The 115,343-nt window shown below is 36.9% G+C and carries 93 protein-coding genes and 8 pseudogenes (1 of these 101 running past the window's edge); 34 read left to right on the top strand and 67 right to left on the bottom strand.

Annotated elements, in window-relative coordinates; translation table 11 throughout:
• Positions 1-93: 93 nt before the first annotated feature.
• Positions 94-966 (bottom strand): AraC family transcriptional regulator, encoded by an 873-nt coding sequence (locus N4G44_RS07785; protein ID WP_474925736.1) that lies wholly within the window; start codon positions 964-966, stop codon positions 94-96.
• A 72-nt stretch (positions 967-1,038) separates the two neighbouring features.
• Between N4G44_RS07785 and N4G44_RS07780 the strand changes: the two are divergent.
• The 3 genes and pseudogenes from N4G44_RS07780 to N4G44_RS07770 form a co-directional block, all read left to right on the top strand.
• A pseudogene (locus N4G44_RS07780) lies at positions 1,039-1,565 on the top strand (MFS transporter); the annotation flags it as partial.
• Complete coding sequence (locus N4G44_RS07775; RefSeq protein WP_474928299.1) at positions 1,539-2,420, top strand: MFS transporter; 882 nt, start codon at positions 1,539-1,541, stop codon at positions 2,418-2,420. The pseudogene N4G44_RS07780 and the gene N4G44_RS07775, both read left to right, overlap by 27 nt.
• A 53-nt stretch (positions 2,421-2,473) precedes the next feature.
• Positions 2,474-2,860 carry a hypothetical protein gene (locus N4G44_RS07770; protein WP_474925735.1) on the top strand — a complete coding sequence of 129 codons (387 nt, stop codon included), beginning with the start codon at positions 2,474-2,476 and terminating at the stop codon, positions 2,858-2,860.
• 197 nt (positions 2,861-3,057) lie between these two features.
• Here N4G44_RS07770 and N4G44_RS07765 read toward each other — a convergent pair whose 3' ends face one another.
• Entirely contained in the window at positions 3,058-3,330 is a 273-nt protein-coding gene (locus N4G44_RS07765; protein ID WP_474925733.1) for a helix-turn-helix transcriptional regulator, read from the bottom strand.
• Positions 3,309-3,677, bottom strand: a complete 369-nt coding sequence (locus N4G44_RS07760) for a helix-turn-helix transcriptional regulator (RefSeq protein WP_474925731.1) — start codon at positions 3,675-3,677, stop codon at positions 3,309-3,311. The genes N4G44_RS07765 and N4G44_RS07760 overlap by 22 nt, the downstream gene beginning before the upstream one ends.
• A gap of 192 nt (positions 3,678-3,869) precedes the next feature.
• Here N4G44_RS07760 and N4G44_RS07755 point away from each other — a divergent pair, with 192 nt between their 5' ends.
• The 4 genes from N4G44_RS07755 (at position 3,870) to N4G44_RS07740 (ending at position 6,026) form a co-directional block, all read left to right on the top strand.
• Positions 3,870-4,496 carry a superoxide dismutase gene (locus tag N4G44_RS07755; protein WP_474925730.1) on the top strand — a complete coding sequence of 209 codons (627 nt, stop codon included), beginning with the start codon at positions 3,870-3,872 and terminating at the stop codon, positions 4,494-4,496.
• Between the two features lie 23 nt (positions 4,497-4,519).
• Positions 4,520-5,020: a DUF2480 family protein gene (locus N4G44_RS07750; RefSeq protein ID WP_474925727.1), complete on the top strand. Its 501-nt coding sequence runs from the start codon at positions 4,520-4,522 to the stop codon at positions 5,018-5,020.
• Between the two features lie 4 nt (positions 5,021-5,024).
• The gene (locus N4G44_RS07745; RefSeq protein ID WP_474925726.1) at positions 5,025-5,579 is read left to right on the top strand and encodes an NADPH-dependent FMN reductase; all 555 of its coding nucleotides are present in this window, start codon (positions 5,025-5,027) and stop codon (positions 5,577-5,579) included.
• Positions 5,580-5,678: 99 nt separating this feature from the next.
• Positions 5,679-6,026: a 4Fe-4S dicluster domain-containing protein gene (locus N4G44_RS07740; protein WP_474925724.1), complete on the top strand. Its 348-nt coding sequence runs from the start codon at positions 5,679-5,681 to the stop codon at positions 6,024-6,026.
• An 89-nt stretch (positions 6,027-6,115) separates the two neighbouring features.
• Here the strand turns inward: N4G44_RS07740 and N4G44_RS07735 are convergent.
• The 5 genes and pseudogenes from N4G44_RS07735 to N4G44_RS07715 form a co-directional block, all read right to left on the bottom strand.
• Positions 6,116-6,850 (bottom strand): annotated as a pseudogene (locus tag N4G44_RS07735) (ketopantoate reductase family protein); the annotation flags it as partial.
• Between the two features lie 20 nt (positions 6,851-6,870).
• Positions 6,871-7,050: a 2-dehydropantoate 2-reductase N-terminal domain-containing protein gene (locus tag N4G44_RS07730; protein WP_474925721.1), complete on the bottom strand. Its 180-nt coding sequence runs from the start codon at positions 7,048-7,050 to the stop codon at positions 6,871-6,873.
• A 64-nt stretch (positions 7,051-7,114) separates the two neighbouring features.
• The gene (locus N4G44_RS07725; protein WP_474925720.1) at positions 7,115-7,726 is read right to left on the bottom strand and encodes a Crp/Fnr family transcriptional regulator; all 612 of its coding nucleotides are present in this window, start codon (positions 7,724-7,726) and stop codon (positions 7,115-7,117) included.
• 93 nt (positions 7,727-7,819) lie between these two features.
• A complete protein-coding gene (locus N4G44_RS07720) occupies positions 7,820-8,182 on the bottom strand; it encodes a hypothetical protein (protein ID WP_474925717.1) in 363 nt (120 codons plus the stop codon).
• Between the two features lie 12 nt (positions 8,183-8,194).
• Complete coding sequence (locus N4G44_RS07715; protein ID WP_474925715.1) at positions 8,195-9,190, bottom strand: MsnO8 family LLM class oxidoreductase; 996 nt, start codon at positions 9,188-9,190, stop codon at positions 8,195-8,197.
• Between the two features lie 144 nt (positions 9,191-9,334).
• On the opposite strand from N4G44_RS07715, the gene N4G44_RS07710 reads away from it, so the two are divergent.
• Positions 9,335-9,712 (top strand): VOC family protein, encoded by a 378-nt coding sequence (locus tag N4G44_RS07710; protein ID WP_040998916.1) that lies wholly within the window; start codon positions 9,335-9,337, stop codon positions 9,710-9,712.
• An 80-nt stretch (positions 9,713-9,792) separates the two neighbouring features.
• Here N4G44_RS07710 and N4G44_RS07705 read toward each other — a convergent pair.
• The 4 genes and pseudogenes from N4G44_RS07705 to mug form a co-directional block, all read right to left on the bottom strand.
• Positions 9,793-13,276: pseudogene (locus N4G44_RS07705) on the bottom strand (protein O-mannosyl-transferase family).
• A 404-nt stretch (positions 13,277-13,680) separates the two neighbouring features.
• Complete coding sequence (locus tag N4G44_RS07700) at positions 13,681-14,469, bottom strand: SDR family oxidoreductase (RefSeq protein WP_474925713.1); 789 nt, start codon at positions 14,467-14,469, stop codon at positions 13,681-13,683.
• A 70-nt stretch (positions 14,470-14,539) separates the two neighbouring features.
• The gene (locus N4G44_RS07695) at positions 14,540-15,706 is read right to left on the bottom strand and encodes a cytochrome-c peroxidase (protein ID WP_474925711.1); all 1,167 of its coding nucleotides are present in this window, start codon (positions 15,704-15,706) and stop codon (positions 14,540-14,542) included.
• A gap of 101 nt (positions 15,707-15,807) precedes the next feature.
• Positions 15,808-16,308 carry a G/U mismatch-specific DNA glycosylase gene (mug, locus tag N4G44_RS07690; RefSeq protein WP_474925709.1) on the bottom strand — a complete coding sequence of 167 codons (501 nt, stop codon included), beginning with the start codon at positions 16,306-16,308 and terminating at the stop codon, positions 15,808-15,810.
• A gap of 174 nt (positions 16,309-16,482) precedes the next feature.
• On the opposite strand from mug, the gene N4G44_RS07685 reads away from it, so the two are divergent.
• Entirely contained in the window at positions 16,483-16,785 is a 303-nt protein-coding gene (locus N4G44_RS07685) for a hypothetical protein (RefSeq protein WP_474925708.1), read from the top strand.
• Between the two features lie 67 nt (positions 16,786-16,852).
• On the opposite strand, the gene N4G44_RS07680 is transcribed toward N4G44_RS07685, so the two are convergent.
• The 15 genes from N4G44_RS07680 to N4G44_RS07610 form a co-directional block, all read right to left on the bottom strand.
• On the bottom strand, positions 16,853-17,218 hold the full coding sequence (locus N4G44_RS07680) for a response regulator (protein ID WP_474925706.1): 366 nt from the start codon (positions 17,216-17,218) through the stop codon (positions 16,853-16,855).
• A gap of 92 nt (positions 17,219-17,310) precedes the next feature.
• Positions 17,311-17,826 carry a chemotaxis protein CheB gene (locus tag N4G44_RS07675; protein WP_474925704.1) on the bottom strand — a complete coding sequence of 172 codons (516 nt, stop codon included), beginning with the start codon at positions 17,824-17,826 and terminating at the stop codon, positions 17,311-17,313.
• A gap of 11 nt (positions 17,827-17,837) precedes the next feature.
• Positions 17,838-18,668, bottom strand: a complete 831-nt coding sequence (locus tag N4G44_RS07670; RefSeq protein WP_474925702.1) for a CheR family methyltransferase — start codon at positions 18,666-18,668, stop codon at positions 17,838-17,840.
• Positions 18,668-19,009 carry a response regulator gene (locus tag N4G44_RS07665; RefSeq protein WP_474925700.1) on the bottom strand — a complete coding sequence of 114 codons (342 nt, stop codon included), beginning with the start codon at positions 19,007-19,009 and terminating at the stop codon, positions 18,668-18,670. Before N4G44_RS07665 ends, N4G44_RS07670 begins: the two co-directional genes overlap by 1 nt.
• Before the next feature lie 24 nt (positions 19,010-19,033).
• Positions 19,034-19,414 carry a response regulator gene (locus N4G44_RS07660; RefSeq protein WP_474928298.1) on the bottom strand — a complete coding sequence of 127 codons (381 nt, stop codon included), beginning with the start codon at positions 19,412-19,414 and terminating at the stop codon, positions 19,034-19,036.
• A gap of 14 nt (positions 19,415-19,428) precedes the next feature.
• The gene (locus N4G44_RS07655; RefSeq protein ID WP_474925697.1) at positions 19,429-22,635 is read right to left on the bottom strand and encodes an ATP-binding protein; all 3,207 of its coding nucleotides are present in this window, start codon (positions 22,633-22,635) and stop codon (positions 19,429-19,431) included.
• 5 nt (positions 22,636-22,640) lie between these two features.
• Positions 22,641-23,786: a PAS domain-containing sensor histidine kinase gene (locus N4G44_RS07650; protein WP_474925695.1), complete on the bottom strand. Its 1,146-nt coding sequence runs from the start codon at positions 23,784-23,786 to the stop codon at positions 22,641-22,643.
• 62 nt (positions 23,787-23,848) lie between these two features.
• Entirely contained in the window at positions 23,849-24,115 is a 267-nt protein-coding gene (locus N4G44_RS07645; protein ID WP_474925693.1) for a response regulator, read from the bottom strand.
• A 228-nt stretch (positions 24,116-24,343) separates the two neighbouring features.
• Complete coding sequence (locus tag N4G44_RS07640; RefSeq protein ID WP_474925690.1) at positions 24,344-24,688, bottom strand: hypothetical protein; 345 nt, start codon at positions 24,686-24,688, stop codon at positions 24,344-24,346.
• A gap of 82 nt (positions 24,689-24,770) precedes the next feature.
• Entirely contained in the window at positions 24,771-25,535 is a 765-nt protein-coding gene (locus N4G44_RS07635; protein WP_474925688.1) for a LytR/AlgR family response regulator transcription factor, read from the bottom strand.
• Between the two features lie 76 nt (positions 25,536-25,611).
• The gene (locus N4G44_RS07630) at positions 25,612-26,427 is read right to left on the bottom strand and encodes a RagB/SusD family nutrient uptake outer membrane protein (RefSeq protein WP_474925685.1); all 816 of its coding nucleotides are present in this window, start codon (positions 26,425-26,427) and stop codon (positions 25,612-25,614) included.
• Between the two features lie 8 nt (positions 26,428-26,435).
• Positions 26,436-26,930 (bottom strand): RagB/SusD family nutrient uptake outer membrane protein, encoded by a 495-nt coding sequence (locus N4G44_RS07625; protein WP_474925683.1) that lies wholly within the window; start codon positions 26,928-26,930, stop codon positions 26,436-26,438.
• A gap of 11 nt (positions 26,931-26,941) precedes the next feature.
• Complete coding sequence (locus N4G44_RS07620; RefSeq protein WP_474925681.1) at positions 26,942-30,271, bottom strand: SusC/RagA family TonB-linked outer membrane protein; 3,330 nt, start codon at positions 30,269-30,271, stop codon at positions 26,942-26,944.
• A gap of 6 nt (positions 30,272-30,277) precedes the next feature.
• Complete coding sequence (locus N4G44_RS07615; protein WP_474925679.1) at positions 30,278-32,860, bottom strand: zinc-dependent metalloprotease; 2,583 nt, start codon at positions 32,858-32,860, stop codon at positions 30,278-30,280.
• A gap of 110 nt (positions 32,861-32,970) precedes the next feature.
• A complete protein-coding gene (locus N4G44_RS07610; RefSeq protein WP_474925677.1) occupies positions 32,971-34,560 on the bottom strand; it encodes a histidine kinase in 1,590 nt (529 codons plus the stop codon).
• 522 nt (positions 34,561-35,082) lie between these two features.
• Here N4G44_RS07610 and N4G44_RS07605 point away from each other — a divergent pair.
• Positions 35,083-35,835: a DUF6597 domain-containing transcriptional factor gene (locus N4G44_RS07605; protein ID WP_474925676.1), complete on the top strand. Its 753-nt coding sequence runs from the start codon at positions 35,083-35,085 to the stop codon at positions 35,833-35,835.
• Positions 35,836-35,859: 24 nt separating this feature from the next.
• Positions 35,860-37,011, top strand: coding sequence for an FAD-dependent oxidoreductase (locus N4G44_RS07600; protein WP_474925674.1), 1,152 nt, complete (start codon positions 35,860-35,862; stop codon positions 37,009-37,011).
• A gap of 138 nt (positions 37,012-37,149) precedes the next feature.
• On the opposite strand, the gene N4G44_RS07595 is transcribed toward N4G44_RS07600, so the two are convergent.
• The 6 genes from N4G44_RS07595 to N4G44_RS07570 all read right to left on the bottom strand — a co-directional run bounded on the left by N4G44_RS07595 (position 37,150) and on the right by N4G44_RS07570 (position 44,874).
• A complete protein-coding gene (locus N4G44_RS07595) occupies positions 37,150-38,358 on the bottom strand; it encodes a Ca2+-dependent phosphoinositide-specific phospholipase C (protein WP_474925672.1) in 1,209 nt (402 codons plus the stop codon).
• Between the two features lie 15 nt (positions 38,359-38,373).
• Entirely contained in the window at positions 38,374-40,683 is a 2,310-nt protein-coding gene (locus N4G44_RS07590; RefSeq protein WP_474928297.1) for a TonB-dependent receptor, read from the bottom strand.
• Between the two features lie 11 nt (positions 40,684-40,694).
• Entirely contained in the window at positions 40,695-41,219 is a 525-nt protein-coding gene (locus N4G44_RS07585) for a carboxypeptidase-like regulatory domain-containing protein (RefSeq protein WP_474925670.1), read from the bottom strand.
• Between the two features lie 161 nt (positions 41,220-41,380).
• Complete coding sequence (locus N4G44_RS07580) at positions 41,381-42,385, bottom strand: helix-turn-helix domain-containing protein (RefSeq protein ID WP_474925668.1); 1,005 nt, start codon at positions 42,383-42,385, stop codon at positions 41,381-41,383.
• A gap of 541 nt (positions 42,386-42,926) precedes the next feature.
• A complete protein-coding gene (locus tag N4G44_RS07575; protein ID WP_474925667.1) occupies positions 42,927-43,418 on the bottom strand; it encodes a GNAT family N-acetyltransferase in 492 nt (163 codons plus the stop codon).
• A 112-nt stretch (positions 43,419-43,530) separates the two neighbouring features.
• The gene (locus N4G44_RS07570; protein WP_474925665.1) at positions 43,531-44,874 is read right to left on the bottom strand and encodes an aminotransferase-like domain-containing protein; all 1,344 of its coding nucleotides are present in this window, start codon (positions 44,872-44,874) and stop codon (positions 43,531-43,533) included.
• 178 nt (positions 44,875-45,052) lie between these two features.
• Here N4G44_RS07570 and N4G44_RS07565 point away from each other — a divergent pair, with 178 nt between their 5' ends.
• Together N4G44_RS07565 and N4G44_RS07560 are read left to right on the top strand one after the other, a co-directional pair.
• Positions 45,053-45,523: a GNAT family N-acetyltransferase gene (locus tag N4G44_RS07565; RefSeq protein ID WP_474925662.1), complete on the top strand. Its 471-nt coding sequence runs from the start codon at positions 45,053-45,055 to the stop codon at positions 45,521-45,523.
• A 739-nt stretch (positions 45,524-46,262) separates the two neighbouring features.
• Positions 46,263-46,988, top strand: a complete 726-nt coding sequence (locus N4G44_RS07560) for a hypothetical protein (protein WP_474925660.1) — start codon at positions 46,263-46,265, stop codon at positions 46,986-46,988.
• A gap of 620 nt (positions 46,989-47,608) precedes the next feature.
• Here the strand turns inward: N4G44_RS07560 and N4G44_RS07555 are convergent.
• From N4G44_RS07555 to N4G44_RS07520, 8 genes and pseudogenes are all read right to left on the bottom strand, one after another.
• Positions 47,609-48,489 (bottom strand): annotated as a pseudogene (locus N4G44_RS07555) (DMT family transporter).
• Positions 48,490-49,132: 643 nt separating this feature from the next.
• A complete protein-coding gene (locus N4G44_RS07550) occupies positions 49,133-49,771 on the bottom strand; it encodes a DUF2652 domain-containing protein (RefSeq protein ID WP_474925658.1) in 639 nt (212 codons plus the stop codon).
• Between the two features lie 277 nt (positions 49,772-50,048).
• Positions 50,049-50,246: a hypothetical protein gene (locus N4G44_RS07545; RefSeq protein WP_474925656.1), complete on the bottom strand. Its 198-nt coding sequence runs from the start codon at positions 50,244-50,246 to the stop codon at positions 50,049-50,051.
• A gap of 368 nt (positions 50,247-50,614) precedes the next feature.
• Positions 50,615-51,523 carry a DUF5655 domain-containing protein gene (locus N4G44_RS07540; RefSeq protein WP_474925654.1) on the bottom strand — a complete coding sequence of 303 codons (909 nt, stop codon included), beginning with the start codon at positions 51,521-51,523 and terminating at the stop codon, positions 50,615-50,617.
• 64 nt (positions 51,524-51,587) lie between these two features.
• Complete coding sequence (locus N4G44_RS07535; protein ID WP_474928296.1) at positions 51,588-52,760, bottom strand: Eco57I restriction-modification methylase domain-containing protein; 1,173 nt, start codon at positions 52,758-52,760, stop codon at positions 51,588-51,590.
• Between the two features lie 44 nt (positions 52,761-52,804).
• Entirely contained in the window at positions 52,805-53,428 is a 624-nt protein-coding gene (locus tag N4G44_RS07530) for a DNA methyltransferase family protein (protein WP_474925652.1), read from the bottom strand.
• A 4-nt stretch (positions 53,429-53,432) separates the two neighbouring features.
• Positions 53,433-53,918 (bottom strand): hypothetical protein, encoded by a 486-nt coding sequence (locus N4G44_RS07525; RefSeq protein WP_474925650.1) that lies wholly within the window; start codon positions 53,916-53,918, stop codon positions 53,433-53,435.
• A gap of 570 nt (positions 53,919-54,488) precedes the next feature.
• Positions 54,489-55,541 (bottom strand): annotated as a pseudogene (locus N4G44_RS07520) (Eco57I restriction-modification methylase domain-containing protein); the annotation flags it as partial.
• Positions 55,542-55,751: 210 nt separating this feature from the next.
• Between N4G44_RS07520 and N4G44_RS07515 the strand changes: the two are divergent.
• The 4 genes from N4G44_RS07515 (at position 55,752) to N4G44_RS07500 (ending at position 58,846) form a co-directional block, all read left to right on the top strand.
• The gene (locus N4G44_RS07515; RefSeq protein ID WP_474928295.1) at positions 55,752-55,895 is read left to right on the top strand and encodes a DUF6443 domain-containing protein; all 144 of its coding nucleotides are present in this window, start codon (positions 55,752-55,754) and stop codon (positions 55,893-55,895) included.
• Entirely contained in the window at positions 55,868-56,203 is a 336-nt protein-coding gene (locus tag N4G44_RS07510) for a hypothetical protein (RefSeq protein ID WP_474925649.1), read from the top strand. The genes N4G44_RS07515 and N4G44_RS07510 overlap by 28 nt, the downstream gene beginning before the upstream one ends.
• A 158-nt stretch (positions 56,204-56,361) precedes the next feature.
• On the top strand, positions 56,362-56,949 hold the full coding sequence (locus N4G44_RS07505; RefSeq protein WP_474925648.1) for a hypothetical protein: 588 nt from the start codon (positions 56,362-56,364) through the stop codon (positions 56,947-56,949).
• 217 nt (positions 56,950-57,166) lie between these two features.
• A complete protein-coding gene (locus N4G44_RS07500) occupies positions 57,167-58,846 on the top strand; it encodes an RHS repeat domain-containing protein (RefSeq protein ID WP_474925646.1) in 1,680 nt (559 codons plus the stop codon).
• A gap of 689 nt (positions 58,847-59,535) precedes the next feature.
• Here N4G44_RS07500 and N4G44_RS07495 read toward each other — a convergent pair.
• Positions 59,536-60,525, bottom strand: a complete 990-nt coding sequence (locus N4G44_RS07495; RefSeq protein ID WP_474925644.1) for a site-specific integrase — start codon at positions 60,523-60,525, stop codon at positions 59,536-59,538.
• Between the two features lie 71 nt (positions 60,526-60,596).
• On the bottom strand, positions 60,597-60,767 hold the full coding sequence (locus tag N4G44_RS07490; RefSeq protein ID WP_474928294.1) for a hypothetical protein: 171 nt from the start codon (positions 60,765-60,767) through the stop codon (positions 60,597-60,599).
• An 822-nt stretch (positions 60,768-61,589) separates the two neighbouring features.
• Here N4G44_RS07490 and N4G44_RS07485 point away from each other — a divergent pair.
• Positions 61,590-62,018 (top strand): annotated as a pseudogene (locus N4G44_RS07485) (recombinase family protein); the annotation flags it as partial.
• On the top strand, positions 62,001-62,684 hold the full coding sequence (locus N4G44_RS07480; RefSeq protein WP_474928293.1) for a recombinase family protein: 684 nt from the start codon (positions 62,001-62,003) through the stop codon (positions 62,682-62,684). The pseudogene N4G44_RS07485 and the gene N4G44_RS07480, both read left to right, overlap by 18 nt.
• Before the next feature lie 469 nt (positions 62,685-63,153).
• Here N4G44_RS07480 and N4G44_RS07475 read toward each other — a convergent pair whose 3' ends face one another.
• The 7 genes from N4G44_RS07475 to N4G44_RS07445 all read right to left on the bottom strand — a co-directional run bounded on the left by N4G44_RS07475 (position 63,154) and on the right by N4G44_RS07445 (position 80,804).
• Positions 63,154-63,678 carry a hypothetical protein gene (locus N4G44_RS07475; protein WP_474925641.1) on the bottom strand — a complete coding sequence of 175 codons (525 nt, stop codon included), beginning with the start codon at positions 63,676-63,678 and terminating at the stop codon, positions 63,154-63,156.
• 76 nt (positions 63,679-63,754) lie between these two features.
• Positions 63,755-72,076, bottom strand: coding sequence for a GEVED domain-containing protein (locus N4G44_RS07470; RefSeq protein WP_474925640.1), 8,322 nt, complete (start codon positions 72,074-72,076; stop codon positions 63,755-63,757).
• A 1,149-nt stretch (positions 72,077-73,225) separates the two neighbouring features.
• Positions 73,226-74,599, bottom strand: coding sequence for an RCC1 domain-containing protein (locus tag N4G44_RS07465; protein ID WP_474925637.1), 1,374 nt, complete (start codon positions 74,597-74,599; stop codon positions 73,226-73,228).
• Positions 74,600-74,668: 69 nt separating this feature from the next.
• Entirely contained in the window at positions 74,669-77,800 is a 3,132-nt protein-coding gene (locus N4G44_RS07460) for a T9SS type A sorting domain-containing protein (RefSeq protein ID WP_474925636.1), read from the bottom strand.
• Complete coding sequence (locus N4G44_RS07455) at positions 77,797-77,997, bottom strand: hypothetical protein (protein WP_474925633.1); 201 nt, start codon at positions 77,995-77,997, stop codon at positions 77,797-77,799. Before N4G44_RS07455 ends, N4G44_RS07460 begins: the two co-directional genes overlap by 4 nt.
• Positions 77,998-79,429: 1,432 nt before the next feature.
• Complete coding sequence (locus N4G44_RS07450) at positions 79,430-79,996, bottom strand: NAD(P)H-dependent oxidoreductase (protein ID WP_474925631.1); 567 nt, start codon at positions 79,994-79,996, stop codon at positions 79,430-79,432.
• A 4-nt stretch (positions 79,997-80,000) separates the two neighbouring features.
• The gene (locus N4G44_RS07445; protein ID WP_474925629.1) at positions 80,001-80,804 is read right to left on the bottom strand and encodes an enoyl-CoA hydratase/isomerase family protein; all 804 of its coding nucleotides are present in this window, start codon (positions 80,802-80,804) and stop codon (positions 80,001-80,003) included.
• Between the two features lie 184 nt (positions 80,805-80,988).
• Between N4G44_RS07445 and N4G44_RS07440 the strand changes: the two genes are divergently transcribed.
• Complete coding sequence (locus N4G44_RS07440; RefSeq protein WP_474925627.1) at positions 80,989-81,357, top strand: winged helix-turn-helix transcriptional regulator; 369 nt, start codon at positions 80,989-80,991, stop codon at positions 81,355-81,357.
• 335 nt (positions 81,358-81,692) lie between these two features.
• On the opposite strand, the gene N4G44_RS07435 is transcribed toward N4G44_RS07440, so the two are convergent.
• Together N4G44_RS07435 and N4G44_RS07430 are read right to left on the bottom strand one after the other, a co-directional pair.
• The gene (locus N4G44_RS07435; protein ID WP_474925625.1) at positions 81,693-82,271 is read right to left on the bottom strand and encodes a helix-turn-helix domain-containing protein; all 579 of its coding nucleotides are present in this window, start codon (positions 82,269-82,271) and stop codon (positions 81,693-81,695) included.
• Positions 82,262-83,386, bottom strand: a complete 1,125-nt coding sequence (locus N4G44_RS07430) for a hypothetical protein (protein WP_474925623.1) — start codon at positions 83,384-83,386, stop codon at positions 82,262-82,264. Before N4G44_RS07430 ends, N4G44_RS07435 begins: the two co-directional genes overlap by 10 nt.
• A 295-nt stretch (positions 83,387-83,681) precedes the next feature.
• On the opposite strand from N4G44_RS07430, the gene N4G44_RS07425 reads away from it, so the two are divergent.
• The 5 genes from N4G44_RS07425 to N4G44_RS07405 all read left to right on the top strand — a co-directional run bounded on the left by N4G44_RS07425 (position 83,682) and on the right by N4G44_RS07405 (position 86,544).
• On the top strand, positions 83,682-84,497 hold the full coding sequence (locus N4G44_RS07425; RefSeq protein ID WP_278353585.1) for an oxidoreductase: 816 nt from the start codon (positions 83,682-83,684) through the stop codon (positions 84,495-84,497).
• A 48-nt stretch (positions 84,498-84,545) separates the two neighbouring features.
• Positions 84,546-84,986, top strand: coding sequence for a DUF2147 domain-containing protein (locus N4G44_RS07420; protein WP_474925621.1), 441 nt, complete (start codon positions 84,546-84,548; stop codon positions 84,984-84,986).
• Positions 84,987-85,090: 104 nt separating this feature from the next.
• Positions 85,091-85,588 (top strand): hypothetical protein, encoded by a 498-nt coding sequence (locus tag N4G44_RS07415; protein ID WP_474925618.1) that lies wholly within the window; start codon positions 85,091-85,093, stop codon positions 85,586-85,588.
• Positions 85,589-85,636: 48 nt separating this feature from the next.
• Positions 85,637-86,095, top strand: coding sequence for a hypothetical protein (locus N4G44_RS07410; RefSeq protein WP_474925617.1), 459 nt, complete (start codon positions 85,637-85,639; stop codon positions 86,093-86,095).
• Between the two features lie 131 nt (positions 86,096-86,226).
• Positions 86,227-86,544, top strand: a complete 318-nt coding sequence (locus tag N4G44_RS07405) for a helix-turn-helix domain-containing protein (RefSeq protein WP_474925615.1) — start codon at positions 86,227-86,229, stop codon at positions 86,542-86,544.
• Between the two features lie 69 nt (positions 86,545-86,613).
• Here the strand turns inward: N4G44_RS07405 and N4G44_RS07400 are convergent.
• The 3 genes and pseudogenes from N4G44_RS07400 to N4G44_RS07390 all read right to left on the bottom strand — a co-directional run bounded on the left by N4G44_RS07400 (position 86,614) and on the right by N4G44_RS07390 (position 90,049).
• Positions 86,614-87,587: pseudogene (locus N4G44_RS07400) on the bottom strand (glycoside hydrolase family 43 protein).
• A 153-nt stretch (positions 87,588-87,740) separates the two neighbouring features.
• Entirely contained in the window at positions 87,741-88,379 is a 639-nt protein-coding gene (locus N4G44_RS07395; RefSeq protein WP_474925612.1) for a hypothetical protein, read from the bottom strand.
• Positions 88,376-90,049, bottom strand: a complete 1,674-nt coding sequence (locus N4G44_RS07390; protein ID WP_474925610.1) for a glycosyl hydrolase 115 family protein — start codon at positions 90,047-90,049, stop codon at positions 88,376-88,378. The genes N4G44_RS07395 and N4G44_RS07390 overlap by 4 nt, the downstream gene beginning before the upstream one ends.
• Before the next feature lie 1,236 nt (positions 90,050-91,285).
• On the opposite strand from N4G44_RS07390, the gene N4G44_RS07385 reads away from it, so the two are divergent.
• From N4G44_RS07385 to N4G44_RS07350, 8 genes are all read left to right on the top strand, one after another.
• The gene (locus tag N4G44_RS07385; RefSeq protein WP_474925608.1) at positions 91,286-92,125 is read left to right on the top strand and encodes a hypothetical protein; all 840 of its coding nucleotides are present in this window, start codon (positions 91,286-91,288) and stop codon (positions 92,123-92,125) included.
• 302 nt (positions 92,126-92,427) lie between these two features.
• On the top strand, positions 92,428-93,393 hold the full coding sequence (locus N4G44_RS07380) for a tetratricopeptide repeat protein (protein ID WP_474925606.1): 966 nt from the start codon (positions 92,428-92,430) through the stop codon (positions 93,391-93,393).
• Positions 93,394-93,676: 283 nt separating this feature from the next.
• Entirely contained in the window at positions 93,677-93,874 is a 198-nt protein-coding gene (locus N4G44_RS07375; RefSeq protein WP_474925605.1) for a helix-turn-helix transcriptional regulator, read from the top strand.
• A 474-nt stretch (positions 93,875-94,348) separates the two neighbouring features.
• A complete protein-coding gene (locus N4G44_RS07370) occupies positions 94,349-95,311 on the top strand; it encodes a hypothetical protein (protein WP_474925603.1) in 963 nt (320 codons plus the stop codon).
• An 11-nt stretch (positions 95,312-95,322) separates the two neighbouring features.
• Positions 95,323-95,748, top strand: a complete 426-nt coding sequence (locus N4G44_RS07365) for a transposase (RefSeq protein WP_474925601.1) — start codon at positions 95,323-95,325, stop codon at positions 95,746-95,748.
• Positions 95,749-96,311: 563 nt separating this feature from the next.
• Positions 96,312-98,333, top strand: coding sequence for a hypothetical protein (locus N4G44_RS07360; protein WP_474925599.1), 2,022 nt, complete (start codon positions 96,312-96,314; stop codon positions 98,331-98,333).
• 77 nt (positions 98,334-98,410) lie between these two features.
• Positions 98,411-99,193 (top strand): DEAD/DEAH box helicase, encoded by a 783-nt coding sequence (locus N4G44_RS07355; protein ID WP_474925597.1) that lies wholly within the window; start codon positions 98,411-98,413, stop codon positions 99,191-99,193.
• 817 nt (positions 99,194-100,010) lie between these two features.
• Positions 100,011-101,309, top strand: a complete 1,299-nt coding sequence (locus tag N4G44_RS07350; RefSeq protein ID WP_474925595.1) for a T9SS type A sorting domain-containing protein — start codon at positions 100,011-100,013, stop codon at positions 101,307-101,309.
• A 151-nt stretch (positions 101,310-101,460) separates the two neighbouring features.
• On the opposite strand, the gene N4G44_RS07345 is transcribed toward N4G44_RS07350, so the two are convergent.
• From N4G44_RS07345 to N4G44_RS07335, 3 genes are all read right to left on the bottom strand, one after another.
• The gene (locus tag N4G44_RS07345; protein WP_474925593.1) at positions 101,461-101,988 is read right to left on the bottom strand and encodes a hypothetical protein; all 528 of its coding nucleotides are present in this window, start codon (positions 101,986-101,988) and stop codon (positions 101,461-101,463) included.
• A 74-nt stretch (positions 101,989-102,062) separates the two neighbouring features.
• Positions 102,063-105,599: a hypothetical protein gene (locus N4G44_RS07340; protein WP_474925591.1), complete on the bottom strand. Its 3,537-nt coding sequence runs from the start codon at positions 105,597-105,599 to the stop codon at positions 102,063-102,065.
• 38 nt (positions 105,600-105,637) lie between these two features.
• On the bottom strand, positions 105,638-105,886 hold the full coding sequence (locus tag N4G44_RS07335) for a hypothetical protein (protein WP_474925589.1): 249 nt from the start codon (positions 105,884-105,886) through the stop codon (positions 105,638-105,640).
• Between the two features lie 1,125 nt (positions 105,887-107,011).
• On the opposite strand from N4G44_RS07335, the gene N4G44_RS07330 reads away from it, so the two are divergent.
• Entirely contained in the window at positions 107,012-107,155 is a 144-nt protein-coding gene (locus N4G44_RS07330) for a hypothetical protein (RefSeq protein ID WP_474925587.1), read from the top strand.
• Between the two features lie 57 nt (positions 107,156-107,212).
• On the opposite strand, the gene N4G44_RS07325 is transcribed toward N4G44_RS07330, so the two are convergent.
• The 9 genes and pseudogenes from N4G44_RS07325 to N4G44_RS07285 form a co-directional block, all read right to left on the bottom strand.
• Positions 107,213-107,950, bottom strand: coding sequence for a hypothetical protein (locus N4G44_RS07325; RefSeq protein ID WP_474925585.1), 738 nt, complete (start codon positions 107,948-107,950; stop codon positions 107,213-107,215).
• A gap of 20 nt (positions 107,951-107,970) precedes the next feature.
• Entirely contained in the window at positions 107,971-108,921 is a 951-nt protein-coding gene (locus tag N4G44_RS07320) for a bestrophin family protein (protein ID WP_474925583.1), read from the bottom strand.
• Positions 108,922-108,993: 72 nt separating this feature from the next.
• A complete protein-coding gene (locus N4G44_RS07315) occupies positions 108,994-109,668 on the bottom strand; it encodes an ion channel (RefSeq protein ID WP_474925580.1) in 675 nt (224 codons plus the stop codon).
• A 71-nt stretch (positions 109,669-109,739) separates the two neighbouring features.
• Complete coding sequence (locus N4G44_RS07310) at positions 109,740-110,171, bottom strand: hypothetical protein (RefSeq protein ID WP_474925578.1); 432 nt, start codon at positions 110,169-110,171, stop codon at positions 109,740-109,742.
• Positions 110,172-110,189: 18 nt separating this feature from the next.
• Entirely contained in the window at positions 110,190-110,546 is a 357-nt protein-coding gene (locus N4G44_RS07305) for a DoxX family protein (RefSeq protein ID WP_474925576.1), read from the bottom strand.
• 10 nt (positions 110,547-110,556) lie between these two features.
• Positions 110,557-111,084: a class I SAM-dependent methyltransferase gene (locus N4G44_RS07300; protein WP_474925574.1), complete on the bottom strand. Its 528-nt coding sequence runs from the start codon at positions 111,082-111,084 to the stop codon at positions 110,557-110,559.
• Between the two features lie 2 nt (positions 111,085-111,086).
• A complete protein-coding gene (locus N4G44_RS07295; RefSeq protein WP_474925573.1) occupies positions 111,087-112,460 on the bottom strand; it encodes an aldehyde dehydrogenase family protein in 1,374 nt (457 codons plus the stop codon).
• 842 nt (positions 112,461-113,302) lie between these two features.
• A pseudogene (locus tag N4G44_RS07290) lies at positions 113,303-114,055 on the bottom strand (SDR family oxidoreductase).
• Positions 114,056-114,998: 943 nt separating this feature from the next.
• Positions 114,999-115,343: the 3' portion of a terpene synthase family protein gene (locus N4G44_RS07285; protein WP_474928292.1), read on the bottom strand. 279 nt of this gene lie beyond the right edge of the window; only the last 345 of its 624 coding nucleotides appear in the window; the start codon falls outside the window, past its right edge; the stop codon is at positions 114,999-115,001.

The raw sequence follows: 115,343 nt of genomic DNA, 5'->3' as shown, positions 1-115,343 counted from the left end.
ATGAAGTCGGGAAAAACAAATTTTACTAACTGTATCAATAGATGGTTCACTTTCTTCCATCTCCCCTCCTCCATCCTAAAAACAATTCCAAGCCTAAATTTTTTCCTCCGTTTTATTCAAAGCATTCTTTCGGTATTCTTTCGGTGTCATGTTTCTGTGTTTTTTGAAAAGCCTGGACAAATGGCTTTCATCACTAAACTGAAGTTCGTAAGCAATCTCACTCAGCCTGGTACTGCTGTATTTCAGATAGGTTTCCACCAACCGTAAACGGTAATCGAGCAGATAGTCCTGGTAGGAAATACCTGTATGCTGCTTGAAATATTCCCCGAAATAATTCCTTGAAATCCCGAAGTGGTCTGCTATTATCTGAATACGGGTCTTTTCCTTATCTTTTATATGCTCCTGAATATAGGTGATGATCTTCATAATAGAGAAGGCTTTTCGGTTATCTTTCAGATCGGGAGTTTCCTCGCTTTCAATGATATTCCTGGCGATAAGATTCAGCAGGATAGAAATACAGTTTCTTATGATGAGGTAATCATCCGTTTTATTTTTGTATTCTCTTGCAACCTGTATAATAAGGGCTTCGGCAAAATCTTCGTCATTTTTATTACGGAAAACACATCCTGCTCTTGCATGGTAATTATTGCTGATATACTGTAGTTTGTAGAGGTTTTCACAGCTTTCTATCCGGTCAGCTTCCAGCCTTATTTTATCGATAAACTCTACAGGACACTGGATAACAACGAGTTCAGCATCTTCACTTTTAAAATGATAAAGCTGGTGCTGAGGAATAATAAAAAGCTTAGCTTCCCTGAAGGTAATGGACCGCTCGTCATAGCTCAATGTTCCGTTTCCTTTCAGAACATAAACAAGGGAAAGAAAGTCTTTGGTTTTGAAAACAACATCTTCATTATTGAGCTTTATTTCTTTTACATTAAAGTGTTCTACAGGCAAAACTTTCATATGGTGTACTTATTTTTCCTCCAAAAATACAATTTTAACAGCATAATAAGAGGTTAATTTTGCCGAAAAAAAATGAACATTTATCCCAAACGCTGGCAGGCATTAGGTTATCTGACTGCAGGAGCTTTTCTTTCTCCACTGGATTATTTTATTGTGAATATGGCATTGCCTTCTATTCAGAAAGCTTTCAACGCCAGTGATCACCAGTTGCAGATGGTTGTTGCCATTTACGGTCTTACCTATGCTGCTCTTGTGGTATTTGGAGGGCGTCTGGGAGACCTGTACGGAAGAAAAAAATATTTGTGCTGGGGCTGTACATTTTTTTGTTTGCTTCACTGGCTTGTGCTTTTTCCCCCAATATTACATTTCTTATTGTTTCGCGGCTGTTTCAGGGATTTGGCGCTTCTTTTCTGGCTCCACAGGTACTGGCTTCAATAAGGGTTTTATTCAAAACAGGGGAACAGCCTAAGGCTGTAAGTATTTTCAGCTCTGTTTTCGGATTGGCTTCTGTTGCCGGACAGCTTTTGGGTGGTTTCCTGCTTAATCTTCACGGGACAGGATTGACATGGGAAATGGTATTTTTGGTTAATGTGCCTGTTACACTGATCTGCATTATTGGTATTCATTTTACAATGGATAATAACAGAGAAGGAAAAGGACAAAAAATAGATTTTACCGGTGCATTTCTTCTTATCATCTCTTTGCTGATGATCATTTGTTCTATTATTTTCGGAAGGAAATACCATTGGGCCTGGTGGATCTTTGCTGTCTTGCTTACCGGAATACTACTGCTTATTGTATTTTACAAATATGAAGTACAATCAATGCGTGAAAATAAAGCTGTATTAATAGATCCTACCCTTTTGGCGAATCAATCATTTGCTTTGTCTCTTCTTATTATCTTTTTTTATAATTTCACATCAGGACTTTTTATCTGCTATCCCTATTATCTGCAGGAATTTTTGAGCCGCGATCCTGTAGAAACAGGATTGGCAGTCATTCCCTATGGGATTGCTTTCTTTATGGGACCTCTGCTTGTTCCCAAGATAAAATTTCCAGCTTACACCGTCGTCTACATTGGACTGGGTCTGTTGATTTTAGGTTTCTCTCTCACTTCAATCTTTATTTATTTTCAGGAAAAACCGTCTGCAGGAACAGATATCAGTCTGTTTTTAGCGGGTCTGGGTCATGGTATTCTTATGCCCGTAATGATGCGGGAAGCTATTGTATTGATTGGCAAAGAGAAAGCAGGCCAGGCTTCCGGGCTGATCAGTATCAGCATACAGATTGGCAGTGTAACCGGTGGAACTCTTATCGGGACCTTATTTTTCAGTACTATCAGTTTTTTAGGCTTTCCGAAGGCTTTTGCTCTGGCTGTTTTAATGATTGCTATAATTCAGATAGCTGGAATTTTTATGAATAAAAAACTGCAAAAGGATCATCAATTATATTAATTTAAGAATGAATTTTATCCAACTTTTAACAACAATATTATATATTTAAGCTTATGAATAACACAGAAAAAATTATTACAGAAATCAAGGAATTTCATCAGGATATTGAAGCGTGGTTTCAGGGAAAAGAGGATCAGAATGAGCTTTATAAAAAGCTTTTGTCCGGGTTTGATACAGATTTTAAAATGACCACAGGCAACGGGGATACCATTACTTTGGAAGCATTTTCGGAATGGCTTCCGGGGACCTATGCTCAATTTCCCAACCGAAGTATTGTGATTGAAAATATTAAAGCTGAAGCAACGGAAAATCATGGACTGGCATCCTATATTGAAATCCAGACCACCGGTACGGCAGTAACGCGGCGGAAATCATCAGCGGTTTTTGTGATCCGTGAAGAAAAAGCGTTCTGGCTTCATCTTATTGAGAATTGGATCTGATTATTTGGTGTTTTGAATTTAAATTTGCTTGAAGCCGGATGATTTACATTTTTGTAAGGGCTAAAGGATTTTAGCCACAAATTTCGCGGATCGTCACGAATGTTTATGCTGAGGTTTGGTGAAAATTTTAAAAAGTCAGGCTATTGGCCGCTCCTATAGAATTTAATGCCAAAACCCTTTTATCTTTTATCTAAAAATCAGGCATTGATTTTATACACACAGCGCTGACCTCCGGACAAAATGTGATTGATTCTTTCAACCTGGTATTCTTTACCAATGAGATTCCGGAAATTGGAAAGTTCTGCGCGGCAGAATCCCTGGCATTCTGCGGCTGCAGCACAAATTGGGCAGTGATTTTCTATGAGAAAGTAATCATTACCTTCTTTTGTCCATTCCGCCATATAGCCTTCCTCAGTACGGATCTGTACGAGTATGTCTAAGCGTTGTTCTAAAGATCCGGTATTTTCCAAAGCTTTTTTATAGCGGTCATAAGTGTTTTTTCCCTGTCGTTGATCAGCAGATCCAATGCATTTTCTCCCAAAAGATTTTTTACAGATCTGAGGATCTGGACGGTTACATCGGCATGAGAATCCGGAAACTGAGACAGTCCTTTTTCAGTAAGGGTATAATAGGTAGACGGCCTCCCCACTCCTTCGCTTTTTGTGACGGATCTGATGAGTCCTGCTTCCGCAAGATTCAGTAAATGTTTCCTTGCCCCTTCCTTTGTTATGGAAAGTTCCCGGGAGATCAAAAGCGATGTGGCCTCGCCTCTCATTTTTAAAAACATCAGGATGCGGTCTGCTGCCGGCTTCTTCATTTGACAATATTTAAGTTGTTTTATTTTCCAACAACAAATATAGTCATTTTCTATAATCTGCAATTTATAACATTACAAAGCTCATATTCACCCAATTAAAGATCATTTTTAAGTAACTAATAAAACAACAATAAAGTTGTTTTATTGAAATTAATGATTACCTTTGAAATACATTAATTAAAAATAAAAGTTATGAGCACGTTTACACTTCCGCAGCTTCCTTATGCTTACGATGCACTGGAGCCATTTATAGATCAGAAAACAATGACCATTCACCACCAGCGCCACCATCAAGCTTATGTGGATAATCTGAATGTTGCACTCAAAGCTTCAGATGAAACTTCAGATGACCTCGATTCGATACTTCAGAGAATCAGCGAATACAGTCCCGCTGTGAGGAATAACGGTGGCGGACATTATAACCATTCTTTGTTTTGGGAAACTCTTTCCCCACAACCTAAATTAGTTCCTGAAGGAAAGCTGGCTGATGCCATCAATTCTACTTTTGGAAATCTGGAAACCTTCAAAGCTGAAATGAAGAAGGCAGACCTGGGACAGTTCGGTTCGGGATGGGTATGGTTATTTGTAAAATTCAGCGGGTCGTTGGCTATAGCTTCTACTCCTAATCAGGACAACCCGATGATGGATATCCAATCTGTCAACAGAGGTTTTCCGATCCTGGGAATTGATGTATGGGAGCACGCCTATTATCTGGCTTACCAGAATAAAAGAGCCGATTATCTTGATGCATTCTGGTCGGTTCTGGACTGGTCCGTCGTAGAAAGAAAATACGAAGAAGCTTTGTCAAAAATCAAATAGAAAATCTGGTACGAATTTACATTATGGATCAGAAAATTTTTATCAATAAAGCAGAAGCTTCCGGGATCATCGCTTTCGATCTTTTACACTATAAACCCTCTGTAGAAATTGTGGAGCTGGATATCAAAGATCATCTTTTCATGGGAATGATCGTGAAGGAAAAGGAGTTTAAGGAATCAATTGCTGCTGTAGATTTTTCTGTATACAACGAAAAAGCTGTGGGGATCATCTGCTCTACAGATGCCATTATTCCGCCGTGGGCATTTATGATGTTAATGGAGAAATTATCACCTTATGTCAGGTATGCAGATTTAAATAATGCCGAAACCATTTTGCTGGACCTCTGGAAACGCCGCCTCATCTATGCAGACCTGAAAGCTTATAAAAATGAGAAAGTTGTTGTAAGGGCAAACGCCGACCATGATCCGTCCCTTTACTTATTAGCAGCCGGCCTTCTTAAACCTTTGGTTAAAAGCCTGATGTACGGTGAAATAGGTTTGCCAAAAGTAATTTTTAAAACTTAGAAAAATGAAAGTAGTTATTTTCAACGGTTCTTTAGAAAGCAGGCCTGAATCTACTTCCGGACGGATTTCCGGATACTTTGCTGAGAAGCTTGAAAAATCAGGTTTACAGACGGAAATCTTTACTCTGGCAGATTCAGGAATTCCTCTTTTTGACCTGTCCCTGACCCGTAAACCGTTGTCTGTGGAACGCATGGCGCAGGTATTTCTGGAAGCTGAAATCCACATCTGGATGGCTCCGCTCTATCATGGAAGTATTCCTGGTGTAATGAAAAACTGCCTGGATTGGCTTGAAGTGACGGCTAATCATTATAAGCCTTATCTTACGGATAAAACCGTCGGACTGGTTTGCTGGGCAGACGGTTTGCAGGCTATGCAGGGAATCAATACAATGGATGCCGTTGCCAAATCCCTGCGGGCGTGGCCTATTCCTTTTAGTGTACCTATCATAAAATCTGCATTATTTGATCAGGAGGATCCTGCTAAAATATCTGCCCTGTATTCTGATAAATTTGATAAGCTGATCAGCATTGCAACGACAAAAAAGATAGACAAAATATAATCCACTGTTTTTTTCATTTAAATTATGTTTAGACGGAGGGGCTTCAAGGGCTATCAGCCGGTAGAAGCCCCTTTTTAAATTTATAAATCTATAATACGTATGGCAATTAAAATAACCGATGACTGCATCAACTGCGGAGCCTGTGAACCGGAATGTCCCAATTCGGCGATCTATGAAGGGGCTATCGACTGGCGCTGGAAGGATAAAACAAAACTTTCCGGAAAGGTGGTCTTCCCGGACGGCTCGGAAACTGACGCAGATGCCTATCAGCAGGCATATTCGGATGATGTATATTATATTGTACCGGGGAAATGTACGGAATGCAAGGGTTTTCATGAGGAGCCACAGTGTAAAACGGTCTGTCCTGTAGACTGCTGTGTAGATGATCCCGACCACCGTGAAACGGATGAGATATTGTTCAGCCGGCAGGAATTCCTTCATTCTTAAGTTAGAATTCTACATTAGAAACAAATATAAAAGCGGGAATAAACCCGCTTTCAGCTTATCAATCAGGTTAGTTAAAATATGCAAACAGCTTACAAGCTTTTTATCTCATTATAAATTTTCTGTGTGAAAGGGGTATCTACTTTCAATTCTTTTCCAAATTCCAAAATAGCACCTCCTAACAATTCAAGTTCGTTATTTTCTTTTCCTGAATTGACATCAAGCTGTAAGGATGTTGGAGTCTCGAAAGGAAATGTAGCTGCTTTTTCAAATGTTTTCTGAATAATATCTTCATCCAGAACAATCATTTTTTTGTCAGCGATCTTTTTTATTTCTTTCATGATTTCAGAAGCTTCCTTTTTCTGGTTTTCATCTGAACACACTGCTCCGATGGAAGAATTGTGCTTAGCTGTTACCAGACCGAAACTGGCAATGAAAGTATATTTCGTCCAGATATCCGTCAGAGAATTGTCTTTAAAATCGAAGTCAATTTTGCTTTCTTTCAGCAGCTCTATAATCCAATCCACATCGGCAGAAAAATGTTCCGGGTCCCTTCCTACAATCATTTTCCCTGCCTTTCCTTTATGCTCTACAATTCCCTTTTCTTTAATGTGAGAAGCTACATAAATACAGGTCGGAAGAATGGTATTATCAGGAATTATCCTTCTTATTCTTTCATAAATATCTGCTCCGTTCATCATGGGAAGCAATACCGTGTCTTTGCTGATGACGTCTTTCAGCTGCTGACAAATATTTTCAAGATCATATTCTTTTACACAGATCAAAACCAGGTCGGGATCTTTCACATCACTGATGTGCTGCTCAACAGCATCGGGATACGTACGGTTTACAGGATGCTCGGGGAGAGAAGAACCAAACCGCTTTCTTTTACTTTCCGGTAAGTTTCTCCTCTTGCCACAAAACTGATTTTATATTTTTTGGAAGCTTCATTTTCCTGGTTTATTTTAAATCCGAAATATCCGCCTACTCCACCAAGTCCAAGCACTGCAATATGTTTCTTGCTCATAAAATTTATTTTTGACAAAGATGAGTCGCAAATTTTGAACTATCGCTTGACAAATGAAAAGAAATTATATTTTATTGATCCCCCTTCTGATACGGCTCAATGAACTGTCTTTAATTCCCAGGTAGGAAGCAATAATCTTTAGGGGAACGAACTGGAAAATGTTGGGATGCTTTTTCATGAGGTTAAAATACCTTGTAGAAGCTTTCTGGCTGGCCATTTCTATCAGCCTGTCATGAATACTGTAATAATTAAGTACAAAAAGAAGTCTGCTGAATTCTCTGAATTCCGGGATATTGTGAAAGTTATGCTGCACATTTTCCAGGCCGGTTTCCCAGAAAGAACAGTTGGTAATCGTTTGGTAAGTTTCTTTTGCAGGCTGTTGTCTGAAGAACGACAGAAAATCATTGACAAAACAAGGAGCCGCATAAATATTGGTAGTAATTTCTTCGTTGTCCTCATTCAGGATAAAAGAACGGACATAACCTTTTTCCAGGAAAAATGTTTTGGTGCTTACTTCATCCTTATTCAGCAAAACTTCATTCGCTTTTAATTCAAAGTGACTGAATGTCTCTGTGATTTTTTCAACGACCTCTTGTTTAATATCGAATAAGGAGTGAAAATAAGTATTAATTGAAGATTTGTCCATATAATTCAAAGCATTTTCAGCAACTTTCAAAATTAGAAAATTTCATTGATAATTACTTTGAATAAAAGATTTACAAAATAAATATTTCTGTTAAAAAAATCAATGATTAGTTGATCCTTAAAGTTAAAATTCTTCCCAGCCTTCATTCTGCGGGTCATATTTTGCAAATTCGCCGGTATCGGTAAATTCGGAAGCCGTCATTCCCACTTCAAAAATAGAATTCTCGCTCAGGTTTGCCCTGAAATACAGCCCTCTTTCGGTGAGTAATGCGCTCCCGAAATCCTCATCGGGATGAATAAAGTGCAGTCCGGCCTCATCCTTTCTTACCAATTCATATTTATATTTTAAGAGACGTTCTTTCAACCGGATGACCTGGTCTTCCGTTAATGGAACAAGATTTTCTTCACGGTCAAAAAAACTGTCATCATCGGCTGACTGTTCTTTTTCTTTTGTTTCAATACTGAATAGCTGGATCGTATAGCTCATGAGATTTACGGATTATTGATTGGCCAATATAATACTTTTATAGGTATTGATCCGGTCGGTCTCATTATACATATTACAGAGGATCAGAAGTTCGTCTGTATTGTACTCTTCAGACTTTTCCTGCAACCGTTCAGCAATAGCGCCTGGAGTATCGGTAATGATATGATCCAGAATCTTAAAGAACTCCTCTTCATCCTGACTTCCCAGTATTTTTTGTTCAATTATTTCAGTTGGAAGAAGGGCCTGAGGCGCCTGGATATGCCGGGCCTGCAAAAACTGGTATGCCATTCCATAGGCATTATACCGGGCCGTCTTCAGATCATCGGCAACAGAAGCGGCAATCGCTATCTGAAGTGAAGGGACCGGAGAATATTGATTTTTATCAAATTCTTTCAGATAGGTCTTCGTACTTTCCGTACCGGGTCCGCTTCCCATAAAATCTGCATATGAATAGCCTACTCCATGCCTCGCAGCTTCTCTAGCGGATTGAATCCCGGAACCCAGCCAAAGGATATCCGGCAGATAATCAAGATTTTCAGGCTGGGCAATAAGACCTTCGTAGATTCCTTTTTCCTCTTTAATGTATTGTATAATTTCTTCAAGCTTGGTTTCCTGGCTGGATAAAATGACCGGCCGGTGGTTGTTCAATGCAGAGACAGCATCTTTCAATCCTCCCGGTGCTTTTCCCAACCCCAGAATAAAGCGCTCCGGATAAAGGCTGCCCAATATTTTGGCCCACTCTGCAATTTTATAGGCAGAATAATTTTTCATCATAATCCCTCCTGTTCCTACTTTGATCCGTTGGGTTTTGCTTAGGGTAACGGCACTAAGAATTTCGGGACTTGAGCTTCCATAGGCTTCCACACCGTGGTGCTCGGAATAAATAATATTGTGAAAACCGGCTTTATCTGCAAACAAGGCGAGATCAATACTGTTTTTTAATGCCTGCAACGAACTTCCTCTTTCAATGGTGGGAGACTGATCGAGAATGCCTAACCTTAATTTCATATCTGCTTACTTTATTGTAAAGCTAAAAATAATGATAAAATATAGTTACAGTTCATCATTTATCATTTAATTTTATATTTGGAATCAGGGAAATCAGGAATCAGCTTCCCGGACAGACTAATTTTAACAATTTAAAAAACAGACATGAAAAAAGTAACAGGAATCGGCGGTATCCTTTTCAAATCAAAAGATCCCAATGCCATGAACGATTGGTATAAAACGCACCTTGGCCTTGAAACCAGTCCTTACGGAACAAGCTTTGAATGGCGTGAGAGTGAAGACCCCTCGAAAAAAGGCCTTACCCAATGGGCTCCTTTTGCAGAAACCACGAAGTATTTTGAGCCTTCTGCGAAAGATTTTATGATCAATTACAGGGTAGACAATCTGGAGGCCCTGGCAGAGGAACTAAAAAAGGAAAATGTTACGATTCTGGATACTATTGAAACCTATGATTACGGAAAATTTCTGCACATCCTGGATCTTGAAGGAAATAAAATCCAGTTATGGGAACCTATTGATTAGTTGTTCATTATATAAAAGTTAAAAAGTCCGGATTTGTACCGGACTTTTTCTTTATTTAGGCTTATTTTATTTAGATACAACTAGCGGGTTGCTTTCATCAATGCTTTGGTAATCTGGTCTTCTTTCTCTTTTGAATAAGTAGAATCGTAAGGTTCCATCACATCAAAAAGGTATTGGTAGAAGGGAGCAATTTTCTGTACCTTTTCAGACTCTTTTATAGCTTTTTCCTTACCCTTCTGCTGAAGGTTTCTGATGAAAACATTGAATTTTTTATCAATCGGTTCTATGGATTTTAGAAGGTATGCATACGCTTTTTCATTATGCCCAAGTTTCTTATAGGCATCTGTAACTGCACCTACTATCAGAGAATATTCCATTGGCTTTACTCTCATCTGCCTCACCGACTGTTTTTGGAATTCAGGGAAAGACTCAGATAATAATCGTATTCTTCAAAGATTTCCTTTTTCAGATTTTCTGCCAGCTGAAGTCCTTTTTTCTCCTGGCCTGCCATAATATATCCGGTTACTATAGAACTTAATGAACGCGGATCATTGTATTTTTCAGCAGGAATTTCTTTTGATGCAAGATCCAGCAATTCTATAGCTTTAGCTTTCTGTCCAGTTAGTGCCAATGCTGAGGCTGCCCTGCCGACAGCCATTCTGTAGACTATAATATTTGAGGTCGCTGCTTCGTCATAATGATTCCGCAGATCTTTAAAATTACCCCATCTGAAGTTTTTTACGATATGATAAAGTGAATTGACGTCTACCATTCCTATATCTCCATCCGGCCCTGGCGCTGAATGAATCGGCACAAGCTTATAGCTGAAACCCTCAAACTGCAGATATTCATCAAGATAGAAGGTATTTTCGCTGTCGTAAATTCCTCCTGATGAGAAGTTGACCGGGCGCTTCCAGTCGAAATTCGCCAGCATATCCATCATCATCAGGTTATTTTTATAAAGGGTGTTTCCTTTATAGGTAATCATGATCTGGTTCACCACCTTTGGAAGATCCGCCTGGGTGATAATTCCTGCTTTTAAAGCGTTTTCTTTATTAACAGGGAGAATAAATCGGTTGACAGGTAAAATATTGTACTGCTCATACTTCTCTTCCCCGAAATACATTTTTAAAAGCTCATCTTTTTCAGGAGACTTTGACTTTAGGAAACTGATTGCCTCTTTTAGGGTGATGGAATCCTGCGTCAGGTATTTTCTGAAGGCTCCGAACTCAGTATCAGGAGCTCCCTGCTCTTTCAGCATAGAGAAAATTCCTTCCCAGTCTTCTTTTTTCATCAGGTAGATCTGGTCATTCACTCCATCCCTGTAATCTTCATGGTTCAGTTGTGAAGGAATCGGGTTGGCCTGGTATGTTTTCCTCTTTACCTGATCAATATACCATGGTGTGGCTAAAAGCGTAAAGTTGACAGTTTTTACATCATCCCTGAACCGTTCCGTCTCCTGTATAGCCCATACAGGGAAGGTATCATTGTCGCCGTAAATAAAAATAATATCGTCTTTAGACAGTGATTTGAGAAATGAATAGGCATAGTCCCGCGCCGCTGATTTTTTACTGCGGTCATGTGGTGCATAATTCTGGAAGCCCATCATGAACGGAACGCCCAGTAAAATCACCCCTAATGCAATATTAGCTCCATTGGATTTTACTTTTGACTGGATAAACCATAAGATAGCCGCTGCTCCAAGACCGATCCAGATGGCAAATGCATAGAACGATCCTACCATTGCATAATCTCTCTCCCTTACTTCAAACGGTTTTACGCCGGTATAGAAAACAATTCCTATACTGGTTAAAATAAATAATGAAAGCAGGGCATAGAATCTTCCAAAATCCCTGTTCAACTGGAAAAAAAACCGATCAGCCCTAAAATCAATGGTAAAAAGAAGAATTTTACCGTACTCTCATTCTTGAATTTAGCAGGCATTTTATCCTGGTTACCAAGCAAAGCATTATCGATGAGAGAAATTCCGGAGATCCAGTTTCCTTTTGTGTTTTCCATATTTCCTTCAAGGTCGTTCTGTCTTCCCACGAAGTTCCACATCAGGTATCTTACGAAGTAATAGCCATTCTGGAAGGTGATGAAATAGTCCATATTCTGGGTCAGAGAAGGCTTCTGAACGTTGATCAGATTATATGGCTTAACTTTCAAATAATCTTCCGCTGTAATGGTTTTATCTTCATATTTCGTTCTCAGTTCATCAAAAATCTGTTTAGCCTGCGGATTATCTGCCACATCTTCATTGGCATAATTGAAAGTAAAATCAGGAGCTCCGTACATAGAAATGTAATTAGCCATCACGTCTTTATCCTGATTGAACATCCTTGGCATCAGACTGATATGAGATTTACTGAATACATAATTGAAACGGTCACCTGTTTTTCTGTAAGTTCCGGTTTTTTCATCTTTTTCGTAGATGTCGCCCGTCTTTTGGGTCTTGTAACTTCCGTCTTCATTCTTTTCCATTCCGTTGGCATCAAGGAAAGCTGTGTAATTTTGACCATAAATGGTAGGCCAGTCACCATATTGTTCCCTGTTATAGTAATCCAGCATACCAATTGCAGTATCGGGATCGTTAAGGTTCATTGGTGGATTAGCATTCGCTCTGATAGGAATAACCATCCAGCATGAAAAACCGATGATCATATACACGATAGATAAAGTGATTGTCTGGAAAAGGTTTCTTTTTGATTTCCTGCTATATTTTATGATTAAAAAGGATATCAAAGTCATCAGAATAAATGCAGCAATGGTTCCTGAATGGAAAGGAAGTCCAAGACCGTTGACGAAGAATATTTCAAGTCTTCCGAACATCGTCATGATCAGTGGGAAAATAATTTTGAATACAATGATCAAAATTCCCAAGGTGATGGCGTTCGCCCAGATAAAGTTCTTCCAGGTAAATTTATAATTTCTTGCATAATACACTAAACATACCGCTGGAACTGCAAGCATACACATCATGTGAACCCCTACAGAAAGTCCTAATACAAAGAAAATAAGGATAATCCATCTTTCGCTGTCTTTGGCAAGGTATTCATTTTCCCATTTGGTAATCAGCCAAACGAGTAAAGCAATAAACATGGAAGCCATGGAATATACTTCTCCCTCCACTGCAGAAAACCAGAAAGTATCCGAAAAATTAAAGCATAAAGCTCCTACAGCTCCTGCAAAAAGAATGGAAATCTCCTGGTGTCTGGTCACTTCATCAAAATCCTTGTTCAACAGCCGTCTTACAAAATGGGTAATCGTCCAGAATAAAAATAAAATCGTAAATGCACTGAACAATGAAGACATCGCATTGATCACAATCCCATAATTCTGTTCATTTCCCAATGCAAATATACTGGCCACAGCCCCTACAATCTGGAATAAGGCAGCTCCGGGAGCGTGCGTTACTTCAAGTTTTACCGCAGAGGAAATATACTCCCCACAGTCCCAGAAACTCAGATAATGCTCCATGGTGGAGCCGTACGTAATGAGTGCAATGGTAAAAATCACCCATCCTAAAACGGTGTTCCACTTTTTAAAAGACCAGTTTTTCATATACTATATAATTTCAATACATAGTAAGACAACCCAGATGGGGGAATTATTACATAGGGCTGTACAAAAATCTATTCAGTTCAGATAAAGGCAGCCGCGTTGTACTAAAAGATCATTTCAGCTTAAACTTCATGTTCCTGTATTCCCGGATCAATTATGATTCGGTTTCTTGTTACGTTACTGAAATTTTGATTGAAGACTTGTATTTTTTTTAACGCAAAGTTTTTTTAGAGAGTGCTAAATTTTAAGAAGGCAAAGGGATCCGACTGCGTCGTTGATGAAGCTGAACGGGTAAAAAGATGCTTAATCGAATCAACAAAGCTGATCTGCTACTGTTCTTGTTTGATACCGCAACTAATTTCTTAATTTCTTAATTTCTTAATTTCTTAATTTTAATACTTTAATTAATACGTATTATTCAATCCTCCATCCAAAGGAATGCTCGTTCCGGTAAGATAAGCCGAATAATCTGATGCTAAAAAGGCTGCCAGATGACCATATTCTTCAGTTCTTCCCAATCTTTTCATAGGAATTTTATTTTCTCTTGCCTTTTTTATTTCTTCCTGAGACTTTCCGGTCTGCTGGGATTCATGGCGGATCAGATTCTGAATGCGTTCGGTATCAAAATATCCTGTGAGAATATTGTTCACTGTAACCTGATGCTGTGCCACTTCAATGGACAGGGTCTTCGCCCATGCAATTACCGCTGAACGGATGGAATTTGAAAGGGATAAATTATGAATAGGTTCCTTTACAGAGAGTGAAGAAACGTTGATGATGCGTCCGTGTTTCTGCTTTATCATATGAGGCAGGGCCAACAATGTTGTTTCGCAAACGGTTTTAAAAAGTAAATCAAATGCTTTTTGATAATCATCCACCTTTTTATCCAGTGCCGGGCCTGGCTCCGGACCATTGGTATTGTTGATCAGAATATCTATAGAATGACTGCTGAAATATTCAGAAATAATTGTTCTGTAGGCTTCAAAATCGGAAAAATCGGCTACCAGATACCGATGCTTCTGATGAGGACCCACGATAGGTAGTGAAGATACTATATTTTTCAGTTTGGCTTCGTTGCGAGCCATTACGGTTACATTAGCCCCACATTTTGCGAGTTCTAAAGCGATTCCTGCTCCTATTCCCTGGGTAGCTGCTCCTACCAAAGCATTTTTTGAAAAAAGTTCAATATTCATATGTATTGCTGGTTGCTGCATATAAATGTAGCAAAAAAGCTTTACATTCCGGCTACATGTTCTTTTATGATTACTGAGGCAGTACCGGAGGCATAACTCTTTCCGGCTTTGTAGACAGAGTCCGTAGAAATGCTTCCAGCTGGGCAATTTCTTCATCAGTAAGATCAAGCAGTCTTACAAAACCCGATTTTTCAGAAGTAAGGGTTATTCCCTGATGAACTGTTGCACGTTTTTGGGAATGCTCGGGATTTCCTCTGCTGTAAAACCGGATCACTTCCGTAAGGGTTGTCATGGATCCGTTATGCATCCACGGGCCCGTTCTTGTTACTTCACGCAGTCCCGGTACACGGAATTTCCCGGCATCTTCCGGATTTTTGGTCACCAGATATCTTCCCAGATCTTCTTCTTTTGATCCTAAAAGAGAGGATCCCACATTTTCAAACTGATTATTGGAAAAATAACCGGAACTGTGGCAGTTCATGCATTGTGCTTTGGTACGGAAAAGGTGAAGTCCCATCAGCTCATCATCGGAAAAAACTTCGGATTTCCCGTCAATAAACTGATCAAACCTGGAAGTTCCGCTTCTGACAGTTCTTTCAAAAGCAGCCATGGCTTTGGCAATCCGGTCCTTTGAAACGGTTTTATCTCCAAAAGCTTTTTCAAATAAGATTTCATAGCCTTTGATTTTGGCAATTTTCCCGGCTGCCAGATCAATATGTCCGTTCATTTCCCTCTCGTCCCGGATTGGCATTTCCGACTGCTCTTCGAGAGATTTAGCGCGGCCGTCCCAGAACAGGGTTCTTGCATAGGCTACATTCAGGATGCTCATCGCATTTCTGGTGCCAAGCTGCCTGTTGTGCCCGAAAGAAAAAGTCCGGTTATCGCACCAACCGAGTTCGGGATCATGGCAGGAAGCACATGCAATCTGGTCAGATTTGGAAAGCCGGGGATCGTAGAAAAGAGTTTTTCCCAGCAATGCTTTGTCTTCGGAATAGGGATTATCGTTTGGAAACTGAATATCCGGCAGATGTCCTATTTCGGAAAAATAAGGCCTGGCTTCGGGATCCAGGATCGGTTTTGGCCATTTGGAAGAATCTCCGGAAGAATATAATTTCCTCAATTCAGCAAGAAATGTGGCTTTTTCTTTTGTTTCTTTCCGGACACGGTTGCTGAAGCAGTTGTTCAAAAGAGAAACGGTAAGAAATGTAATTAATATCCAGCTCAGGACATTTTTCATGGTTAACAGCTTTTGGCAAAAATAAAGAAATCTGCCAAATAGTTTTTAAAATGGATTGGGAAGGTTATGTTTTGAAACATGAATCCAGGAGCTGTCGCCTATTATTTTTGAATTTCCTGGTAAAACCGGCTGTAAGACTCAACCAGATCATCCAGGGTAAAGCCACGGTTCAGACCGCTGGTATTCGGCAGTACCCAAACTTTTGAACCACAAAATTCTTCCGGCTGTTCACCCCACGGAATAGGCTTCTGTTTTGAGAAAGCCTGGTAAGCTGCCTTACCGAGAAATACAAGATATTGGGGCTGAAATTCGGTTATTTTTGCTTTAAAGGCTTTAAGGGAATCATCAAATTCATTTTTCAGAAGTTCATCTGCACGGGAAGTTGCCCTTTCTACAGCAGTTGTAAGTCCGTATCCGAAGTTTAAAATACTTGTATCATTTACAGCCTCAATCTGATAAGGGGTAAAACCAGCCTGATGCAGGACTTTCCAAAAGCGGTTGCTTCGCCCCGAGAAGTGATGACCGTCTTCAGCAGATTTTAAACCGGGATTGATTGCGCAGAAAACAACCTTAAGGTCTTTGGTAATGATATCTTTCAACATATTTATTAAGACTGCTTATCTGTAAAAGATTTTATGGTTTAAATGCACAGCAATATAATATTTATTTTAAAATACTCAATACCTACCCCGTTTACCATTGATTATCAATTAAAAAAACTTTAAAAAAACAAGTATGGCATAAATATTATTGTATATTCTATAAATACACCAAAGATGGAAAATATGTTACAAAATATAGACCTGATCCACCGGTATTTATCTCTCAGCATAGCTAATGAGTTTTCCCTGAACATTGATCTGGAAGGTGAATATACCTTTACCCAGAATATTGTATCGAAAAAAATGATCATCGCGGCTACATTTACGAATAAAATACTGGTCTTCCCTGAATTGAAATTATTTTTATCCGCACTGATCTCTGACATCAATAACGGAAATTGTAGTATTGATTTTCTCCGTGAGAGAGTAAGATATTTTGAAGGGAGAACGAAGCAGCCTCTGCGAAAGATTATTTAAACATAAAAAATCCTTACAGGTGATGTAAGGATTTCTATAATGTATAGGGCCATTTACCCGGTTCATTTTATTTCTGTAAATATTTGGCCACTTTTTCTTCCAGATCATCCAGATTAAATGGTTTTGCCACATAATCATCCGCCTGGGCCTCTTCTGCCAATCTGACGATATCATTATTGGCCGTTACATAAATAACGGGAATCGACCGGAATTCCTCATGGCTTTTTAAAAGCTGAGTCGCCTGCACTCCTCCGATTTTTGGAATCCAGTTATCCATAAGAATAACATCGGGCTGAAATCTGGAAACTTTTTCCAGAATATCATGAGATGTTTCTGAAATTTCGACCTGATACCCATTCTCTTCAAAAATGATGGTAATAACCTCTAAAATTGTTGTATCATCATCAAAAATCAAAATCTTCTTTGTACTCATATTCTTTTTATTTTAATCCTAGTTTTTTTATATTGTTTATAGTTGATTGATATAATCTGCCAGATTATCCGGCTTAATAATTAAGTCATAATCTACTTCCTGCAAAGCATGTCTGGGCATATAATCCACTTCCGCCGTCCCGGGCTCCTGGATCCAGACTTTTCCTTTATTTTTTTGATAAATCCCAAACCTTCCACTCCATCGGCATTGGCTCCTGAAAGCAAAACTCCTATCACATTTTCACCATAGATTTCTGAAGCAGATTTAAAGGTGACATCAATGGAAGGGCGCGAATAGTTCATTTTCTCTGAAAAGTCCAGCGACATCATATTTTTGTTTTCGAACAGCAGGTGATAATCTGCGGGAACCACATAGACTTTATTGTTCTCAATTTCTGTTTTATCATCAATTTCCACGACATCGATTGAAATAAACTGCTGCAGCAATGTCTGCAAAATGTTGGTGGAATAAGCCTTACGGTGCAGAATAAGCACAATAGGAAAAGCCAAACCGGTCTTTAATTTTTTAAGCATTCCAAGAATGACCTGGAGGCTTCCCGCAGACCCTCCTATCACAATTAATTCTGTCTTTGTATTGGCTGTTTCCATGATCAAACGTATTACATATGTTCTGCCTTTTTCCAGATTCTCTGGTCGTCTACCTGATGGTAATTCCTGTCCAGTCTGGAAAACCTTAGGGTTTCTTTTGCACCCAGTGCGAGATATCCCAGATTTTCAAGGCTGTTATCAAAAAGCTTAAAGACGCGTTCCTGCAGTCCCCGGTCAAAATAGATCAGTACATTTCTGCAGATAATCAGCTGAAAACTGTTAAAAGAACTGTCTGAAACCAGATTATGGGTAGACAGGATGAGTTTTTCCTGCAGACTCTTATCAAATTTTACACTGTCATAATTGGCGGTATAATAATCGGAGAAGTCTTTTTTACCGCCTGATAGCATATAGTTTTCGGAATACGTTTTCATCTGATGCAATGGAAAAACTCCTGAGCGTGCAGTTTCCAGAACGGACGGGTTCAGGTCTGTACCGTATATCAGAGATTTGTGGTACAGATTGGTTTCCTTAAGCAATATGGCCATTGAGTAAGCTTCTTCACCTGTAGAGCAGCCTGCCACCCAGATCCTTATGAGCGGATAGGTTCCAAGCTGAGGCAGAATTTTCTCCCTGAGTGCTTTGAAAAAATGCGGATCGCGGAACATTTCCGTGACATTCACCGTTATTTCTTCTACAAAACGTTTCAGGTATTCCGGATCGTTGACGATGGTATACCGGAGTTCTGCAAAGCTGGTAAACCTGTCGATCAGGCAGATGCGGTTTACCCGGCGCTTAAAAGAGGCCCGGCTGTATTCTGAAAAATCATAACCGTACATCTCATAAACATCTTTTATCAGGTATTCTACTTCTTCATCTTTTACAATACTCGGTTCCAGCATTATGCAAGTTTTTCTATGGCGGTCATCAACTGGTCTACGTCAATCGGTTTAGACACATAATCCTGTGCTCCTGCATCGAGACATTTCTGGCGGTCTTCCGGCATGGCCTGCGCCGTGACAGAGATTACAGGAATCTGGCTGATAGACGGTGTGTTTCTTATTGTCTTTATGGCTTCATACCCATCCATTTCAGGCATCATCATATCCATAAGGACCACGTCTATTTCATTTTCTTTTAAAATCTGAATTGCTACTTGAGCGCTGGTACAGCTGTCGATCTGATATCCGCGGGATTTCAGGGTCAGCTTGAGTGCAAATATGTTCCGTGGATCATCGTCCACAATTAAAATTTTCTTATTCATCATTTAACTTTCATATAACCATACACGCAGTAAGGACAATAACTGATCAATATCCACAGGCTTCGAAATATAGTCGGAAGCACCTGCTTCAATACATTTTTCGCGGTCCCCGATCATCGATTTTGCGGTAATGGCAATGATCGGAAGCTTTTTGAATGCCGGCATTTTCCGGATTTCTTTAATGGTTTCGTAGCCATCCATTTCAGGCATCATCATATCCATAAGAATAACGTCTATATCTTTGTGCTCTCCTATTTGCTGCAGGGCATGTTTCCCGTCCATGGCAACAACAACTTCCACTTTGTATTTTTCCAGGGCTTTGGTCAAAGAAAAGATATTGCGGACGTCATCATCGGTAATCAATATTTTTTTACCACTCAGCACTTCTGTCAATGATCCTAAAACTTTATTTCTTGCCGTTTCGACAGAGTTGTTTTTTCTTCCACCAAATGTAAGAATAATCCTACTTCATCTAAAATCCTTTCGTAAGAATGGGCTGTTTTTACCACGATGGAATCTGCATACTGCTTGATCTTAAGCTCTTCCGATTTGGATAAATTGTGCTCTGTAAAAATAATAATCGGCAGGTTTTCCAAGCCTTCATAGCTTTTGATTGATTCAATAACCTGATATTCATTTCCTTTTGCAGCTTCCAGAATGACACAATCCACATTGGAGGTCAGAGCTTTGACACTGTCTTCAACATTATTTTCTACTGATAAGGAAATATTGAAATTACTCAGGAAGTAAGCAAGCGCACTGGCGTGTTTGGCATTGTTTTCTACAATTAATACCTTTTGGGGAGATCTCTGAAGCGCTTCTTCAATTTTTCTGAAAACATCGGTCATTTTATCAAGGGCCATCGGCTTGTTGATGAAGTCAATAGCTCCTTTCATCAGACTTTCTCTTTCAAGCTGAAGTACGGACATCATGTGTACCGGAATAGGTTTGGTAACTGGATTGGATTTTAGTTCGTCCATTACCTGCCATCCGTCTTTCACAGGCAGCTGGACATCGAGCAGGATAGCCTGCGGATGGTACTGAACTGCTGCGGACAGCGCATGATCCCCTCTTACCACCACTACTCCTTTGTACTGGTTCATACGGGCATATTTGAGGAGTGCTTTGGCGAAATGAATATCGTCTTCAACAATTAATATCACTTTATCCTCATTGGTAATTCCGTCACGGTCATCTTCTATAGATTCGGGAATCGGCAGTATTTCAACAGGAACGGCCGGTTCAGCCTCCGTATCATCTAAAATGTTCTTAATTTCTTCAACGTCTTCGCGGATGATTTCCACGAGGTGCTGATCGGTTTCAGGCTGCACGGTTTCAGAAACAGCAGTTACGGGAATGATCAGGCTGAATTCACTGCCTTCATTCACTTTACTTTTCAGGGTTAATTCTCCTCCAAGCAATCTTGCAATTTCACGGCTTATGGAAAGTCCCAATCCGGTTCCTCCGAATCTGCGGCGTGTAGAGCCATCAGCCTGTTGGAATGCTTCAAAAATAATGGCCTGTTTTTCCTCCGGAATCCCTATTCCTGTGTCTTTAACACTGAAAATGATGAAATTCTTCTTTTTTGGATCTTTTGCGATATTCAGCTTAATGCTTCCTTCTGATGTAAATTTTAAAGCATTGGACAAAAGGTTGCGCAGGACCTGATCTACTCTGAGCCTGTCGGTTTCTATTGTTTTTTCAACATCACTGTCTATGTGAACTTCAAATTTGATTTTCTTTTCCTGGATTAACGGATTAAAGAGGCTTTTCAGATCGGTCACCACATCATTAATCAGCACATCCTGATATTCAAGGGACATTTTCCCTGATTCTATTTTGGCAAGGTCCAGGATTTCATCGATAAGGGTAAGGAGGCTGCTTCCTGAGCTCTGAATGACTTTTGCAGATTCTATCTGGTCTTCATTGAGATTTTCATCCGGGTTTTCAACCATCAGCCTTGAAAGAAGAAGAATTGAATTCAGCGGTGTTCTCAGCTCGTGAGACATATTGGCCAGGAATTCAGACTTGTATTTCGTACTGAGTGCGAGCTCTTCTACTTTTTTCTGGATTTCGCTGTTCCTTTCTGCAATAAGATGGTTTTTTTCTTCCAGCATTCTTGAACGCTCCTCGAGTTCGGCATTAGCCTGCATCAGCTCTTCCTGCTGTACTTTAAGTTCTTCTTCGGATGCCTGTAGTTTTTGGGTCTGGGCTTCCAGTTCCGTATTCAGGTTTTCCAGTTCGGAGTGCTGTACCTGCAGTTCTTCCGACTGTGCCTGTGTTTCTTCCAGCAATTGCTGTTCTTTTTCACGGCCTTTGGCTGCATTTAAAGCAATTCCTATGTTTCTGCTGCATTCATCAAAATAACTGATCCTGTCTTCATCGAAACCGAGAGCGGATCCTAATTCAATAATACCGATACAATGGCCGTCTGCGTGAACCGGAAGCAGAAGTATTCCGTTAATTTTTATTTTACTGCTTGCAAAACTTACGGCAAAGTCTTCTTCATTCAGGTTGTTATAAGCTTGTGTTTTTTCATTGGTAAAAGCCTGGCCTACCATTCCTTCTCCCGGCTCGAATGTTTTTTTCATATTACTCTCCAGGCCGAAAGCGGTACTCAGCTTAAGGATTCCATCATCAAAAAGATATAAGGCTCCATTGATGCATTTCCCATAACTTACCAGCTGATTTAAAGATTTGTCGGAGACATCCTTCACGGATTTATTCCCTACCAGAGATTCATTGAGCAATGCAAGCCCTTTCTGGCGCCAGTCGCTTTTATTGATTTTATCGAAGGATTTTTTCAGTGAATCGGTCATATGGTTCAGAGACTCCACCAGATCACCGAGGTCATCCTGTGAATGATCTACTGCTTTCTGGCTGTAATCGCCGTTGGCAACCCTGTTCGCAATTTCACGGATCGCACTTACCCTTCTGCTTATTTCCAGATCTTTTGCTCTTAATTCTTTTTCCAGTTTGTCTCTGCGGATAAGATCCGATCTCAGTTTTACATAAAAGAATATAGTAACCACCACCGCTGCTATTGCCGAAACAATAATGAACATAACGGTTGTACCGGATGAACGGTTGAGTTCTTTGTTCTTAATTTCAAGCTGGCTTTCTTCGTACTGTACAAAATCGCGGACGATCTGGCGGCATTTGTCCATGTAGCTTTTGCTTTGCATGATCTGCTGCTGGGTCATTACAATCCCATTTTTCCTGTTCTGAACAAAGTACTTTAAATTGTCAACGTTATTTTTGACATTTTCTTCCAAAGCATGTAAACGTTCGAGCTGTTTTTTATCTGAAATATCCAGAGCTTTTGCACGTTCAATGGCTTTGCCATATTCATTTAAACTTCGGTTATAGGGCTCTAAAAAGCTTTCTCTTCCTGTAAGCTGGTAGCCTCTGTTTCCTGTTTCGGCGTCCAGTAAGGCCACGAGAACATCTTTTACAGCGGTAATTGATCTCCGGCTTTGGGAGAGGCTTTCCCTATGGTCCATCTGTTTCTGAATGCTCAGATAGGAAGCCACTGAGCTTGCAATCAGGATCAATAAAGATAGCCCGACTCCAAACTGAAGATTTCTGATTATTTTTTTCGGCATGAGAATTAGTTTAAAGGTAAGGTGAAATAGAAGGTTGATCCTTCTTCTACTTTACTGGATACTCCAATGGTTCCGTGGTGCTGCTTAATGATTTCTGAACAGATAAACAGTCCGATTCCCATTCCCTGGAACTGCAGGGAAGATTCTTCTACCCGGTAGAATTTACGGAAAACAGCGTCCTGCTTAAAATCAGGGATTCCGATTCCGAAATCTGTAACGCTCACTTTTACTTCTTCTTTTTCTTCGTCTACAAAAGTGGTAACGATGATCTGGTTATTTTGGGGAGAATATTTGATGGCATTGGTCAGGAAATTAATAAGAACCTGCTCTATGCGTATTTCATCAAGAGGGATGAGGATTTCGGGATTTATCCCATGTCTTTTTATCTTGACTTTGTTTTCGTCATGGGTCTGGATAATGGTTTCAACAGCACTGCTGATAAGATTTTCAAGGCTGGTTGGTTTCCTGTTGATCTTAAGTTTTCCGTTTTCTATTTTGGAAACATCAAGAAGGTCGGTAATCAGGGTGTTCAGTTTTTCGATCTGGTCCTGAACTTTATTCATGAAGCCGGCTTCTGCACTCTGCTTGTCCAGTTTTAATTTACGGTCGAGCAGCTGAACATAGGCTTTTATGCTGGTTAAAGGTGTTTTCAGCTCGTGGCTGGCAATGCTCAGGAATTCATCTTTTTCTTTTTCGATCTTTTTCTGGTCATCAATGTCGGTAAAGGTACCAATCCAGTTTTTTATGACGTTTCCGTCGTTCACCGGGGTTACCCGCAGGAGATGATACCTGTAGTCGCCTGAATCTACTTTTTTTATTCTTACCTCAAGTTCGAGGGCCTTCTTCCTTTTTCTGCTGCGTTCAAATTCTTCCCTGATATTGTGGTCGTCAGGATGTACTTCGGGAAAATCTATCTCATTATTCGAATACTGATACCATTTATGGTTGACAAATTCTATATTTCCGTCTTCGTTAAGGGTAAAAGCTATCTGAGGCAATGACTCGAGCATCAGCTGAAGATGGTCAATGCGGGACTTCATAGTCACCTGGGATTCTCTTCTTCCTTTAACTTCCAGTTCCAGGCTCTGCTGGGTCTTTTTCATGGCAAGGTTCTGCTCCTGAAGACTGTAAAAAGTTTTAACTTTAAGCAATAAAATTTCAGGATCTACAGGTTTGGTGACATAGTCTTTTCCTCCTGAGGCATAACCGCGGGTTATGAATTTTTTTCGGTATTTACTGCGGACAAAAATATAATGGGAACTTCTTTGGTTTTGCTGTAGTCGGCCAATGTTTCCGCTACTTCGAATCCGTCCATCCCCGGCATCTGCACATCCAGAATAATCAATGCATAATTATTTTTTATTGCTTTTCCTAGAGCCTCTTCTCCGGAATTGGCTGTATCTACCTGAAAATCTTTGGATTCCAGCAGTTTCTTTAGAGAATAAAGATTGCTTTGGTTATCATCAACAATTAAAATCATAGGATGAATCAGTACTTGTGGGTTGATTTTTATTTAAGTACCGCCAAAAATACTCACAAAATTCCGAAAAACATTTATTTTTTTAATCATTTTATGCCTACATACCACACGTATATACTTATAAATCAATTTTTAAAAAAAATAATACTAAAATTTTATTATATTCAAAAAAAGCTTTAATCTGTTACTTAAATGATACTGTATCAGTGGACTTATCTTAAAAATGGCCTAAGATTGCAGAAACATTAACCATTCCTGTAATAAATCCCTGATGTCTGTTAATAAAAAAACATCGGCCTGGTCATCAATAACAAGATAAGGATATTCAATTTTCAGGTCGATATGTTCCAGGACCATTGAATCATAAGGAGTATAGTCGGGATTTTCAGCGCTGTTCAGATAGTGATCTATTTCTTTTATAAGCACCTCTGTACCAGGCTTATTTAAATAATTTAAAAACTGAAGCAAATTATTCCCATCCACCATTCCATCTTTCCTGATACAGTTATAGCCGATGTTCCCGCCGGCGGTTACTTTCAAAAATTCAAGCCCGTATTGATCTTTTTTACTCATGATTGGTTTTTACAGTATTTCCGGAAATTTCTTTTTTATTTTCTGAGTATTAACAGGAACTATTTTTCAAATATTAAAGCAGTTAATTTTTGATCCAGTTTAAGCATTCTGTAATCTGTCTTTTGCTGATAAAAACATCTGAATTGATCTCGGGAGCCGGGGAAAGCTTCAGTTCCACTTTCTGGCTGGAATGCTTGATGATCTCAACAATCGCAGTCTTATTGATGATAAATTTGCGGTTGATCTTAAAAAACAGCTCCGGATTCAGCTTGTGGATGATATCTTTGATGGTATCATCATAAATATAGGTTTTGCCATCCCTGGTGGTCAGAAACAGGTATTTACCGGAAGCAAAAAAATAGGCCGTCTGATGCTCGTCTATGGATTTCAGTTTGTTTCCTTCACGCACCATAAAATGATTCATCTTTTCCTGATTTTCCGGGTGGCGTAAGGTGGAAATGGATTGCAAGACGGGCCCGGGATCAAAATTGGACCGTATGGAAATGAATTTCTGAAGGGCTTTATGCAGATCGTCTTCTTCAAAAGGTTTCAGAAGATAATCGATGGTGAAATGCCTGAAAACTCTCATGGCATATTCATCAAATGCAGTGATGAAAATAACCGGGGTAAAAAGCTCCACATGCTCAAATATCTCCAGGCTCATTCCGTCGCCGAGGTGAATATCCATAAAGATAAGGTCTGCAGAATGGTTTTCGAAGAAGTCGATAGCCTGCTTTTTGGAACGGAGAATCACTGTTTCTGTAACAGGGACAATGTTCTGCTTATCCAAAAGATCTTTAAGATAATTAACAGCCAGCAGTTCGTCTTCTATAATGGCGATTTTCATAACCTTACAAAAGTACAAAAAAACCGCTTAAACTATTACGTTCAAGCGGTTTCAGGAGTTGTTAATATGAATGTTTTTATAAATTCGGATTATTCTTCTTGGCACTCATCGGATATTCTATGGTGTATCTCGGGTCATTCTGCTGAAGGATATACTCTACTCCGTTGACGATATGAATGATTTTTTTCTGGTCTGCTCTTCTCAGATCAAACCATCTGTGGCCTTCGAGAGCAAATTCCCTGAATCTTTCATCCAGAAGGTAACTCATGAACTGTGAAGCACTCATTGGATTGACCTCATTCTGAACAGTTGTATATCCTGCAGGGGTATATCTGTTGGCTAAAACTTTCAGTAATACTTCTTTAGCATCATCAAGCCTGTTAAGTTTTAATAATGCTTCAGATTTTATAAAGTATAATTCAGCTGTTCTGAAGGAAACTCTGAAATTATTACTTCCTCCTTTGATAACTTTATACCTGTTGCTGTTTTTTTCAAAATAGACTCCAAATCTTTTGTCTGTGCTCTGATTATACTTTGAAATCAATTCCGGAGAGGCAAAAATTACATTCTGAACATTGGTATTCAATGGGTTATCCAATGCCAGGATAGACTCCACGGATGCATAATGATTAGGTGCGGTATTGCTTGTATTTAAATTACTTAATTCCGCTTTTACGCTCAATACTGCTTGTGCATACTGCAGCGCTTTGTTCCAGTTTCCCTGGTAAAGAGCAAGTCTTGCATTGAAAGCCATGAGTGCATTTTTAGAGAATTTATAGTTAGCCCCGGCAGCCTGCTGCTGTTCTACCATAAGTCCCTCCGCTTTTTCCATATCTTCATGAATCTGGTTGTAGACTTCCTGTACCGTAGAGGGCTTTAATACGGCTTCCATGTCAGCCTTTAAACTGATAGGAACTCCCTGTCCGCGGAAGCTGTAGCAGCATTATAAGGTTTTGCGTATAAATTAACCAAATCAAAATAGGAATAAGCACGCAGCGCATAAGCTTCTGCCAGAATCTGATTTTTTTCAGGAGAATCTTTCATGGTCTTCGTTCCTTCGTTGATTGCCTGGTTCAGGTAGAAAATTACTGTGTAGAAGTCTGCCCACTGGAATTCTTTTGTTTCAGCATCATAATTGCTGTCTTTCCACATAGCCAGCTCCCGATAGTACGGGAAATCGCTGTTATTTTCATCGATCGCCATCTCATCTGTGCGAAGCGCAGAAAGGGATTTATGAATAGGATATTTTGAATATGCGGATGTCAGTATTTTTCTGTAATCTTCAACGGTAACCGGAATCACTTTTCCTTCAGGCTGTATATCCAGAAAACGGTCACAACCTATACTTGTAAAGCTGATGGCTGCCAGAGCAATGAATGTAGTTATTTTTCTCATTTTTTCACTTTTTAAAAAGAAACATTAAAGCCGATTGTAACGGATTTGGCAATAGGCTGCGCATAAATATTACCATAGGTTTCGGGATCAAAATATCCTTTATACCCATTACTGAATACAAAGAGGTTACGTCCTTCCACACTCAGTCTCAGACTGCTGATTCCCATAGGGTTTGTAAATTCTTTAGGAAGGGTATATCCTAAACGGATACTACTGATTCTCAGGTAACTGATCTCTTTTGCCCATATATCAAGCAGACCATAAGTGTTGTTCGGACTGTCGGTAAGCCATTTGTTCCCCATCCATCCCGGATTGCTTTCCATATCAGGACTTGTTATGGCAGGAAGTGAAATTCCTGCTTCATAGATATCTCTTGTATAATTTCTTCCTCTGTCCAGATTCATTCCTCTGTAAGAAGGTGATCTCATCACTGTTTGCTTAAAGTTGAAAGCTGCTGAAACAGTGAGATCGAAATTATGGACTTTAAAGGTGTTTATAATCCCTCCGGTAAATTTAGGATCTCTGTCTCCAACGTAGGTAAAAAGGCTTCTCATTTCCTCAGCGGTAAGTTTCGTTCCTACTAGTTGCCCCGGAAGGAATTCTTCATACACATCATAGAGTTTAAAGAAATCTTCAATTTTTACTTTTTCATTTCCTTTCCAGAACATTGGATTCCCGTTCTCATCCATTCCCGCCGTTTTCAAGGCAAATACAGCATTTACAGGAAGCCCTTCCCTGGAAGGAAGCATTGAGTTCTGGCGGGGCTGCTCAGTAATGACGTTACTTTTATTATGAGCAAAATTGATGGTGGTAGACCATTTGAAGTTTTCATTATCAATGTTTCTGGTAGAAACTGCCAGTTCAAAACCTTTGTTGGTTAAGCTTCCCCAGTTCATCATCGTATAATTGAATCCTGTTTCAAGAGGTGTTTCTTTCATACTGATCATATCGGTTCCTTTTCTGCTGTATACATCAGCAGTAAGACTGATACGGTTCTTGAACAATCCCAGATCAAGCCCTAGATTCACATTGGTTGTTTTTTCCCAGCGGAGCTTATCATTCGGGGCAGTGATTACATTAATAATTTCTTCTTTTGTTCCGGGAAGAATGTTGGCTTCCCCATATTCCCCGATAAAAAACGGAGAGGTATTACGGTCAATATTTCCCTGTAGTCCGTAGGAAGCTCTCAGTCTAAGGTTGGAAATGGCCGTAAGATCTTTCATAAAGTTTTCTTTGGTCACTAACCATGAACCTGAAACCGCCCATATCGGCAAATACTTATACTTTTTATTGACTCCAAAAAGGTTGGTTCCATCATATCTCACACTTCCGAAAAACGTATATTTCTGATCATAGGTATAAGAAGCCGTCGCAAACATAGAAGCATAAGCGTTTTCTACAGTAGGCATTTCACGATAGGTTTCGTATTTTTTATCTCCGGCAAAATCAGAATTGGGAAATATAATCGGAGTTCCTGTTTTGGTAAGGCTGTTAAAACCAAAAGCTCTGGTAACCGTAGTATTATCTTCTGTTTTACGGATTTCAGTTCCGGCCATCAAATCGATCTCATGAACAGAATTGATTTTTGTACTGTACAACCCCTGTAATTTCCAGTTGTATTGATAGAAATCATTGTTCCAGTTTTGTTTAATATCTCCGGCAGGCAGGAAATAACGGTAGGCACCATCTTTGTAATAGCGGGTTCCTTCTTTCATCTTTCTGGTAAAGTAGGTTTCCTGTCCGGCATATTTTTCCGTCTTATTGGTATCATACTGAATGCCCAGCTGCGACGTAAACCTTAGGTTTTTGGTTGCTTTATACTCTAAATCTAATATAGCCTTCAATGAATGGTTCTTCAGCGTATAGTTCGTATTCGTTCTCTCTTCAAGGAAATTGAAAGGAATATAAGTATCTCCAAAACCGTCTATATCCTTATCATAGTTATAGCTTCCATCCGGATTGAAAGGATTCATATACGGATTGGCATTTCTTGAATAATTCACCGGACTGGCTGATGCATCTGCATCTGTCATAAACGATTCTTTCTCGCTTTTTGTACCAAAAACAGATATTCCGGCGCTTAACTTATCGCTTATTTTATAATTGTTCTTTAAGGTAAGGTTATATCTTTCAAAACCTGTCCCGATAGTTGTTCCTTCTTCATCAAAATATCCCAGTGAGAAATAATAATCTGAACGGTCGCTTCCTCCGGAAAGGCTTACTCCATACTGTTTGTTAATCGCATTTCTGTACAGGAGCTTGCCCCAGTCCGTATTATTGGCCCTTAAGCCATCGATCTGCTGACGGGTAAATGAATTCAATGCGCCAAGTCCTCCGTTTCTGTAAGCATCAAGCTGGCCGTTCTTCATTAAAATCCTCATCACCTCGCCTTTATCGGCACGGTACGTAAGGTCTGCACGGCTGGCAAGCATTAATTCCAAATCAACCTTTTCGGAAGCGTTCAGAAGATTTAGTTTGTTAAAATCAGGACGGGCCGTTACGAAGGTGTCTGCTGAAAAGTTCAGTCTCATCGTTCCTTTCTTCCCTTTTTTTGTGGTAATGGAAATCACTCCGTTGGCCGCTCTTGCCCCGTAAATAGCGGTAGCCGCCGCATCTTTCAGGATGGTAATATCTTCAATATCATTAGGGTTCAGTCCCGCAATAGAAAAGTTCTGAAGCTGGTCTATATTATCCTTATCACTGAAGTTAGGCACATCGTTTCCTTCCAACGGAAGACCGTCTACCACCCATAACGGGTCCTGGGGACCGGAAAGTGATGCTGTTCCCCTGATTCTGATCTTGGCGGGACCACCCGGAGCTCCTGTTTCAGGCGTTACTACTACTCCTGCTACCTGCCCCATCATCATCTGGTCTACACTGGCAACACCGGCCTGGTTGATGTTATCCATTTTTACAGTGGAAACAGCAGAGGTCTGCTTGCGTTTTTCAATTTTCTGGTATCCGGTAATGATGACTTCCTGAATCTTGTTTTTATCTGAAACTTCGGGAATCAGGTGTATTGTATAATTGGTTTTGTCTTCGCTGATCATGATGATCCTGGACTCATAGCCGGGATAACTGACCAGTACAGACTTGGTTTCTGCCGGGATTTCCAGGATGAACTGTCCGTTCTTATCCGTTACCGTACCTACGGATACGCTTTCAATAATTCCGTCCAGGTCTGTTTTGCTGGAAACGGACCGGGTTTCTATTTTTACAGATGCTCCTGCGATAACACCAGAGGTATTTTCGTCAGCAATTTTTCCTGTAATGGTTTTCTTTTCCTGGGCCAATGCTATCTGAGCCGCCAAAAGAGGTAAAAGTATTAGAGTTTTTTTCATAGCCGATTATTTATTTAAAGCCTCTTTTATCCGGATGATCAAGTCTGCATAATGAGCCCTGGAAGCTTCATCTCCTTTATATTCAGTTTTATACAATAGATTCAGTACCTTCTGCAGCTCCGCTCTCTTATAGGTGGTAACTTCGGATACTCTTTTCATGGACGAATAGTTGATATTCCTAAGATTTTCTTCTTCTCCATGGAAATTGCATATCGTTGGAATATTCAGGTTATTGTCCACTTTTAAAGCTTTTACAGCTGTTTTTTCAAATAATTTATTCACGGAAACAATGAGGGCATCCACATAGTTTTTCTGGGTCATTTTTTCAAGGATGGTGAGGCTTCCTTTCTTTTTGAAAATGGCTCCACGAACCTGGTCGAATAGGTTCTCCACGGTATAGATTTCTTCTTTTGAGCCGGAAACCTCATGCTTTAATTCATTTTCAAGCATTCTCAGCAATCGGTCATCCATAAACAGGGAGTAAATATTTCCGTACTGCATTCCCCTCGCCAAGGTATAGGGAGTTTGCTCGAACGGTCCCATCGGCGAATTTTTGACGGAATAGGTTTTCTCTGTGATGGGATTGAAGAACAGCCATTCCGGAAGATTTACTGCATTTCTGATCAGGTAATCAACGGCCCTTTTCTGAGTTTCTGCCGGTACTGCTTCATACGCTTTCTTATTGCTCCCGAAAACCGTATTGTTCAGGTAAATTCCGCCTACATTCGCCATTACGTGTCCTGTATACAGGTCCCATTGCCCTATGACTCCCAGATACAGCTTTCCTGCATCCGTGTATGTTTTTCCGTCTTCATAGGTCCATTTTAAAAGGTTATCTACAACGATTTTCAAGTTCTTTATTCCATATTCTCCGGCTTTCATAGCATCATCACCCAGGTCTTCAGACTGCGAACGCGGATCAATGGTTTCCAGGTAATTCTGCTGTTCACCATAGAAATACATAGGATCGTCCTGATGTTTTTCTATTAAATTTCTTAATGCTTTTTTCTCGGAAATTTCGTCCGGATACCAGCGGTAACCCCAATCAATTGCGTATTTATCATATACACCGATTTTTGGAGTGATGGCGGTAACCCCGTCTTCCGGCTGGGCTACATAATTATACCGTGCATAATCCATAATGGAAGGAGCCGTTCCGCCCATCTTATCTGTAAATTCTTTTGAGCGAAGAGACTCAACCGGGAATGCAAATGAAGCTCCCATATTGTGTTTCAACCCAAATGTGTGGCCTACCTCATGGGAAGATACAAACCTGATGGCCTCTCCCATATGCTCGTCACTGAATACATTTCCCCTGGCTTTGGCATCAACAGGCCCGGTCTGGATCCTCATCCATTCCTGAAGGGAAGTCATCACATTATGCCACCAGATGATATCCGATTCTATGATTTCGCCACTTCTCGGATCCACCACCGAAGGCCCCATCGCATTGGCCTTGGGCGAGGCAGCATATGTGATTACTGAATATCGTACATCGTCTATATCAAAATCTTCATCTTTATCATCAGGCATTTTAGCGATTACCGCATTTTTAAAGCCTGCTTTTTCAAAAGCCGCCTGCCAGTCATATACTCCAGCGATGATTTTTTCGCGCCACTGGATCGGGGTTGCAGGATCTATATAATAAACGATAGGTTTTTTGGGTTCTACCAGCTCTCCTCGCAAGTATTTTTCTTTGTCTTCATCTTTGGGTTCCAGCCTCCATCTGGTAATGAACTGTTGTTCATCCATTTTTTGCTGGCGGTCGTTGAAGGTCCAATGCTTTTCACTGAAGAAACCAACCCTTGGGTCTGCAATTCTTGGCTGCATCGGTACTTTGGCTAGCAATACGAGGTTTGTGGTCACGCCCAGTGTTACCGGAAGGTCTACGCCTCCCTCATTTACTGAAGTCGTCAGTTGGGACTTAACAACAAGGTTCTGAGGAAAGGTTTTTACTTTTTCGATATAGGAGAGGTTGGATTTTACTGATCCGCCAAGGCCTACATTGGCCAGAACATCATTGAAGCTTTTCTGGTTTCCGTCAAAAATCTTGTTGACTTTAATGGCTACAGAGGTAGAATCGTTATTCTGGGCCTCAATATCAAAAACCTCAATCACGGATTCTGAAAAATTGTCTTTCACAGATCTTGTGATGGCATCGTTTTCAGGAGATGACACCCGTGGAACGATCGTTTTCACCCATACTTTTTTAGCTACGGTATCGCGGTAAAAAGAAATGACTTTGTTTTCATAATTCATTCCTTTATTGAGTCCGGCTTCGTTTACCTGCATCGGTACCTGCGACAACTTATTCACAACCAGAAACTGGCGCCCCATCAGGCTGTCCGGGATCTCAAAATAAACATCGGTTTTCACCTGGATGGTATTAAAAAGCCCTTTTTTGTAAGTTCCTTTTTTCACCAGGTCTTCAATTTTTTTTGCTTTTTTTGAGGAAGATTCTGTTTTGTCGGTTTTTTCTTTATCGGTTTTTAAAGTGTCTTTTTTCTGTGCAAATGCAGCCGGAGAGGCTAAGGCGAGTCCTAAATACAATGCCAGTCTGTAGTTCTTCATTAAAATAGTCCTATTCATTCCAAATTATTACATATCTCAGTTTCAGCTGCAAAACTAGAGGTAAAGAGATCATTTACATATTAATAAGGAGTGAGAGGTGTATTTTCGGGAGTGAGTGGATTATATTTTTATTCAATTAGCGGTAAAAAGCATATGAAATATTCACCATTTACAGATATATTAACAGAATCTTTATTAAAATAATCATAAACCTGATTCAAATAGTCAATTCCGAACTTCTCGCCCTGAACATTTTCACCGGTTTTGGGCTGCCATGTATTTCTGATGACAATTCCACTATCTTCCACGGTAATGGTAATTTCCAGAGGATGGTCTATGGTGGCTATATTGTGCTTTATTGCGTTCTCCGTTACCATCTGAAGGGACAGATACGGAATTCTTTTTTCTAAACTTGAAGGCTGAGCAATGATAATATCAAAGGTGAGCTCTTCATCAAACCTGCTTTTCAGGAGTTCCATATACTGCTCGATAAACCTGATCTCCTGCGCTACGGGAACAATATTTTCCCTGGGTGGAACAATAAGGTAGCGATAGATTTTAGAAAGGTTCATGGTAAAGCGCTGTGCATTTTCCTTATTGATTCCGATCAGCATATACAGGGAATTCAATGAATTAAAAAGAAAATGCGGGTTGATATTATTCTTGAGCTGCTGAAGCTGGTTTAAGGCTTCCACACGGTGCATTTTTTCGTTTTCAATAAGGAGCAGGTTCTTTTCGGACTGTATTTTTTCTTTTTCCCGATAAGCCAGTGCGGTGAATCTCTGAAAAAGAATGAAAACCGTTACAATAAGGAACAGAGCGGCCAGAAATATGTAAACAGTATAGGTTTTTGTTTTGTTTACGCTTTCATCGATCAGGAAATTCACATGGTTTACCACTGCGTAACCCTCAAAGTTGTCTGTTTTTAAAGGTTTTATAAAGCGGGTAACTTCTACATTCAGGTATTCGGAAATGGTGCTTCCTTCTGTATAACCGGATTTTGTTTTGGCAGTTAAGGTATCCTGCGGTTTAATGTTTGTAAAATCAAAAATATTCTTCCCGAGGTATTTCTGGTCGGGATGGGTAATGCAGATGCCTTCTTTGGTGAAAACATAGGCATAATTGTTGGGCGTTTTGTCTAAATTGATAAAGTATTGATGGAGATCATCCAGACTTACCGCCGAACCGTAGTACAGGATATCTTTCTGAGGCAGTTTCAGAGAATCGTAGCTTACCCAATAGATGCTGTCTTTGGGCGTAGTAATCAAAAAATCACTGAAATGCCCTGAGCCATTGTTTTGTATTTTGATATACTTTCCTCCTCTATCTTTCTTTGTGAATATTTCAGATAAGGCACTGCTGTTTTCAGATTTTCCGGAAGTTCCATGATAATAGGAATACCAGCTGTACGGCAGAAGATTCCGTTTTCTGTTCAGGTCATTGAGGACAGAGGAATATTCTTTATAGTTTTTCAGACCGTCTTTACGAATCAGGGCCCGGAGCAGGTATTGATAATCTTCAATATTCCTGAATTCTTTTTCTATGGTTTCATATTTTCTGAAAAAGGTTTTCCGGGCAAATTCTTCATTGTTTTTCCGGCTGTCGCGGGTAATGAGAATACTGAGTACAGCAAATGCCACCACCGCAATGAAGCATACGGATGCAATGGCTATATAAATAGATTTCCGGGATAGAATATGTTTAAAGTTGATATTCAATTGTTATTTATTATGTCTTTGGGCTTAAAATCGAAGATCCACATAGCCAAACAAAACGATCAAAGTTTAAAACTGAATCTTCTGTTAAAAATGATTTTCGCCGACCCATGCAAAAAAACAGTTCTTTTAAACTTTTAATGGAATTACCTCTTTTTTCAGCGAAGAGTAAGGAATCCGAACCCGAACTGCTACAACAAGTAGTTTTCAAGACTGCCGCAACCGATCACTCTGCCAACTCTCCTGAATAACGGATATATCGTGGTTTTTAGTGGTGCAAATATAGAATGATTTTCAGTGATCACAAAATTAAAAAAAATTACCCTTACTATAATTTTTATGAAAACCACTTCGTAGATCAGAAAAGACTTGTCAATTAATATGGGTACAGAATTTTAATTATCTTTAACAATCAGATATGATCTTAAAAGTAACCCAAGGTGTTCATAATATATTGAAAATTCAATAAAAGTAAAATGTGAAAATGTAGATGCGCTTAAGTCGTTAAATAAGCCAGCCAGAAAAATGAATGATATCCCTCAACATAAGCTCGTCAAACCCGATCCGTCGATTGCCGATTTCGTCTATTGTTTTTCATCGATACAGAACCTGTCTTCTATTACCGAAGGCGTGATTATTCCGAACGGGAAAGTGGATTTGTCTTTTTACAAAAATTCAGAGGGTCAGTTTCATATTTCGCTTTTAGGTCTGGAAACGAAACCTAAAATCACACCGGAACAAAGTATTTCAACTTTTTTTGCCATTAATTTTAATCCGCTTGCCGTAGAATATATTTTACACCACTCTATCGCAGATATCCTGAACACAGGAAAATCTTTACCTGATAATTTTTGGGATTTCAATATTGATGATCTGAACGATTTTGATTTGTTTTGCGAAAAAGCCACCCGAAAAATTCAATCGCTTTTGCCAAAAGAAATTGACGACCGGAAACATCAATTGTTTGAATTGATTACGGCAACCAACGGCGAGATTTCAGTGAAGGAACTTTCAGAAAAAGTGTCCTGGAGCGCAAGACAGATCAACCAGTATTTCAACCAGCAATTCGGGCTTTCATTAAAGGCATATTGCAGCATTCTGCGTTTCCAGGCTTCTCTTTCGCATATCAAGGAGGGCAAGCTTTTTCCACAGCTGAACTATTACGACCAGTCACATTTTATCAAAGAGATCAAAAAACTTTCGGGTGCCTCGCCCAAAGAACTATTCAAAAACAAAGACCGCCGATTTTTACAATTTTTAGTGACTGACAAGAAATAATTTTGCAGCATCAATTTGAAAATTATGCTTATACAAAATAAAAAAATCGCCATTGTAGGCGGCGGACCTGCAGGCTTAACCTTGGCCAAATTATTACAAATGGAAAATGCTGACGTTAAAGTCTACGAAAGAGATTTCAACAGGAATGTCCGTGTACAGGGTTCCACTCTGGATCTTCATGAAACAACCGGTTTGGAAGCTTTGAAACGGGCAGGTCTGCTCGATGAATTTTACAAGCATCACCGCCCTGAAGCAAGTAAAATGATATTGGCGGATAAATCGCTCAACATTCATTTCGACGACCGCAATTTTGCAAAAACTATTTCTGAAACCCGCCCCGAAATTGACCGTGCGCCATTGCGTGACATTCTATTAAATTCTTTACAGCCCGACACCGTTGTCTGGGACAGCCGTTTTATTTCTATGGAAAAGCAAAACGATGGCTGGCTCCTGCATTTCCGCAACGGAACAAGCGCTTATGCAGATTTGGTCATTGCTGCCGACGGAGCCAATTCAAAAATCCGTCCTTACCTCAGCGACCTTAAAGCAATTTTTTCAGGTATTACACTGATTCAGGGTGATATTTACGAAGCAGACAAAAACACATCCAAACTTTTTTCTTTTGGGAAAATAATGGCTTTTGATGACGAAAAAATGCTGGGTTATGGTACAAAAGGCGATGGCTCCATTATGTTTATAGTGGCATTCAAAACTTCTGAAAACTGGCTTTCCGAAAGTAACATTGATTTCAGTAATAAAGAACAGGTGACCGACTGGTTTAAAAAGGAATTTTCAAACTGGAGCGAAACCTGGCAGGAATTATTCACCAATGAAAGTGTACACTTCACTCCACGTCCGCAATATTATTATCCGTTCGATCAAACCTGGGAAACACAGGAAAATTTAACAATGATCGGTGATGCAGCCCACAAAATGCCGCCATTTGCAGGCGAAGGTGCCAATGTAGCCATGCAAGACGCGTTTGAATTAGCCGAATGCTTAACAAGCAATACGTTCCCTGATATCAAAACCGCCATCACTCATTTTGAAAAGGATATGGTGATAAGAGGAGCCGCAGCAACACAGGATACCCTGGAAAATATGGAAAGAATGTTCTCAAAAAACGGATTGGAGCAAATGGCTTCGTTTTTTAATCAGGTAGAGCACAAAATCTGATGGTCAATTTTTATAATTCTGTTCAAAAGTTTTAAGCCAGAAGCAAAAACGGTTTATCAGCAATATTGATAAACCGTTTTTATTATTTCAGCAGCAATACGATGCAGAATTCTTTTTTTATGTTTTAAAGTTCAGCATTTATTTAGGGCAGTTTCCCGGAGAATTCACAGGGTTGCATCTTGCCGTTTCACCATTAGGCATCGTTACAAAATAATCTGTTCCATAGGCATTTCCTTTCCTGAAAAAATCTGTGGAAACTACCTGTGCCCCGCTGCTGAACGCCGCTTTTTCTCTTGTCCTGTCGTTTACTTTTGCTTCATACGTTTCTATGTCTGAACGGGTCCTAACAAGGTATCCTTCTTTTACCAGCTTCTGAATCTCATTTTGTCTTACAATGGCGTTGTCATAAAGTACAAAAGCCGAATAATCTTTGCCCGGAGCAGATTCTATGAACATCATTCTTCCTTTAAGGTTCGGATGCCCTGATAAATAAGGAGATTCATTATTGCTGATCCCGGCACTTGAAGGCAGCAGTATAAAAACAAATTTTCCTTTTGAATCATTTACCGTCGGCCAATTATGGTGAAGTACCGCTTCATTGAGGGTTTTGTATCTTCCTTTAACGTCATCCGGAGCAATGATCTTATCTCTTCCCAATACGGAAAGCACTTCCTGATCCAGATCGTCAAATGCTTTCTGATCGAATTTAAGCACTTCTGCAGCATTGGGGAAAATAGGAAGTCCGGAATCTTTGGCTTCGACCTGGATGAAAACAGGAACATGATCAGGATTTTTGTCGGACCAGTCTTTCAACGCCTGAAGAGCCTTTTTAAAAGTGGTGTAATGGGTTCTGAAATCCAGGTCCGCAATATGCATTACTTTGAAACCCGGCTTATCCAGATCTTCCGTAGAAAAAGGTGCAAGATCCGTTACTCCTTGCTTTTTCAGCATTTCGTAAGAAGCTGGTTTATTGAATCTGTTTCCTGTAGGATCATAATAAACATCAATTTCAATATTCCTCATACCGGCATTAAGCTGCTCGTTAAAATCGGGATGATTATAATTTAAGGCCTCGGCAAAATCGAGTCCGTTGGGATGATATTCCTGAAATTTAGCCTTTTCTTCCGCAGACATATTATCAAAAAAAGAACCTTTGAATTTCTCCATAATGCTGCCTGCCATTTTTAAAACTTTGGGATCTACCGGTTTTGCATAGCTGTTGTGGGTTCCCAGTACCTGGATCTGGTTAATTTTCAAATCTTTCGGATATTCGCTGAACTCTTTTTTGTTCTGCGCCACAGCCCATACCGATAGCAATCCGAATGTGGATAGTATTATTTTTTTCATGTTAAAAAATTTAAATTAAAAGTTGAGTGAAACTCCCATCTGTCCGCGGAAGCCTGTATAGGAAACACTTTCTGTCCTGTCCTGTTTCCCGTGATAGAATCTGTTGGGTTCGTTGAAAAGATTATTAAGCTCGGCAAAAAGCCTTATTTTCTTTGAAATGGCATAAGAAGCTGTAGCATCAAGGGTAAAGTTTTTATCAAACCACTGATAATGGTCGGGTCCGGCCAGAGAACGGATAGCATTGAGGTATTTTCCTTTATAATTTCCTGCAAACCTTATCATCAGCTTATCCGTTTCATAGAAAATACTTGCATTGAAAATGTGCTTTGCCTGTTTGGGTAAAGTGGTCTCGATTTTTTCTACCACAGCCCCGTTATATACAGGTATTTCAGTTTTTGAATCTACAAAAGTGTAATTCCCTTCGAATCCGAAATGCTGCAAAATGCCCGGTAATTCTGTAAAACGCTTACTGAAATTGGCTTCGAGACCAAACAGCCAACCTTTCTCTAAATTTCCCGGTGAGCTTTTAAGATATACCAGCCCGTTCCTCTGTTCCGTTGTCTGATCCTGATAAATGATACTATTAAGGCTTTTATAGAAACTTCCCACAGAAATGATCCCTAAATTGGAAAAATATTTTTCAAACATCAGATCAAAACTGTTGGCGTAAGTAGGTTTCAACCCTGCATTACCTTGTGTAATGGTCTGAAGGGCATCGTTGATCTGTAAACCTGGGTTAAGGTCACTGAAGTCCGGCCTTGCAAATGACCTGGTGTAAGAAGCCCTGAAAATGGTATTTTCATCCAGATTATATTTCATATTCACCATCGGCAGGAAGGCATTGTACGTATTCTCTTTTTCAACCGGTTCCGCGGCTGTAGTATTTCCTTTTATGACCACACTGTTTCCTTTGAAATTTGTCACATTATATTCATTCCTGAATCCTCCGATCACGGTTAATTTCTCAGTGAGCCTGAAATTTCCCATCACATACGCCGAGTATACATTTTCTTTTCCGGAATAGGATGCAGCAAGATTGCTTGCCGTATTGGCGCCCTGTACATTGAACATCGTATTATTGGCCATAAATTCCGGGGTATACATCTGATCGATCTGCCCGTTGGTAATCTGGTTGATGATAACATTGTTGTAAGGCTGCCCCACAGGGTTCAGAAATCCTCCATTAAAAGCGAAATCTTCTGTCTGAAGCTGATTCAGATAAACAAGAGGGGCTGATCCCGGTATTCCCATAAGCTTTGAAGGCATCCATACGTAGACACTTGAAGCAAAATCTTTATCTTTATCAACTAATTTTCCTCCGGCTTTTAAATTGATTTTGTCATTAAGCCTGTAACTGAAATTAAACTGGCCCCTGTAATCCCTTTCACTGTTTTTATTCCTGCTGATAATAGTTTGATAAAGGTAGATCTGAGCAGGATCCAGTGCATTTAAGTTATGGGGCAGGACAACATCGGAAGCGTCACCGATACCGTCGGGAGAATCCATTGCCAGGTATTTTAATCCGTCGGCTGAGAGGTTTCCATAAGTCATATTCTGCCTGAACAGAACAATCGGATAGCCTCTTTCGTCTTTGCTCAGATTTTTGGGAGAATTGAACTCAAAACTTGATCTTGATTTTACTAAAGACCAGTCGAGTTTTAATTTATCCGATAATTTGTGTTCACCTCCAAGATCAAAGGAATAAAGATCGGTAACATAATCCGAGTGTCTTGCCTGAAGCTGAACATTTTTTGTATTGAAATTAAAATAGGTTTCACGAACGTTCTGACCGTCAATGTATTGACTGTACAATCCTTTGAAATAAAGCTTATTGTTTTTATTGATCTGATAATCCAAAGCCCCGTTGAAGCCTAAAGTTCTTCTCTGCGCAATATAATCCCTCAGCTGTAACTGGTTGATCGAAAAAGATTTAACCCTGTCTTTATTATTGAAGTCGTATACCATCTGGAAATTATCTATCCCGGTGTCCCGGCTCCATATCACAGCAGAAGTAATGAATCTCAACTTATCTGTGATTTTGTTTCCATATACTACGGAAGCATTGTAGCTGGGAGATTTGGATTGATTGACAAAACCACCTGCCACATTTACAGACAGTGTTTCTTTATTGACAGCTGTTTTTGTAATAAAATCTATCGTTCCCCCGATGGCGTCCCCATCCATATCTGGAGTAAGTGTTTTTGATAGCTTTACAAACTGGATCAGTTCCGAAGGAAAAATATCCATCTGCAGTCCCCTGTTGGCATAATCTCCACTGGCACTTGGCATTCTGTTTCCATTAAGCGTAGATGAGCTCCATTGGATAGGCGTTCCTCTTACAGCTGCAAAACGGCCCTCCCCATATCTCTTTCAATGGTTACGGCAGGTAATCTCTGGATGGCTTCTGCAGCATTTCTGTCGGGAAGTTTTCCGATGGCGTCGGAGGCCAGAACATCAGAGATTGTTTCGGAATTCTTTTTAATATTCAAAGCCCTGGCCTGGGAAGGCTTGTAGGCGGAAGTGATGACAACGCCTTCAATGCTTTTTGTATTTTCTTTATTTTCCAGGACAATAACTCCTAAATCTGCAACCTTAGGATTCGCGGAGGTATCAATATCAACCGTTTTATCGGTATACCCTTCGTAGGTTACAATAATAGAAGCAGAACCTTCAGGAATGGTAATATTGAAATTCCCCTGATTATCTGTCAGAACAAAGGTTTTCTTGTCATGAGTCAGAACTTTTGCCTGCGGAAGTTTCCCCTGTGAATCTTCGATCTTTCCGCTTACCTGGATCTGTGCATAAGATTGTATTGAGGCAAAGAAAAGGGCAACGGCCAAAGTAGATGTTAGTTTTTTCATTTTTACAGATGCTTTTATCTGCTGCAAAACTATTCTGACTTTCATTTTGAAAAGTTCATCTGGATTAAGATGAACTTATTTCTATAAAACAGACAAATAAACAAATGATTATCAAATATTTAACCCATTTTAATTATTTATTAACGAATAAAAACCAAAAGTTAATAATCGGGATGGAATTCTTTTTCCCTGAGAATTTTCCTGCGGTAATCGTTGGGATTTACCCCGGTTTCCTGTTTGAAATATTTATAAAAAGTAGCTTTGGACCTGAAACCGCACTGGTAATAAAGTTCACTGATCTGCTGCTCCGGGTTTTGATTGATCTGCTCGATAAATTCCTCAATGCGGTACTTATTGATGAGATCGTAGAAAGTTGTCTCAAGGCCTTCGGAAATACATTGGGATAAATGATTTTTGGAAATATGGATCATATTGGAAATATCATCCATAGTAAGATCTTCTTTGGTGTATATTTTCTTGTTTTTTAATAGCTCAATTAATCTGTTGTTGGTATTGGCTATATAATCTTTACTCAGGACAGAACTTTTGTATTTTCTGCTTTTTTTATGTTCTGTCGAAGTTTCCGTGACCTTATTGACATCTATGTCATTATTTTTCGCTACAGGAAGCGGCTTATCTATTTGAGTGAGACGGATCAGAAAAACAAACTGTACAAAGAAGGAAAAGGTATAAATCACCCGCAAAAGCTCCCTGTCTACCAATCTTCCGTACCCACAAATCATATAGGTAAGAACTAAAGTAAGCACAAAACATAAAAACTGGATAAACAGTTTCTGAAATGCATTTTCCTTATTTCTGTGCCTGATCTGCTCAGTAATTGTAATTGCAAGGTAGCCTACCCAATAAAAGGGATAAATTTTAAAAATCCACAAATAAAACCGGTGAAAACTCTGGGATTCCGAACCGATAAATACAACAATAATGTTACAGATAAAAACTACAAAAAAAGGAAGAAAGTGAAAGTAATTTTTCCAGTTAAATTCATATTTCAGGACAAGCCTTCCTGCAAGAAACAGCAGCGGTCCTTTCACAAGGCGGAAACTCGACGGATACTGATCGATCAGAAAAGTGCTTCTGTGCCCTAAATTGAAGATAAAATATTCGCAAAGAAGATCTAAAGTTACCATTACTATATAGAGTATCAAGAAAATATTTTTCTTTGAATTTTCTTTTTTAATCAAAAAAAACGAAAGAACAGCTTCTAAAATTACAGCCAAAAAAGCCCCGGAAATTTCCATAATGAATCAGTAAAAAATTTCCGAAAAATAATCTTTTTAGGCAAGAATACTGAAAATGATGAGTTAATAAAACATTAAATATAATGCCAAAATAAGGCTTAATAAAGTAGAGTTATCTTTCTTTTTGACAATGATTTGCCTATCGACAGGATTTATGGTAAAAAAGAACCTGTGTTTTTTATCCAGTTCGTTTTCTCAATAGGACACGGATAATCGTTATTGCTAATCTTTCAACAAAAAAGCCTTTAAATACTAAGATTTAAAGGCTTTTGGTTTCTAACCTGGCGGGGAGAGAGTGAGCCCTATCGAACTACTTCTACCATTATTATCCTTCTTTGAAAGTATTAAGTAGAATAAAAAACTGTATGTATTTAAAAGTAAAGTAACATATTAGTGTTGTGTTGCTTTACTTTGTTAATTTTTAAACGATTGAATTACCTTATTGTTACTAGGTTTTTTTCATCAATATTTCTATCTGTGCATCATTATATATATGTTTGTCAAACTCTACAAATCCATTCTTTTTATAAAAGCTTATTGCTCGTGGATTTTTTCCCCGAACCCCTAACCATACATATTTAGCGGAAATCCCTTTTGCAACTTTAATAGCTTCTTCATATAGTATTTGTCCAACTTTTTTTCCGTAATACTCCTTAAGAACATAAATTCTTTCAATTTCAAGAGTCTGCCCATAATGGAACTCAGTTTGAGACTCTCCAACATTTATTTTTAAATAGCCCACAACTGCTTCGTTATCTACAGCAAAGTAGAACTCAGAATTAACATCCAACAGCTCGTTGGATAATTTGTCTAATGAAAAGTTCTGTACGTACTTTTCAATATTTTCAGGAGCATTACTTTCTGCAAAAGTTTGTCTACCGATTTGTTGCAGTTTTAAAATATCATCTGCTTTGGCCTTAATAATTTTAATATCTTTCATTACATTGTTATATCAAAATTATTCAAATTTAGAACAGAAATAGTTTACTATACAGACCAATTAAAATATACTAAGTAGTCCATTTATTTCAAATAGTATTACCAAGGTCTACTTATAGCAAACCTTTTAGAATCTTTACACTTTGTTCGAGCTGCTCTAAATTGGATGATGCGAAGCCAAGACGAATTGCATTTTGATTAAAACCAGGATAACAGTGTATTTTACCATCTGATATATACAGACCTTTGGTATAGCACTTTTTTGCTAAACTCTCAAGATTTATATTTTTATTAAATTTTGTCCACACCGTCATTCCTCCTTCTGGAACTGAAAAATCAAGCTTTTCTTCCAACTCATTTTTTAATAGGTTGCAGAAATGATCACGTCTTTGCTGGTATATTACCAAAGCTTTCCTTATGGATCGTATAACAGTCCCATCATTTAAAATATCTGCCATAGCATTATCTAAAATATGATCGCCTTGACGGTCAAATAAAATGCGCATATTAGAAAGATAAGCAATTACATTTTCTGAAGCTACCAGGTATCCCATTCTAAATGCAGGAGAGAAACTCTTACTAAATGATCCGCAATAGATAACCATCCCGTTTTCATCTGCACTTGCGAGGGGAAGCAGAGGACGATGATTGTAATGAAAATCAAAATCATAATCATCTTCAAAAATTATAAAACCATATTTATTAGCCAAACGAAGCAACTCCAATCTTCTGTCAATACGCAGAGATACAGTAGTCGGATAATTATGATGGGGAGTTACATATACCATTCTCACTACTTTTTCTTTGCATATTTTTTCTAGTTCATCAACAAGAATCCCATGCTCATCAACAGGAATACCAATATGATTGGCTTTAGCCAGCAAAAAGTTATGTTCGGCTCGTTGCCAACCCGGAATTCCTGAAACAACAATATCCCCGGGTTTAATCAGTGCCGTACAAACAAGATTTATCCCCATTATTGTACCACGGATAGAAAGAACATTTTTTGGAGAAATTTTCAAACCTCTTGTTTCATTTAAATATTTTGTTATCGCCAACTTATAAAACTCCGGACCGCTAGGAAAGCCATAACTACCAAATTTTTCATATAACCCACTACGGGTCAGCTGATTTCTGTAAGCTCTATATAATTCCTTTAAAGGTGCTAATTTAGGATCCAGTTCTGGTATATGTGACGATATAAATGTCCCACGACCAATAAAACTCTCCAACCAACCTTGCATTTCTAATTCATTGAAAGCCTTGGATACGGTGACCCTATTCAAATTAAGAAGTATTGCCAGTTCTCTTGACGATAGTAATTTCTGTCCTGCAGTAAGCGTACCATCCCTGATCATTACAAGTATTTGATCTGCCAGCTGAAGATATATTGGCCTTTTAGTTCGTGAATCAATTTTTATACTTCTAAATAGCTGTTTGATAATTGGACTATCCATTTTTATTTTATTGGATTACATATGTATTCCAATATGAATCTAATTTTGTGCCATTATAAATACATGATTGTATTCAGTAATACAGATTTAATTTAAGAAGACAATCAAGGGTTTTTTAGGAGCCAAATCAGAAATGATATTACAATTAATAAAGAATTATTAATAACAATTAAATACTATGAATATTAATTTTCAACCACATTTAGAAACAGATAATGTAGATCTTTATCCTTTAAGAGAGGAAGATTTTGAAGAATTATACCTTGCCGCATCTGACCCTAAGGTATGGGAACAGCATCCGAGTAAGGATAGATGGAAAAAAGATATTTTTAAAATATTTTTTGACGGAGCAATAGACAGTAAGGGAGCATTTCGTATTGTTGATAAAACTACCGGTAGAGTTATAGGCAGTACTCGATTTTATGATTACAAAGAAGATAAAAGCTGTATTTGTATAGGATATACTTACTATGCGGTAGATTTTTGGGGAAAGAGAATTAATCCGGCTGTTAAGGCTGCTATGTTAGACTATATTTTTCAATTTGTAGAAAAAGTAAACTTTCAAATTGGGTCAGATAATATCAGATCGCAGATTGCTATTGAACGCTTAGGAGCAAAAAAATCGATGAAGAAGAAATTACATATATAGGAGAACAGCCTTCGATGAATTATATCTATGAAATTACCAAGAAAGATTGGGAGCAGTTTATCCTTAACAACAATCAATAAAAATAAAGCAAAACAAAATTTCTGTTATTTTTACTGGCTCCTATTTCTTGATTATTAATATTAGACTGGAGATTTTTTAATATGGCCAGTAATAGTTTAAAAAATGAACATTCTGATATTATTTATATTCTCAATGCACTTTTTATGTGCTTCATTTCCTCCAACAAAACCAAACTTTGGGAACTGAATTTACCTTCGAGCTTGGAGAATAGAGAGTCTATGTATCTAAAAATAGTGCAAAGTACATTAGGCTTGGCGCTTGTTCAGGAAATCTCAGAACAATTAGTTTGTATAACAAAAATGGGTTTATTGAATTTGACAAATACGCTTTTGGCTCTTTAACGGGCAAAGAAAATCTCATCCAGTATTTTTTTGAATGTCTGAAAAATCCAAATATTTTCTATAGCCAAAAACTACAAATGATAGTTTTTGATAATTTTTGGTAGCTAATATTTTTTTCTTCTATAGGGGCAACACAATATTTTTGCATGCATTTAAAAATTATGATTTCATAATACTGTCCTTTTTAATGAAATAGGTTGATAGTTTATAGAATAACTTCTTCAGGACTTTTACAAAGCCGTCCTAACATAATTTAATTCTTATGTTTTCCAATAAATCATAAAACAAATATGAATCAGAGTAAAAAAATAAACACAATGCTACTCATATTACTTACATCCATCAATATTTTCGGACAAATCGGAATAGGGACGGATAAGGTAAATCCAGGCATTATTTTACAGATTGAACCTAATCCTCAGCAAAACAACAGTTACTTTGGAGGAATTTTATTCCCAAGAGTTGCACTTACTGCTACGGATGTTTTTGCTCCTGTAACAGGAACAGCGACTACTGGACTTATAGTATACAATACAATAAATAGCGGAACAGGCAGTAATGCAGTTGTTCCCGGGTTTTACTATTGGGACAATACCAATGATACTGCGACAGAAATGGGTAATGCTCCAAACAATGCTTCCAATTTTATTAACACAATTGTAGGGAGTAATATAACAGATGCTGTAAGCTCTGCTGCAGGGCAAGGTTCACCAGCTAGAACTACAGATCAAATTACTCTCCAGCCAGGAGTATATAAAATCCAGGTAAGGTTGGTTGGAAGCTTTGGAGGAAGTAATACCAACAACACTATATTTTTAAAAAGTATAGTTAATAACAATGAGTATTCATTGGTTAACTTATCCAATTCTACGAATCAGGCGCAAACTTATTATTTTGATGATTACATAAATATAACTGGAGTTGCTCAGACAGTAGATTTCACTGTTTTACCAGTATCAAACAGTTTTACCATCTCATCAAATCTTTCCCCCGGAACCGGAAATTCATATAGAAGCCTGATTTTAATACAGCGATTGAGGTAGCACTATACAATAAACTAAAGGTATTTTTTACACAAAGCTACAAGCAAGGGGGCAAACACTTTCACCTTAACAATGAATAAAAGTAAATCAAGAAAGTGTTTCTTTTTTATTTTAAGTACTGTATTTTAGAAGATTCATTTCTAAGTAGTAAACCTAGGTTTATTTATCATTTTAATTTATATATAAGGCTACAATTTATAAATTGTAGCCTTATATATTTTCCGCAAAACACAGGAATTTCACCAGCTTCTTCATCATCATTTGATATTTCCTTCCCTCATAAATATCCGCAATAAAAGCACCAAAGCTGCCGTTTTTGTTTCCTTATCTATTCCTTTCCAAGTTGGCAAAATCAAGATTCCGGGCAATTGCTCACCAACATCGTTAAAAGTTTCTTATTTACTTCCTTATAATCATCAATTTTAAAGCTTTGTGCTTTAAAAAATCCGACCCATCGCAAGTAATGCGACGAAAATATATTTTTTAATAATACTCTATAAGTTCGTCCTGAAAGTTGTAGATAATAAATTCTTCTGATAGTGGAACTGCTTTCATCATTTAGCTGTTTTAAGATGTAATTACAATCAATTGATCTGTATTGTTTTGATTTACAACTTATATTATTTGACAAATTTCTTTGTAGCAGCCACACATAAGATTACACCTGCTGTTACAGCTAACATCCCAACACTTACTTTTTCATGAAGTAAAAACGAAGCTAATGCCAAACCCAAAAACGGTTGTAACAGCTGCAGCTGTCCTACAACGACTGTTCCGCCTTGTGCTAAACCTTTATACCAAAAAATAAATGCAATGAACATGCTGAACAGCGATACATAAGCCAGACTACCCCATGCACCAACACTGATCTTTTCAAACGAAACCGGCATAAAAATAAATGACAGTACAACCATAAAAGGTAAAGAAGGAACCAATGCCCATGAGATCACTTGCCATCCACCCATTACTTTTGTTAATTTAGCACCTTCTGCATAACCTATTCCACAGAGAATAATAGCACCCAGCATAAATATGTCTCCCAAAGGCGACGTTGATAAATCTTGTGACAAAGCAAAACCTACAACCAAAAAACTTCCTATCATTGAAAAAATCCAGAATATAGGATTGGGACGCTCGCCACCCCGAATGATGCCAAATGTAGCAGTGGCAAGAGGCAGTAATCCAATAAAAACAAGTGAATGGGCCGAAGTAATGTATCTTAAAGCCAATCCACTTAATAGAGGGAAACCAACTATAACACCAACTGCCACTATAATCAAAGGAAAAATATGTTCACGTTTTGGGCGCTGTTCCTTAAAAATTGATAAAACGATCACCGCAAGAACTCCAGCAATAGAAGCCCGGGCCGCCGTTAAAAATACGGGATTAAACTCCAAAACAGCTACCCTTGTAGCAGGTAATGATCCGCTAAAAAAATCACACCGATGAATCCATTTAACCAACCACTATCTATGTTTACTTTTATATTATTTTTTAACATATTTCTTAAACTATTTTTTAAACTCATTTTCTTCAGCTATCAAGAAAATTTTATCAAAATTAGACTAGGAGCTGATTATCCATATAGTCCAATTCTGATAAATACTACAAACAAATTTTAAAATTTGCAGAAAAAATTCAACAACTATTATTTTGCCTCAAAGCATATTGTGTATAAGACCAAAGCACTTGAACGATTTGTTTGGGGGCGAAGGCGATGGAACTACCTTTATTATCTATGATACACTACAACAGGAAAAATTGGAGAATTCATATGCTGGGAAAACTATATGCCATTACTTAAAAGCAGACTTCAACAAAAGGCTTTAGAGAAAAACACCCTGATGACTATATACTTTAATTATGTATTGTACACGCATAATAAAAATGCGAAAAAACATCTTTAAATTCTGTAGGAGCAAATATTCGGTAACTGATATGTCCTTCCCTATTTCTAGCTTTAGCAAACAAATATATTTAAAATTTCATAATGCTATCTAACAACAAAAACCGTTGAAATAAAAATCAACGGCGATCAATTACGAATGAGAACCTAATCCCAAGCCATAAACCCTTCATAGGCAAAATAAATTAGAGCAATATAAAAACCATATTTAACTAATTTTTTAGTTGTCTTATAGCTTTTAAACAATACCGGGTTGTAAACTGATTTGTCGAATGAAGTTTTTGATGTTTGTTGCATTTGTTTTATTTTTTATGGTTGTTATAAAATTGTTCTCTTGATAATTAATATAGAAATATTCTTTTTCCGTTTCAAGCGATGCCTTTGAAACCATAGCATTGGTCATCAATACATAAGTATTACTTGTTATATTGTTTTTCAACAATGCATGAGCCTTAACGACGGGTTCCCCATATAATTTCTTAAAGGTGCCAATGGTATATTCTGAGAAAGTTCCGTAGTTTGCTACTAATTTTAATGATAAACCTAATTTATATCCAAGGATAGCCTCTATTTCTTTAAGTTTTATCGTAAAGCTTCTTAGCATTGTCTCGTAGAGTTTTAAGATTTTCTGCATAGAAGGTTTTTTACCAAACTTGTAGAACAATATTGCATCTCCTTCGATCTCTGACACGTTCATACCTAATTTATTAGCCTGCAAAATGGTAGAAAGGAGTTCTCTTGTAATATAACGACCTGCTTCTATGCAAATGTTATTTACGAACTCTGTATAACCGCTGATGTCAGGAATAACTATAAGTCCTTCTTCAACCCGAATATTCTTGTTTTCTGACAAATATTGCTTGTATAGATAGTCCATGATGACATATTTTTTAGTTCTTTGAGACAAATTTAGATACACCAACAGAGGAAAAATTGTAAGAAAACGAAAAGATTTCGATTGAATATCCTAGACAATGGCCACTTTTAATTCAGGGGTCTTGATCACTAAGCCTTCAGCACTTTCAGTATTATCGCCCCTTCCAAAAATAAAGTCCACACCATCAATGACCTCCTCTTCAGGCTCTGCAATATGGGTTGCCAACAATCAAAGAACCCATCGTATTCTGTTTTTCCGAAAGTTCCGGCGTTTCTTTCTAGTGAAGTTTTGATTTTTTATAACGCATATACCGGAACATCCGCAAAGGCATCTCCCATCCCAGATAATGATCCCTGATGATCATGGGAAATGTAAAACCTTTTGAACGATTTTTCCAGACTGCCGGCGTGCCCGCTTTTTCCGATTGTTTTCGGGTCAATTGGCGCCTGAAGTTATAATAGTTTTTGGTTGTCATTTTTCGTGTCCCATTTTTAAATTTTACGAATGGGGCACGAAATAGGACATAAAATCGTGACCTATTTTGATTTTTTTGATACCTGCGCTAAAACAAAAAACGCTGTAAACATGATGCTTACAGCGTTTTAGCTTATTTTGGTTTCTAACCTGGCGGAGAGTGAGGTAAAACCACCTTCTCTTTAAATCTCTTTATTGATCGACATTTCCTGAAATTAAGATTCAGCGACTCACCGAATTACTCACTTTTGAAATGTAGGTTTTTGGTTCGTTTTATTAAATCAAATGTATAGAATTTTAATATTCTATACAAGACTTTAATCAATTTTTATAGCAATAATATGATCATTCTCTAATTATAATGAATTACTAAATAGCTTGTTTCACAAGACTCATTATATATTCCAAATTTTCTGTGTCTTTAACTATTACTTCATAATCGCCATTACCATTATGTCCTTTAAGTTGAGAAACATCTCTCATAAGATTTTTAGGATCATCAAGCTGTCCTTTTTTTAGGTTAATCCACATTTTTAATGTATTTGTTTGAACTTCTATATCAATTATATTTGTCTTTGTTTTAAAGGCAATATACCATTTTTTAGGATGTAGTTCTATCTCAGAAGATAGATTTAAAATAGCCTGTTTATAGTCTTCATACAATTCAATAACAGAGTCGTTTTTTTCTGATAGATACAGTTCTTCTGTATATACGGTAACTTCCTTTGTCACCTTGTTTATTGCAGAATTTTGCTCAGATCTTACTTCTTTTATATTAGGAGCAGCTTTAGACTTTTTGATTGGGTTAATCAATATTATGTCGTTTTCATACTGTTTAATCTCCCATAGCTCTATTGGTAAATCTTTGAAGTTTGATGCTTGCTTTTGAAAATCTGTAAATGCAGGTGAAACAAAAACAATCTTAGATTGAGACCAATCAATATCTATCCTCTTTATAACTTCGTTTTGACTTTCATTATACTCTACAATAAAGTCTGCCTTATATTCAAGCATTAGATTTAAGTAAGAAACTCCTTGATCAACAACAGAAGAATGTCGGTCTTTTTTATATTCAATAATGATAAAAGAATTGTTTTCTATATCATAAGCCAATGTATCAATTCTATTAGCTTTTATGGTAAATTCAGATTTAATAAATTTCCATCCTGTTAATTTTTCTAAATTAGCTTCAAAGATACCTTGAATATCTTTTTCAAGTTTAAAAGATTTTTCACTTAAATTATTTAAACTTTTTCCATTTTTTATAAATAAATGCATGGTGTTCTTTTATAGTACCCAAATCATTTAATTGCTTTGGTATGATTTGTCCACATTATTATGATTAAATCTTTATCTTATATTTTTTTATCAAAAAATTATCAATTTCTTCTTTCGTTTCCCCATTTAAAAGAAAGTATTTGTCCTCCTCAGTGAGCTTACAAATTCCAAAACCCTTCACATAATTTTTTGCATATGATAAATACCCCGAAGAATAAGGCTTACTTGTATTCTGCATATAATAATCGAATACCTTTGACTCCAAAATTCTTTTAAGAATTTTGAGTTCTTCTACAGATTCATCAAAAATTGCATATCCACAATATATTAACATATCTTTTTGATCTGTAAATACAAAATGGGGCTCTTTTGCCATATATGGAAACAATAATTTATATCCTTTATCTGTAAGAGCTTGTGTTCGCCCAAATGCATACCATTCTGGATACTTTCCATTACCTCCATCTCTTTCTTTTAATTCTTTCTTATGGGCACGTAAATATTTATATGTGTTAGGAAAGTTTGACTTTAGATGATCTTCAGAAATTAATGCAAGAGGTGTAACTCCATTAGTATATGGGTAAATAATTTTCTCTTTTACATTTTCGATTTCATTTTCATTTTTAAGGATATTTGGTTTGATTATTTCCCTGCAAATATTTTTTTCGATTTTATATACTTTGTCATTTCTCTTTAGAAAATAGTAATTGTCATTTTCATCTACAGGTTTGAAAATATAAATATCATTACTTAGAGTAGCTATACCATTTTTAATTTTATACTCTTCTCCCAGGTTTTTACCTGCTCTTTCTATCTTTTTTATGTTTGCAATAATAAGATTATTGTTTAAAAGCCAGCCTTTATTGGCATCCAAATCACTTAACTTAATCTCATTAAAATATTTTAGGTTATTATCTATTAATGTATGACTTGTTTCTTTTTTATACAATAAATATTCAGCATTAGACTTTACAATAAAACAAATACAAGTGTAGGCAGATATATTTTCAAATATTTTTTCATCTCCAAAATCTATAATATTAATATTATATTGTTTCTGTTGAAAGTACTCTCTAAGTCGTCTTGCATTTACACTTTTGAAAAACGAATTCACCGTAATATAGCCAAGAACACCATTGCTTTTTAAGTTTTCCAGCGCAATTTCAAAAAATGGTATATATAAATCCGGATTTCCTGATTTTGTCACACCCCAATTTGATAACATCTTTTTAGTAATATCATCTATATTTCGAGCACGGACATAAGGAGGATTCCCTACGATTAGATCAAATCCATCATATTTTTTTTACTTTTACTTTTGGATTTCCAATCAAACGAAAGAGCGTTACCACAAAATAGATTGAATTCAAAATTCTGTATATCTTCATCTACTGATATTGCTAATAGGGAAAGAAGTATTTCTGTGCGTTTTATACTGTTTTCACATATATCAAGTCCCCAGATATTATCTCTAAAGATCTCAAAAAAAGATTTTTTAGTTTCAATTCTCAATTTATTAGCTATTGTAAATAGAAAAGCTCCACAACCACAGGAAATATCTGCTGTTTTGACAGTAGTTAAAGGAACTTTTAATTTAGAAATACTGTTTTCAACAATGAATGACTTAATATAATTCGGAGTATAAACCGCGCCATTAACAACTTTATCTTCTTTAGGAATAGCTAATTCAAATGCTTCAATTAAATCATCAAATGAAAAAGAATTTTTAAAAAATTCTATATAGCTATATAATTCAGAATCAGAATCAACTATCAATGACTTAATAAGTTTATTTCTTACAACATTCAAATTATTCGATTTGATAAAAACAGAAACCAGAATTTTATTTAACGTATTAGCATCATCACTAAATTGATTAATAATATTTTTTAAATTCTTGACCATTTCATTACTTGTTATTTAACAATTCTATTCTATCAATATTTCTACCCCTCTCATTAAATAATGCCTGCTCCTCTTTGGTTAATCCATAAAATTGATAACATACTTCATCTAACTGCTCCCATTGTCTATTAAGTAGAGTTGCAATACCTCTTTTTTGACTTGGTGAAGATCTTATATATCTTATTTGTAATTTTTGAATTCTTTTTGATAAATTAAATAATTTCATTTTTAAATCTATATTCTTACTAAAACTTTCTCCTGGAAAAGGAACAGGTTCTAAAAACTGCTTATTAAATTTAAAATATCCATTCGATTGTGGATTGGCAATAGAACGAGCTAAGACTGAATACACTTTAGAGTTAATTATTGAAGCAAAAGCATAAAGGTTAATTTCATTAATTTCAGGCAATTCTATATAATTAACATTTGCATTATCACAATAATGCCTGTTTGAAAATGTTATAGCTGCATAAGTATCAAGTGCAGTCATTGGAATATAAACTTTCGGAAAGTTTCTAGCTATATTATTAGCACGAGTGAATAAATGCCAGCTTTCTCCCTTTAAAAGTCTTTACATTTTTTTGTATAGTTTGCTTTGTCCTGCTCAAATAAGCTCCAGCTAAAGGAAATTGCTCACAAAACTCGTTAAAAAGTATCTCATAAGAAATTCCATCTACAACCCGATAAGGAAATATACAGTATGCTTCTGGTTTATCATCGCGATATGGATGAAAACTTTCATTTGGCAATAATGCACAACACGCATTTAATTCAATTTGGAAATTATTTTCTAAATGTGTTCTACCTGTTATAATACCGTTTTCAATTGAGATTGGTCTTATATGATATGCTTCATTCCACAATGCTTGAATACCAACCCTAACTCTAGCATAATTTCCCAACGTTCCTACACGTTCTATTAGCTTTGTCTTAATTGTAATAAGTTCCGTATCAAAACTCCACGGATGTTCAGAAACTGCATTTGCAGGTAAAAGTGTATATTGCTCGGGAGCTGTATCAGGAGTTTGAGAATCTCTTAGAGCACTAGGAAGAATTTCTACTGTATCTCGAAATAATTTGAAACTGAAATACTCGGGTGCCGTTTTGTCCAATAATAAAATAGAAACATAGGTAACTCTGTCTTTGAAAATAGATGTTGCTTCAAAATCTATTATTGATGATAGCAATCTAGAATTTGTTATTATTTCTCTGATTTTTTTACCATAGTCAGTTTTAAAGAATCTCTTTTGGACAATAAAACCTAATCTTCCTTTTGGATTCAATAGATAAATGGATCTTTCGATAAATGGAATCGCAAGATCAACTTTACCGTTCTTCGCAGAAGGGTAAATAGACTTAATATATGCGTGCATAAAAGGTAGATCCACATTATAATTTCTTACTTCCACATAAGGGGATTCCCTATAATGTAGTCAAAACCTTCTTTTGATTCAAAGACTTTTCGGAAACCATAATCACTATTCCAATCAAATAAATTAGTTCTAAGAATCTCATCTTCATATTGTGTTACTAATGGGAAAATTTCCAAAATATCTGATCCAACAAGAGAATTTCCACATCGAATATTGTTTCCAATTCCATTTAATATTTTATCTCCAAACAATCCTATTTCATTATAAACTTCAGCATATTCCGATGAATCGATAATTTTAAGAGATAAAGACATTTTTGCAACTTCAACAGCTTCTGTATCAATGTCAACACCAAAAATGCAATTATCTAAAATTGTTTTTTTACCCAGTAAATTAACAATAACCGACGAACCTGTATTTATAAAGTACTTTTCATAGTCAGGATGTTGAGTTGAAATATATAACTGTTTAAATATATCCTCTAAATAATCATATGTCTCAATTATAAAAACTCCGCTACCGCAAGCAATGTCTAAAACCTTAGTAGAAAGAAAGTTTTCTATACCATCATTTAAAAGCTTATTTTTTGGTATAGTTCTTTTAATAATTTCCTGAACAATATATTGAGGTGTACTTATCGCACCTCTACTTTTTAGATATTCACTTTTTATCTCATCTTTGACTTTTCCATTGTTAATATGTAACTTTTTTGATAAAAAGATTTCATAAATATCGCTCAATAACTTTGTCGGGATAACATCAAAACGATATGGTGATGGGTAATACAAATGCTGTAATAACTCATCAAATACTTCATTGGTTATTAAAATATCATGTATGGAATTTATCCTATCGAATAATGGACCATCATAATGTGTGTAAAACTCAAAGTAGGAAGAACTTTTAAAAACATTCCAAAAGCCTTGCTCTCTGAATAAAAGTAAGAGTCCATCTTCTTCTATTTTTCTTGCCTCGCATATTATAATAACGAACCAGCATTCTCTGAAAAAGTCCTTGAGGATTCTCCTTTAGATAGGACTTTATTCCAAGCTTTACCCGGGCTTGAATGGAAAAAAATAGTGGTCATGAGTTGAAATTTGAACATGAAATAAATCTGGCCTCTGATGAAGTAAAAAGATATGATATTGCCTTAACGTATACTTCGGATATTTATAATCCTTCATTGACATTAAACTTTACATATCCTACTGGTAGTCTTATAAAGAAGATCATAAGAGATGAGGATTGGATTTCTTCTAGCGGAAGTAATAATACAACTGAAGACTACATTGATAAAGAAGGGAAAACAATCCTTCAAAGAAAGTTTATCAACGGCACCAATGCAGATACATATTATATCTATGATATATATGGCAATCTTACCTATGTCGTCCCCCTTTAGCATCAGATGCTGTAAAAAACCTATCGTCTGGTCTGTTCCCTGATTCCGTAATGAATTCATTATGTTATCAATATAAATATGACAAAAGAAATAGGTTAGTTGAGAAGAAATTACCGGGAAGTGGTTGGCAATTTATGTTATATGATAAACAGGACAGATTGGTAGCTACGAGAGATGCTAATTTAGGATCAAAAGGACAATGGCTGTACACGAAATATGACCAGTTTGGAAGAGTTACCATTACAGGAATTGGAACGGGTGGATCAAGAAGTGTAGAACAAAATATTGTTGATACTTATGGACCTAACAATGTCAATAGGTTAAGCACAGCTCCCTTCGCAAGACAAGGAATGGATGTGTATTATGGAAATCAGGATATAACCTATCCAAATTCTACCAAGTGGGTTACTTTATTGTCATTAAGCTATTATGATACTTATCCAGATTATACTTTTAATCCTGTTATATCTGATGTTTTAGGAGAGGCTGTATTAAGTGATAACATAACAGGATCTTCAATAAGTAGTAAGTCACTGCCTGTAATGAGCTTCTTAAAAAATATTGAAGACGATAATTGGACAAAAAGGTACAACTATTACGATAATAAAGGTAGGGTTATTGGGACACATTCAATTAATCATATTGGAGGATATACCAGGGTAGAAAAAAACTTGATTTTACAGGAACAGTGCAGAAACAGGTCACAAAACACAAAAAAACACAAAGCTCGCAAAATGAAATTGTAATTATTGAGGAATTTACTTATGACAATAATAATCGATTGGTAAATCATACCCATCAAGTCAATGGTGGAGCTATTGAAAACTTAACTCATAATAAATATAATGAATTGGGACAATTGGAGCAAAAAAAGTCGGTAATACCATTGCTGCCCCACTTCAAACTATTGATTATACATATAATATCAGGGGATGGCTTACAAGTGTTAATGACCCCAATAACATGAGCGAAGACTTATTTGCTTATAAGTTAAAATATCAAAATCCCGAAAATTCTTCTTCGGCATCTCCTAAATATAATGGCAACATTTCTGAGGTAGATTGGAAAACTGGAAATGATGGTATACTACGAAGATATGGTTATCAATATGATAAATTAAACAGATTGTCAGCGGCAATATACCAAAAACCGAGTCTAACTGTTCCTCAGACAAATGCATATAATGAAAGCATTACATATGATTTAAACGGGAATATTAAAAAACTGCTAAGGTATGGAGGATCTGATACAAATAATGCCATGAAAATTGATGATATAGATTATACATACGATGGCAATATGCTTGTTGACATGTGGGATTCGAGTGGTAATGGACAAGGGCTTGACGGAGGTGGTCTCATGGTGTATGATGATAATGGTAATTTAGTAAACGATGATGCTCATTTTATATGGAGTACTAAATACAATTACCTTAATTTACCTAGTGAGATAGAGAAAGATATCGAAAAGTATTATTACACATATTCATCTGATGGTACTAAGCTAAAGTCATTTCATCATTTAATTGAACTAAATGAGTTTATAGATATAGATTATTTAGATGGATTTCAATATAGCGGTACACTAAAATTTATTCCGACAAGTGAAGGTTATTATAGTTTTACTGAAAATAGGTATATTTACAATTATGTTGATCATCTGGGAAATATAAGATTAAGTTATGCTAAAAATGCTTCTGGACTTCAAGTATTAGAAGAAAACAATTATTATCCATTCGGGTTAAGGCATCAAGGTTATAATTCTGCTCCAGGAGATCCTAATTACAACTATAAATTTAATGGTAAAGAGCTATTAGCAAATGGTTTTTATGATTATGGAGCTAGATTATATATGCCTGATCTCGGAAGATGGAGTGTTATTGATCCACTAAGTGAAAAGTTCTTTGATAATGGTGGATATAATTATGCTATAAATAACCCGATAAGATTTGTCGATAAAGATGGAATGGATATCTATTTATTAAATGAACAAGGAAAATTTATTTTGGCTAAAAAAGAAGCTAAGGATGATATTGTTTTTGGGTTCGATTCTAAAACAGGTCGGTTAAATGATAATAATGGAGATAAGAGAATCGATGATAAAGATGGCCAGGTTGTCAAAACAAAAGGACTCGTAGGACAACTATTGTATTACAGAGATGGAAATAAAAAAGATTCCCATGGTGCTTATCATCAATCTATAAAAGAATATACGAACCAAGTTAAAGAGGATATGTTTAACCTTTTTCATTATACGGCATATAATGCAAAAGGTGTTGAATTCTCACTTACAGATTTTAATTTAGGAAGTAAGAGGTTTATCTCAATTCAAACATATAATGAAAGAAGTCAATCTCCTGGGCCTGATCAAATTGGAGTTTATGATAACGTGAATAGACAGTATCATAACCACCCTTTTATAAGTAAATATGAAAAAGATTACACTGAGTTAAATGCTATGGGCGCAAGAGAAAATGGAGAATATTATGGTTCAGGAGGAGACTTTGGAAGTGCTGTAATGTATAAAACGGAATATCCGAATTATGTATTTTTTCCTAAAAGTTCAAATCTATATAATGTAACTCAAAATGGAGTTTATTTAATAAGAAAAATAAATAATGATAGTAAAAATTTAAGTAAATGAGACAGTTTGTAATATACTTAGTATTTGTTTTATTGCTATTTAATTGCAAGAAAAATGATGAACGATTTTTTAAGCCAAGCTTACAGAATGAGATTTTAAAATATCAAAAAGAATACCCTATAGTAAGAAAAAAAATAATTTGAATAAATATTTTGTTTACGAAATATCTTTTTCAAAAAAAAGGATACATTAGTATCAATCTCAATCAGCACTTTTGGCATTAAGAAAAGTAATAGTTATGGAGTTTATGAAAATGATGTTTTAAAGCCAACATATATAATTGATGATGGATTATATGGAAAATCACTTGTTAATGTTTATAAACGAAGTGGGATTGATTCTTTGATCTCTAAAACTCCTCCCCCAATAACTGATATAATTTATCCGGTTTATCGATATAAAGTAAGTGGAGGAAAACTTATTTTTTTAGATTCTAGATAGATTGTTGTAGATTATGACTTTTTCTATAAAATTTCGAAAAAAGAGGTTATACGCTTTTTAAAGAACTGGAAAAATTTAATACTGAATTATTGAACTTCATTAAAAAATAACATGATACAAAAGAGGCTGATATATAAAAACCAGCCTCTTTAATTTTTATTGATGTCTCATCCCTACTCTCACAGGGAAAATTATCTGTTAGCTTAAATACATATAGCTGTGTGAAAGGCATTAAAATATTATTTTGCTTAGAATAGAAAACTTTTGTTTTGCATAATAAAATCTAAACCTACTTGCGAAATAGTGTTAATATTTTTAAACAACCTTTTTTTAGTTAACATACTCTTTAATACGAACATATCCTTGCTTATTTTTTTGTCTTGAATTTTGGCATAGTGTTGTGTCATTCTGATATTCGTATGCCCAAGCATTTTACTTACCGTTTCTAATGGCACACCATTATTTAAAGTAACTGTCGTCGCAAAAGTATGCCTTGCGGTATGAAAAGTGATATCAAAATCAATTTCACATAAAGCACCTATTTCTTTTAAATATTCATTGGTCTTTTGATTGCTAAGCACAGGCAAAACAGTACTTTCATTCACGCATTTTGGATGGTTCTCATACCTGTTTATAATTTCCTGAGCCTGAGTTAACAAGGGAATACTGGCTTCAACCTTTGTTTTAGCTCTTTTGGTTTTTATCCATAATCCTCCGTCAATTCCCTTGGTAATTTTATGCTTTGTCAAATTCTTAACATCGATATAAGCTAAACCTGTATAACAGCAGAATACAAAAATATCACGGACAATTCCCAATCTTTCAGAAATGAATTTCTTAGAACGAATTTTCTTTAATTGCAAATCCGTTAGAAATCTCACATCTACCGTTTCTATTTTAGATTTATATCCAGTAAAAGGATTTTTATTCATCCATTCGTTGCTAAGGCAGATATTGATTATTTTCTGAAAATTCTTGATGTATTTTACAGCAGTATTATTAGAGCAGTTTCTTACAGTACGCAGATAAAATTCATAATCTGCAACAAATCCGGGATCAATATAACGAACATCAATATCCGAAATCTTAAATTTCCATTTCATAAATGAATCAGTATGTCTTAAAGAAGTTTCATATCTTTCCCATGTGCCTTTAGAAAATTCTTTTCCTATAAGTTCTTTCATTTTTGAATTATGATCTTTAAAGACTTCAATGAGGGTAACCTTTCTTTTTTTCAATTCCAAGATATTTATTCCGTAGATTTTCGCAGGTTATCTCTCTACCTTCATTAAACAGGATGTTATAGCATTCAAATAATTTGGCTCGTGAACTTTCCAATAAGGAATTTAATTGTTTTGCTTGGGGAGTATTTCCTGTTACCCTTCCTGATTTTACTCCATTGTGAGGTTTTTACCGTTTGTCCTGTTGAAATTTCTGTTCGGCGTCCAGCAATGGTAATTCGCAGGTAAATAGTGGACATTTCAGGATTGTTCTTTGCTTTTTTTGGATAGAACAGTAAGCTGTAGGTTTGCATAACTTTAATTTTTAAAGGTTAATAATATTACTGAACCTTTATACCTACAAGATGTTCAATGGATGAACAAGTTGCTTAATGAGAATTCGGTGAGTCAAAATGCTATCTAAAAACGACTCACCGAATTACTCACTTTCGATTTGTGTTTTTTTGATATATTTTGATAATTCCAAACAACAAAAAAGCCTTTAAACACTATGATTTAAAGGCTTTTGATTTTATTTGTTTCTCCAACTTGCGGAATGAGAGGTAGTCCTGTCGAACTCTTAATACCATTCTTGAGTTTTCTAGACACAATTAAATAACTGATAGTCAACCAGCTAAATTACACTAATTTAAAATTAAATAAGCTTAACAAAGGTATTAATTAAAAATCATAATTGGCAAGGGAGAAACCCCAAAAAAATCCATATTATCAAAAGCGTCTTGAGGGGTTACAATCGAACACTTGACATCAGGCAAAACAAAAACGCAGTAAAATAAAATATTACTGCATTTTGTAGAGCACCAAGCATTAATACCACATTATTTTGCAATATCTATTTTACCTTGTCTTCTTACATCATAATTTATTTTCAAAAAAGGCTTTACATCTTCTCTTGTACCATTCCAGCCCAGCCATTCTGTAAATTTAGAAATAAGAGCTTATAAAATTGTTCATATAATTCAGATGTATAAGTGAAATCATCTATATTTTAAATAAAAATACTACTCTTTATACGTTTATATTTCATAAACCCTATACTTATGAAATAAGCATATTTATATGTCAGAGTTAGCACCGATGAACAAATGAGAAAAGGCTATTCTCTTCCCGAACAGGAAGAAAGATTGGTGAAATATTGTGAACTGAATCAAATTGTTGTTAAGGGAATCTTCATGGAAGACTTTTCAGCAAAGGACTTTAATCGGCCTGAATGGAAAAAAATAATTAAAACTTTAAAAAATAACAAAAAAAGACCTGCAGAGAATATACTATTCATTAAGTGGGATCGATTTAGCCGTAACATTGAATATGCCTATCAAATGCTTGGTATATTAAGAAGCTTAAATACAAAGCCATTCGCTATTGACCAACCAATCGATTTTGATGTTCCTGAAAGTATAGTGATGCTTGCTGTTTATCTTTCAATACCTGAAGCTGAAAACAACAGAAGGGGGCGAAATGCTTCTGATGGAATGCGTAGGGCTCGAAAAATGGGGAGATGGCCAGGAAGGGCCCCAATGGGATATATAAACCAGTCAACACAAGATGGTAGAAAAATCATGAAACTTAAACAGCCACAGGCTGATTTAATTAAATGGGCTTTTGAACAGTTTGCAACCGGTACTTATTCAATGAGTCGGGTGAGAACGATGGCGGTCCAAAAAGGTTTACTATGTAGTAAGAATAATTTTTGGAAGATATTACATAATCCTATTTATTGTGGGATAATTACAGTTAAAGCAACTAAAGATGAAGAGGTTCAATACGTAAAAGGAATTCATAAGCCGATCATAACAGAGAACCTTTTCCGAACAGTCCAGTTATTACACAAAAGTAAACGTAAACAGAATGAGTCAAAACTTCAAACAAAATTTCTATTCCCTCTCAGAGGAATCATAAATTGTCCTTTTTGTGGACGAAAGCTTACAGGAAGTACATCTCAGGGCAAAAGTAAAAAATACAGATATTATCATTGTAGTACATCTAAATGCAAAGGCAGATTTAGAGCAGATTTTTTGGAAAAATCATACGAAAATCTCTTAAAAAAAATCACCCTCATTCCTAGTGTACATGGACTTTTTAACCTCATTCTCGAAGACGAAAATATACTCACAGCAATATGGTCTGTTTCTTCGTTATTTCAGATGAAGTTTTAAAAAGTGATTTTAAGCTACTCAAATTTGTCCGGTTAGACTTGAACCACACCCAGCAAAAGACTGATTTACTGCAATTTATGATTTCCAAAATATCATTTGCCATGAATTTGCCATAACACTACACAATTTTCCAATTGACATTTTCTAAATCAACTTAAAAAAGATCCTACAACAAAGGCATAAAGAAACTTTAAATCTTAATTCAAATATACAAAATTCATGGTTGAACTTTTTCATTGAGGATGGGTAGTGGCAAATACTTCGAAGAGTTAATGTAAACCCGGCACATAGTGACAACATTTAAAAGATAATGGAATTGATCCATGCAATAAGAAGGAATTAAGAAACCAAAATGAAAAAACCGCCCCAAATGCTTTTGAGACGGCTTCTTTTCTTTATCAGATATCTTCATCATTCCTAAAAATCATTTCATCTTCTTGATCGATTTTGTAGACCTGCAATTTCAATATTAAGGCTTCCAAAAAGACCACTTCGTACCATTATAAACTGCCAATTGTCTTTTTACAGTATCATACACTATCATACCCGGACTTGGATTGATTATGTTAAGATGAGGACTTGCTACTTTAGGTAAGATCATAGCTTTATCCGTATCTTCAAGGACAAGGATTCCTTTAATTGCATCTACTCCTCCGGTTTTTGTAATAGCTATTTTTGCACCGGGATGCTCAACCTTATCATCCCCCTGAATACTCAGATCAGCCGCTCCAGAAGGGTCAACACTTAAATCAAACCATGTATTGGTATCCTGAAGGTATTTTACTTTATGATCAGTAGCATCATAGATAATTGTTCCACTTTCTGAAATTCCTTCTTTTTCTGTAACATAAGGAAGAATCAATCCTTTATTCTCATCATCTCCAAATTCAAGAGATACGGAACCGTTAGTAACACTGTTCTTACTGATAGCCACCTGTGCCCGAAGCTCTGTAAGAGAATATAGTATTAATGATATGTATATTATTTTTTTCATAATTATTTTTTAGCATATAAATTAGATTTCGTAATTAACAGCAGGCATTTTTTGCCTGATGTAATTTTCTTTTATTCTAATCGGGACAGGTTTGTGTGGTAACACAATACCACCCGAAAGAAGTACCATTATCTTTTGAAGTATACATTTTCAAACATTTATTGGTCACATCATACACCAGCATTCCTTCAACATAGTTATCCAAAGGTATTCCTACAGGATTACCGATGCTATCAAAGGTTATCTTATTCGGAACAAAGCCTTTGGTTTTAGCTTCCAATACCAACCATCCTCCAGTACGTACCGCAGGCCAGTTATCTGCTTGTGCTCCCGCTCTGTTCAATGAGGTAATACCCATTTTACTGATCAATGTTTCTCCTCCTGTTGTTGCTCCCGGTTTGTAGCAGTATCCTCCGCAGTCAGGGCTCCAGTCAAGATAGTAATCTTCCACTTCGCCATCATTGGCTTTTAAGACACTGCGTTCATCGGCAGGTGTTGCTGTATTGTCATTCAATACTGCTGATGTAAGACGAAGACGTACAAAGCTGCGTAATAATTCACCATTTTGGCATCCTCCTATTGTTCTTGTATCCGGCCACTCGATACTTATGGTCTGTGCGGATGATGAAGGAGATACTGTTTTTACTACAGTTTCAGAAGACTCAAAAACTCCATTGCCATTCCAATCTATGAAACCGTACAGATAAGCTGTAGTCCCTGTACTGTTCGTCAATGGAATATTAAGTGTATAGGTAGAACCTGTTATTTTTGCAGGGAGTACATCTGTAAAAGCATCTTCATCATCCCCATCGTCATCGGTATCATCTCCGTTCGCTTCATTAGCATTTCCGGTAACACTAAACTGAGGCCCATCTTCACTGTCTGCTGCTGTTGCTCCTAATTTAAGAGGGTTATCTGCCTGACTGTATTTTATCTCGTGCTTAGCTTTATCACCTGAATTATAGCGATCATCAAGATCTCCGTAATCAAAAGCTGTAATACCACAAAGAGGTCCTGTAGAAGTTGTCTTGGTAAATGTAAATTCATCAGGACTATTGGTACATCCGTTACATCCATCCGATCCGCCTACTGTATGCCCAACATATCCATACCGGTCACTTCCTTCTTTGGCCAATACACTGATGTGTCCTCCGGATTCTGCATGAACTATCTTTCCCTGCTGGATAGTTGTACCGTTATTTGCAGTCATCGCTGTTGGAATATTCCAGCTGGTTGGGCTTACTGTTCCTGATCTGTTTCCACCGTTACTTCCTGCATGATAAGCACGATTTTTATCTGTAATAAGGATGAGGCTGCTTCCCGCCGCTGTATCGTGGTTGTTGGCAGAAATCTTTATTACTTTATCAATGCTACTGGTAACATCTACCTGATTGCCTGCTGCTTCAGGTTCTTCATTCATTTGGGTAATCTTTGCCCAGGAAGTCTGTGTAGTTGTATTTCCTATACCCAACTGTCCTGAATCGTTGAATCCCAATACATGTACCGCTCCCGCATTATCTAAAACGAAATAGGATGCGGCCGTAGCTCCGTAGCTGATATCTACCTGTCTTGCAGGAAGAGATCCTGAAGGGGATTGCATAAGCGTTGCATAATGCTGCGTTGCTGTTGGTGTACCATCTCCTACAAACACATTGGTACCCCATGTATAGAACTGATTACCATTTGTTGCAATAGCTGCCGCCCCTACTGTACGTACATCCAACATTCCTGTAAGAGGTGTTGTATCGTTGATCATTACTCTATGCCAGCCTGTATTACCATTATTGGTAAGCAAATTACCATCTCCCTGAATGGCATTATAATCGTTGGTTGTGCTCGCAGCGTTAGTTGTACTTCTAACCCATACTTCTCCCCCTGTAGTTAATAATACAAGAGATCCGGTATTGGATGAATAGGCATTACCGGCATCAATCATTTTCACTCTGGCAGGCGGAACACCGGCAGGTAAGCTAATCGGTTGAAATGCCGGTCCGTTTGTAACGGCCGCTGAAACACCATATCCTTCATCTCCCCATGCATATAAACCTGCTGTAGAAAGTGCAAAGTACTGATGATAGTTCATGAATGTACCTCCCAGGGTAGAATTTGAAACCAAGGTAGCCATTAGCAACCTTCCCTGGTAATTGTAACCTGTCGACGGGTCTATTTTTTTAGGTACAACTGCATTGCTTGTCCCGTTTGGATTGGATAGTTCTCCAAATACCAGATAACCTCCGCTCGCGGGTCTCACAAGTGTTGAGTGGAATCCCGCCTGTATAGGGTCCATGATTCCTAATAAGGAACCTGCATTACCTGTACATAAAGGATCCGGAGCATTAATTCCTGACAAATCTACCGAAAGCTGGTAATCTTCTATTTCACCATTTACAGGTACCGTACCATATATTCCAGAGCTAAGCCCATCTCCTATAGAACGTTCATCAACATTGGCTGTAGATGCATTATCTGCCAGTGAAGCACTTGTAAAACGCAATCTCATATAGGTTTTATCTGCTGTACCGCTATAAGGCACTGCCGCCCATGTAAGGGTAGCTGTCTGCATACCGGTCGCACCCGTAACGGCTGCTGAAGTATATTCTTCTTTGGTAAAACGTCCGTTTCCGTCAAGATCTATCCATGCATGCAGGGTTCCGGTTCCGGAAATACTTTTATAGGTATTTACATCTACAGTATATTCTGTTCCCGAATATAGCATTGGCAATGGTGTACTAATACCATCCTCATCTATACCGTCTCCATTTGTTCCGTTATTATCAGCTCCGGATGTGACTGAATTTTTTGCTGCTTCAACATCATACGTTCCTCCCAGGTATAAGGTATTGACTGTTTTATGTCTGGCCGTAACAGGAATACTGCTGGTATTCTGTTCAAAATTATCAGGTGCATCTCCAAAATCATATGCAGGATTAACTTCCAGCCTGTAATCTTCAATTTCGCCGCGATAAGCAGTTGCAGCATAGGTGCCTGTGCTCAGTCCGTCGGCAAAAGCTCTTTCATCATAGGCTGTAGTGGCTGCAACATCTCCCATGACAGCATCTGACAATCTTAAGCGCAGATAAACATATGGAGACGCTATATTTGTAGTTGAAGCTGCTGTCCAGCTAAGAGTAACTGTCCCATTAAGAGTATTATTAACAACTGAACCAGTGGCAACTTCACCAAGCTCAAAGACACCATTATTATTAAAATCCAGCCACCCTAATAAAGTTTTAGTTGCACCTACTGTATTGGTCACTTTAACCGGTAATGAGAATACTGCATTAGGGGTAATTTTATGTTCAGAAGGAATGATTCCGTCTTCATCTGCTCCGTCTCCATTCATTCCATTATTATCTGCTCCTGCTGCGACACTTTGTGGTAATGCTTCCGCATCAGGAGTTACACCTATTTGTAATGCCGCGCTTGAAATCTGACGGGCAGGAATTAATACACCTCCAGGTTGCTCATAACTTACCGGCACATCCCCATAGTCAAGATCAGTCGTTACAGGTATTGTATAATCTTCTATTTCACCGTTATACAGTACGGGAGAGGCTGCATATTCCCCGGTATCAATCCCATCTGCAAGAGCACGCTCATCAACCAATACATTGGCATTATCTGTCAGGGTTCCTTCTGATATACGCAAGCGCATATACAATTGGCCAGTGTTTCCTGTAATAGTTGAAGCAGAAGGAAGCCATGTGAGTGTAGCTGTACCATTGTTGGTCCCACCGGCAACTGATGCTGACATCATTTCTTTTGATTCAAAATGACCGTTGTTATTAAAATCGATCCATCCATAAAGTGTTCTGGAAGCTCCCGTATTATTGGTAACATTTACATTCAATGTATAACCTCCTCCTGATACAATCGGACCAGGCGTTGCACCATCCTCATCATCGATTCCATTATTATCATCACCTGAAGCTGTTCCAGCCAGAATTTGCTTGGCAGATTCTTGATCTGCAGGCTTATTTCCAAGATATAATCCCTGGCTTATGGTCTGCCTTGCAGGCGCTAAAATATTACCTCTGCTTGTATCATAATTATTATCTGATGCATCCCCATAATCATAATCGGAGATAACAGAAATACGATAATCTTCTACTTCTCCACCATATAATGTTCCATATACTCCTGATATTAAACCATCACCTATTGAACGTTCATCAACTAACGCAGCATTGGTTCCTGAAACCTGATCAGTTAATGTCCCCAGTTCAGATATACGTAAACGCATATACAATTCTGTTGCGCCCGGCTGAATGGTTGTTGTATTGGTCCATTTCAAAGTGATTGTCTGTTGGTTAGGTAAGCTGGGTACTGTGAGTGACTGTGATACTTCACCAGCCTCAAAACGACCATTCCCGTTCATATCTATCCAACCGTAAATCGGTTTGGCAGTTCCTGAATTATTCAAAACATTTACCTGTGCATAGTAAGGAACTCCTTTGTAGATCGGGGCTAGATCAGTTATTCCATCTTCATCTGCTCCGTCACCATTTGCTCCATTATTATCTGCGCCCGCTGCAACAGAATTAGGTGCTGTTTCTGTATCTGCAATGTTTCCTAGCCGAAGTACGGACGATTGTGCCTGTCTGGCCGGCATATATGCCCCGTCTTTATTATATTCATAGTTTACCTGGGGTACATCTCCATATTCATATAAATTGCTGATCAGAAACTGGTAATCTTCTATTTCTCCTTCATCAAGCCCTAAACCAAAGCTTCTTGTATCTATTAAAGCTGTATTGGCATTATTGGTATTAGTTATGGTTGTTCCGCTAAGCCTTAATCTCGCATAGGTTTTACCTGCTGCCAGCACAGATGCGGAAGCATTGGTAGTGGTCCATGTCAGGGTTACATATCCTGTCGTACCTGCTGTTACTGAAGGTGTTGCAGAAGCTGCTTCATTACCATTAAAGATGCCATCTCCGTTAAAATCTATCCATCCGAAAAGATATTTACTTCCTGTAACAGTAGTATTTACCGGTACTGTAAGTGTAAATGGTGCACCACTTGTTACGGTTACCGGAGTTGCAACTCCGTCTTCATCCGTGCCATCTCCATTATTTCCATTATTGTCTGCACCTGAAGCAACTGAATTATTTGAAGGCTCATAATCCACCGTTGCTCCTATAGTCAGTTCCGGTGTAACTCCTGAATTGGTTTGTGATGCCGGAGCTCCGTTTTCGTAGGTTGCCGGAGCATCTCCATAATCTCTTAGTACTGTTAGCTGATAATCTTCCACTTCTCCAAGAGAAACTGAAGTATAGGCTCCTGAAATCAGCCCGTCTGCAATTGCTCTTTCATCTACCACTGCTCCATTACTTGCAGCTGTAATATAATCCTGAATGCTGATTTCTGTATTGGGTTGTATAAGCCTCAATCTCATATACACTTTCCCTGTTGCAGCAGCAATGGTATTTACCTGAGCTGCTGTGAAAGAAATAATTGCAGTAGTTGCATTATTGGCCACTGTGGTAGGAGTAGCAATACTTTCCCCAACCTGGAAACGGCCGTCATTGTTAAAATCTATCCATGCGTAGAGGAATGCATTGGTTCCGGTAGTATTATTTACTGCTACTGTAAAATTATTGACCGCATTGGTACGGATATTTAGCTGGTCTGCATTTAATCCATCTTCTTCTTCACCATCTCCGTTAGGCGCATTATTATCTGCTCCCGGGGCAACGGATGTCGGTCCTTGTTCCAATACATAAGCCTGTCCTAGATACAGTCCTTCTGTGGTATAATTACGGGCTGGTTTAAAGTTAGCGGTAGCAGTTCCGTCTTTATCCATTTCATAGCTTTCCGGTGCATCACCATAATCCAGGTCTCTTGAGACTTTAAAGCGATAGTCTTCAATTTCCCCTATTGTTGCAGTAGTATAAACTCCCGTGCTTGCCCCATCTCCTATCGAACGTTCATCTACAGCTGTTGTTCCGGTATTATCCGCTCCCGCTGTTCTGGTTAATCTTATACGTACATAAAGATCATTTACATTACTTGGAATTATATTGGTTTGTGTTCCCCTGAACCAGAATGTTTTTGTGGAAGTGCCCACGGCTACTGCCTGGTACCCTGAAACTGTTCCGGTAGCAGCAGTATAGGCAGCTTCATTACTCTGGAACTTACCGTCATTATTAAAATCTATCCATGCAATAATATTAGATGCAGCTGCTACTGTTACGGGTACAGATATATTGAATGGAGCTCCTTTGGTTATTATTGGAAGGGTCCCGCTTAAACCGTCCTCATCTGCTCCATCTCCGTTATCATTATTGTTATCGCTATTGGCGGCAACACTTAAAGCGGATTCTTCATCATCCGTTTTATCACCTATATGATACATTGATAAAGCAATCTGTCTTGCAGGCAAGCCATTTTCATAAGCTAACGGTACGTCTCCGAAATCATATAAATCTACAGGAAGCTGGTAGTCTTCCACTTCACCATAGGCTATTGTCGGAGCATTTGCAGGGTTAGATGCTGAAGCAACGCCGTTGCCTATGCTGCGCTCATCAACCGAAGCTCCTGCAGTATAATCCAACAAATTTAAATTTGAAAGACGCAACCTCAGATATACTTTATCTGTATTTGTACTAATTAGGTTGGTTTGTGCTGCCGACCAGGTTAATGTAAGATTTGTGGCAGCAGTTAAAGTGGTACTCGTGGACGCCAACTCATTTGCCTGAAAGCGATGGTCTCCGTTAAGGTCAATCCATCCGTATAAATATTTAGTTCCTGCCAATGTCCCCGGAATATTGATTGGAAGTGTTATTGAATAAGGAACCCCACGGCTAACACTGAGGATCTCTGTTATTCCGTCTTCATCAGCATCGCCATGTTCATTATCTCCCTCACTATTATTTTCTCCAGGTGCTGTTACGGAATAGGGAGCCGTTTCTACATCGTTAAATGTTCCTATGCTGAAATCATTTAGCTTAGCATGTAGTGCCGGAAGTAAGTTATTATTAATATCATATTCAAAACTGGAAGGAACATCACCAAAATCATAAACTTTAGCAACTTCTATCTGGTAATCTTCTACCTCCCCGTTTGCTACGGAGCCATGGTCTGCAGCATTAGTAGCACTACTGGCTCCATTTCCTATGCTTCTTTCATCAATAAGATCTCCACCTCCTGCTGCAGTTGTAAAATCGATCAGGGATCTATCTGAAACCCTGATCCTCATATATAATTTATTAATATCAGGAGCAATTGCAGATACTTTTGCCGCAGACCAAACCGGTTTTAATGGAGCATATCCTTCGGTATTATTGAAAGTTAATACATTATCTGCCATTTCATTTGCCTGAAATCTTCCATCATTATTAAAATCGATCCATGCATACATATATTTCGTGGTAGCAGTCGCGCTATTTCCGGCTATATCCATACTGTATGCCACTCCTCTTGCTATCGGGCCTGCTGAAATCGGGACAGCATCCTCATCTACACCATCGCCGTCAGGAGAATTGTTGTTATTTCCTGAAATTACTGATGCCGGGGCAAGCTCAAGGTCCGGTGGTACGTTTCCTACGAGAAACCCTGGAATGTTATAACTGTGAACAGCAGGAGCAAATACTCCGTCCTTTGTCATATCATAAGAAACCGGTACATCACCATAATCGTATACTGCTGATGTCACGCTGTTCCATGTTGTCCCTACATTAATAGCATCTACTTGTAATGCGGGTGCATTAGCAACCGTCCCCTGCATGAGGAAAGCCGATGATAACGAAGTTATATCAGCAATAGCAGGAGCATGAATAATATCCGGAGAAGGTTCCGATGCCAATGACGGATTTACAAATAGTTTCACCATATCATTAGTAGCCCCGGATATTTGCTCATATTTCAGGACCAGCATAATATTACTTCCAAACGGCCTTACTGTTGTTTCATAATCAGCAACAGCTGCTGTTTTCCCTACTCCGAAACTAAATCCGGTCCCATTGGATTTAATATATATTCTTGCATTTTGATTGGTTCCGGAACCCAAAGCAAAGAAGTAATCACCTGCAGCCTGTGCAGATGTAACATTTACAATTAAGGAGGAATATACTGAAGGAATAGTTCCGCTTAATGTTGTAGAGGTAAAGGATCTGTAAACATCCTGTCCACTGCTGGCCAGCGTCACCTTATTTCCAAAATTATTTGCAATGGAATTGGAATAAGTGAGATTTCCACCCGAAACGGATAAAGTAGGGCTAGTACTCGTACCAAGTACAGTCCAATTAGCTGCCGTTAATAATGTTCCCGGGGTGTAATTAAAACTATCTGTCAGCAAAGGGGCCTGTGCTTTCATGAGGGAAAAGGCACAAGAGGTTATCAGTATAACCCATGCAGACCATAGCCCATACATCCGGACGTTGGTAATAAAATTCATCAATGTTTGTATTAAGTTGTTATCAATTAGAGATTCCGCAAAGAAGCTACAGTATATTGACTGTGGGAAAAGCTGTTTTAAAAGCTGCCTGATTTGAATGCGGATAAGCAATATGTAAATCTACATGTGAAAATGGTTCTATGTGATTTATTAAATCGACATGTTCAAAGGGTAAATTTTTAGAATTCATCATAGGTATTTATTTAGAATGTTTTTATATGTAGCTGACTAAAAGCATATACTTTATTTCAGCTTTACTGAATATTTAAGTAAAAGGAGGAGAGCTGCAAATTCAACGTAAAACCAAATCAGTTACTATTTAGTTCAGGATATGGCAGAGCATTGCTCTACCCCCAGTCTTTTTAAATTTGATATGTGATACAAAAATACTTGAATGTATTAGTGACGACAATAAGTTAAAGAGAGAAATATTGATAAAATTCCGAATTATCTGCATAATAATCAGCAATATTAAATGTCATAAAAAACTAATAATCAGTTATTTAATACGCATAAATACAGGAATTTCTGAATTTCTTACATTAAAATAAAAAGTTAAAATAAGGTGATCTGCTTTAAGTTTCAAATCATTAATGCATTTTCATAATTGTTTATTTTTATGTGGCTGTTTATGTATAGCTGTTTATGCATCAGTAAAAACTGGCACCTCCTTTCCCACAGAGAAAATAACTCTTATAGCAGCAGATAGTTCTGTTTGATAATGCAAAATCTTAAACATACAGCTAACAAAAGGATAAGAATCTCAATTTTAAGTGTATATAAATCTAAATAACAATTTTAAAGCATAAAAGAAGGCGTCTAAAAAGACACCTTGCTTACATAATTTAATTATCGATCGTTTATTATTCCAGGAACTTTCTCATAACAACTAATATTATCATTATTCATTCCTTATCATCTACGTAATTATTTGATCTTCGACAGAAAATTATTAGTCCAGTTACGCTTTAAAGAGTCATCAGCTTTCTTCCAGCAAATTTTGTAATGAAATGATTGAGAAGTTGGAAACGCTATTTAACAATAAAACAAAGCAATTATCTCTTTCATGAATCTCTTCATCAGATCTATTAATTAATATACTAAAAGCGTCTTATAAAAGATTCCGTTTCAAAACCATCCTTATCAAGATCAGTCTTCACTTTTTTTAATCAACTTTTTTACAAATTTATTTCCTTTTAAATCTTTAATTTGAACCCAATAAATTCCATTCGATAAAGAACTGATCGTTACAAACTTCTTATTGATAGGTGATACTACCAATTTTCCCTCAGCATCATAAACATCTGTGCTCTTTATATCATTCAAATTCCGTATTTCAAAAAATGTTTTAGCAGGATTGGGATAAAGTACAATATTTGGGTTCGTCTGGCTATTATCTTGAGTTACCAATACAGTTGTAGAACAGTTAATAGGAGTAGGAACACTTTTATACATACTTGTTCCATCACCCAACACTCCTGTAGCATTATAGCCCCAAGCCCAAAGTGAGCCGTCAGCTTGTAAGGCTAAACTGTGTCCATATCCTCCACTTATTTGATCCCAGTTTGTCGCTATTCCAATTTGTATTGGGGCATTTTTACCCACATAAGTACCATCTCCCAATTGTCCCGAACTATTTTCACCCCATGCCCAAAGTGTTCCATCAGTTTTTATTGCTAATGTAAATCTCGTTCCTGTAGCAATATCTTTCCAGTTATTATCGGTTCCTACCTTAGTTGGAATATTTTTATTAATAGTATTATTATGCCCTAATTGTCCAAGTTCATTATTTCCCCATGCCCAAAGTGTTCCATCAGTTTTTAATGCAACTGTGTGATTGGCACCTGACCTCATTATTTTCCAATTGGAATCTGTGCCTATTTGTGTAGGAATAATTTTATTTAGTAAAGTACCATCACCTAATTGCCCATCAAGATTTCTACCCCAGCTCCAAAGTGTTCCATCTGTTTTCAATCCGATACTAAACCAAATTCCTCCTGTAATATTTTTCCAATTAGTTGCTGTACCTATTTGAATAGGATAATGCTTGTCATCATAGGTATTATTACCAAGTTGTCCGAAAGTATTATCTCCCCAAGCCCAAAGTGTTCCATCCATTTTTATGGATAGCGTATGATCACCTGCAACTGCTATTTTTTCCCAGTTAGAATCCGTGCCTACCTGAGTAGGAGTGTTTTTATGCACAGTACTTCCATCTCCTATTTCTCCATTACCATTTGCCCCCCAGCCCCAAAGTGTTCCAGAAGTTTTAATGGCCATAATGGTCTCTGCATTGGGTCCTGAAGATACAATTTTCCAGTCGTCACCAGCTAACTGATAAGGAATATATTTGGGATTATTGGTACCATCTCCTATTTGTCCCCAGGAATTGTCTCCCCATGTCCATAGTGTTCCATTTGGCTGAATGCCAAGAGAACTAACCACTCCTGAAGATATGGTTTTCCAGCACTGGGAAAAAGTTAAGATGGGAGCAATAATTAAAAATAAAAATGTTTTTTTCATTTGTTAGGTATATTTATAATTTTCAGTATCGGCTTACTCATCATTAATTCAGATTATTTCTTATAGTGACTAGAATTTTTGCTTGATGATTTTAAATACTGCCTCATCATTTAATTGAATCATATAGATGCCTTCCTTCAAATGAGCTATATTAATTTGTTTGTCTACAAACTTGCCTGATAGCACTAATATTCCTGCCATATCATAAATTTTATAGGTCGTACCTTTTTCAGTATTGATGTACAGTATATCTCTTACAGGATTTGGATACAGTTTTTGAGATTCTGACAATGTTATGGCAATACTTTTTGCAGCAACACGGTTCACTTGTTTACCTGTAACCGGCGTTGGCGGTATTGTGCCATCATAACGCGGCATATCTTTTACACAACGGACATTAGCTGCCGATTGGGGAATAACATTATCAACACCTTCATTCCCAGATGACAAAGCATTCATCCTTCTATTATGAATATAATTATTTGTATGTCCGATTTGCATTGCTAATGCCACTCCTTTGGACCGTGTAGCTAAGGCAGAAGTCCAAACATCAGTCACAATATCACTCCTGAATATACCGTTATTCCCATCTTTATTTCTAATCCCCGTAGATGGAAAGTTTCCAATTTTGTAATTAGGATTATTGAACATATATCCATAAACCGAATCGCTCAACAAATGACTAGTCGAAGAATATGCTATGATTCCTGAGTAAGCTACGGTAAGGTCAATTGCCCCTCTCTGAGGAACACCATAAGGATAATCAAAACCACCACCGGAATAATTACCATAATACCAGGGCGAGGTACCTCTCGGGGCGGCATTTCCATTAGCAATTTTCCTAACACTTGCATCTGATTCAGTGGATAAAACATCCGGTACCCTCCAACCATCCGGGCAAGGATCAAAAACAGATTTACTGGTGCCATGTCCCCATCTATCAGAGGCATATGCGTCTTTAGCGAAAACCCAATCTTTTGTTCCTGGGTTAGTAAGGATTGATAATGGGTTTTGAACAGAAGCCAGCAAAACACTTTCTATTGCAGACTTAATTCCAAATTTAGAATTCAGAGCGATATTGTTACTCGTATAAGCTGCATTTGCCAGACCAGACATATTAAAATTAGCATTATAATAATTTTCATCTACATCAGTATACACCAGATTTCCTTGATTATATGTATCGGTTGACAAATAAATTATGTTGTTCAGATTTTGAGTTTTGTCTCCCGGGTTTCTAAAAGACGGTATTGGATCTTTTCTTCCCCACTGGTATTGTAATCCTGCTGAGTTTTTTATTGACGCTAATTCTTCTGGTGTTAAAGAAGAAGGATCATTAACGGTAGGAAAAGCCTCTATTGCTCCTAAATTCCTATCCATAAAAGTAGTTTTTAACGGTGCAACACCACTATGTGTTGGATTTACAAAATATCCTGTGCTATTGTCTGTTAATATGTCTTCAGTCAGGTAAGTTATCGTTGAAGTTGTAGGATTATCTTTGGGAACCCATATGTGCCAGGACCAATAGATAAAACCTTTTCTTGTGCTCTGACCACCATCTCTTTTTAAGACAATTACTGCATTGCCAAATTGATTTGGATTTATTTTTACAGATATTTTTTGACAATCATAAGGATCATCAGTAGAAGTGTTACAATCAGGTGTCCTTACGAATTCTACTTTACTAATTAAACTTTTATTAGAAGTCCATAAAATACTGGTCTTTAGATTATCGATTGGAAGAGTTTTATGATCTGTAAGATATTGGTTATAAACAGAAAATGGCTTATTGATTGGTATCAAAACGGTTTTCTCTTCATTACTTACAGGAACAAGATAGCTATTAGGATCACTTAATCCTTTAGTATAATCAAAATCAGTTGCATTCACATAGTTGGTTGGAAAATCATATGTAGAGGAATTAACAACCAAATTGTTATCCGGATCTTTCATACATCTCACAGCAATTCCCATGTTCACGAGGTTATAACTCCAATGCGTTTTTATTTCATTTAGTCCATAATTAGCATTATAATCAAGATTTTGTCCAAAATCACTGGTTATAACCATGGACCGGTCAGCTACAATATTCTCATCGGCGCCCGATAATACTGCTAAGGTAGCAGATCTAATATTCATTTCTGAACTGTTATCCTGAAAAACAGACTTGTTAACATTAGAATCATAATACTCATAATCTCCATTTAATGGAAATTGTCCTAAACCCCTTCTGTTTATTGCACCATTTGACCATGTAGTTTGGGAAAAGTCTACTCCTAATCCTGGATAAATTTTGATTCCATCATAAGGCGCAGGGGGACTCTGTGGAATGCTGTTGGAAATAGTTTTATTTATAGTACCATCATCGTTTGAACCGCCATGTCTTCCCCATGGGGAAGCTGTATTATCCATCGCTATATTTCCCATAAATGAAGGCACACGCCAACCATTAGGACAAGGATCATACGGAGATTTTAGCTTAATCTTTTGGGTATTGCCGGAAGTATCGAAAGGACTTCCCCCATCTTGCCCATTTCTATTATCAGACCATAAGTTCCATCTATATCCGCTCTGAGGCTGTATTGTATTGCTAAACCACGGCTTTTGTGGGTCGTTAATGAAAGTCATTGGATTCTTAATAGCATCTTTGATATTATCCCCAACATTGTCATATGCTCTCGATTTTTGTATTAGTACCTGAGCATACGGAACTCCGTTTGCCCCTGTATTATGTCCATCATCTCCTCTTATATTTCCAACATCTCCACTTACTTCATACCAACTTCCGTCTTTGTAAATAAATCCTGGAAAAGGGTCTTTCCTTCCCCATTGGTACAGTAACCCGCCTGATTTGTGCCCGTCATTTCCTAAAAATGAAGCATTCGTTGCTCCTAAGTTTCTATCTAAATATTGAATAACTGCATCATTGCCCGCAATATTTTTTTCAATTCCTTTATCATAGGATGTTGGAGTTTTAGAAGGGTCATCTGTAACCCATACGTGCCACGACCAATAAATAGTATCATTTACTTTAAAAGATATTACAGCATTACCTTCGCCTTTGGACCGGTCTACCATAACCCGTATAACTGTATCCTCAGGGGTTGCACCAGGAACTATGGTTGCTGATTTTATTAATCCGGGTACATCTTGCCAATAAATAGTGGAACTTAGAGTCCCTGAAGGAATGGCCTGATTCAAATACCAATTTGGATCAGACCAGATTCTATAAGCTTTTTTACAGGTATATCTATACCTCCTTTGTTATTTGTTTTGGCATAGTCTGTATCAAAAACATAACTATTAGGAGCTCTGGTCCAATCTAAATTTGAAGTTTGGGCACTAAGATTTGAAAGTATTATTCCTAAAAAATAAATACTAAATAATTTCTTTTTCATGTATTTTTAATTTTATAATTGTATTCTTTGCGTTAGGCAAATTCGTTGGATATAATGCTGTATTATTATGATTTCAGGAATTATTTCTTGCTATTTTATTTCTGTATCAGCTAATTAAATTCACCTTACTCCTATTTTTCTAAGATGACTATTGATATAATCAATGTATTAGAGGTTTGCAAGTCTTAAGTATACTGAAGAAGGTATTTTAATATAACATAGTAAAAACTATGGTCTTAAACTGACTATAGAATAGTCATTAAAATAATAAACAATCGGGCCTTCTGAATATTAATTTAAATTGTGAATCTTCCCCAATCATATTTTAGATTAATAAAACAAAGCTACTTAAACATCAATCTTGGGTAAAAGAAAAATTTCGTCAGATTTATAAATTTGAAGATCAATCTATATTCCCTCAAAAGCTGTGTTACTGGGCACAGACCCTATGTTTTCCTCTTTGACATTAAGGAAATGTCCAACTATATTATACTTAATTGAAAAATTTAGTTTTGTTACAATTTCGGAATATATTGCTTCTTCTAATATGGCGGGATGGTTTAATATCAATGGAATTTACATCAAGATATTAATCAATAGTTAAAGAAATGGTAACTATATTTTTCAGATGACTTAAGATGATTGTTTGAATTTGTATATCCATGATTCAAGAATTTCTGGAATTCTGTAGTGCCATTAACAGCGTTAGTTCATTCAATAGTTAGAAGGCAAGATATTTAGAATAGATAAAGAGCTAAGTAGGCAGGAATGTTTAATAAAAGAGCTATACGAGTATCTGTAAGAGACTATTACTAGAATCCATTTTATTAAAATACAAAGACATACCTCCAGGAGCTTTAATTGGGGGACACTTATTGAACATTCAATTATTCCTCATTCCTTTGCAATGCTAATTGAAAAAAGTCCTGAAGAGTTCAATAATATCGATTTCAAAGCAGATGTATAATAACCAATGGTTGCGTACAAATTGGGAATTTACCCATTTTTTCTCTACAGATTATAAAATACTCTGTACACCAAAACTTAATTGTTCTGAACTTCTATGGTTTGTCCGGACTTCACAAAAACTGCCGTTGTTGTGGTCGTATTTGGTTTTCCCGTACAAAACGTATCCAGATTTATTTTTCTTTAAACCAATCATATAAAATTCTCCAGTAAAACGGTCTTCACCAACGGAATATGTCGTGAGTTCTTTGCCGGCTATCAACCTCAAAAGAGAATTTTCCGTAGGGTCGAATCCACTTTTTCTCGTACAGCTCTCTATGATGCTTTTATAATGATTGACTTTTTTTCCTATTTCATTGGAGGGGTTAGAAATTTTAAATATAAAATTGTTATAAATAAAAAGTCGGAAGAATAAATAATTCTCCCAACTTTTTAAATCATAAGCAAGAATTACTTTAAATCAATCTTAAATATAATTTTTCAAATGTGTTTCGAGTGAAGACATTTCCTGTTCTATATTCGGATTTTTAAAAACATCATAGAAGGCAAATGTTGGCATCGGCTGAATTCCCACAAACTGTAGTGTAGCTGTGAAAGGTCTCGTAAATTCTTCCATCGAAAAACCTTCAAGCAGCTGACCTGAGTTTCCAAAAGTTTCTTCGGGAGCATTCCAAGTATTCACAATCATTCCCCTGCTTTTCAAAAGACCGCCTGTACCGTAGTTTCCTCCACTATTTCTTCCATCTCCTGCGTAGATTTTACCGTAGCCGCTCATTAGAACCTTATCAATATAATCTTTTGTTTTTGCGGGCATCCCAAACCAGTTAATCGGGAAATGAAAGAGTACAAAATCTGCATTTACCCACTTTTCGATTTCCTGTGAAATTTCGTAGCCACTGTCAATAACTGTTGCAAAAATTTCATAGCCTTTTTCTCCGAAAACGCTTTTACTTTTTTCAAAAACAGTTTTATTGAGATTCCCTTCTGCAATTTGTGGCCATTTGACGTGACCATTGATGATTAATGCTTTCATTTAATTATAAATATTTTCCAAGATTAAGTTCAACATCGCCATAGGTTTGTAATCCTTGGTCTAAAAGTTTTTTGATTCTGGTTCTTGCTTCAGGTTCTGTTAACGAAGCAAAAAATCGGGTTTGCGTTTCCATAATGTGTTCATTTTTTGGAATAATCGCTCTTTCATTCATTATCGATTTAATCGTTGTAATGATTTTTTTATCAAAAGAATCAATTCTTTTTGCCAAATTTTCGATGAAAGCATCTAATTCATTATCCGGAAATGCACGATTAATCCAGCCATAATCAGCTGCTGTTTGTGCATCATAATCGTCGCCACTCAGAATAATTTCCAATGCTCTGGCTTTTCCTGTTAAGAGATGCAGACGCTCCAATCCTCCACCGCCGGGAAAAGAGCCGATTCCGATTTCGGGCTGAGCAAAAAATGCTTTTTCCTTACTTGCAAAACGCATATCGAAAGCCTGAATAAATTCACTTCCCAAACCTCTTGCTCTTCCTCTGATGGAGGCAATACTTACAAACGGAGCCTGCTCTAGACGTTTTGCAACATCGGGCCAGGAGATGGAAAGTCCTGTCTCACCTGTTCCTTTCGGAAATTCAAAAATATTGACCAATTCTGCGTGAGCGACATAAAACTCGGGATTGGAACTTTCAAAAACTACAACCTTGAGATTTTCATTAGCTTCTAGCTCTTCCATTGTTGTTCTCAACTGCACTGAAAACTCAGGATCGAATACGTTTACCGGAGGATTGTTAATTGCTATTTTCCAATAGCTTTCGGTTATTTTCTGTGTTGTAAAAATCATAAAAATTCTTTTTAAAAGTTTATTTGTAATTGGATAAAATTCTATTCAAATTGAAATTGATAAATATTTCAGTATTTTTGCTTGCAAATTGAAAGTGTAAAGATATAAAAATATACTTGCAAAATGCAAGTTAAATATTTATGGCAAAAAAAATAGAAATTCTGGATGTCCGGTAAGTAACTCATTGGATATTTGGGGAGACAAATGGAGCTTGCTTATTGTGAGAGATTTGATGTATGCAAAACAGTGCACGTATGGCGATTTTTTAAAATCAGAAGAAAAAATTGCCACCAATATTTTGGCGACAAAACTGCAAATTTTAGAGGCGGAAGAAATAATTTCTAAATCACAGCACCCAGAAAGTAAAGCTAAGTATTTGTATAAACTCACCGAAAAAGGCATTAGCCTACTCCCCGTTTTAATAGAGATTTATTTATGGGGAGACCAATATTTTGAGCTTTCTGAAAACCATAAAAAATTTCTACAGGATGTAAAAAAAGATAAAGAAGCATTTTTGAAAGCGGCACAACATAATCTCAGAAAAGCACTTTAACTAGTAAGTACTGTCGGCAATGAAACATTCAATAAAATCAAAGCGAGCGGAATAAGGATATTCAACGGCGGAAAGCAAATAAAAGCCAATGCTGCATGATGCACGAGCTTGTTCCATTCAGCATATTTTGATTTTAATTTTTAGGAATTTCTTTCTCGTCAGAGTAGGGCTATTCCACTTCCAAAGCTTGGCAAGAGACTTGAGTGTAAAGCCTTTCAGGTATTTGGCTGGGTTTTTGGCTGTATGGTTCTCACAGAAATATATGAATTTTGGGAATTGCTCTGTGTCAGACGAAACTTTCCCGCTGTTCCGTTAAGATTACATTATTGCAAAGATCACAAACTGTTTAATTTTTTAATATACTGTGATGGGGTCATTTCGGTTCTTTCTTTAAATGCCTTTATAAATGTTGTTGGGCTTTTATAACCAATTTCTTCAGATATTGTTTGAATAGTATATTTTCGAAACATCGCGTTTTGTTCGAGTTCCTTTAATACATAATTTATTCGAAGGTCATTTATATATTCAGAAAACGTTATTCCTTTATGCTCATTTAGTATTTTGGATAAATAAGCAGTATTGGTGTTAAGCTGCTTAGCCATACTAGTTAATTTAAAATTTTTGGATAAAAACATTTTTTTTGATTCGAGTAAATCCAGGTTGCTTAATATTCGGTTTACAATTTTATCTTCGACGACTTTTGATTTTTTGTTTTTTTCCATTGTGAAAGTTTCTATTGGAAACACACCCTTTCCTTCCATCTCTCTTTCAAATTCTGTAATAAATCTTTTCTTTCTTTTATTATAATTGTGATAAATCACAACAAGAGATATCAAGATGATAAAAGCTACAAATAAAAAAGTATTTTTTTTGTTTTTCCTTATTATCTCATCTGAAATTGATTTTATTTCCATAGTCTCATGTTTACCAAGAAAGCTATTTCCTGAAGTATCTTGGATCTTTTTTTACCTATTTCGGAGAGATTTAGTTTAGCGAATTTATATGCATTAGCATTATCACCGATGTTCTCATAATTTAAACTCAGTAAGTAATAAATTTTCAATTTGTTCTCATACGTACATCTTGTAGGTTCCTTTTCATTGTAAAGTTTGTGAATATAATAAAAAGCTGAATCTGTTTTTTTAAGAAACGTATATACTTCAGCTTTTCCTAACCAAACTATTTCCCGTGAGAAATTTTTGTCCATTAAAACCGAATCCCTTTCGCATGTATTATAAAGAGATAATGAAATCTTATATTGCTTTTTAAGTAATCTCATATTGGCAAGTCTGCTAACTAATAAAGATCTTGAATATGGAGCTAAATCAGAATTACTTTTCATTTGTTTACCCGCTTTCTCATAATTAGATTGAGCTGAATCTAACTTCTCCTTATTACCGGAGTCTTTATACCATTTTACAAATGTATCTCCCATTGTATTATAGGTAGCGGCCATTTCTTCAATTCTGGGAATGCCACTATACAAAAGCTCTTTTTCATCAGATAGGATATCTTTTAAATGAGTATTCAAAAGTTCAGTACTTTTATTATAATTCCCCAATTCCGAATAAGCTACAGCATAAAAAATGAGCTGCTTTTTCTTGTAAATTGGGTCCATATCCCGCGAAAACGAATTTATGTATTCCAATCCCTGTGAAATATTGCCAAGTCTTTTTTCAATGTAAAATAATCTCGTTATGGCAATGTGCTTAAGTCCGTTATAACGAGACAAACCTAAATTACTTTTGTTAGCCTCGACTTGCTTTATAGAGGATAATACAGCATTTTTTGCTTCAAGATATTTGCCCTGTTTGTACAGTACCGTACCTGAATCTATTTTAATTAAAAGGTGGTAAGATAATTTATATTTAGAGATTCTTTTGAATTTCAAATTTTCATTCAACAATTTCAAATGCACTATATCCCATTGATCTTTTTTAATTAGGCTATCTATTTTTAATGATTCATTCTGGCTAAAGGACTTTTGAGAGAATACTTTTAGTGATACAAAAAAGAGGATAGTTAGCATTTTTTTTACGAAAATCATTGTGTTGTTATTAGGTTTCCAAATTTAATTTAAAATTATCTATGATAAAATATGCAAATAATAAAATTGGACAATATATCAAAGGCTGTAGAGTCTCTCTTTACTCCCAATCAAACACAAACTGTATTAGTTATTCAACTGTTTGCTTATGCAAAAAATATTAAAAGAGCAATTTCATTAATATCAGTAAAATGTATACAACAATCATGAATTTGTTTTATTCCTAAGGCCGTTTATTGAGCCACCTTTGTCCTATAAAATTTAATACTAAAAAATAATGAAAAAAGTAATTCTTATTACCGGGGCAAGTTCAGGCATGGGTAAAGAGACTGCCAAAAAGCTAATTCAGGAAGGTCACATAGTTTACACAGTAGCACGAAGGATAGACCAGATGGAAGATTTGAAAAATATAGGTGGGCACCCCATTAAAATGGATGTCACCAACGAAGAAGACATTCAAAATGTTGTAGATACTATAGTGAAAGAACAAGGAAAAATAGATGTACTCTGGAATAACGCAGGCTTTGGACTCTATGGTTCAATAGAAGACGTTCCATTAGATGAAGCTAGAAAACAGTTTGAAGTCAACGTATTTGGCATGGCCGCAATGACTCAAAAAGTTGTTCCAATTATGCGTAAGGCTAAAGCAGGAACTATTATCAACACGTCTTCTATGGGAGGCAAAATGTATTTTCCAATGGGAGCCTGGTATCATGCCAGCAAACATGCAGTTGAAGGATTAAGTGATTGTTTACGCCTGGAATTAAAACAATTTAACATTCATGTGGTGGTATTAGAGCCTGGTTTTATTGCAACAGAATTTGGTTCAGTGTTATTGGATGGTTTTAATAAGCTTCCTAAAGATAGTGCTTACAGAGATTTAATGGACAAAATCATGGAAGGCACTAAGAAAGCTGCGCAAGGCAATGGTTCATCAAAACCTACAGTTATTTCAGATGCCATTAGTAAAATTGTCAATTCCAACAACCCTAGAACCCGTTATCGTGTGGGAAAATTTGCCAAACCAATGGTGTGGATGAGAACTTATCTTGGTGATGATCTTTTCGATAAGATTGTTATGAGCCAGATGTAATACTATAAATCAGTAAAACCAACTTGTTTAATTATTAAATCATTAAAAATGAAATCATTAAAAATCTTACTAATAGTGATGCTTGCTATTGCATCAAAAACATTTGCACAAACAGGTCCAGACGCTATATTAGGAAAATGGGAGTCTGATAAAAAGGACGTGAGACTTGAAATCTTTAAACAAGACGACAAGTACTACGGTAGATATCTCTGGGGAAATCAAATTGTTGAAAAAGATGGCACAACTTCTAAGAAAGACCTTAAAAACCCTGACCCAAAATTACGCTCAAGAAACCTGATTGGCATTACCAGTTTAACAGGGCTCAAATGGGATGGCGAAGAATATGTAGATGGTAAAATCTATAATGCACCAAGCGGAGACACTTATAGTTGCAAGGCTTGGCTAAAAGATGGAAAAATGAATCTCAGGGGCTTTATGGGTATATCATTAATGGGAAAGACGGCCACCTTTCATAGGTATTTAAAATAGCCGAGATAACAGAAGTATTTTAATCGCTCTACTCCACTGCTGGCTTAAAAATCAGGCCTAAGAGCTTAAAGGAATTAATATTAATTAACAATACAATCATAACGATGGAATTTATTCAAAACACGATCAATTGGATAAGGGCGGAAATATTTGAAGCCTGGTTGATCCTTGCATTTGGATTGTTTACAATCACCGCTGGTCTCTTGTTCTGGAAAATAGGCTCCACTCCAGGATCCAAAGCTTTATTATGGCCTCTTATTGTTAGCGGTGTTATTTATGCAGGCATTGCAAGTGGTATGCTCTTCTCCAATCAAAAACGCATGGCAGAATTTCCGCAAAATTATCAGCAGTCTAAGAAAGAATTTGTAAATGCTGAAAAGAAACGAATAGAAGATTTTCAATATGGGTATAAAGTATCAAAAATTGTTGCTACTCTCTTTTTTACCATGACATTAATTATTTTCTGGACAACCAAAAACCCAACGTGGCAGGGCATTGGCATTGGTTTATCCTACTTTGCGCTAACCGGCTTGGTCATCGATTATTTTTCACAGGAAAGGGCGGATCTATACTACAGCTTTGTTTTAAAAGCATTACAGTAACTAAAAATAAATTTCGTAATTTATCAATTAGAAAAGTGGGAAGAAAACATGAATCCGATAATGAACATAAAAAGCATATCTGAGATCAGCAGATTTGTGCAGCAAGGCGGCGTTAAACACCCGTTAGTAGCTATTATAGACTTCAGCAAAGTCGATGAATATATTGAACCAGGCACAAGAATAACCTGCGATTTTTACTCTATCATGTTTAAAAATTACTGTGCTAACAATATGAAGTATGGCAGGCAACAATATGATTTCCAGGAAGGAAGTTTAATTTGCATTGCGCCTAAGCAAGTGGTTGAATTGGATAGTGAAATAGAAAAACGGGAAGACATGATGGGTTGGGGATTATTTTTTCATCCTGATCTGATAAGGGGTACAACGTTAGATACTAAAATGAAAGACTACTCTTTTTTTCTTATGAGGCTTCCGAAGCTCTTCATTTATCAGAAAAAGAGAAACAAAATCTTTTCGACTGCATTCAAAAAATACAAAGTGAATTAGAGGAGAATATTGATACTCATAGCCAAAACCTGATTGTATCTAATATAGAGGTATTACTCAATTATTGCTCCAGGTATTACGGGCGACAATTTATAACTCGTAAAAATTCAAATCGGGACATTGTATCGCAAGTGGAACGTGCTTTACAGGAGTATTTTAATTCTGAAGTCCTCAAGGAAAAAGGATTGCCGTCGGTAAATTATTTGGCTGGCAAAGTAAATCTGTCGCCCAATTATTTGAGTGATCTGTTAAAGAAAGAAACCGGCATGAATGCCAAGGACCAAATACATCATTACCTGATCGAAGAAGCTAAAAGTATTCTGCTGGGTAGTAGCAAGAGTATAAATGAAATAGCTTACGAACTAGGTTTTGAATATCCTCAGTACTTTAGTAAATTGTTCAAGAAAAAGACTGGGAATACTCCTCAGGAATACAGAAATATGAATTAATAAATCCGGAAATTAACTATAATCATAACATTTGCCGACCTAAAACAGATCAGCAAATGTTATGTTATTCTAATATTTAATTACCTGCTCGGTCCAGGTCGGGCCATTGATATAGAACATTCCATTTTTATAATGTACAGGTTCAATTCCCATTTGCGGACCCAGCTCCCAAGGCTCAAATGTTTGACTGTAAGGATAAGGTCGCTTATCGTACATAAAATAATGGCAGGAATTCCATAGATTTCCATCAGGTCCGATGAATAATGCGTTGTGTCCCGTTTCCTGGTAAGGATCTTCAGTGTCCGTAAATTCAAGATTTTCATAGCCTCCTTCTGCGGCCATCTGTTGTCTATAGCCCTTTTTGCGGGTTCCGAAAATAGGTTCCTGAGAAGCAAGCTCCCAAGGTCCTAATGGATTTTTTGATTTTAATAATGCAACTTCATAACCACGGGTCCAGGTTGAAAAAAACATAAAATAAGTTCCTTCTTTTTTATTACGAAAGGGCCTTCGATACCTCCCTGCATCCAGTCTGGCCAGCCAGGTTGCTTTTTGTCCAAAAATTTAACCAACGGTGTTGTTAGCTTTCCGGTTTTTAAATCAATTTTAGCCTGAAAAAGTCCATTACCGCTGCAATAAAAATAGATCTGTCCGTCTTCATCTTCAAACAATGTCGCATCATTGTTGTACTGCGGTGTAAGTGGTCCATTTACGAGCTTATAAGGTCCTGTTACTTTGTCCGAAGAAAATAACCAGACATTGTGAGTGCCCATACCCTTAGGATCTTCATTGGTGACCTTTCCGCTATTAACAGTCAGCCAAAATTTCCCCTGGATAAAATGGATCTCCGGTGCCCAGAATCTTCCGTTATAAGGAGTGTCTTTGGGTAACTTTTTAGCATCGATCAAAAAAGAATGTTGCTTCCAGTTGACCAGATCTTTTGAAACCAATAGTCGCACCCCGGGATTGGGGCCGGTCCAAACAGGATTGGAAGTTCCTACGCAATACCATGTATCATCAACTTTGATAATAAAATGGTCACGCATCGAAATAGCAGAATCTCTGGTAATGGGATTGATATAGCGAAATTCTTTCTTTGCCGAAGTTTTGTGGTTTTCAACTTGAGCGGCTACGCTACTGATCGTAACGGTGAGTAATAAAAATGCCAGAATACTTTTAAACATCTTCATAATTATAGTTTATCGGTTATAAGGACTTTCATCCATTTTCAAATAGGTTTCTTCATAACCTCCATGATCAATTACGACTTTATGTAAAACAATTCCCGGATCTAAAGGTTCCAGGGTTAAAATGTAATTACCATTCTGATTGGCAGGAAGCGTTAAGGTTTCTACTTTTTCTATAATTCTTGCCGCTGCCGCCGGATACATTTTGGAATAATTATTTTCCCATGTCAAATCCTGATTGATACCGATTGTCTTCGAATTGTTCCTGTCAAAATACACTTTAATACTTTGACCTCCCTTTTTGAATGGCAATGTAGAATCAAAAAAGAAATGGACTTTTACCTCTGAAGAGTTAGCTTTTAATTTAAATTGATATGTTATTGCTGAACCATCTGTTTTTTCGGTGTAAGGCATTAATGCAATCCCGGAAAGCGTTCTTCCCAAATCAGGAATGATTGTCCACTTAGTTTTTGTTGCTGCTTTTGTTTCATAGAAATGTTCAGCTTCCATAGCGACTACGCCATTTTTCTCTTCAAAAATATAACCTCCCGTTTTGGATTCTTCAGAAGTGATTCTGTAGACCGTAGGTTTGATGTTTCCTTCTCGCGGTTCATCCCATGATTTATAACCAATGTGCGTCTGGTCCATCATATGCTTCCACTTCCCCCAGAAATATTTGAGTGATAATCTTGAGTATATACTGCATCCCTGGCAAAACACTCATCTGCGTAATCTGCCCAATAATTGGCTTTCATATCTTTTTCACGGGCCAGCTTGTGGTTCATTGCAACGGCATAATACATGTCATAGAGATTGGCCATTGCACGCACGGGATGTAAAACCAATTGTTTATAAGTGTCTTTATAGACATCATCTAATTCCATAAATTGTCTTAAAGCCCGTGTTTCCAGAGCTAAATATGCATCTCTTACCTGTAAAAATTCACCGCTTTGAAGGTTATAGGTTTTTTCGTTTAACATTTCTGCAGTGATTCGTGCATTGTATTTACAATAGAGATTAATAATTTCTGCCGCCTCTCTTGCCTGTGTCTTCCCGAAATGTTCTTCCGAGAATTTCAAAGAATAATTTTCGAGGTTATCCTGTGTGAAAGACGTTGGATTCCAGGCCATATTGAGGAAGAAATCCATCGGATATTCGTTCGGTTTCAAATCTCCGACATTAAGAATCCAGATCTTATCAACACCGTAACTGTAAGTAAGCCGTAACTGTTCCCACATATGAGGAATCTGCGTCATATTCAGCCATTGATAGGCTCTTGGCGCTCCATGTAAGTCAACATGGTAATACATTCCATAACCACCAGGATGTTTTTTTGAATGTAACTCGGGAAGTCTTCTTACATTTCCCCAGTTGTCATCACAAAGCAAAATAATGACATCATCCGGAACTTTCATTCCCTGGTCATAATATTCCAGTACTTCACTATATAAAGCCCACATTTGAGGTGTATTCTTCAAAGGTTTTTGAGTTACTTTTTCAATGATTTTTCTCTGATCGTGCATTATCTGCTCCAGCTGTTTGAAGTTGGCTTCTGCACTTCCCAAATCGCTCATCGGCTCGTCTCCGTCGCCACGCATTCCCATGGTCACGAGATTATCAAAATTTACATTACGACGGAATCCATCTTCCCAGAATTTCAAAAGTGCTTCTTTGTTGGTATGGTAATTCCATTCTCCGTTTCCATATTCTTTACGATGATTACCCCACTCTTTTTGTGCACGCATCATCGGTTCATGGTGTGAGGTGCCCATTACGATTCCGTATTCATCAGCGACTTTTGGATTGAGCTCGTCATCTTCATTAAAAGCTTTACCCCACATGGCAGGCCACAGATAATTTGCTCTAAGACGAAGCAAAAGTTCAAACAAATGTGCATACATTTTGCTGTTGATTCCTCCGAATTTTGTCCTTGCCCAGGTTCCGAAAGCTGGTTCTTCGTCGTTGATAAATATTCCTCTGTATTTAACTTTGGGCTCTCCTGAAGCATAATAACCCGGTAATACATAGGCATTGTTTCGCTTTTTAATAGGAACATCATTCCACCAGTGCCAGGGCGATACACCAAGTTGCCTTGATAATTCATAAATTCCGAAAATTGTTCCTCTTTTATCACTGCCTGCAATCACTAATTGCTTTTGATTGGCTTTAGGATTATCAATGACAGTGATCACAAAACTTTCCCACTTGCCTTTTAAATCTTTTGTCTTGAGTTTTTTAGAATATACCAGTTGATCTATAGTTCTGCTAACCCCTAGAGTCCCAACAATAATTTCAAAATCAATCATATTGCTATTAGTCACAACAGCTGGTTTTACTCCAGTAACATTTTCAATATCATTTTGCAAATCTCCAATTGCACGAATTACTTGTTTCAGCTCTCCCACATCATACCGAATAGAACTAGCTTTTTCATCACTCACTATAGGAAAAATACCAGCATCATTTTTATTCTCTGTTATAATATCAACTGATAGTCCTTTTGCCTGTTGTGCTATTCCAATATTTGGAATACATAAAAATGAAATAAGGAGCGTGTATATACACTTGGATAACAGTTTAGTTTTATTTTTCACTGGCTTAGTCTTTAGTAATTCATATCAGCGGCTTAATGAAATATATGGTTTGAGTCTAGCAATATTTCACAATTACTTTCCGATCATATTGTTGGTTAAACTTATACTTCATTATTTATAAGTGTTAAAACAACACTTATAAGGCTAAGGTAATAATTTTTATCGAATTACAATCGATTGCAGTAGTAATCTTCTTTAATGCAAGAACACAACAAGCTTTATAATAAACAATAAATGATTTAAATTCTCCTTCAAAGAAAAAGAAACGTCCAAATATTATGCAATCGATTTCATTTTACATTTTTAAGATATGATGTTTCTACATACGTTTTTCATGATTACATTTATTTTTCAAAGCATATCTATTCAAAGTGCTGAACTGAGGAAATGCCCCCACTCTGTTCGCGGCTATGAGAGCATGGTATTACGACACCGATCTGTTATCCTAATTTGGTATAGTGTCATATCCCTTATCTGTTTAATTGAAACTGAACCTCTGAATTTATATGCCAATAAAAGGAAAGAAAAAACAATAAATAAATATCATGATTATCAGATTTTTATAAACCCGTGATACATCTGTGATATGTGTTTATTTTGATCACAATAGCGAAAAACGTTGCTTTACCTATTATTCCTCTATCCTATTCTCTTTTTAAATAATGACCATATCTCAATCATAAAATTTAGCTATTAAATTCAATAGCACACTTTTGAACTTATGATTACTGCTACAATCAGATTATACCCCTTATAAAACATACATAAATGAAAAAACACATTATTTTTTTGGGTCTGTTAATGACCGGCACATCTGCCATTTCACAAGTAGGAATATACACTGAACTTCCTAATGCGACATTAGACGTAGCTGCTAGGCCAACCGATTTAACAAAAGCGGATGGTATAATTGCCCCTAAACTTAAAGGTTCGGAACTTAAAGCAAAAGATAATCTTTACAATATGCTACAAGCTGGGGCTCTCGTTTACATATCTGAGCCTTTAGCAGCTGCTGTAACCTCTTCCAAAACAACGAATGTAACCTCCACTGGCTATTTCTTTTTCAATGGGAACATATGGCAAAAAATAGAGGGTTCAACAGGTTTAGAGCCTTGGAATGTTGCCGGTACCACAACGCCGGCAAGTGTAAATTCACAGGATATTTATCAAATGGGAAGAGTCTTTGTAGGGAAAAATTCCGGACAGTCTTCCTTAGACATTTCCGGATCCTTTAGATCAGGCGACCTTCATAGTGGAAGTGTTGGTACTTATTCTTCAATTTTGGGAGGAAATACCAATCAAGCGACAGCTGTCAACAGTATTATACTTGGTGGTGTTGGCAACATCGCATCTGGAGCTAATGCAGTTGCAGGAGGAAACAACTCGCAATCCTCCGGATATGCGTCATTCTCATTCGGAAGTGATGTTGTAGCAAATGCGTCCAAACAATTTACTGTCGGATACTTCAACGCCTTTACGGATGGTACCACCAATAATGATGTATTAACCGATGCTCTCTTTCAAGTAGGAAACGGTGGCGGACCAGTAAACAGAAGAAATGCCTTTACGATTCTCAAAAACGGAAACATTTCCATTGGAGGTCATTCAGTGAAGCCTTTAATATCATTAGAAATAAATGGCACTGACGGTGTAAAAGTACCTATTGGCACAACAGTACAACGTCCGATCTCACCTGCATTTGGAACTTTACGCTACAACAGTACTATTGGTCGTGGAGAAATGTATGTAAACGATGTGAATGGTGATGGTACTCAAGGTGACGCGGGATGGCAACCTTTGTAAGCCACAACTGCCATATTCGGAAATAAAAAACCAAACCATTTCTTATTTTTTGGAATATAACATTCAAACGATTTGAAGTAGCCATCCTGGTGAACGTCTTAAAAAAAATATGAGTTTTTTATTAGGCTGAATAATTTGAAAAATAATAAATCCCGTTCAATCTGAAGAACGGGATTTATTACAGGTCGGTAATTTCTTTAAATAAAATGGGAAATTTCATAGGCAGTTGACTAAACTACACTCATATTGATATTACTGACAAAATTTTTAATTACTAATTTTACTACAAAATACCTATGGAAATGAAAAAAATTATACTGCTCTCGACATTCTTCAATAAATTTTCATTGCTTGTAATTACTTTATGTGTTTTTTTACCAGTAACTGCTCAGAAATTTGATAGAGCTGATCAAGAAAGGATATGGAATCAACTTTGGAACACAAGTAACCAGTTGTTAAATGATGGTAAGTTTGACGAACTTATTAAACTGAATCAAAAACTAATTGAGGAATGCAAAAAAAATAATTACGATATAGTAATAGCATTAGGTTATTATAATATAGGTAATGCTTTGTCTTTGCTGGGAAAAAATAAAGAAAGTCTGCAATATTTAGACAGAGCACAAGTGGAAAATAAGAGATTAAGGAATCAGGAGTTAACAAGTCTCATATTCGCAGTATATGGTGATAATTACCTACAATTGGAACAGTATGCAGCTGCAATTAACTATTATCAAAAGACTATAGCAGCTGCTAAGTTAATGCTCAGGAGAGATCGGCAAGGTTATTTGATTAATTATGTCTATGGAAATCTTGCCCAGATATACGAGTCAACCAAAAAAATTGATTCTGCCTATTATTATAGGAAGCAGGCAATGAAAATACAGGATGACCCTTTTAATACTTTATCCTTAGCTAATTTTTTTATTGAGTACAAGAAAAATAATGATTCTGCAAAATATTATTTGACAAGAGCACAGAACAAATGGGGGAAAGATGAAAGTATTTATCTTGTTGAAATCTATTCCATTAATGAATACTGGGGTAAGTACTATGAGCAAAACGGTGATTTAGAAAAAAGTAAAAATTTTTACAGCAAATCACTTGCGCTTGCTTATAAGGTAAATATTGCGAGCAACATTATGAATGCCTATGAACATTTGTATTCAATATCACAAAAAAGTAAAGACCTTGAAAAAGCAAACTATTATTTGTTAAAGTATACGAAAATTAAAGACAGCATCAATCTTCAGCAAAAAAATCTCTAGATGTTTCCGTTCAACATTTTCTAAATAAACAACAAGGTGAGTATAAAAGAACCAAAATTACTTTTATTTTAATAGTGATAGCAATTATAGTTTTTACGGCTATGATGGCGTATCTATTTTATACGCGTTTTAAAAAGAAAAAATTATTAATTAATCAAAAAGAAATTTTTATTAATGAACTTCAGGATAATGGTCAAAAAGAACTTATTGAACTTGCAAAAAAAATGCTCCAGAGTTTTTAACAAAATTCAAAACTACCTATCCCGGGCTTTATAATAAATTATTGGAAATACAGCCCAACTTAGTAAGTTCCGAACTTATCTTTTGTGCTTATTTAAAATTGAATTTCCCAACCAAAGAAATTGCTACCTATCTTTTTATTACTCCAAGAGCAGTGCAAATTAGGAAAAATCGACTTCGTAAAAAATTAAACATTCCTTCTGACGAAGACATCTATATATGGATTAATAGCCTGGCATAGTTTCCTAATTCATAATCTTAATCTTTTCACAAATTATATTTGAGAGTGGTAGCTCTTTGCGTAAAAAATAATCTTTTCCCAAACTTAAATTTTAAGCCATTAACAAATATAAAAAAATAAAACACTGATTAAAAGATAGTTATAATGTAGAGATATATTTGTGATATCTGTTTTTTGGTTGCGTTCCCCAAAAGTCACTTGCTTTGTCCTATCAAAAATCCTGAAGAGGAATAAAAAACATGAAGGCCTTCTTTTTCTAATTAAAACACAAATTCTTTATAACAACAAACTAAAAACAATTGCTATGAAACAAACCATAAATCATATACCTCAGACTTAAGATGTAGAAAAGACATAGGCTTTAATTGATAACAAAAGACTGTTTAAAATTTTTCTAAGCTATTATCCTTTCACAACGCTACCCTCTTTGAACACAAATAAATGAACAATAAAAACACTTTAAACCCTAAAACAATGAAAAAAATATTACAAACTCTGGTCATTATAATGATGACTATAAAACTTACAGCGCAGGTTGGTATCAATACACCAACACCACATGCAACATTGGATGTTAAAGCATCGCCAACCAACACAAGTAAAATAGACGGATTTATCCCTCCCAATCTGACAGGCAACGAACTAAAGACAAAAGATGCGCTGTATGGGTCCGATCAGTTGGGTACTATTATTTATGCTACCGCTGCGGCATCTCCCGTTACCACTAAAACAGCCAATGTTACAGGACCCGGGTATTATTACTTTAATGGCACTGTTTGGGTAAAACTAAACCCAACCGTGCCGACAATTACAGCTGATAACGGACTTACTAAAACGGGAGACAATATTAGATTAGGTGGAAATTTATTACAGCCTACAACAATTGGAACCTCTTCAATTAATAATTTAAAAATTACCGGCCTCACCGGTGCTTTATCAAGTGATAATCTTATTATGGTCGCGGCAGATGGCACAATAAGACAAGGTATGATACAGCAGCAATTCATTCCTGCTCTTTCTACAGTGGCATTAAAAACAGCTATTACTGGTCCCTATGCACAGTTTTCAGAAACAAATGTCACTTTTAATTCAGTACCAAAAATAAATTCATCACTGCTTACCTATAATTCAACTACAGGTATTTTTACGATTCAACAAGCCGGTTATTATCAGGTATCAGTATACCTGCTATTTGACAATAGTACTAATCCAAATGGCCAAACAAATGGTACCGCCGCAACAAGAATATATAAAAATGGAAATGTAGTAGGCGGCAGTATTTCCGGGCATAGTGACCGAACTGATTACATTTACCATAATGCTACTACTACCTCTTATTTTAATACTGGAGATCAATTAAGAATTACCGGCTCCTTCACACAAATCTATCGGTTTGGCGTAGGAAGTAATATTTCCATTGTAAACATGGGAAATTAAAATGAAGAAATTTGGATTTTAAACAAATACATATAGGACAATTAATTAACCATCAGGTTACAGAGCGTGGCATAAAAATATCCCGCATCTGTAATTTTCTTAAAAAAGATGAAGATGAAATAGATAAAATGTATGCATCCCAAAGTCTGGATACTGAAATATTGCTTCGCTGGTGCAAACTTTTAGAATATGACTTTTTCAGACTATATTCTCAGCATCTGATTTTATATGCACCTGAGAGGAATAGATATAACAAAAATACCGATGAAAAGAAAAAGGCACTGCCCCGATTTCGTAAGAATATTTACACAAAAGAGATCATCGATTTTATATTAGAACAGATTAATTCTAACGAATTATCGGTTAAACAGGCAATGGAAAGATATCGTATACCTAAGACCACTTTATACAAGTGGCTAGATAAGTATAATAACTGATAAACTTCATTTTATTAAAACTTTATATTTATGTCAGTTTGGCTGCTTCTATAAGCAATATTAATATTCCGAATAGTTAGCAGCCAAGTTTTTTGATAAAGCTAAAAGCCTAAGCAAGTTATCATTCAAAACACTAATTTTCTTATGACTTCAGCAAAAGATAAAAACCCGAATTATTTGCAAATTTACATTGATATTATCGAAAAAAATTCCCACATAAAAGGAACGATTGTGTGCATTATTTAAATAAAGAAGAACTTTCTTTTTTTGATGTTTTGGAACTTAACAAAAAAATATTCGGAACTACAGACAAACAGGCTCAAATAATTAACCAAAAACATAGAGCATATAAGCGTTCAGATATTCTTAAAATATTGGATTACCAGAAAAAAATGCCATGAATAATACACAACTTGCTCTTCGTTTCAATTTGAGCAGAAATACAGTGTCTAAGTGGCGAAAATATTTTTTGTTTTAAATGTGTCTTCAGATTAAATAATCTAGCATGGGTGAAATAAAATTTAATTAATAAATTAGATGCAATAATTATTTAATACAAGAAGTTGAAACAAGAGGACATATTAAAGTTTTGGAGAGATGTAGAGATTTTTGATTTGCCTGACTTTAAAAAGGATGCTGTATTGCTGAAAAAGGAAGATCCGCTACCCTGGCTAACAGAAAACAGACCCGAAAAGAAAAATTACTATTGGCGTTACACCATCTTATTTGGTAAGATTGATAAAAAATCCATTCTTCATCACCTAAACCAATTTTTAATAAATGAAACTATTAATGATTGGGAAGAACCCGTTACCGGCTTTTCTTGCCTTGCAGGACTTATTCTAGACCAAAACGGGAAACCTCAATACAACAGCTACGTAACAGCAAGCTATACTTTAGGTATTAAAACACTTGAACAAGGTAAAAGCCTGGCGAGTATAGAAGAGGTTATACGGGAAGCAGAAGAAGATTATTATGACCGTTATAATTTTTCCTCAATAGATGCTACTGATAACGACGAAAAACCTATGGGCGAAAGTGTTCAATGGGCACATTTAGAAAATGAAATAAGCTATCTCAAAGATCTGTGCAACTGGTGGAAAAGCGAGATTAACGTATACATTATAGAAGAGCAAGTACCAACTAGCAGCGAGCCAAATCCAGCTTTTTTAAACAGTTTTTATTTAAACGATTTGAACTATTTATGTAACCTTGAAAACGATAAGCTGGGGATCGCTCTCCAATCCTATTTAAAGCTAAAGCCCAGTAAAGACGAAAGAAAAGATCTGATACACCACAAAGAATATTTGTTTGAAAGTATAAACCCTCGGTTACTCACAGCTGGGAGATGGCCTTCTAAGATTAATCACGGCCTATACACTGCACAAGCCGGAGCTGTAAATACCATTTTTGCTAACCGAAGAAAACATGATGGCTTACAAGGTGTTAATGGCCCACCCGGGACAGGGAAAACAACCTTACTCTTGGATGTAATAGCGGAAATCATTGTTGAAAGGGCACGGATCATCTCGGATGTAGGTTGCCGTGCCATGTTTGGCAGAGGTGACAGAGTTGTAGAAGAATCTGGTTATTCACGTTATACCTATCCTCTTAACGATAAGATAGGAAGTAATTTTGGTATAGTTGTAGCCAGTAACAACAATGCGGCTGTAGAAAATATTAGTAAAGAGCTTCCTTTAAAAAGTAAGATTGATACCGAAAACTTTAAAGAAGCAGATTACTTCTCGGCTTTTTCGCAAAATTTAATAGCGGAAGAAAGCTGGGGTGTTTTAGCTGCCGCATTGGGTAATGCCAAAAACAGAAATACCTTTAGAAAAGCCTTTTGGGAACCGGAAAAAAATTCAGATTATGTAGGCTTTAAAGACTTTTTGTATAGTATTTATAAAGATCCTGAAAACGATACAACTGCAGATTATGAGGAAGACTTTAATAAGACTAATACCTATTTCAAAAGCCTTTTACATGAGTTTGCCACTTTTAAAGAACATGCCTCTCGTTTTCATGAAGAACTGCCCAATTATTTACAAAATAAAAATAAAAAACAGGAGATCATAATTCTTCAAAAGGAAATCCAGGATGCATTACTTGTGCAAGCCGACGAAAAGCGTAACATTCTGGAAAAAGAGAACACCTTAAAGGTAGAAACGGAAAATTTGCAGCATGTATTGAATTTGCATGCAAAACGAAGACCAGCATTTTTCTTCTTCCAAAAATTATTTTCTACGACTGCTTTTAAAAGATGGGATGCGGATGCAGAGCATCTTATAAGCGAGTTGAAACATTCCACCACTTCACTAAAAGAAATACAACGAAGAATATGGGCAATTAATAACGAAACGAGCATACTAAATGCCAGGTATCAACTTAACGCTGATTTGTTAACCGAACTGGAAGTATTTTTTATTAATTATGAAAAGCTACGCGATGTATTAATCGAAAAGTACGAGATAAAAGTAGGTAATATTTTTAATGTCGATTTTCTGCAGAAAAATATCGAAGAAATTCAACTCCTAAATCCGTATCATTCACCCAAAATAGCTAAGCTTCGAAGCGAAATTTTTTAGCAGCTATAAGGTTACATCGGGATGTTATTTTAGCCAATGCTAAGAGCATTAGAAACAATCTGGCCTCTTTTTTTGATATGATTTTAGGTTTTGCACATATAAAAGGTGAACTTGCTCAAAACCTTTGGAATACTTTCTTTTTATGTGTACCGGTAATATCTACCACTTTAGCATCAGCCAGCAGACTATTTCCCAGTACCGGCAAAAATCAGATTGGTTGGTTGCTTATTGATGAGGCAGGCCAGGCTACACCACAGTCAGCAGCAGGACTTATACACCGCTCATCCAGGTGCATTATCGTTGGCGATCCGCTTCAGGTAGAGCCGGTTGTAACAATACCTGAAAAACTAATCAGCAAGCTTAGAAATGAGCATAATGTTGATGTTGTTTGGTCACCTTTTGCTACATCAGTACAGCAATTGGCAGACAGAATATCAAATGAAGGCTCCTATATGCAGATAGACGGTTCTGATGAGAAAATATGGACTGGGTTTCCATTAAGAACCCATAGGAGGTGTGATGATCCTATGTTTAGTATAGCTAATCAGATAGCTTATAATAATCAAATGGTTAAAGCTGTGGCACAAAATTCAGCAGAAACATTTATTGGCGGCTCTACCTGGTTCCACGTTGAATGTATGTCTACCCCGATTCATAAGCATGTTATTGTTGAGGAAATTGATCTGCTGAAAGAAAAAGTGGAAATGCTCTTGCAACAAGGTTACTCTGAAAGTATCTATATCATCTCACCCTTTAAATCGGTTGCAGATTATTGTACAGCACAGTTTAGGGGACTTAAACAGGTTTCCTGTGGAACTATCCACCGTTTTCAGGGTAAGGAAGCTAATATTGTTTTTTAGTACTTGGTAGCAACCCCACATCTTCTGGCGCAAGAAAATGGGCGAGCCAAAAGCCCAACATGCTTAATGTAGCTTTAACCAGAGCTAAAAAAGAATTTATGTTATTGGAAATAGAAACTTATGGCAAATGTGTAACTACTTTAATGATATGGCAACCGCATTACCCTATAAAGAACAGTTTAGGCAATGATTAACTGAAAAAGATTGATGAATAACGCCTCCTCTGTTCCAATAAGTCTCAGCAGATGCTGGATTTACTACGTTTATCTCGATATTCTGTATGGCATATTCCCAAGCTGTTATTTTGGTAAGTTCGATACGATAAACTTTACTTGCAAAGTAATTAACATTAATGGATGCCATGTAAAATGCGAAAGACACTAATCAATCCGATTAGTGTCTTCTTATTTGTGTCAAACAGAGTCTTCATCTTTGAACAGCTTTTTCCACCGTGCTATCGTATTTCTGCTTAACTTAAAATTTCTAGAAAACTCAGAATTATTGATCTCCTTTTCTTTTTGATACTTCAGTATTTTTAAAATTGTATTTTTGTTATAAGCTCTGTACTTCTGATTGGGATCATTAAATAACGCTTTGTGATTTCCAAAATATACATTTCTGCATTAGTTTTCCGAATCATATTCTTCATTAAATTGATGTTAGAGCGTCCTCTTAATATCAAAATGATGGACCTTAAGTGATAAAACAGACTTTTAAATTTAATGGATTTTTAAAAAGAAATTCGTAATTTCTCACCTACCGGGTTCCATAAAACAATATAATCTTCGCAATTTTGAATTACTAAAATTTCCTAACTATGAAAAAAGTTTACATGCTTTCAGCCTCTTTGTTTTTAAGCAGTCTGAATGCCCAAAGCAATCTAAGGGTTCTCACTGGATGGGGAACAAGACTTTATGACATTAACAATAAAGGGAATGCTGTACATTCCGGAGGCTATTATAGCTATACCACAGACGCAAGTACACCTATAGAACCCATTGCCAATGCGACAAACCGGCTGAATAACACAGAAAATATAGCAGGCAGTATGCCACTTACAGCTGCAGATGGTTCTGATCTGAGCCAGGCAGCTTACCGTAAAAACGGGACCTGGACTGCTATAGGCTATTTCCCGGGAGATGTACCGGGAAACAGCTGGTTTGGAGATGCAAAAGGAATTTCAGCAAACAGTGTGTATGTAACCGGGCAAATGACTTCAGGTAATGCTGGGAGCAGTTACCCATTTATTTATAATACTGAAACTAATACGCTCACCAAACTAACTGGCGACCTACTATACACTAACGGACGCGGAGCGGATGTCAACGATAATGGAATCGTAGCAGGCTGGATAGACCGGGAAGATATTTTCGGAGCCGGAACATTTCGGGTGCCGGCCTATTTTGATCAGAATGGAGGAGCGCATTATATTGATTTCAGCAACCCTGAATACGGAGAAGCCAATGATGTGAATAATGCCGGTCAGGTCGTTGGTTACAAAGGCAGTAAAGCTTTTATTTATAATATTAGTGACAATGTATATCAAGCCTTTGATGCTCCGGCAGGATATACCGATGCTGTATTTGTATCAGTGTCAGAAAATGGTACTGCTGTAGGATATTGCGGAATGATCGGAGACAGGGAAGTAATTATTTATCACCCTTCTTTAGGTGCAAGTCCCATATTACTTACTGATTTTTTAACTTCTCAAAATGTTCCTATTACTACGTTCGATACAAAACTTGGAACGGGTATGGGAATATCGCCGGACGGTAAATATATTTGTGGATTCGACAATACCATTCCTCCCATATTTGCTGCAGGATGGATCGTTAAATTAGACAATTCGATACTTTCAGCAACCGATATTAAGAATGATAATTTCAGGTTTAATATTTATCCGAACCCTGTAAAGGATATTCTCAATATTTCGAGTGAAAAAACTATAAAAATAATATCCGTATATGATGTAACCGGTAAAATACTGATAAAAGATCAGGCAATTCATAAAATGAAAGCAGAAATTGACTTGTCTGTACTGAATACGGGTGTATACCTTGGTAGTGCAATCTTGGATGATAGTACTATTAAAACATTTAAGATCATAAAAAAATAAACAGACAGCTTCGGAAACAGAAAGCTAGTGGCTTTCCGTTTAACAATAGAATTTTATTGTTTTAATTACAGAAAAACAGCTTATCACATAAAAGAGATAAGCTGTTTTACTTTTTAACATCCGCTTTATAGTGGATGTAATTTCGTCAAATCTAAGGCTTCCAGAAACTCCAGACAGTGCCATTATAAACAGCCAGTTGTTTTTTTGTGGTATCATATACTATCATACCTGCAGATGGACTGATGATATTCAAATGGGGACTGGCAACTTTAGGCAAAATCATGGCTTTATTATCATCAGCCAAAACTAATATTCCTTGTGTGGTGTTTGTTCCTCCCAAAGTCTGACTGATACAAACCTTTGCTCCTGGATGCTCTACTCTATCAGTTGCCTGGATATTCAAATCCGAAGTCCCTGTTGTATCAACACTCAAATCAAACCATGTATTTACATCTTTTAAATATTTTACTTTACTATCTGATGTGTCAAAAAGAAGGGTCCCATTTTCAGCTATCCCTGTTTTATCTGTGACATAAGGCAAAAGAAGTCCCTTATTTTCGTTATCTCCGAACTCTAATGAAACAGAGCCATTGCTTACGTTTTCTCTACTTATTCCTATTTGTGCGTGAAAAAATGCACCCATTAGAAACCCTGCTATTGTTATTGTATTTTTAAACATTTTAATTTTAATTTTAGTTAGAATTGAGAACCTGAAAAATAAAACAGTACTATTCAGGCTCTCAAAAAGTAGTATTAATCAGGACAGCTTTGTGTGCTGATGCAAAACCATGCAAACGTACTTCCCCCATTTTGAGTAGTATACATTTTTAAACATTTGTTAGTTGTATCATAAACCAGCATTCCTTCAACAAAATCTGCAACCGGAATTCCAATCGGGTTTCCAGAGGAGTTGAACTCCATTCTATTAACAACAAAGCCTTTCGTCCTTGCCTCCAAAGCTAACCAGGCGCCAGTACGAACTGCTGGCCAATTATCAGAATTCTGTGTTCCGGCTCTTAGTAATGAAGTGATTCCTACCTTAGTTATCAGAGCGGGATTTCCAGCTGTAGCAACAGCTCCAGGTTTGTAACAGGCACCATTAGTACAAACAATAGGTGTGTAACCGTCACCAGGTATTGTTACTACTGATGTTCTTGTATCAATATAGGCAGAATATACCCTCAATGTCTGGTCTCCTAATGAGGCAACACTTCCGATAGAAATCTTCACTTCATCAAACGATAATGTTGTTTGGAAGCCCGGTGTATATATATTTGGATTGGTACCAAACCATTGTGTAAAGAAAGAAAAATCTATCAAAGCTCCACCACTCCTCTGCTCTCTGAGTACACCGTTTAAATATGTACTTACCATAACATTGGGTAAAAAACCACCGGAAAAAGGAAAGTTCTGTTTATCTACCGTAAATCCTGCAAATGTGCCCGGCGGCAAAGTTACTTTAGGTACAGCTATAGAGATAGAACCTGTTACCCCAGCGGATGCGGGTAAATGTATAGTTGCATAATCCAACGGATCCGGGCTTACAGCATTCCAAACATTGTCAATACCATATCCTGCTGTTGCTAAACCTTCATATCCTGTGTTAGCATATTCTATTACCGCAGGAATTGTTGGAGAAGTAATAGTCGTCGGTCCATTTGTAAGTACGTATGTACCATCACATTGTAAAACCAACGGACAAGTTGTGCTAGAAGTTGGACTGAAGTCTCTTGCTACTACATTGAAGATTCTGATTTCACCAGCAGAAGCACCCGCGAAACGGGTTATTACATAACGTACTTCATCAAATGGAACATGAGCTACTGTACCTATTATCAAACGTTGAAATCCTCCTGAAACCGCAGCAGTACTTAACCCACCGGCAAGCTGGGTACCTGTACTGGTTTGTACCAGAATACCGTCCTTGTACAGTTCTATATTATTTGTTTCAAAAGCACTTGCCTGCGCTATATCTAATGTTGCAATATCAAATCCTATATATGTATCTTTAGGAAAATCACCAAAGCCATTTGCCACACTGAAACCTAATCCTGAGCCTGCACTCGCACCAAGTTGCATTGTTGCATAACTATTTGGATCCGCATCTATGGCATTCTGAGAAAGACTGATAGAACTATTGCCATCCACGAAAGCAGTTACCCCTGTTCTTGCCCCGTTCACATACAACGGATACTTAGGAACACTTATGTTTTCAATCTCATCACACTTGATGACAGGCGTAGCACAGAATCTCTGAATTACTGCCGAGTAAATTTCTAAAACACCTGCATTAGCACTTAAAGCTTTGTTTATGGTAAGTTTAACACCGGTGAATGGCTGGCTGGAAGCAAAACCCAATATCTGACGATTACTGGTTCCATTAAGAATAGAGGTATGCAAACCGAAGAAACTGGAATTCATTACCGCAGAGTCTGCAACACTTCCATCTGCTTTTAATGTCATAATCGTAATTGTGCTTCCTGCTAATTCTGCTGCTGCAAGTGTAGGGAATGCTACATCAAAACCTGCAAAAGTACCAGCCGGATACAGCTCATAAGTGGCATCTCCTGGGACACCAATACCTTTACTACCGTCCTGTACAGCTACCGAAGCATTGGTTACAGCTCCTGCCGCAGTATATAATTTAGCTGGCTGGCCAGTATTGGCCACAATATTGTTCAAATCTTCAAAATAAGTATTTCCTGTTGCAAGACCTTCAACTCCGGTGTTTGCAGCATCTATAAATGCAGGATAAGTCGGTCTTTTGAGATCCGTAGATGTATTACAAGCCTGGGCTACTGAAGGACAAAACTTTTCTATCACCGCACGGTAGACTTTTGTGCTGGAGCCTGCCGAAGCACCTGCCAGTAATTCTACTGTAATTCTTATCTCATCAAAATCTTTAGTAGTTCTCATCCCAATAATGTACTTCCCATTATTGGGGGTGAATAGGCTTCCCGATGCTACATTAAGGGTATTGTAAGTATCCTGGATGACTCCTTCTTTATAAGTACTGATGATAAAATTTTTAGCTGCACTTGCTGTCGCAAAGCTATCGTCCTGAATCTCAAAACCAGCAAAAGTACCTTTAGGGTAACCATATTTAATATTCCCAGGATCACTGGCATCCAACACCTGCCGCGAAATAACTGAGATACCATAATTAGAATATAAGGACGCACCTGTTGCTGCACCTATTTCTGCATAATTATTAAAGTCAGTATCTATAACTCTTTCCACATTGTTAATACCCGGATTCCCAAGGGAAGCCGTAAGTATACTAGTACCAATAGCTTTTGCATAGACTGGATGGTTTTGTGCACCACCCGGGGTAAGCTCTCCGGAAATAAGGCTTACGGGTGCACCGCAGGTAATGTTTGCATCACAAAAACGCTGCACAATAGGATAATAGATTTCAAGTAGACCTATAGATGCAGATAAATTTAAAGAAATTTCAAATTCAATGGAGTCGAAAGGAAGCGAAGATACGGCCCCTACAGTCAGGAGACTTCCACTGGCCGAGGCGCTTAGAAACTCTTGACTCACCACATCTGCCCCTTGTTGGGAACCATTTAAATAAAACCTGAGCGTTTTGGTTACATTCAACCCTCCCGATATGGCATTCAGCTGGTAAACACCGCCACCAAAAGTCCCGGCAGGATATACCACGCCCTCATCTTTTAATCTACCTGAGTACACTGCCAGACCTGCACTAATAAAAGGAATTGTACCGTGTGTATTTGGATTTTCATCTTCCAGGGCCGGAGCTAGTCCCGGCCAAAGAGTTGCAGGAACAACAACAGGAACAGGAGAAGGAGGTATAAATACAACCGCGGCCCCAGAGCCCGTTACCCCTTTTCCTGTAAGCGGTATCTGGGCATTACAAGTGACAACTTTTTCGCCTGTAGTATCAAAACCACCGCCGGTACGGGTGTAACGCTGTAAATAGACATAATTAACACCAAGCGTAGCAGTGGCTGTACCACCAACATTGGTTACCCTTCCATTTTGTGTTATACGTACTTCATCAAAAGGTTTATGTACATAAAAACCAGCATCCATAGAAGCCGCTCCCAGTGTCCAATTCTGAGCAGGAGAAGTTTCCTGCAGTACACCTCCAAGGTAGGTTGTAATAATGACATTGTTGGTACCGGTAAGGCCAATTGTTGGGGTAAAACCTCCCGTAATAGCTCTGTTTGCCACTACCCCTACTCTATACCCTGTAAATGGAGTTATTCCATAGGTCTTACCATCGCTTATTTTGACGGTTGACGTTATATCTGTACCCAAAGTTGAAGAAACAGCATGTGATGAAAAGCCGGAGTTACTTATGTTTGAATCAGTAATTTGAGGAAGCGTAGCCCCCAATTACCAACAACTGCAGCGGCAGTTACTGTTCCTAAAGTAGTGGTTCCACCGCCACCACCTGTGCGCCAGACAACTTTGGTGTCGTCATTAGTAGGAGTCACCGCAGCATCCTGAGAAAATACGGTTATACTTCCTGCTAAAGCTATCAGCATCATAAGATGCCTGCAAAAGGTATTTCCTTTTTGCCTAAATTGATTGAGATTCAGCATATTTTTAGTTTTTGGTTTTTATCCTTCATCTAACATTTTCTGCGTATCATTATTTGTAGTTGGAAATCAGCTACACCAAATCAATATGTTAGTTTTTCTTTGCCTTTCTATCTTCTGAAAAGACAAATCCAATATTTTTTTAATAAAACAATCTCCTTAGCTGGCAGAAAATACATTTTCTAAGTCCACTAAATATTGTAAAATTTATGGCTAAAATCTTGGAAGTGAAAGAAGGGCAAGTGAGAATTACGGAAAAAGACACAATAAAATATCTAAAAACAAAATGTGCAAACTAAAAAAACTCCTGATCAATTGATAGAATACAGCAAAAGATTATTCCACTTGCTAAATTTTATATAAAAGATAATCTATTAACATCAACAGACCAGCATTATGATTTTGACAAACGTTTATTATCCTTTATTTCATTAGGATAGTTGATGGGATATGATGCCTCAATTATGCATTGCCACAGTCCATTTTTGCAATATTCTTGATAATGAGATACATTAGTTTAATTATTGTTTGATAAATCTGGATGTTCCCTTCACTTTAGGTTCTAAAAGAGTATTCCTGCTGAAAAAAATTCATAAATACAGCCTTTTTACACCTAAACAACAAGAAAGAAATTCCAAAAAACTAACGTTATTTTCTTTTAATACTAATAAATATGTATTAACATTACTCCAATTATAGCAAGCAGCAACCTGCCATTGACTAAATTCAAAAAGTGTTTTTTTATTTATAATTTATTGTTGGTATTTGAAAATTTCATTTCTTATTAATCATTTTTGGTCTCCAATCAAGCAATCACATTTACACATAATCCCATAATGTCTTGATTGGAGTTTTTTACAGCATTATTTACTCTAAAGATTAAAGTACTTGATGTTCTTAATGATTTCATACTTACAATCATGAGCTTAAAGGAAATAGCTTTCAAATACAAGTTTTCAGACTACCTATATCCTCCATGAAACCCATACAACCTATATTTAAGCAGTTACATTTCTGGCTCCATACAGTGAAGTTTAGGATTATCAAATTTCTCCTGATCAATAAGTAATATAGGATAACAGAGGCTTTAAGTAATATAAAATAATATCAAAGGTTCCGTTAGGTAAAATGGGAACGCATGAAGATCTTGCAAAGCTGGATGTTTACCAAGAACGGGAATTATCGGCTTATTACCATGTCATCTTACTTGCCCAGAGCTATTATTGTAACCCATTTACAGCAATTATGATGAAGCAGCATATTGTTGCATAAATACAAGATAGAAAAATAATAAAGGGAGTGATTTTCAAAATAGAATCACTCCCTTTATTATTGATAATATTTCTCCATAAGGCTTTTCCGATTATGCGTTTCCAGGTCAATATAATCGAATTTCTTATACTGGCAGAAAGAACCCATATCCTTATCTCCATTGATAAATACTGCTCCTACAAGGATGACATATTTACAAGGATAATTGGTTTCTTTTACCAGCACTTCTATTCTTTTATCAATGGCTTCGTACATCACCTCTGTAGCCTCAAATATTTGATTCTCTGCATTCAGGATCCGGTCTTTCTGATGAAGGAAGATCTGCTCAATAGTATTCATCTGGAAATCCAGTGAAGTGGTATTTCCTTCAATGATCTGCCCCACAGCGAGTTTTCCCAATGCTCCTTTAGCAGCACCACAACATGCAGAGTTACCACTCTGCCCTATTCTGCCTATTTCACCTATAGTACCATCTTTTGTAACGCCGATATGTGGTGCATAAAATATGATTACTGCCCCATCTTCCGGAACATGGTGTGCAAAAGCATTCATTCCTGTAATCCCGGCAAAAGGAAAACCATCCAACCCTCCTAAATGGAAAGGTCCTAACATTTCATAAGCTCTTGGCGGATATTGTATGGCATTCACATCATCACAGCACATACTGTCTGCATGCATCAATTGGTTGGGTTTCAAGCCGAGATGCTTTTCGATGGTGTCTAATAACCGGTTAACAGTATCAATAGAAGTTAACGCCTTGGGATACCATTTTCTAACGGATTCTAAATGTTCCATAATTTGCTTATATTTTTTATTTACATTAAAATATTATTCTGTGCTCCAATTGCCGCCGGCAAATCTTTTTCGCCCAGCATTTCACGAAGGTCAATTTCTATATTCCTGCTTATCTGTGTTATGGGAATATCATTAGCATTTCCTTCAAACGGATTTTCTGTACTTTCTCCTATCTGCTCCAAAACTAAAAATACCCATCCCAGCAATACACTAAAGGGAATAACAAGCCAGATTATATTGTCTCCGAACTTTTCCGTCATCTTGGAGAATTCACCAATAAAACCCAGGGGCATCAAAAGACAGAGGGCATTGGTAAAATACAAATTGATGCTGGAGAACTGACGTGGGTAGGGGAAGTTCTTGATACGTTCGCATTTCCCTTGCTGGTCATATAATTCTTTGAGCTGATTTTCCAGAGCAACATAATTGTAATCCGATATTTTGCTTTCCTCATTCAATTTTTTTAGCCCGGTAGACTGTAAGGCTATAATTTGCGTTGCACGGTTCTTTGTTGATAAAATGTATTGATGCTCCTGCTCACTGAGAAGTCCCTTCAGTTCTTCATCCAGGCTACTTTCCCACTCAGGAACTTTGTAATATTGAAGATATTCGCGGTTATAGCTTTTTACCTTTATATTTTCCCAGCTTTTAATTTCTCGAAGCTGAAAACGCAGTGCAGTGAGCCACGCAAAATGACGGTAAATAATTTCCTGATGCAGTTTCTTTTCAAAGATCTTATCCTCTGAACGGATAAAATCTTTTATCATAATGCCAAAAGCACGGCTGTTATTGATAATAGCACCATAAACTTGCCGAGCTTCCCAGGTACGGTTGTAAGTTTGAGTATTTTTAAACCCGGAAATGAATGCTGTTGCTGTTCCCAGCAAAGCCACCGGAACCCAGGGAATCGCCAGCCACTTCCAATCCAGAAAATAAAACAACAGCGTCGGAACTACACTTAATATCAGCATTTTATAAATTTTACCCCTTGTCCAGGGAATAAAATGCCTAAGCTTGTAATGAGAACTTATATTCATATTGATCTAATTTTTTGAGGAAAACTTACTGATAAGAATACCAACCAGAACTACTGTGTAAAATTGTCCGGCAATGCCAATAAAAGCAGCAATTAATTTGGTAGTATGTGTACCTGGTGTAATATCGCCAAAGCCTATACTGGTAAAGGTTATAGAGCAAAAATATACCAAATCAATAAAAATACTTGCGGATGATGAAGTATCAATACCTTTAAAAGACAATGGGTTGTGATATTCAAACGACTGCAGTAGAAAAACTGAGATTTCAATTAATAAAAAATAACCACACACTGATGCTGAAATAATATCACTGTTGATGTATCCCGGCTTTATTAAAAACTTTAGCAATTCAGAAAACAGGAACGCAAAGAAAATCACGTAATTGATATTGAGAAAAGTGAAATACCAGGACACATCTTTGAAAAACGGAATCCCAATAGGCAACAGTAAAACAATAACGAAATGGATATTTCTAAACCAATGCCTCCAACTATGTTTGCCTGTAAACATAAAAATACTTCCCACTCCCAATATCAGCATATTGATCGGCCAGACAACCCTGGTATAAAAATTAAGATCGGTTAGAAAAATGCCAATAAACAAGTGCTGTGCAAGTGCAAAAAGTAAAAACTCGTACTTGTATTTTTGTAAAGCAGTTATGGTTTTATTTACTTCATTCATTTGGTTTTCCAGAGTTTTTTGCCACTAATACCCGGATTTTTTAATTTTTGGTAATTAGTGGCGGTGATGTTTTACTTTGCTTGTCCGATGTCCAGCCTGTCAAACTTTCCATTGCTATTCTGGTGGAATTTGAAAAACACAGGAAAAGTGCCCCAATTTCCAGCTTTGAAGTTTCCTTTGATATCTTTTCCATCATTTTCAACGGTATCAATTGTCAAAAAAACTTCTTTTCCACAGGCCTCTTTCACAAAGCTTTGGAAACTGCGTGGATTTTCATCATCGGTCATCGTGGCATCAGTAGTAAAAAAAGAAAGAAAGGTTTTGCTGTCGCCGGTTTGCCAGGCATCAAAAGCGGCTTTTACCGTTTCATTTGTAAGTTTGTTGGTGACCATTTTTTGTATTTTTTTAGTTGTTGTTTCTGTTTTCTTTTTCGGAGTTTTTGATTGTCCACATGCTGTAAGTGAAATGCAAACAGCAAAGGCTGTAATGATAAGTATTTTCATTGTTTGAAAATTTACTGTTTATAATGACCAGTTTTTGAGCGGATGCTGCAAATAAATAATGACCAGGTTCAGCAATAAAAAAGGTAATTCTATTGCCACACCTTTTAAATCTCTATCAAGCAAATGAAAGCTGATGATCAATAAAATACCGGCTGCCATCAGGAAGTTTCCCCAAACAAAAGTTTTCGGGAAAATAATGAGCAGCGCACTTAGCATTGTTATTGCCCCAACTATCATTAAACCTGTTTTATTGATATTCCATTTGTTAAACATTGCTATCATTTCAGGTTTTCCAGAAAGCATTGCCCATCCTTGTTTCAGACCCATAAATATGGCGACAAGCATTAATAGGGAATTAATAATTTTTAGGATCATATTTTATTTTTTAATGGTTTATACCTATGGTCGCACTGTACAGGTTGCCTTGTCCGAATATTGATTGCCGTTCATCTAATTTAGTAATTTTTGAATACCCCAGGTTCGTAAACAGTTCTTTCAGCTCTAAAAAAGGAACCGGAAAAGGAACCCATTGATTAGCTATGGCAGTATCATATTCTACTATCACAAATTTCTTATCTGCTGACAGATATTTTTCCAACCGATTAATAAGCGTCGCTTTATCTTTTATATAATGCAGCGAGTTAGCCATTAAAATCCCGTCCAGGTTTGAAAAGTCAAAATCAGATTCTTCAAAATCAGCTTTTATAAAGTCAACAGAAACATTATGCCCCAATGATTGGGGGAAATTCTGCGATTGATTGTCCACAGCGTAAATATGACTTTTCTCCGGTAATAAATGAGCCAAAGCACTAGTAAAAGTGCCACCGCCACAACCTAAATCTGCCCAAACCTGGGGCATATTGGAATGCGGGATGGCTTTTTTAATCAAATTGATGGCTTCCTGTTGCTTCATACTTATCCAAAAACACTAAGGTTCTTAGCAATATCTTTCCCTTCATACGGTGGAAAAACGTCTAGTTCTAAATCCGGGTTCCCTATCAGCATGGCTTTTGTATTGCTCAACGCATCAAAACCTGCTTTACCATAGTATTTGCCCATTCCGGCATAACCAACGCCTCCGAAAGGCAGGCTGTCTATCCAGCAGTGCAAATTGGTCTGGTTGATACAGCCACCGCCAAAAGAAACTGAATTTAAGAAATAGTCTATATTCCGCTGATTTTTACTAAAGAAATAAGCTGCCAGAGATTTTGGCTTGCGTTTGATGATCTCTACAATTTCCTTTAAATCCTTATATACTAAAATCGGAAATACAGGTCCGAAAATCTCCTGCTGCATCGCAGGGTCTTCCCAGGTGCTCGGGTATAAAATAGTCGGTTCTACATATCTTGCTTTTACGTCAAATCTTCCCCCTAAAATTACTTTTTCGGGAATGATATAAGAGGCTACCCTTTCGGTATCATGTTCGCTTATCATCCTTGCAAAATCAGGACTTTGACTTGGGTCTTCACCATACATTTTTACAACAGATGCTTTGAGCTTATCCAGAAATTCGTCAGCAATACTCTCATGGACATATACGTAACCTGGTGCAATACACCATTGTCCCGAAATAGCCATATGCCCCCAAACAATACGGTCAACTGCAATATCAAGATTGGCTGTTTCATCAACTACGGTCGGATTTTGACCACCTAATTCCAAAACAATAGGTGTAAGGTTTTCAGCGGCCGCACGCATTACGACCTTGCCTACCGCAGAACTTCCCGTAAAGAAAATAAAATCGAAAGGCAGCTCTAACAAGGCCGTGATTTCTTCTCTTCCTCCTGTCACAATATTAACAGCTTCAGGTTCAAAATATTTTGGGATAAGTTCCTCAAAAAGTGCAGCAACCGTAGGTGTTGTATTGGCAGGTTTCAAAATAACCGGATTCCCGGCTGCCAACGCTGCAATGGCAGGATCAAGCAGCAATAAAACAGGTGCATTAAACGGGCCTATAACCAGGGTTACTCCGAAAGGTTCCTTGTAAATAATGCCTCTGTTTCCGGTTTCCTCCAACCCTTTGGGTATAGCAACAGGTTCGGGAGCCATCAATTGTTTGAGGTTTTCTCTATAATATTTGATATTTCCCAACGGAACTGTAATTTCGAACAACTGCTCGAAAGGCGGTTTGTTGAAATCGGCTTTTAGTGCCTGGCAAAATGTCTCCTGATTTTCAATGAGCATTTTCTCCAATCTGTTCAGCTGGTCTATACGCCACTCATAAGTTTTGGAAGTATCGGTATAGAAAAATTCTTTTTGTGTATCAAAAAGTGATTGGTAATTATTCATAATTGTGTTGTTTTTTGTATTTCTAATAAATTGTTTCAGTAAAACATTTTGAGTTACGTATTCAGAACTCAGTACAGATAATTTTGTGCAATGAATAAAACATCAAAGACTAGCAGAATAAAAAAAATACAGACTTGTACTTTTTCACTTGAGGATTTGATTCCGAGACAACAAAGAGCAATATGCAGTGCATTTCTTACCGGATATGTCCAGTGCAGTGACTGAAAATAGGCCTTTCCTTTCAAAAGAGAGTCTCCAAAATCTATTACGAATAGAAGTATCTGAAATAAGAAAAACCAATTTTTCCTAGAAAAAAAATAATCCTTATAGTTTTTGTATTCATCTATATGATCCGGAAAAATCAGGACACATAGCACATAGTATAATGTGGTATAGATAATTAAAAACAAATAGCTTAAAAAGTTCCAATGTTGAACAGCTTCAAGCCGGTGTTCCCACCACCAAAAAAGGACAATCAGAATAAAAATGTAAAATACCCAGCCTAAATGTAACCAGTAAACAGATTTGCGTTTTCTGGGATGATCTATCAGTTTTACCACATTTTTCAGTAATTGAGCTACTCCAAAGCCCAAAATCATACTAATTATAACTCTTATATGAGAAAATGAATCCATAAATTTTTTTAAAATTTGAATAAAATGGATAATCTGGTTATAGAATTCAAGGTCGCGGCTATTGGAAACTGAACACTGAGCTTTTTCTTATGAAAGGTATGATTAAGGTGTTTTCCGATTATATTGTTTTGCCCTTTCTTTATTTTACGTTGAATGTCTGCTGAAAATGAAAACCAGCTGGTCAATAACAGCTGGTCTTCGAGTCGATTATCTTGTCGTATAACCACCATTGGCAAAAATCGTTTGCCCGGTAATCCACCATCCATCCGATACCAAAAATTCAACCAGTGGAGCGATGTCTTCAATTTTTGTTAAGCCACCGAGGGCAGATGCGGATTTGTGATATGCTACAGCATCAGCGGTTTCCTGGCCATAAAAAAGGAGTATCCATCGGACCTGGTGCAACAGCTGTCACGGAGATTCCTCTTGACCCAAATTCTTTGGAAGCAGCTCTTGTAAAATGTTCAACAGGGGCTTTGGCGCCTGCATATGTAGAATATAATCCGGTATATGCCGCTAACAGTGAAGTCACAACCGTACAGATCTTCCCGTTATCGTTCAATTTTTTCCGGCTTCCTGCAAGAAGAAATAAGCTGATTTTGAATTGATACCAAACATTTTATCATACTCCTCTTCAGTAGTTTCCGTGAATGGCTTTTTCAATACCATTCCAACCGTGTTGATGGCAATATCAACACCTCCGAATTTAGCAATTGCCTGATCAAAGAATCTGCTAACATTTTCAACTTTTGTTAGATCGCCCTGGAACAAAAATGCTTCTGCTCCTAAGCCTTGAACTTCCGCCAAAGTTTGTTCGCTTTCGGCTCTGGAGCTTTCGCTGTTATAATGTATTGCCAGCTTTGCTCCTTTGGCCGCAAAATCTTTGCTTAATAATCCACCAAGGTTTTTACCGCCACCAGCGATCAAAACCACTTTTCCTTTTACATCATGTGTTGACATTGTATTATTGATTTAAATGTTATGATACAAAAATCTATATTGAAATTCATATTTGCGTGGTGAACTTTACGGAATATGTTAGATATTCAGAATTTATTTTACCTAGTATGCCATGAATAATAAGGTTGGCTTTCTGCAATTTGTGCAATGAACAATATGGTTTCAACAAATATTTCCCTTGTTTTTACGAAAGTCAGCGGTAACCAACCTCGGTAATAGCGGCTATAAGTTTTGGAATTGGTTCAGCAGTTACCAATGTAGCTGCCGGATTTTATTGGAAAAGCAGCACTACAAGCCGGAATGCATGGTATGAATGTAGGGATGATTGCTAGGCTGATAAAAAACTTATGAATAATATGAAAATTAGTTTTGATGGTGCTTTGGGCGGAGATGTAAAAATTTGTTTTCGTAGGTACATTTTCTAAGTAATTTGTCACTGTAAAGTTTATGAATATAATAGTAAGCTGCATCAGGCTTTTTAAAAAGTATATATATTTTGGCTTTTCCTAACCAAACCATTTCCCGTGAGAAATTTTTACTCATTAAAACTGAATCCTGTTCACATCTATTATAAAGATATAGTGAATTTTTGTACTGCTTTTTAAGTAAACTGATATTTGCCATCCTACCGATCAATAAAGCATTCGAATATGGTGCTAAATCTGAATTATTTTTCATTTTTCAGATGCTTTCTTGTAACTCGACTGCGCCGCCGAATCCAATGCTTTTTTATTGCCTGAATCTTTATAAATTTCTCTCTTTCGAAGGAAAACAAATCTGATTCAATAAAGCCAATTTAAAAAAAGAAATTATTGTGTTAAATTTTTAAGAGAAAGATGTCAACATCTCTCTCTTAAAATTTACTTATTGCTTCAAAATATTGTAGATCAGATAAAAACAACCTTTTACTTTTCTGAAACAGCAAAGATTCCATACCTTATACTCATATTCCATACTCTGGTTTTGGAAATTCACCAGGAGTTTTATACCGCGTTGATTTTCCTATATGATACCATGCTCCCAATCCTGAGATCATTAAAGTCATATAATGGATAAAACGTTCTACATCTTTTTGGTATGAGCCAAAGTCTGAAAGATTGTTCTGTAATTCAACAAACTCTTTCACATAATTATCATGAATACTCATTGCTTCTTCTATTGCTTCTTTCACTGAAACTTTAAACTGATGCTTTATAACCAGTATAATGTTAAGAACTTCTGTTTCTACTGCCAGCTCTTTTTCTATTGAAGCAAAATCATTTTGAATGGCCATAATACGGCACATGAG

The organism is Chryseobacterium sp. GTID13 (assembly GCF_056172655.1).
The sequence above is the reverse complement of the archived record's forward strand: the minus strand, read 5'-3'. Positions and strand labels throughout refer to the sequence as shown.

Bases quoted from the DNA above. Each gene is read 5' to 3' on its own strand.
- N4G44_RS07500 (WP_474925646.1), top strand. From the start codon at position 57,167: ATGAGCGAAGACTTATTTGCTTATAAGTTAAAATATCAAAATCCCGAA.
- N4G44_RS07700 (WP_474925713.1), bottom strand. From the start codon at position 14,469: ATGAATATTGAACTTTTTTCAAAAAATGCTTTGGTAGGAGCAGCTACC.
- N4G44_RS07740 (WP_474925724.1), top strand. From the start codon at position 5,679: ATGGCAATTAAAATAACCGATGACTGCATCAACTGCGGAGCCTGTGAA.
- N4G44_RS07480 (WP_474928293.1), top strand. From the start codon at position 62,001: ATGCGTAGGGCTCGAAAAATGGGGAGATGGCCAGGAAGGGCCCCAATG.
- N4G44_RS07470 (WP_474925640.1), bottom strand. From the start codon at position 72,076: ATGAATTTTATTACCAACGTCCGGATGTATGGGCTATGGTCTGCATGG.
- N4G44_RS07320 (WP_474925583.1), bottom strand. From the start codon at position 108,921: ATGCTGATATTAAGTGTAGTTCCGACGCTGTTGTTTTATTTTCTGGAT.
- N4G44_RS07465 (WP_474925637.1), bottom strand. From the start codon at position 74,599: ATGAAAAAAACATTTTTATTTTTAATTATTGCTCCCATCTTAACTTTT.
- N4G44_RS07745 (WP_474925726.1), top strand. From the start codon at position 5,025: ATGAAAGTAGTTATTTTCAACGGTTCTTTAGAAAGCAGGCCTGAATCT.
- N4G44_RS07625 (WP_474925683.1), bottom strand. From the start codon at position 26,930: ATGAGAAAAATAACTACATTCATTGCTCTGGCAGCCATCAGCTTTACA.
- N4G44_RS07560 (WP_474925660.1), top strand. From the start codon at position 46,263: ATGCTACTCATATTACTTACATCCATCAATATTTTCGGACAAATCGGA.
- N4G44_RS07325 (WP_474925585.1), bottom strand. From the start codon at position 107,950: ATGGAACATTTAGAATCCGTTAGAAAATGGTATCCCAAGGCGTTAACT.
- N4G44_RS07445 (WP_474925629.1), bottom strand. From the start codon at position 80,804: ATGATTTTTACAACACAGAAAATAACCGAAAGCTATTGGAAAATAGCA.
- N4G44_RS07720 (WP_474925717.1), bottom strand. From the start codon at position 8,182: ATGAGCTATACGATCCAGCTATTCAGTATTGAAACAAAAGAAAAAGAA.
- N4G44_RS07675 (WP_474925704.1), bottom strand. From the start codon at position 17,826: ATGGAAACAGCCAATACAAAGACAGAATTAATTGTGATAGGAGGGTCT.
- N4G44_RS07380 (WP_474925606.1), top strand. From the start codon at position 92,428: ATGAAAAAAATTATACTGCTCTCGACATTCTTCAATAAATTTTCATTG.
- N4G44_RS07370 (WP_474925603.1), top strand. From the start codon at position 94,349: ATGAAAAAAATATTACAAACTCTGGTCATTATAATGATGACTATAAAA.
- N4G44_RS07430 (WP_474925623.1), bottom strand. From the start codon at position 83,386: ATGCTAACTATCCTCTTTTTTGTATCACTAAAAGTATTCTCTCAAAAG.
- N4G44_RS07435 (WP_474925625.1), bottom strand. From the start codon at position 82,271: ATGGAAATAAAATCAATTTCAGATGAGATAATAAGGAAAAACAAAAAA.
- N4G44_RS07585 (WP_474925670.1), bottom strand. From the start codon at position 41,219: ATGAAAAAACTAACATCTACTTTGGCCGTTGCCCTTTTCTTTGCCTCA.
- mug (WP_474925709.1), bottom strand. From the start codon at position 16,308: ATGTTGAAAGATATCATTACCAAAGACCTTAAGGTTGTTTTCTGCGCA.
- N4G44_RS07760 (WP_474925731.1), bottom strand. From the start codon at position 3,677: ATGAAGAAGCCGGCAGCAGACCGCATCCTGATGTTTTTAAAAATGAGA.
- N4G44_RS07785 (WP_474925736.1), bottom strand. From the start codon at position 966: ATGAAAGTTTTGCCTGTAGAACACTTTAATGTAAAAGAAATAAAGCTC.
- N4G44_RS07550 (WP_474925658.1), bottom strand. From the start codon at position 49,771: ATGGACTATCTATACAAGCAATATTTGTCAGAAAACAAGAATATTCGG.
- N4G44_RS07510 (WP_474925649.1), top strand. From the start codon at position 55,868: ATGGAAAAAAATAGTGGTCATGAGTTGAAATTTGAACATGAAATAAAT.
- N4G44_RS07420 (WP_474925621.1), top strand. From the start codon at position 84,546: ATGAAATCATTAAAAATCTTACTAATAGTGATGCTTGCTATTGCATCA.
- N4G44_RS07355 (WP_474925597.1), top strand. From the start codon at position 98,411: ATGATTTTAGGTTTTGCACATATAAAAGGTGAACTTGCTCAAAACCTT.
- N4G44_RS07415 (WP_474925618.1), top strand. From the start codon at position 85,091: ATGGAATTTATTCAAAACACGATCAATTGGATAAGGGCGGAAATATTT.
- N4G44_RS07525 (WP_474925650.1), bottom strand. From the start codon at position 53,918: ATGACTGCACTTGATACTTATGCAGCTATAACATTTTCAAACAGGCAT.
- N4G44_RS07730 (WP_474925721.1), bottom strand. From the start codon at position 7,050: ATGAGCAAGAAACATATTGCAGTGCTTGGACTTGGTGGAGTAGGCGGA.
- N4G44_RS07425 (WP_278353585.1), top strand. From the start codon at position 83,682: ATGAAAAAAGTAATTCTTATTACCGGGGCAAGTTCAGGCATGGGTAAA.
- N4G44_RS07330 (WP_474925587.1), top strand. From the start codon at position 107,012: ATGGGAACGCATGAAGATCTTGCAAAGCTGGATGTTTACCAAGAACGG.
- N4G44_RS07295 (WP_474925573.1), bottom strand. From the start codon at position 112,460: ATGAATAATTACCAATCACTTTTTGATACACAAAAAGAATTTTTCTAT.
- N4G44_RS07755 (WP_474925730.1), top strand. From the start codon at position 3,870: ATGAGCACGTTTACACTTCCGCAGCTTCCTTATGCTTACGATGCACTG.
- N4G44_RS07750 (WP_474925727.1), top strand. From the start codon at position 4,520: ATGGATCAGAAAATTTTTATCAATAAAGCAGAAGCTTCCGGGATCATC.
- N4G44_RS07695 (WP_474925711.1), bottom strand. From the start codon at position 15,706: ATGAAAAATGTCCTGAGCTGGATATTAATTACATTTCTTACCGTTTCT.
- N4G44_RS07335 (WP_474925589.1), bottom strand. From the start codon at position 105,886: ATGCTGAATCTCAATCAATTTAGGCAAAAAGGAAATACCTTTTGCAGG.
- N4G44_RS07600 (WP_474925674.1), top strand. From the start codon at position 35,860: ATGCTTATACAAAATAAAAAAATCGCCATTGTAGGCGGCGGACCTGCA.
- N4G44_RS07620 (WP_474925681.1), bottom strand. From the start codon at position 30,271: ATGAAAAAAACTCTAATACTTTTACCTCTTTTGGCGGCTCAGATAGCA.
- N4G44_RS07310 (WP_474925578.1), bottom strand. From the start codon at position 110,171: ATGAAAATACTTATCATTACAGCCTTTGCTGTTTGCATTTCACTTACA.
- N4G44_RS07450 (WP_474925631.1), bottom strand. From the start codon at position 79,996: ATGAAAGCATTAATCATCAATGGTCACGTCAAATGGCCACAAATTGCA.
- N4G44_RS07305 (WP_474925576.1), bottom strand. From the start codon at position 110,546: ATGATCCTAAAAATTATTAATTCCCTATTAATGCTTGTCGCCATATTT.
- N4G44_RS07775 (WP_474928299.1), top strand. From the start codon at position 1,539: ATGGTATTTTTGGTTAATGTGCCTGTTACACTGATCTGCATTATTGGT.
- N4G44_RS07570 (WP_474925665.1), bottom strand. From the start codon at position 44,874: ATGGATAGTCCAATTATCAAACAGCTATTTAGAAGTATAAAAATTGAT.
- N4G44_RS07710 (WP_040998916.1), top strand. From the start codon at position 9,335: ATGAAAAAAGTAACAGGAATCGGCGGTATCCTTTTCAAATCAAAAGAT.
- N4G44_RS07530 (WP_474925652.1), bottom strand. From the start codon at position 53,428: ATGGTCAAGAATTTAAAAAATATTATTAATCAATTTAGTGATGATGCT.
- N4G44_RS07565 (WP_474925662.1), top strand. From the start codon at position 45,053: ATGAATATTAATTTTCAACCACATTTAGAAACAGATAATGTAGATCTT.
- N4G44_RS07595 (WP_474925672.1), bottom strand. From the start codon at position 38,358: ATGAAAAAAATAATACTATCCACATTCGGATTGCTATCGGTATGGGCT.
- N4G44_RS07475 (WP_474925641.1), bottom strand. From the start codon at position 63,678: ATGAAAAAAATAATATACATATCATTAATACTATATTCTCTTACAGAG.
- N4G44_RS07490 (WP_474928294.1), bottom strand. From the start codon at position 60,767: ATGTCCACTATTTACCTGCGAATTACCATTGCTGGACGCCGAACAGAA.
- N4G44_RS07385 (WP_474925608.1), top strand. From the start codon at position 91,286: ATGCTACAAGCTGGGGCTCTCGTTTACATATCTGAGCCTTTAGCAGCT.
- N4G44_RS07655 (WP_474925697.1), bottom strand. From the start codon at position 22,635: ATGCCGAAAAAAATAATCAGAAATCTTCAGTTTGGAGTCGGGCTATCT.
- N4G44_RS07640 (WP_474925690.1), bottom strand. From the start codon at position 24,688: ATGAGTAAAAAAGATCAATACGGGCTTGAATTTTTGAAAGTAACCGCC.
- N4G44_RS07605 (WP_474925676.1), top strand. From the start codon at position 35,083: ATGAATGATATCCCTCAACATAAGCTCGTCAAACCCGATCCGTCGATT.
- N4G44_RS07645 (WP_474925693.1), bottom strand. From the start codon at position 24,115: ATGATTTTAATTGTTGATGATAACCAAAGCAATCTTTATTCTCTAAAG.
- N4G44_RS07680 (WP_474925706.1), bottom strand. From the start codon at position 17,218: ATGAGTACAAAGAAGATTTTGATTTTTGATGATGATACAACAATTTTA.
- N4G44_RS07635 (WP_474925688.1), bottom strand. From the start codon at position 25,535: ATGAAAATCGCCATTATAGAAGACGAACTGCTGGCTGTTAATTATCTT.
- N4G44_RS07770 (WP_474925735.1), top strand. From the start codon at position 2,474: ATGAATAACACAGAAAAAATTATTACAGAAATCAAGGAATTTCATCAG.
- N4G44_RS07715 (WP_474925715.1), bottom strand. From the start codon at position 9,190: ATGAAATTAAGGTTAGGCATTCTCGATCAGTCTCCCACCATTGAAAGA.
- N4G44_RS07455 (WP_474925633.1), bottom strand. From the start codon at position 77,997: ATGAAAAAGAAATTATTTAGTATTTATTTTTTAGGAATAATACTTTCA.
- N4G44_RS07345 (WP_474925593.1), bottom strand. From the start codon at position 101,988: ATGTTTAAAAATACAATAACAATAGCAGGGTTTCTAATGGGTGCATTT.
- N4G44_RS07300 (WP_474925574.1), bottom strand. From the start codon at position 111,084: ATGAAGCAACAGGAAGCCATCAATTTGATTAAAAAAGCCATCCCGCAT.
- N4G44_RS07540 (WP_474925654.1), bottom strand. From the start codon at position 51,523: ATGCATTTATTTATAAAAAATGGAAAAAGTTTAAATAATTTAAGTGAA.
- N4G44_RS07545 (WP_474925656.1), bottom strand. From the start codon at position 50,246: ATGACAACCAAAAACTATTATAACTTCAGGCGCCAATTGACCCGAAAA.
- N4G44_RS07315 (WP_474925580.1), bottom strand. From the start codon at position 109,668: ATGAATGAAGTAAATAAAACCATAACTGCTTTACAAAAATACAAGTAC.
- N4G44_RS07685 (WP_474925708.1), top strand. From the start codon at position 16,483: ATGGAAAATATGTTACAAAATATAGACCTGATCCACCGGTATTTATCT.
- N4G44_RS07410 (WP_474925617.1), top strand. From the start codon at position 85,637: ATGAATCCGATAATGAACATAAAAAGCATATCTGAGATCAGCAGATTT.
- N4G44_RS07630 (WP_474925685.1), bottom strand. From the start codon at position 26,427: ATGGAAGCCGTATTAAAGCCCTCTACGGTACAGGAAGTCTACAACCAG.
- N4G44_RS07395 (WP_474925612.1), bottom strand. From the start codon at position 88,379: ATGATGGACCAGACGCACATTGGTTATAAATCATGGGATGAACCGCGA.
- N4G44_RS07575 (WP_474925667.1), bottom strand. From the start codon at position 43,418: ATGAAAGATATTAAAATTATTAAGGCCAAAGCAGATGATATTTTAAAA.
- N4G44_RS07350 (WP_474925595.1), top strand. From the start codon at position 100,011: ATGAAAAAAGTTTACATGCTTTCAGCCTCTTTGTTTTTAAGCAGTCTG.
- N4G44_RS07615 (WP_474925679.1), bottom strand. From the start codon at position 32,860: ATGAATAGGACTATTTTAATGAAGAACTACAGACTGGCATTGTATTTA.
- N4G44_RS07670 (WP_474925702.1), bottom strand. From the start codon at position 18,668: ATGCTGGAACCGAGTATTGTAAAAGATGAAGAAGTAGAATACCTGATA.